Source organism: Terasakiella sediminum, assembly GCF_033100395.1.
In the GTDB taxonomy this organism is placed as follows: Bacteria; Pseudomonadota; Alphaproteobacteria; order Rhodospirillales; family Terasakiellaceae; genus Terasakiella.
Window position 1 is genome coordinate 1 of sequence record NZ_JAWLVJ010000009.1, and the last position, 113,265, is coordinate 113,265.

Below are 113,265 nucleotides of genomic sequence, written 5' to 3' on the forward strand. Positions count from 1 at the left end.
TGTGCGCTTAACCCGCTTGTTTTCTTTGTTTCCCATAATAAGTCTCCAATCTGTCAACTTATTTCAGGACGGGTCAAGCACAAGAAAAAGGTCGCTTCTGGAAACAGAGGCGGCCTTTTTTTGTATCTGTAACACTGTCATCCCGGACCTGTTCCGGGACAACCCGCGAGATCAAGTCTGAACGTTTCTTATCGTCCTCACCTGATTGTCCCGGAATAAATCCGGGATGACAGGGAAGGGGGAGGTCAAGAAACAGACTTCAAATCCGTTTTCTTGAAATTCTTTTTCTTTGCGCCGCAAGTGGGGCACTTCCATTTTTTATCGAGTTCTTCAAACGCCAGGCCGCCCATGGTGGCCGGGTCGTAGATAAAGCTGCCACAGCCGCATTTCCAGCGTTGCGGTTCAAATTCTTTGATGGCACCCAGGCGCGACAGGGGCATCATTGCCTGAGATTTGCTCAGTTCTTTCATCACTAAAAACATTGGTCCAACCCTGTAATATTATTTTTTTGATGAGGCGGACTCTACAGAGGATCAGAGACTCTTTGATGACTCTTTTGTGATTTTAACGGCTAACCACACCTGTCTCATCGGCTTTAATCTCGAAAGCTGCAGCCATCAGCGCTTTGGTGTAAGGTGTTTGCGGGTGATCGAAGATATCGTTGCGCGGGCCTTGTTCAACAACCTGACCGTTTTGCATGACCAGCACATTATGGCTCATGGCGCGTACGACTTTTAAATCATGGCTGATGAAGATATAGGCGAGGTTATGTTTGGCCTGTAGATTACGCAACAAGTCAACGATTTGGGCCTGCACCGACATATCAAGCGCACTTGTGGGTTCATCCAGAATGATCAGACGCGGTTTCAGGATAACAGCGCGCGCAATGGCGATACGTTGGCGTTGCCCGCCGGAAAATTCATGCGGATAGCGGTCTTGGGCTTCGCGCGGTAGGCCGACTTCTTCCAGAATATCACCGATCATCTGACGACGTTCTTCGACGGTGGTGGTCGGGCTGTGGATCAACAGGCCTTCTTCAATGATCTGATGGACGGACATGCGTGGTGACATGGACCCAAAGGGGTCCTGAAACACCATTTGCATTTCCCGGCGAAGCGGGCGTAAGTCTTTTTGCGTGAGGGCTTGCAGGTCTTTCTCGTCAAAGACCAATCCGCCTTCGCTGTCTTCCAATCGTAGAATGGCGCGGCCCAATGTGGACTTGCCGGACCCGGATTCCCCAACCACACCCAGTGTCTCGCCCTGTTTGACGGAAAGGGAAATGCCGTTTACCGCTTTGACATGACCAACTGTGCGTTTGATGATTCCACGCTTGATGGGATACCAGACCTTGAAGTCATCCACCTTCAGGATTTCCCGTTTATGATCAAACTCTTGCGGTGTACCAGACGGTTCAGCGGCCAGCAGTTTCTGCGTATAGGCATGCTGGGGATCATCGAAAATTTGTGCGCAGTCGCCTGTTTCTACAATTTTGCCTTGGTTCATGACACAGACCCGATCTGCCATGTTGCGCACAATGGTCAGATCGTGGGTGATCATCAGAATGGCCATATCCAGTTTTTGCTGCAGTTCCTTTAACAGCTTCAGGATTTGCGCCTGTACGGTCACATCAAGGGCAGTTGTGGGCTCATCTGCAATCAGGATATCCGGTTCATTGGCAAGGGCCATGGCGATCATGATGCGTTGCTGCTGCCCACCGGAAAACTGATGGGGCAGGGCTTTCAGGCGGTCTTCGGTTGTTGCATTTTCCAGCCCGACGAGCTTTAACAGTTCAATCACCCGCTCACGTGCCTGACGTTTGGTCATCAGCTTATGGACAAACAACACTTCGCTGATTTGCCGTTCAATGGAATGCAATGGATTGAGGGAATTGAGTGGTTCCTGAAAGATCATGGCGATCTGGTTACCCCGGATCGAACGGATACTGCGATCATCCTTGCTGAGCAGGTCTTCCCCGTTAAAGGTCACGCTGCCGGATGGATGATGGGCACGCGGATAAGGCAGCAGTTTCAGGATGGAAAGGGCACTGACCGATTTGCCCGAGCCTGATTCGCCGACTAGGGCAAGGGTTTCGCCTTTATTCAAGGAGAAAGAGACACCGCGCACGGCTTCGTCTTGTCCGAAATTGACGCGCAGGTCTTTGATATCTAACAAGGCGTTACTCATTGAAAGGTCTTCCTTGGATCAAAGGCGTCACGCACCGCTTCACCGATAAAGATCAAAAGTGACAGCATGATGGAGAGCACGAAGAAGGCGGTCAGTCCCAGCCACGGAGCTTGCAGATTGTTTTTGCCCTGGTTCAGCAGTTCACCTAACGAAGCGGACCCCGGTGGCAGACCAAACCCAAGGAAATCAAGTGCGGTCAGTGTGGTGATCGATCCATTGAGGATAAAGGGCAGGAAGGTGAAAGTCGCGACCATGGCGTTGGGCAACACATGGCGGATGATGATGGTCGTGTCCGATACACCCAAAGCCTTGGCGGCACGCACAAAATCAAAGTTTCTGGCACGCAGGAATTCGGCGCGCACCAATCCGACCAGCTGTACCCAGGAAAACAGTAGCATGAGGCCCAAAAGCCACCAGAAATTCGGTTCCACAAAGCTTGCCAGAATGATCAGCAGGAAGAGGGTGGGCAGACCTGACCAAATCTCAATAAACCGTTGACCCATCAGGTCTACCATCCCGCCGAAATAGCCTTGGACTGCGCCAACCGCAATGCCGATAATGGAACTGGCAATGGTCAGCACCAGCCCGAAGAGGACGGAGATACGGAAGCCATAAATCAGCCGGGCGACCACATCGCGCCCCTGATCATCTGTGCCGAGCCAATTGTCCGCACTTGGCGGGGCAGGGGTGGGCACTGTCAGGTCATAATTGATACTGTCATAGCTGTAACGCACAATGGGCCAGACGATCCAGCCGCCCGTATCGGTGATCAGGGCTTGAACCTCCGGGTCACGATACTCAGCCTCTGTTTCAAAGAAGCCGCCAAAGGTGGTCTCGGGATATTCGTTCAAAAAGGGCGTGTAGATGCTGCCTTCATATGAGATCAGCAAGGGCTTGTCATTTGCGATCAGTTCTGCAAAAAGCGACAGGGTAAAGAGCGCAAGGAACAGCCAGAGCGACCAGAACCCACGACGGTTCACCTTGAAATTCTGCCAGCGTCGTTGATTTAAAGGGGACATGTTATCGTGCCTCAAAATCAACGCGGGGATCAATGACGTGATACATGATATCACCGATCAAATTCATGATCAGACCCAAAAGCGTAAAGAAATAAAGGGTGCCAAACACGACCGGGTAATCCCTGTTAATGGCGGCTTCAAACCCTAATAGGCCAAGCCCGTCCAGCGAGAAGATAATCTCGGTCAGAAGCGATCCGGTAAAGAAGACCCCGATAAAGGTCGCGGGGAAGCCTGCGATCACAATCAGCATGGCGTTGCGGAAGATATGACCGTAAAGCACGCGGTTTTCGGTGATGCCTTTGGCACGCGCCGTGATGACATATTGCTTGTTGATCTCTTCCAGAAAGGAGTTTTTGGTCAGCATGGTCAGGCTGGCAAATCCACCGATGACCATGGAGAGAACAGGCAGTGCAATATGCCAGAAGTAATCTTTAATCTGGGCAAGGGTGCTTAAGTTTTCCCAATTGTCCGATGTCAGGCCGCGCAATGGGAACCAGTCCAAATAACGCCCACCTGCAAAGACAACGATCAACAGGATGGCGAACAGGAAGCTGGGGATCGCATTGCCCAGGATAACTGCGCCACTGGACCAGACATCAAAACGTGACCCATCACGAATGGCTTTTTTGATGCCTAGCGGGATGGAGATCAGATAGACCAGCAGGGTCGTCCATATCCCCAGTGAAATAGAGACAGGCATTTTTTCCAGCACCAGATCGACCACACTGTCATCACGGTAAAAGCTGTTGCCAAAATCAAATCGCACATAGCTGCCCAGCATCTGGAAGAACCGTTCATGTGCGGGTTTATCAAAGCCAAACTGCTGTTCGATCTCTTTAATCAGTTCAGGCGGAACCCCTTGGGCACCGCGATATTGGGAATTTCCGGTGTTGGCGCTGCTGGAACCCTGAACTTCGCCGCCGTTGGTGCCGGAAACACGCGCTGTGGCATCGACCGCTTCGCCCTGAATTTTCGCCAGCATTTGTTCGACCGGACCACCGGGGGCAGCCTGGATGATGACAAAATTCAGCACCATGATGCCAAACAATGTAGGGATAATCAGCAAAAGGCGTCGCAGGATATAAGCGAGCATGGATCAAGGGGGCCCTGTTCTTTATCTTTTCTCTTCATAGTTTTAAGAGATTGAAAGCCCGTGGGCAAGCCAAATAAGCTCACTTTCATGTGAGCAAATGGTGCGCTTTTGGTTGACGAAAGGCTTAGAGCGCGCTATGCGCTGTGAAAGCTTTTTAACGGATAGAATGTGGATCAAGTCTCATGGGTTTTAACTGTGGTATCGTCGGCCTGCCAAACGTAGGTAAATCAACGCTTTTCAACGCTTTGACCTCAACTGCTGCGGCAGAAGCGGCCAACTTCCCGTTCTGTACCATTGAACCAAACACAGGCCGTGTGGGCGTGCCGGATGATCGTCTTTATAAACTGGCTGAGATCGCAGGTTCTGCCAAGATCATTCCGACCCAGCTGGAATTTGTTGATATCGCTGGTCTGGTACGCGGCGCCTCCAAAGGCGAAGGTCTGGGTAACCAGTTCCTCGCCAATATCCGCGAAGTAGACGCCATCATCCATGTGTTGCGCTGCTTTGAAGATGACAACATCACCCACGTGGATGACAGCATTGACCCCATCCGTGACGCGGAAACCGTTGAAACCGAACTGATGCTGGCCGATCTTGAAAGCCTGGAAAAACGCGAAGTCGCGTTGGTTAAAAAAGCCCGTGGTCAGGATAAAGAGGCTGCGGCCACCCTGAAGATCGTTGAAAAATGCTTGGAAGTCCTGCGCGAAGGTAAGCCTGCCCGTGTGGTGGAACGCCGTGACGAGGAAGAAGAAAAACTCTTCCAAATGCTGCAACTTCTGACCTCCAAGCCTGTGCTTTACGTTTGTAATGTGGAAGAAGACAGTGCCGCTGAAGGCAACAGCATTTCTGCCAAAGTGTTTGAAAAAGCCGAAAGCGAAAATGCCCGCGCGGTTGTGATCTCAGCGCAAATCGAAGAAGAAGTTTCCAAACTGGACAGCGAAGAAGACAAGGCGGAATTCCTGGAAAGTCTGGGGCTGGAGGAAACGGGGCTGGCCCGTATCATCCGAGAAGGCTACAAACTGCTCGACCTTCTGACCTTTTTCACCGTTGGCCCGAAAGAGGCCCGCGCTTGGACCGTTCTGGTCGGCTCCAAAGCCCCGCAAGCTGCTGGTGTCATCCACACTGATTTCGAACGCGGCTTCATCAAGGCCGAAACCATCGCCTATGAAGACTATGTTGAACATAACGGTGAAACAGGCGCCAAAGAAAACGGCAAGATGCGTCAGGAAGGCAAAGAATATGTCACCAAAGACGGTGACGTTTTCCACTTCCGCTTTAATGTTTAAGGCATAAAACACATTTGTCATTTCTTGCTGAGGCAGGAATCTATTGAAAGGGGCTCTTGGGCCCCTTTTTTTATTGTTTTTGTATTATCTTACGAGAAATGGTTGTCTATACTCTCCGTATAAAGAGCAAATTATTCGGGGGAAGAAATGAGCTTACAACATACGCCACTCTATAAGTTTCTGGAAAAGAACCAGGCAGAACAACAAGGCCCAGCAGCTGATCCAAACTATGCCGCGATGGCACTGGATATGGAAAAAGAAGCCCGGGAATTGCTGAATGGCGTTGCGCGCACGTTTGAACATTATCCTTCCCACGGGTTTGATCATAGCCATGCGATCATCGAAAATATCTCCAACATTCTGTTTGATGGCGACGGCAACCCACTGGCGAAAAAGCTGAATTATGTGGAAGCCTTTCTGATCATTGGGGCGGCTTACAGTCACGATCTGGGCATGCGGATCAGTGATGTTGAGAAAACGGAATTTCTGGACTCTCAAAAATTTACCGACTGGTTGAAAGAAGAAAAGAACGAACAGGGCCGCGAAGATTGGCAGCTTTATAAAGATATTCGCGACGGTGAAGATGAGAAAAGCAAAGATATGTCAGAAGCTGTGCGAGACTTTTATGCCGCACGTCAGCTGGACTTTCTGATCGCCTCTTACTTCCGAAATGCCCATGCGCTTCGAAGTGGACATAATCTGCGCCTGAAATCTGATTGGTTTTCGATGGTCAAGGATGATGACGTGCGAAAAGCCATCGCTGTGATCTCCGAAGGTCATGGCGTCGGTTATGACCGTCTGGAAAATGATCATCTTTATAGTGAAGACAGTCGATGTGACGGGCAGGCCATTAATCTGCGTTTTTTGGCGATCTTGCTGCGCTATGGTGATCTGTGTGATATCCGCAAAGATCGCACTCGTTCTCTGGTGCGTAACCTGACCTTTATTCCAAAAGACAGCTTGCCCCATTGGGATCAGTATGATGATATTCATCACAAGAATATCTCTCCTGAAAAGGTTGCCTTCAGCGCTTATTGCAGCACGCCGGAAAGCTATCGCACCTTGCGCGAATGGTGCAAATGGATGGAAGAGGAATCCAACCGCGCAACCTTGGTTATGACACGGGCCAAGCGACATAACGATTGGATCCCGCCGGAAATCCGTCTGGCGGATGCGCAAAAGAAAAGTGGCGGTGATGCAAATGCGACCATCTATGTGCTTGCCTCTGAAAGGGCCAATTTCATTCCCCATGACTGGAAGTTTGTGGTGAATGATAAGCTGGTGATGCAGCGGCTAGTCTATGATGTCTATAATGACAGTCAGGATTTCCTGCGCGAATTGATTCAAAACGCGCTGGATACCAACCGGGCAAAAATGATTGAACGTTTCTTTGAAAATGAAGATGTGCCGGACTGGCTGCCGGATGTGGATCAGGCCATCCGAAACAAATTCCCCGTCCATATCGACGTGGAAACGGTTCGCGAAGATGACGAAGACGTTCAATATATCACCGTGACCGACAAGGGCATGGGGATGACGGAACATATCATCCAGAATTATTTCCTGCAGATCGGTTGCTCTTATTATAAGTCCGACGATTTCGAAAAAGAACTGGGCCACAATCCCCGTGGTAAATTCACCAGCCAATTCGGGGTGGGGTTCTTATCCGTCTTTGCCGTTTCGGATTATGTGGAAGTTGAAACCTATAATGCGACGGAAAATAAACCGCTGAAACTGATCTTGACCAAGCCGGAAGATTACCTTCTGCCGCGACATATGGAGAAGCCGAAGTCAACGGGTACGAAGATCAGGATCAAAATGCGTAAGCCTTTTGACGAGGGGGAGTTGAAGGAGAAAGTGGGCCGTTGGTGTCAGGCTGTTGAGTTGCCTGTTTTATTTAATAATGTAAGTATTTTTACAAGTAGTGATTTGGAGTTTTATGTTTGGGATAATATTGTTTCAAATAAAGGTAAGGCTCTTATTGTAGAGCGGGCAAAATTTAATAATAATGAAATATCTGTAGATTTTGGTTTTATTTTAGACACCTATACTGGTCGGCTGCTTCCAGCTAGCTCAGTCGTAGTTTTGACGCAGAAAATGGGAATGCAAATAAGAAACGAGTATTTTCGGCATGGGATTTTGAATGGAGAATTGAATGTATATGCAACTGAGCCTGGATTTAGTTTTATTCATATAGATGACCGTTGCTTTAAAACAAATATTTCTATGTCTCGTAATGGTGATATTGGGTTCTGGGCTGCAATTAAAGAACTATCAGAATTACAGAATTTTATTTCTCGTTTTTTGTTGGTTTTTTTTGAAAAGTATCAAGATGTTCTTGGCCAAAAAGCAAGATTGGAACTTGCAGAATTTTTTAAGAAAATAGGTTGTGAATATGAAGATTTACCAATTTTAAAATTGTATAAAAGAGGGGCAGAACGGTGGGTGTCGATTTCTGAATTGCGAGAGGTTGGAAAGTTCTATCACTATTCCTTTTTTGACTTTATGTCAGCTGATAAATATTTGTATCCTTATATTACAGAAGTGATGGGGTTTGATCCTCAACCTATTGAAATATTAGATATGAAGTTGGTTGGTGTAGAAGACTACGAATTTTCTCACATAGAGACATATGTTGGGCGAAAAAGTGAGAGGTTTGAAGAAATTGATCATGGATATTTTGAAGATATTTCTGAATCTAAACAGTGTTTTTTGAGTAGCCGTGCATTTGGTTTTCAGATAGTAAATACCTTGCATCCTGTTGGTAATTGGCTGAAGCGGTTATTGACGGAAATTGATATTCCTTCTGAATATAGCGGTTATGTTCCTGGGCGTTATTCAAATCTGGGTACGGTAAAAAAATGGAATGATCTTCCGGGTCTTCCTGATGAATTAAAAGCGCCCACTGATATCCCGCCTGAGTTTGAACAATATCCGGAAGATTCGTAAAGCAATGGTGCATTGAAAAGACCCCGGCCTTCGCCGGGGTGACGGTGGGGTGGGTATCATGTATGTTGTCTCAGGCACGTCCTCGCCCTATCCGCAAATCCCCGTCATTCCTGCGCAGGCAGGAATTTTTCTCCGTCTCTCCCCACCCTTCGAATCCACCTCATCTCCCTCCATCCTCTCCCCCTAAAAGTTGAGTTTTTGGGTTTAAACCAGTTTTTATCTGACTATCTTCTTAAGTAAGGAAAACAAGAGCCCATAAGGCCTGTAGGGCTTTTGGGGCTTGCTAAGCGCTTGAGGCGTCAGACTCTTTAAAACAGGTGTTACCAAACCGTCGTATTTGAAAGCTGTGTGGTAATACCAGAAGGGCAGTTTTCTGCGGTTTTTCAAGGGTTTAAGCCTAGACATTTGGGTTCATTTGTGGTGTATATAGGCCACGTTTTATTTCTAGATATCTGCTGGGGGTCTCTTTCTGGCGGCTGTCTTTTATTCACTCTTGCATAAGCGGAGGAAGTTTAGTGCTAGAAGAATATCGCAATCATGTCGAAGAGCGTGCGGCTCTCGGTATCCCCCCTCTCCCCCTGTCTGTTGAACAAACAACAGCCCTGGTTGAGCTTTTGAAAAACCCACCTGCGGGCGAAGAAGACACCCTTGTTGAGCTGATCACACATCGTGTCCCAGCGGGTGTTGATGACGCTGCGCGTATCAAAGCTGGTTTCCTGGCAGAAGTTGCCAAAGGTGAGATTGCCTGCTCCCTGATTTCCAAAGTCAAAGCAACTGAACTTCTTGGCACCATGTTGGGTGGTTTCAACATCGAACCGATGATCGCCCTGCTGGACGATGCAGAAGTTGGTGAAACAGCGGCTGAAGGTCTGAAAAAGACTTTGCTGGTATTCGACTATTTCTTCGACGTTAAAGAAATGGCTGAAAAAGGCTCGAGCAACGCCAAGGCTGTAATGCAGTCCTGGGCGGATGCTGAATGGTTCACAAGCCGTGACGAAGTTGCAGAAAGCATGAAGCTGACTGTCTTCAAGGTAACAGGCGAAACCAACACGGACGACCTGTCTCCTGCCCCTGATGCGTTTACACGTCCTGACATTCCAATGCACGCATTGGCGATGCTGAAAAACCCGCGTGATGGGATTGAGCCAGAAGAAGCAGGCGTTCGCGGTCCGATTAAATTCATCAACGATCTGAAAGAAAAAGGCAACCTGGTTGCTTATGTTGGTGACGTTGTTGGTACGGGTTCTTCTCGTAAATCTGCGACAAACTCTGTTCTGTGGTGGACAGGCGAAGACATTCCATTCGTTCCGAACAAGCGTTTCGGCGGTGTGTGTCTTGGTTCCAAAATCGCGCCGATTTTCTATAATACAATGGAAGACTCTGGTGCGCTGCCAATCGAACTCGATGTTACGCACATGGAAATGGGCGACGAGATCGAACTGCGCCCCTACGAAGGCAAAGCCCTTAAGAATGGCGAAGTTGTTTCTGAATTTAAAGTGAAGTCTGAAGTCATCTTTGATGAAGTACGTGCCGGTGGCCGTATCAACCTGATCATCGGTCGCGGCCTGACAGCACGCGCACGTGAAGCACTGGGTCTGCCAGCTTCTGACCTGTTCCGCGTTCCGGCTGAGCCGAAAGATACAGGCAAGGGTTACACGCTTGCACAGAAAATGGTTGGTAAAGCCTGTGGTCTGCCAGAAGGCAAAGGCATCCGTCCGGGTACGTACTGTGAGCCTAAGATGACAACTGTTGGTTCGCAAGATACAACAGGTCCAATGACACGTGACGAACTGAAAGACCTGGCTTGTCTCGGTTTCTCTGCTGATTTGGTTATGCAGTCTTTCTGTCACACATCTGCTTATCCAAAGCTTGCAGACGTAAATACACATAAAACACTGCCTGACTTTATTGAAACACGTGGTGGTGTGGCCCTTCGTCCAATGGACGGTGTTATTCACTCCTGGCTAAACCGTCTGCTGTTGCCTGATACTGTTGGTACAGGTGGGGACAGTCACACCCGTTTCCCACTGGGGATTTCTTTCCCGGCTGGTTCTGGCCTGGTGGCGTTTGGTGCAGCAACTGGTGTTATGCCACTGGATATGCCTGAATCCGTACTGGTTAAATTCTCAGGTGAATTGCAGGAAGGTGTAACCCTGCGTGATATGGTTAACGCCATTCCTTTCTATGCGATCAAGCAAGGCCTGCTGACCGTTGAAAAAGCGGGTAAGAAGAATATCTTCTCCGGCCGTATCCTGGAAATCGAAGGTCTGCCTGACCTGAAGGTTGAACAAGCGTTCGAACTGTCTGATAGTGCGGCGGAACGTTCGGCGGCGGCTTGTACAGTTCACCTGAACAAAGAGCCAATCATCGAATATATGACCTCTAACATCACCCTGATGAAATGGATGATCGCAGAAGGTTATCATGATGAGCGCACACTGAAGCGTCGTATCACAGCTATGCAAGAATTCATTGCGAACCCAGAGCTGATGGAACGCGATGCAGATGCTGAATATGCAGCTGTGATCGAAATCGACATGAACGAGATCAAAGAGCCTATCGTTGCTTGCCCGAACGATCCGGACGATGTGAAAACACTGTCTGACGTTGCAGGTGCTAAAATCGACGAAGTGTTCGTCGGGTCTTGTATGACAAACATCGGTCACTTCCGTGCGGCTGGTAAAGTGCTGGACGGTCTGACCGATCTGCCAACACGTCTGTGGGTTGCCCCACCAACCAAGATGGATGCTGCTATTCTGACTGAAGAAGGCTACTACTCTATCCTTGGTAAGACGGGTGCACGTATGGAAACACCTGGTTGTTCTCTCTGTATGGGTAACCAGGCGCAGATCCGTAAAGGCTCAACTGCGATGTCTACGTCCACACGTAACTTCCCGAACCGTCTGGGTATCGATACCAATGTTTACCTTGGTTCTGCGGAACTGGCAGCTGTTTGTGCACAGATTGGCAAGATCCCGACAAACGAAGAATATCAGGCCAAAGTGAAGCCATTGAATGATGTGGCTGACGATGTTTATCGTTACATGAACTTTGACCAGATCCCTTCTTTTGTTGAAAAAGCAGCGACTGTAGAAGTTTAAGCGTTAAGCTGACTTAAAAGAAAAGCCCCGCCTGTTGATGCAGGTGGGGCTTTTTTGTGTCTGTTTGGCAAAGGTTATGTTGTATTCGTGTTTTTGCGAATGCAGGGGCGGTTCCATTGGGTCCGAACGCGGGCCAGTTCGGAATAAAGCGCGTTGATCAGTTGCGGGTCAGACCCGATTGGGCTGTAGAGGCCGACCACGCGCGGTGTCAGGGTGATTTTATTTTCGTCGTTGGCGTTGGTGAAAATCAGCGTGCGGCTGCTGCCAAGCGCCATGATGGTATTTTCAATGGTGGTTTGATTGATGGTGCGCGGGATGGGCAGGATGGTGCCAACCACGGGGCCTGTCACGCCGATAGACTGCATGGTCAGACCGCCCGCCAGACCATCGGCCCCGACACTGCCCAGGCTGGAAATTTCAACACCGCCTTTTTGGGCATAGACATCTGCGGTCACACGAAGCCCCAAGCCGATATAGACCGGAATGGTCACCGATTCATAAAGTTGATCAACCACTTCTGTTGCGGTGAGTGCGGTTTTATTTTCGCCCACCAGCTTGTTACCAATTGGCTTATTGTTCATGGCATAGATGATGGCTTCGTAGGCCGCGACCGCTTGATGCTTGCTCAGCGCATCAGAAAGACGCGCGACATGGGTTTCATTGGTGCGCTTGTCTTTGATGATTTTACGGATATAGAAAGACACGGGGACGGTGTCATTGTTCACATAATCCAGAATCGCTTTATAGTTTGAACCTTCTGTGGTGATGGCGACCGGGCCAAACCCTGTTTTGGCATTGTTGGCAACCTGAGAGATGGCAAATCGGATGGAGATATCAGGCAGGCCGTCCAGCAGAGGTTTGAATTCAACATTTTCCTGCGTATAGCCCTGGCAGCTGCCCGCCGTTGTCACTGTTTCAATAGGCAGACCGTCAAGCGGCACATATGTGGAATTGGAAGACAGTTCCCCCAAGGTTGGAACGGTTGATGGCAAAGCACTGCAGCCCGCCAGCAGCAAGGCAGCGCCTGCTAAAAAAGAGAAACGTTTCATTATTCCCCACCCCTGTTGATTATACCTTTGTTAAATAAGGTAAAAACCATAACACCTAAAAATTGTCGTGTGAAGGCTCTTATGTTTTCGCGTTTATCTTGTGTGATGCGAAGAAGAAAGGGAGGAATGTTACCAGGTCAGGGCAAGAGTGACTTTTTGATTTTTGACCATGCCCAACCATTCAAGCAGGGAGGTTGTAAACAGCAAACCAAGGCCAAACATCCCGCCTGTAACCAACATGAAAATCCAAAGAATCCAATCCCAGATTTCAATTTCCGGCATGCCAGCATATTGGAAGGTGAGTTCCTCAGTTGTCTGACCCGTCAGCGCATAGTCATGCTTTTCAAAGATCGTGATGACATCATCAACCTTTGTACTCAGCATTGAGGTGTCACCATGAATGAGGTCTGACAGTTCCGATTTGACAGCGCGATAGCTTTTCTCTGAGGTACGATAACGATCCAGAACAACGATGATCGCTAAAGCAAACCCGAGAATGAGTGATCCGTAAAGATAAAGAAAAAACATTAATCGTTACTCCCCTTTAACGGAGAATAGAGGAGAGGGGAATGAATGCAAATCGATCAATTGGGCAGGCTGCGGTGCAGGACTTTTTTGATGTTGGAATCTTCATGTGAAAGATGGCCCGCGATCATTTTATCGACTAAGCTGATGGCTTCGTGAATGCGGGAGAAATCTTTGGTTAAGATGACTTCATCGCGCAATTCATAAAGTTTGTTCAGGATATTTTGATGAGACATGCAATGGGCATCAAAATTATCGCAATGAATGTTAGCCATGATGGCTTCTTCATAGGAAAAATGAGTTTCAATTTCGTCGATGATGGTCAGATACTCTTCGAAGATACAGTCCGGTATGGGCGTCATACGTTCAAATAAACGCAGATTTTCCAGCCGATAGGCCATGCGTTTATGCTGAAGATCAATGGATGTGACATCCGTGTTCAGCTTATCTGACCAGGCAATTTCCTTCACCGTCGTATCCATCGCGTATCCTTCTTGCTATTTTTAGTGCGCATCTATGGATTTATACGTAGCCAGTCTATAGATTTTTTTAAGAAACATCAACTTCTGGTGTGAAAATATATCCGGCACCATAGACTGTCTTGATCAAGGTGGGATCTTTCGGATCTTCCTCGATCTTCTGACGTAAATGGCCAATGTGCACATCGATAGAGCGATCGAAAGGCGAAGATTCTCGACCCCGCGCCAAATCCAGAAGTTGATCCCGGCTCAAAACCCGGTTGGGATGACTGGCCAAGGCACAGAGCAAATCAAACTGTGCCGCTGTCAGCGATGATTCTTCCCCATTGGGATTGATCAGTTTGCGCGCCATCCGATCCAGCGTCCATCCTGCAAAGCGCATTTCAGAGATATCATCACCTTGCGGGGCAGCTTTGGACTGACCCTTTGCCCGGCGAAGCACACTGCGTACCCGCGCGCGCAATTCACGTGGTTCAAACGGTTTGGAGATATAGTCATCTGCGCCCAGTTCCAGACCAATGACCATATCGGCCGTTTCGCCCATGCCGGTCAGGATGATGACCGGGATATGATTTTCGGTGCGGATTTCGCGCAAAAGGTCCAGACCATCTTCGCCCTGAAGCATCAGATCAAGCACGACCATATCCACGTCACCCTTGGCGAGGGCCGTTTTCATTTCTTCGCCGCTGGCCGCACTTGAAGCACGGAAACCCACGCCTGTCAGGCAGCGTTCCACCAATGCACAGATATGTGGTTCGTCATCGACAACTAAGATGTGGCCTGTGTCTGTCATCTGGTCCCTACGTATTCTTTTTGGTTTTTCAACATTTTACCTGAGTTTTTATTTCGGGGAAAGCCGAAAGAAACTTTCAGGTTAAGGATTTCGATCCAGTGCATTGCGCACCCGGTTTGCCAGTTCCAACCGTTCAAACGGTTTGGCGATTAAATCCAGCTGGCCCTGAAAAATCCCGGTCTGATCCATCACCTTGTCGGGATATCCGGACATAAACAGCACGGGCATATCGGGTAGTTTTTCGCGAATTTGTTCCGCCATATGGATACCGTTCAGGCCCCCGGGCATTTCGATATCGGAAAAGACCAGATCAAAATCCTGATCCATTTCCAGAATGCCCAAAGCTTCATGGCCATCGCACACCGCAATGATTTCATACCCCAGTCTTTGCAGGCTGTTGGCGGCAAATCCGCGCACGCCCGGGTCATCTTCGACCAGAAGAATCCGTTCCGTCCCTTGCGGTAGGTTGGTGTTGCGTTTGGGCTGGGGTTCCGTTTTGGCAACCTCACTGCTGCGCGGCAGCACGATTCTGAAGGTGGTGCCTTCGCTTGGGGTGCTATCGACCTGAATATGGCCCTGGGACTGGCGCACAAAGCCGTAAATCATCGAAAGCCCCAGTCCACTGTTCGGCCCTTTTTCTTTGGTGGAAAAGAACGGCTCGAAAATTCGTTCCATAATCTCGGTGGACATGCCGGTGCCAGTATCTTTCACCGAAATCACCACATAATCACCCGGTGTCAAATCCACATTGCGATCAGAGAAAACGTTCTTCAACGTGACATTTTCTGCATAAATCTTGAGAAGCCCGACCCCGTTCATGGCATCACGTGCGTTGATGACAAGATTGAGAATCGCATTTTCCAGCTGGTGCGGATCGATCAGGACGGGCCAAATGTTCTGATTGACCTTCAATTGCATTTCCACCTGCGCGCCTAACGCGCGGCCCAACAGGTCTTTCATTCCTAAAATCAGTTCACCTGCATCACTGATGCGTGGCTTTAGCGGCTGACGTCGGGCAAAGGCAAGCAATTGCTTTACAAGTTCACCGCCGCGCCGCGCTGCATCAAGGGCGGGATCGACCATTTCAAGTAACGTCGGGTCTTCTTCCCCTTCTTCCTGCAATACAGAAAGGTTGCCTATGATGATGGTCAGAAGATTGTTGAAATCATGGGACAGGCCACCAGTTAATTGCCCGATGGCTTCCATCTTTTGGGCCTGACGGAATTTAAATTCGGCATCGCGCACGTCGGTCACGTCCTGTCCCAGCACGAAGTAACCGATGACTTCTTTCTGTTCATTGACGTGGGGGACATAAGACACAAGCGCGTGAACTTCGCGGCCATTGGCCAGTTGCATCATAAATTCGCGCGATGTCTGTTCGCCGTTGAGCGCGGCAGCAATGCAGGGTTTGAGTTCGTGATAGGTTTTTTCACCCAGAATATCGCGAGGGTTGCCGCCCACGATCTGTTCCGGGTCGCGGCCAAACCAGTCTTTGTATTGCTTGTTGGCGAAGGTGTAGCCTTCTTTGGCATTTACATAGCCGATCAGTGCCGGAACCGTATCGGCGATCAGGCGGATGCGTTCTTCCGATTCCTTTAAGGCGTCCAGGGCGTTTTTCAGTTCTGCCGTGCGTTTCTGAACGCGCGCTTCCAATTCATCATTGGCATTACGAAGGGCAATCTCAGCCTGTTTGCGTTGGGTGATATCTTTATAGATGGTCACAAACCCGCCGCCCGGCATGGGATTGCCCTGAATTTCCAGAATGGTGCCATTGGGACGTTCCCGCTCCATCACGTGGGGGAGGAATTTTTTCGCCTCTGCCACCGTGTCGGCAATAATGTCTTCTACCGGGAACTGACCATATTCGCCGCGCTCCGCGTTATAGCGAATAAACCCTTCAAAAGGGGAGCCGTAATAGCCGAATTCTTCGATGGGGAAATCTGTCAGTTCAAAGAACTTTGAATTCCAGGCAACAAGGTTTAGGTCGGCATCAAAAATTGAGAAACCATCATCCAAATGTTCCAGACCTGTCTGGACAAAGGCCCATTGCTGGGCGTCCAGCGACGGCCCATCCAGGAGATTAGAAGCTTGATTCTTATGACGTTTGTGTGCGTTTCCCATCGACATACCTACTTTTAAACCATAATTAGGCTATCGAAAAGAGAGAACGTCAGGGGTGAACTTTACATTCCTTTACAATGTTTATCCAAATCCTGAATGTCTATGCATTGACCCTTCACAGTTTTCAGTTAGCCTCCAAGTATCGAAAAAGCGGCGTTGACGTTTACGTAAACTTTTTGTTTCAAGCGAAACATTATCAGTGTTACGCTGACGCCCTTGAAAGAAGCAAAGAAGTAAACGGCTTAATGAATAGGCCGATGAAACGGGGAGAGTAAACATGACAGGGCAGACGCCCATTTTGGAAGTCAACGACATTTCATTGCGTTTTGGCGGTGTGCGCGCACTGAGCAATGTCAGCTTCAATGTAAAAAAAGGCGAGTTATTTTCCATCATCGGACCAAACGGTGCGGGGAAGACATCGCTGCTGAACTGTGTCTCCGGGCGGTATTCGCCGCAAGAGGGTTCTATTAAATTCAATGGCAAGGAAGTCACCAAGATGACACCGAACCACCGTGCTGAACTGGGCATGGGGCGGACCTTCCAGAACCTGGCGCTGTTTGCGCATATGTCGGTTCTGGATAACATCATGGTTGGACGCCACCATTTGATGAAAAACAATTTCCTGACCGGTGGAATGTACTGGTTTGGCGGTGCGCAAAAAGAAGAATTGATCCACCGTCGTGAAGCCGAAGACATCATCGATTTTCTTGAAATCTCCCACATTCGAAAATCAGTTGCCGGCACGCTTTCCTATGGTCTTCGCAAACGTGTAGAGCTGGCCCGTGCGGTTGCTCTGCGCCCTGACCTGTTGTTGCTTGATGAACCAATGGCCGGGATGAACCTGGAAGAGAAAGAAGATATGGCGCGCTATATCTGCGATCTCAACGAAGAATGGGGCATGACCGTTGTCATGATCGAACACGACATGGGTGTGGTCATGGATATTTCAGAACGCGTCATGGTGCTGGATTTCGGTAAGAACATTGCCGAAGGCCTGCCGGATGAAATCATGAACAATGATTATGTGAAACGCGCCTATCTGGGTGTTGATGAAGATGATGAAGCCGAAGGCGAGGTCGCTTAAGATGAGCAATTATTGCGATATCAAGGTGCATGACACCTTCCCGAAAATTCTGCGTTACAACGCACAGAACTGGCCCAATGATGTTGCGATGCGCGAAAAGGAATTCGGCATCTGGAACGAATTTACCTGGGCGGACTACCACAACGAAGTAAAGCTTCTGTCTGTTGGTATGCATGCGTTGGGTTGCGGCAAGGGCGACACGGTCGGCCTGTTGGGTAAAAACCGTCCTGAATGGGTCTGGGGTGAGGTGGCTGCACAAGCCATCGGGTCCATGTCCATGGGGATTTATGAAGATTCACTGGGGCCGGAAGCCTCTTATCTGATCAACTATGCGGAAACAAAAATCGTTATCGCAGAAGATGAAGAACAGGTGGATAAGCTTCTGGAACTGGAAGACGTAACGTCCATCAAGCACATCATCTACTGTGACCCACGTGGCATGCGTAAATATGATGATCCTCGCCTGATGGATCACGACGATCTTAAAGAACTGGCCCGTAAAGAGTTGGAAAAAAATCCAAACCTTTATGATGAACTGGTTGATATGGGTAAACCTGATGATGTTGCCATTCTCTGTACAACATCCGGGACAACGTCCAATCCGAAACTGACCATGCTGCAGTCCGGTCCTTTCCTGGATCATTCCCTTGCCTATCTGAACGCTGACGGTCGTGAGCCAGGTGACAACTATGTCTCGGTACTGCCGTTGCCATGGATTATGGAACAGGTTTATGTGGTTTCGCAGGCGTTGATCGCCCGTGTGATCGTAAACTTTGTGGAAGAGCCGGAAACCATGATGGCTGACTTGCGCGAAATCGGCCCAAGCTTCGTCCTTCTTGCACCACGTGTGTGGGAAAATATCGCCGCTGACGTACGTGCCCGCATGATGGACTCCACCAAGTTTAAACAGAAAATGTTTGAATGGGGCATGAAGCTCGGCATGGAAGCACTGGATCGTGGTGAACGTTCCAAGCTGGCTGATTTCATTTTGTTCCGCGCCTTGCGTGACCGTCTTGGTTTCACAAACTTGCGCTCTGCCGCAACAGGTGGGGCTGCGATGGGGCCGGATACATTCCGTTTCTTCCTCGCCATGGGTGTTCCGTTGAAACAGCTTTACGGTCAAACCGAAATGGCGGGTGCATATACCATCCACCGTGGTGACGACATTGATTTCGATTCCGTTGGCTTCCCGTTTGAAAATGCGGAAATCAAGATCGAAAATCCTGATGAAGAAGGCGTTGGTGAAATCGTTTCCAAGAACTCTGGTATGTTCCTGGGTTACTATAAAAACGAAGAAGCCACCAAAGAAGACGTTCGTGACGGCTGGATGTGGACTGGCGATGCTGGTTACTTCAAGAAAGAAAACGGCCATCTGGTGGTTATCGACCGGATCAAGGATCTGGCAGAAACATCCACAGGCATTCGTTTCTCCCCACAATTCATTGAGAATAAACTGAAATTCTCTCCATTTGTGGCGGAAGCTGTAATCCTGGGTAAGGACCGTCCGTATCTGTCGGCGCTGATCTGTATCCGTTTCTCCATCGTGTCCAAATGGTGTGAGCAAAACCAGATCGCCTTTACCAACTATACAAATATTTCTGCCCTGCCAGAGGTGTATGCCCAGGTGAAAGCAGAGATCGATAAAGTAAACGCAACCCTGCCGGAAGCGCAGCAAATTCAGAAATTCGTACTGCTGTACAAAGAACTGGACGCCGATGATGGCGAGCTGACACGTACCCGTAAGGTACGCCGCAAAGTGGTTGCAGAAAAGTACGCAGAAATCATCGATGCAATCTATGAAGATGCCCCAGAGGTACACATTGACACGATGATTACATTCCAGGATGGCTCCAAATCACGCATCGTGACTGACCTTGTCGTTGAAACGATGGATGGTGCCAATATTCCTCAAGCAAAAGCTGCGGCTGAATAAGGGAGATAAACGCTATGAACTGGGATCTACTTTTCCAGCTGCTGATGAATGGCCTGATTATCGGCTGTTTGTACGGTGTGGTCGCGATGTGTTTCGTACTCATCTACAAATCCACGCAAATTGTAAACTTTGCCCAGGGTGAATTCCTGCTGATCGGTGCCTGGGTGTGCTGGTGGTTCCTGACCACCTGGGAACTGCCCTTCCTGGTCGGTTTCCTCTTTACCCTCGCTTTCATGACCGTGTTCGGGATTATCCTGCAGGTCGTGGTGCTGCGCCCGATGATTGGCGAGCCGATCATCTCGGTCATCATGGTGACCATCGGTCTGTCGCTCTTCTTCCAGGCGGGTATGAAATGGATGTTCGGTGTTGACGTACAGCCATTCCCGAAAGTGTTTGATACTGAAGTTGTTGAATTCTTCGGCTTCCAGATCCAGACAGCCTACATCATGAGTTTGGTGATCTCCTTGTTCATCATGGTTGGCTTTGCATGGTTCTTTAAATCTTCCAAACACGGTCTGGCCATGCGTGCCACAGCGTTTGACCAACAGGTGGCACAGTCTCTGGGTATTTCGGTTAAATCCGTATTTGCTATGGCCTGGGCGATCTCGGCAGTCGTATCTGCAGTCGCTGGTGTGGTTATCGGTATCGTGAACGGCGTTTCTGACACGCTTGCCTTTATCGGTATCAAAGTATTCCCGGCTGTGATCCTGGGTGGTCTGGACTCGATCGTTGGTGCGATCGTGGGCGGTATCATCATCGGTCTCTTGGAAAACTTCGCGGAATTTGCTGATGGTCAGTGGTTCCAGGTTGGCAACATGTACACAATCGCACCGTTCTACGTTCTGGTTATCATCCTGATGATCAAACCTTACGGCTTGTTTGGCACAAAAGATATTGAGCGAGTATAAATAGATGGCTGGTTATAACATGATGCGGTGCGGTGAATTCCGCACCACCTACGAGAAAGACACGACCATCTTTCCGACCCCTATGTCGAAGAAATTCGCAATCCTTGGTGTTCTTCTCTGTGTCGTAGCACCGCTGCAATTCGGTGAATTCACCTTCGTCAGTGACTTCATGCTGACCCTGATGATCCAGATCGGTTACATGGCTATTGCGGCCCTGGGTCTGAATATTCTGGTTGGTTTCACAGGCCAGATTTCATTGGGTCACGCAGCGTTCTTCGGGTTTGGTGCATTTGCCTCAGCCTGGATGAACAACGACTTTGGTATCCCGGTCTTCTTCGCCATCCCGTTGGCAGGGGTTCTGACCATGGCCGTCGGCATGATCTTCGGTATGCCAGCTGCGCGTATTAAAGGTCTGTATCTGGCGATTGCGACACTGGCGTCCCAGTTTATTCTGGAAGACTTCTTTGCCCGTGCCGACTGGTTTACTGGTGGTGCTGCCGGTGCCTTGGCGAACCCGTTTGAAATCTTTGGTTTCGTTGTTTCCGGTGACCGCAGTTACTACTACGTAGTTCTGGTTTATCTGGTGATCCTTTACATCGTAGCAGCAAACCTAATGCGTTCACGTGATGGCCGTGCTTTTGTTGCGGTCCGTGACCACTATCTGTCTGCGGAAGTTATGGGGATCAACCTGACCTGGTATCGTGTTCTGTCCTTCGGTGTCTCTTCATTCTACGCCGGGATCGCGGGAGCACTTTATGCACACTATCTGGAATATGTATCTGTTGAAAGCTTCAACCTGCTGCTTTCAATCCAGTTTATCGGCATGATCATTATTGGTGGTCTGGGCTCTGTCATGGGCTCGTTGATGGGAACCGTCTTTATGGTTCTTCTGCCTGAGATTATGCAAATCGGTGCGGGTGCACTGGCTTCTATCCCGGGTGTTGGAAGCGAGTTCCTGGATGGCATCAACTTCTTAAAAGAAATGACAGTTGGTCTGGCAATCGTCTTGTTCCTGATCTTTGAACCGGAAGGATTGGCGCACCGCTGGAGAATGACCAAAGCTTATTGGAAGCTCTATCCATTCTCATACTAGTTCGAGAACTTTTCGAAACTCTGTGGGGCGATAATAACAATAATAAATGCCCCGGATCACCTCTACAGGAAGGTAACTTTAAATAAAGGGAGACGCATTACATGCGCAAATTACTTACAGGCCTTATGGCTACTTCAACTGCAATCGCTTTTGCTGGTTCTGCACTGGCTGCTGACAAAGTTCTGATTGCAAACCTGGCTGACCTGACAGGCCCAACAGCATCTGTATCGAAGCCTTTCACAGATGGTAAAAAAGACGCGGCGGCTTACATCAATGCCAACGGTGGTATCGCTGGCAAGATGATTGAACTGGACACAATCGACTATGGCTATAAAGCCCCATTGGCGATCGCACAGTACAAAAAATGGAAATCTGCTGGTGCTGCTGTAATTCAGGGCTGGGGAACAGCGGATACCGAAGCACTTGTTGGCTTCGTTGGTCGTGACAAGATCCCTTACTATTCTGCTTCTTATTCTGCGCACTTGCAGGATCCAAAAGGCAAGTCCAAGCACACCAAAAAGCCTGCACCATACAACTTCTTTGCAGGTCCTTCATACTCTGACGGTGCGCGTGCTGTAATCCAGTGGGCTGCGGAAGATGCGAAGAAAAAAGGCATTGCCAAGCCTAAGTTCGTCTTCATGGGCGACAATCACCCATATCCAAACGCTGCGAAAAAAGCGGCTGAAGGCTATGCGGCTGACCTGGGCTTTGAAGTTGGTGCAAACATTGTTTACTCCATGAAAGCGGGTGACTTCAAAGCACAGTGTCTGTCTCTGAAAGAGTCTGGTGCACACTATGCTTACCTCGCAAACACTGGCGGTTCCGGTATTTCCCTGCTGAAATCCTGTAAGTCTGTTGGTGCAACGACACAGTTCGTGACAAACGTCTGGGGTATGGACGAAAACGTGATGAAAGCGGCTGGTACAGCGGCTGACGGCGTAGTCTTCCCGATGGGTGCAGCTGCTTATGGCGCTGATGTTCCTGGCATGAAGATGGTTAAAGCCATCAACGCTGCCGGTTCCAACAAGCCACACCACAATGTGCACTACCTGCGTGGCGTATGTTCTTTCTTCTACATGAAAGAAGCCATGGAATGGGCTGATGCCAACGGTGGTATCAAAGGCGAAAACATCAAGAAAGGTATGTACCAGAAGAAAGACTGGGTACCTGCAGGTCTTGAAGGCGTTTGCCCGGCTGGTACATGGACAGATGAAGACCACCGTGGCCACATGGACGTATTCGTCTATGCAGCGAACGTAAAAGCTGACCCGGATCCTAAAAAGTCCGTAACTGAGCTTCTGGCTGACGGCACAATCGGCATGACCAAGCTGTTTGATGCGAAGCTGGAACGTAAAGACGAGTGGCTCGGCCTCTAAGGATTACCTTCCTGAGGTGTGGGAACGCCCTGGCTCTGATTATATCGGGGCGTTCCTTCCACTCTTTTCATAGACCGTTATTCATTTATCCATTTTAAAGAAAATTGCCCGCATTCAAGGGCCCTTAAGAAAAAGGAAAGACGACATGGCAGAGGCAGCTTTGGCACAGGAAAATGCAGAAATGATGCTCAGCGTCAATAACATCGAAGTGGTGTATGACGAAGTGATCTTGGTTCTGCGCGGGGTGAGCCTGGATGTTCCCAAGGGCGCACTCGTTACCTTGCTGGGTCCAAACGGGGCAGGGAAATCCACCACACTGAAAGCGATTTCAGGCTTGCTGGGCACCGAAGACGGGGAAGTTACCCGTGGGGATGTGACTTATAATGGTCAGGATATTGCTAACGGCAGCCCGGACAAAATCGTGCGTGAAGGGATTTTCCAGGTGATGGAAGGCCGACGTATTATTGAAGATATGACCGTGATTGAAAACCTGCGTCTGGGTGCTTACACCCGTAACGACAGCGCAGCCGACATCAAGGCGGATATCGAAAAAGTATTCCACTATTTCCCACGATTGAAAGAACGCACTGGTCTTGCCGGGTATCTTTCCGGTGGGGAACAGCAGATGCTGGCAATCGGTCGTGCGATTATGTCCAAGCCGGATATGATCCTGTTGGATGAACCTTCCATGGGTCTGTCACCGCTGCTGGTGAAAGAAGTGTTCGAAATTATCCGCACACTGAATAAAGAGCTGGGCATCACTATGTTGCTGGTGGAACAGAACGCCAATATGGCGCTGAAACACTGCGATTACGGTTACATTATGGAATCGGGCAAGATCGTGCTGGATGGCACACGTGAAGAACTGCTCAACAACGAAGACGTGAAAGAATTTTACCTTGGCGGGGGCGGGGAAGAACGCAAATCGTTCAAGAACCTGAAATCTTACAAACGTCGTAAGCGTTGGCTCTAGGGGCTTAGCCACATTTCGTTCGCAGATCATAAAATTATAAAAAACAGGTATTCATCATGGGCAAGCAAACAAACTTTGATGCTTTGGAAACACGCACGTCTGAAACGCGTGAAAAGGAACAATTCGCACAGTTGGCAGATCAGTTAAGTCATGCCAAACAAGGGGCGTCCTTTTTCGCAGATTTGCTGGCAGATATCGATCCTGCCAGTATCACAGACCGTGCGGCTCTGGCGACAATTCCTGTGACACGCAAGTCCGACCTGATTGACATGCAACGCGAAAATCCACCCTTTGGCGGGATGGTTGCAGCTCCCATGGGCCGCCTGTTTCAGTCCCCGGGGCCGATTTATGATCCGGAAGGGCGTGAAGAAGATTACTGGTCAACGGCCCGCGCGTTTCATGCCGCAGGTTTCCGTGCAGGTGATGTTGTTTTAAACACGCTTTCTTATCACCTGACACCGGGGGGCTTTATTATGGACAGTGGGGCGCGTGCTTTGGGCTGTGCTGTCATCCCGGCGGGGCCTGGTAATACGGAACAACAGCTGGAAGTGATTCGTGATATTCAGCCAAACGGTTATTGCGGCACGCCATCCTTCTTTCGAATCCTTTTGGAAAAGGCTGATGAAAAAGGCATTGATACGACGTGTTTTAAAAATGCATTGGTCACTGGCGAAGCCCTGCCGCCATCCTTGCGCGATTGGTTCAGCGCGCGCGGCATGGAAGTCGGTCAGGTTTATGCCACGGCTGATGTGGGTTCTATCGCCTATGAGACTCCGGCACGCGAAGGTCTGGTGATTGATGAAAATTCAATTGTCGAGATCGTACGTCCCGGTACCAACGATCCGGTGGCTGAAGGTGAAGTGGGCGAGGTTGTGGTAACGAATCTGACGTCTAAAGCCTATCCGCTGATCCGTTTCGGAACGGGCGATCTGTCTGCGGTTCTGCCCGGCGTTAGCCCCTGTGGGCGCACAAACATGCGCATCAAAGGCTGGATGGGTCGTGCCGATCAACGCACCAAGGTCAAAGGGATGTTCGTGGATCCCAAACAAGTCGATGATGTTGTTAAACATTTTGACGAGGTGATCCGTGGCCGCATGATCGTCAGCAGCGATGATAATCGCGATGCCATGACGCTTCAGGTGGAAGTCGATGGCGGGGATGATACACTTGCCAAAGCCATTGGTGAACATGTTCAGGCCGTCTGTAAACTGCGCGGTGCGGTGGAATTTGTGACTCCGGGCAGTCTTGCCAATGATGGCAAGGTGATCGATGATATCCGGACCTATGAGTAGGTAAACCTTTTCTGTCATCCCGGATTTATTCCGGGACAATCGGTTGCATTTAAACTCAACCGTTTCTTCATTCCTTCAATGGGTTGTCCCGGAACAAATCCGGGATGACACGTTGTGGTGTGTGATATCTTTACTCGTTTCCCCCCTAATTATGACGACAATCTAGCCATCTTTGCCTTAATGGTGCCCAACTTAGACCTCATAAAGCGTGCAATGCGGAAAAAAGTGGGTATGGGGCCCGAGGAACTATGGCTTTTAACATTAATGCATTTGCAAATCCAAAACGCTTTATGTGGCTGAGCGGCCTGCTTCTGCCATGGGTAGCGGTGATCACAGTCGGCTGTACCATTGCCGGGCTGTATTTTGCGCTGTTTGATTCACCTGTTGATTACCAGCAGGGCGAAACGGTGCGTATCATGTATATCCATGTGCCAGCTGCGACCATGTCCATTGCGGTTTATGTATCCATGGCAATCGCTTCGGCCATGGGATTGATCTGGAAGCACCCGCTATCTGATCTGGCGGCCAAATGTATGTCCCCCATCGGGGCGGCCTTTACATTTCTGGCGCTCTTTACCGGGTCTTTCTGGGGCAAGCCCATGTGGGGCACCTGGTGGGTGTGGGATGCACGCCTGACGTCCGAGCTTTTGCTGCTGTTTTTGTTTATGGGTCATATGGCATTACTGAATGCCTTTGACGATCCGGCACGCGGCACCAAATCAGCCAGTATCCTGTGTATCGTGGGTGTGATCAACGTGCCAATTATCAAGTTTTCTGTGGATTGGTGGAACACGTTGCACCAGCCGGCTTCTGTTGTGAAGTCCGGCGGGCCGGCCATCCATCCCGATATGTTGCTGCCGCTGGGCCTGATGTGGTTCTGCTTCTTGGGCTATTTCACACTTGTGCTATTTATCCGCATGCGCAGCGAAATCATAGCCTCCAAAGTGCGCGCACTGCGTCTGCGCCAGGTTCATGGGTAAGGGGAGATCGAAGAGATGAATGAATTTTTCGAAATGGGTGGTCACGGCATTTACATCTGGCCTTGTTACGGTCTCGCTGCTGCTTTGCTGATCGCCCTTTTGGTCGCCAGCATCCAGAGCCTGTCAAAAAGTAAAAAAGATCTCTCCATGATGGAGCAGCTTTCAAATCAGGAAAGTGAAGTCTGATGAAAAGAAAAACACGTCGCCTCTATATGGTATTGGTTGGCCTGTGCGCGTTGGGCGCTGTGGCTGCCATCGTTCTTGCTGCGCTTGAAGATGATATCGTTTTCTTCTTCAGCCCGACAGAAATCATGGAAAAAGATAAAATCCGCCCCGATCAGCGTATCCGCATCGGTGGTCTGGTTGAGGCCGGATCGGTGGAAAAGGCTGCTGATGGCGTGACCAACCTGTTTGCGGTGACTGACATGGCCCACACCATTCAGGTGGAATATAAGGGCATCCTGCCGGACCTGTTCCGCGAAGGTCAGGGTGTTGTGACGGAAGGCTATTTCAAAGGAAAAACTCTGATTGCTGATGAAGTGCTGGCGAAACACGATGAAAACTACATGCCGCCGGAAGTGGCTGATGCATTGAAAAAATCCGGTGCCTGGAAAGAGGGTGAACCTTTGAGCGAAGCACTGAAAAACGGTCACGTTCCAGATTACGAGCCCGAAGAATCAAAAGCGAAAGATTATTGATATGTATGCAGAAATAGGACATTTCGCCCTGGTTCTTGCGCTGTTTGTCGCGATTGTTCAAGGTGTGGTGCCGCTTGTGGCCTCCCCCATGAACAATCGTCGCTGGATGGATATCGCCGGGCCAGCCTCCATTGCACAATTTGTTTTGGTCTGTGTGTCGTTCGGCGCATTGACTTATTCGTTTGTCGTTTCTGACTTTTCCGTTTTGAACGTTGCTGCAAACTCTCACACCGACAAACCTATGCTGTACAAGGTATCTGGTGTGTGGGGGAACCACGAAGGCTCCATGCTGTTGTGGGTGGTTATTCTGGCGACATTCGGCTGTGCGGTTCAAGTCTTTGGCCGCAACCTGCCATCGGGTTTGAAAAACCGCACATTGGCGATCCAGTCGTTGATTACCGTTGGATTTTTGATGTTTATCCTGTTCACATCCAATCCGTTTGAACGTTTGATCAATGTGCCCGCCAACGGCAACAGCCTGAACCCGCTTCTGCAGGACCCCGGTCTGGCGTTTCACCCACCGTTCCTGTATCTCGGCTATGTAGGCTTTTCTATTGCGTACAGCTTTGCTATGGCAGCGTTGATTGAAGGCCGTGTGGATGCAAGCTGGGCACGCTGGGTGCGCCCCTGGACATTGGCGGCCTGGGTTTTCCTGACCATCGGGATCGCCCTTGGTTCCTGGTGGGCATACTATGAACTTGGCTGGGGTGGCTGGTGGTTCTGGGACCCGGTTGAAAACGCGTCCTTCATGCCATGGCTTGCAGGTACAGCTCTGTTACACTCCGCCATTGTTGTTGAAAAACGTGGTGCGTTGAAAAACTGGACCATTTTCCTTGCGATCATTGCCTTTGGTTTGTCTCTGATGGGGACTTTCCTTGTGCGTTCCGGTGTTCTGACCTCGGTTCATGCGTTCGCAACCGATCCGGAACGCGGGATTTTCATTCTGATCCTGCTTTGTATCGCCATTGGTGGTTCCTTCGCCCTTTATGCGGTGCGTGGTCCTAGCCTGTCTGGCGGTGGATTGTTTAAGCCGATTTCACGCGAAGGTTCCCTGTTGTTCAACAACTGGATTCTGACAACGGCCACAGGTGTGGTGTTGCTTGGCACCCTCTATCCACTGTTTATTGATGCGATTGGTGCAGGTAAGGTTTCTGTAGGCGCGCCATTTTATAACCGTGTCTTCATTCCGATCATGACGCCACTGGTTATCCTGATGGCCCTTGGTCCGCTCATGTCCTGGAAACGCACAGATGCCATGGGTATCCTGAAACGACTTTATATCGTCTATGGCGCAACGCTGGTGGCGGTTGTTCTGACCTTTATCCTTAAAGGGGAAGAAGGCTGGGGTGGTTACCTTGGCATGGGGTTGGCAACTTGGCTGGCAACAGGTGTTCTTTGGGATGTGGCAGAACGCGTCAAGCTGGGTCGTATCCCGTTTGGTGACAGTGTTAAACGTCTGATGCGTCAACCACGCGCCACCTGGGGCATGACCATTGCCCATATGGGGCTTGCGATTACCATTGCCGGGATGACTGGGGCTGGCAATTGGAAAGTGGAAAGTATCCAGGTCATGAACTTTGGCGATAAGCTGGATGTGGCTGGATATACTTACACCTTCGAAGGCGTGCGTGATATCCGTGGTCCAAACTATGAAGCGTTGGAAGGCACCTTTACGGTCCATAAGGATGATGAATATATCACCACGCTGCTGTCTGAAAATCGTCACTATGACACGGGCGGCATGCCAACGACGGAAGCGGCGATTTACACCATGTTCTTGGGCGATCTTTATGCGGTTGTAGGCGATAAATCCGGCGACGGATACGTCACACGTCTTTACTGGAACCCGCTTGTTGCCTGGCTTTGGGGTGGCACAGGTCTGCTGGCCCTAGGTGGTCTGGTTAGTCTGACAGACCGTCGTCACCGTGTTGGTGCCCCAAAAAAGGCCATGAAAAAAGCGCCTTTACCTGAAGGAGCAAAAGCATGAGTTCACGTATCTTTTTCTTGATCCCGCTGATCCTGTTTGGGGTGCTGGCGGTCTATTTTGCGGTTGGTCTGACGAAAGACCCTTCCAAGCTGGACTCCACTGTCTTGATCAATCAGCCGATGGGTGAGTTTAATCTGATCCCGGTTAAAGGGCGCACGGAAGGGCTGACGACGGCTGATGTTAAAGGCAAAGTGTCGTTGGTGAACTTTTTTGGTTCCTGGTGTGTGGCCTGTCTGCAGGAACATCCGTTCTTGAAGAAACTTCAGGCCAACAAGGTCATTGATATCTATGGCGTCGATTTTAACGAACAGCATCCGGATGATGTGGTGCGTTGGCTTGCGCGTCATGGTGATCCTTACACCAAGATCGGTGTGGATGTGACAGGCGAAACTGTCATCGACTGGTCCATTGCCAAAGCGCCTGAGACCTACGTTGTCGATAAGCAGGGTATCATCCGATACAAGCACCTGGGTCCCTTGAGCGCAAGTGCGTGGGATCAGAAAATCTGGCCGCTGATTGTGGAGCTGAGAAAAGAATGAAACAGCTGATGCTTTTTATCGCTGCTGCGATGATTTACAGCAGCCCGGTTCTGGCGGTTGAACCAGACGAAGTGATGGATGATCCGACCCTTGAAGCCCGTGCGCGCGAAGTGTCCAAAGATTTGCGCTGCGTGGTTTGTCAAAACCAGTCTATTGATGATTCAAATTCCCAGCTTGCAAAATCCATGCGGATTCTGGTTCGAAAACGCATTGCCGAAGGGGCGACAAATCAGGAAGTGAAAGACTATCTGGTGTCGCGTTACGGTGATTTCGTTCTGTTGAAACCGCCTGTCAAAACCAAGACCATGATTCTTTGGTTTGGCCCGGCGATCATGATCCTGATCGGGCTTGCGGGGATTACATTCTATTATCGCCGTCGGTCTAAAGAAACAGTGGAAACAACGGGTGCCGCCCCTTTAAGTGCTGATGAAAAGGCGCGCCTTGAAGCCTTGTTGAAAGAAGAAGGAAGTCAGTCATGAGCTTTTGGATTGCAGTTGTCCTGCTAAGCGCCGTTACCCTTTTTCTTTTGGCCGCCCCCCTTTGGCGCAAAAGGGAAGAAGAAGCTGATCGGGCTGATTTTGAACTCAATGTCTTTAAGGACCAGTTGAAAGAATTGGACCGTGACCTTGAACGCAACCTGATCAGCGAAGAAGAAGCCGAAACGGCTCGTATTGAAATTCAGCGTCATCTTTTGGCGGCGGATGACAAACGTAAAAAACATGCAGCAAATGGTGCAGGCGTTGGTGCAAAAAGCCTCGCTGTTTATGGAGGGATCGCGATTGCGGTTATCGGCGGGTCTTTCCTGCTTTATGGCAAGTTGGGCATGCCCGGTTATGGTGACGTGCCTTATGCGTCGCGCGATATCCAGCGTGAACATCAAGTCGCAAGCGGCAGTGAAGATGGCATGGCCAGCGAAATTGCGGCTCTTAAAAAACATCTGGAAAATGAGCCCAAGGATGTGGAAGCCTGGCTTCTGCTGGGTCGCACGATGCGCACTGTAGGCCGTAAGGACGAAGCTATGGATGCTTTCCGCGGCGCCGTTCAGGCGTCTGGTCGTCACCCGGCGGTTCTGGCCGATTATGCCGAAGCACGTATCTACGCTGACGAAGGTGTCGTGAAGAAAGAAACCATTGGGGCGCTGATGGAATCGCTGCAGGGGGACCCAACCCAGATGAAAGCGCGTTTCTATCTGGGCTATGCCAAGGCCCGTGTGGAAGATTTTGAAGGCGCGATCCAAACCTGGATTGATTTGATCGCCATGGCCCCGCCGGAAGCCCCTTGGCTGAAACAGGTGCATGAACAGATCAAGCTGGCAGCTCAAGCTGGCGAGTTGGATGTGGCTGATTTCAAACCAAGTGCGTCGGCTGAAAATCTGGCCAAGCAGCTTGCGCTGGAATGGGAACAGGAGAAAAAGGCACTGGTGGCCGAAGCAGAAGCGGGCCCAACCCGTGAACAGATGAAACAAGCCCAGGATATGACGGACGAAGAACGCGCCGACATGATCCGCGGTATGGTGGATCGCCTGGCGGATCGTCTGAAAGAAGAGCCGAACGATATCGAAGGCTGGAAACGTCTGGCGAATGCCTATCAGGTGCTGGGTGAGAAGAAACTCGCTATTGAAGCGCGTAACAAGGTCAAGGAACTCAGCGGCGGTTGATGTTCTGATGTGACACATGAAAAAGGGACCTTGTTTTCAAGGTCCCTTTTTTTGTTTTAAGCCACCAAACTCTTCTCAATGGCAGCCCGATCAAGGCCATGTTTGCCGATGATCACCAACTGTGAAGATCGTGTCTCATCCACATTCCATGGACGATCAAAATAGCGTTGGAAGCGTGGGCCGACGCCCTGGACAACGTGCCGCAAGGGTTTACCTGGCACATCCAGGAAGCCTTTGACGCGCAGGATATCATGGGCATTAACCACATCTAACAATTTGGCTTCCAGACCTTCCGGGTCGGCAACGGGCCCTAAGGTGACACAGAAGCTTTCAAATTCATCATGGCTGTGGTCGTGGTGATGATGATGGTGGTCGTGATCATGGTCATGGTCATGGTGATGATCGTCATGCCCATGTTCATGATGGGATTGACGTTCTGCCAGATCATCTTCAGCCGCTGCATCCAGACCCAAAAGGATAGCTGGATCAACGCGGCCGAAATCGGTTTGAATGAATTTCACATGGTCACGCACGCGTGCAGCCAAGTCCGCATTGATTTCTTTCAAACGGTCTTCTTCGACCAGGTCAGATTTGTTCAAAAGCACCATGTCTGCACAAAGCAGCTGATCTTCAAACAGTTCTTCCAGCGGGTTGTCGTGATCAAGGTTTTCATCTGCTTCGCGCACCTTCTGGATACTGGCTTCATCATCGGCAAAGCGACCGAGATCAACCGCATGGGTATCGACAACGGTGACGACACCATCAACGGTTACGCGGGTCTTGATTTCCGGCCAGTTGAAAGCTTTGACCAGTGGTTTGGGCAGGGCCAGACCAGAGGTTTCAATCACGATGTGATCCGGTGGTGTTTCACGTTCCAGCAATGCTTCCATGGTCGGCAGGAATTCGTCAGCAACGGTGCAGCAGATACAGCCATTGGCAAGTTCGATCACATTGTCTGCACCATTTTCATCTTCGCAGCCTTCGATGCCACAGCCTTTGACCATTTCGCGGTCCACACCCAGATCACCGAATTCATTGATGACCAGTGCGATGCGTTTGCCTTTTGCATTTTCAAGCATATGGCGCACAAGGGTGGTTTTGCCGGCACCTAAGAAGCCGGTAATCACGGTAGCTGGAATTTTCATGGTGTTTCTAAACTCTACTTTTATTCTTTCAGGGTGAGGGGAAGTCCTGCGGCAATGAATACCACATGATCGGCCACTTGGGCTACTGCCTGATTGACCCGTCCGGCATGATCGCGAAATTTTCTGGCAAGCGCGTTATCCGGCACGATCCCCAGACCGACCTCGTTGGAAACCAGCACGATATCGCTTTTTGCTGCAGCCAATGCTGCGCACAATTTTTCTGTTTCCAGATCAATATCGCATTCTTCCTCCATCAGGTTGGACAGCCAAAGGGTCAGGCAGTCCACTAACATGGGTTTGTCACTGTCAGCAATCAAGCCCGTGATATGAACCGGTTCTTCAATGGTGGCCCACAGATGATTGCGCCGATCCTGATGGGTCTGGACGCGCTCTGCCATTTCCGCATCCCACACGCGTGAGGTGGCAAGATAAGTACCGCCGCCCATCTCTTCGACAATCTTTTCCGCAAAGGCGGATTTACCGGACCGGGCCCCGCCGAGAACGAGTGTTATTTTTGCCATTACTCTTATCTATCTACAGCTAAATTTATTTTTTTCAGTATCATAGTACCCTATAAAATTCATCGTGTTTTTACCGGATTTAATATTGTAGAGAATTTTCTTTTTTCCTTCCCACAATATTTCTATGTCATAGATTGATACGTAATAGCTTGGGTTAATTGGCCCGGCATAGATAGAATAATGAGATCGATAATTTGCAAATTGGCAATTTTCTCGGATAAGCTTTCGATATAATTCGGCTTCTTCTGTATGCAATCCCCGACTACAGCCGGATAACATTAGTATGGAAGCTAAAAGGATAAGTGGGAGAGGTTTCCAACGCATTTTACCCAATCCTCACTGCGTCGAAATAAAAACTGGGATTAAGATATTCGGCCTGGGCATCGATCAGGCGAAGTTCATCACTGTCGTGACGGGCCGTGTCGTCGATGATGCCATAAAGGGTTGAGGTCGCAAGCTCCAATGCCTGTTTTGCTGTTTCGCCGCGCAAGGTGTGGGCCAGGAACAGGGCGGCAAAGGTGTCCCCTGTGCCTTTGGCGCGCAGTGGAACTTGTGGGACGGTGACCCGCCAGGCACCCTCATCGCTGACGATCACGTTGGAAAGGGTGGGTTTATTGCCCTGGCGTCCTTTCAAGGAAGTCACCAGAATAGTCTTTGGCCCGCGTGCGCGTAATTGATCTGCGGCAAAAAGCGTATCGGTCAATGTTTCCTGCGCACGGCCTGTAAGATATGCCAACTCAAACATATTGGGGGCGAGGATATCGGCGTGGCTGATCAGTTCATCGCGTACGAATTCGGCAATGGCATTTTCCACATAAATCTGGCGCGTGATGTCCCCGATGACCGGGTCACACATGTAAAGGGTGTCTTGGTTGATACCTTTGATGCGTTCCACCGATTCGACGACAAATTCACCTGTTGCCAGTGATCCGAGGTAACCAGACAGTACTGCATCGCAATGGGCGAAGTGATCCAGCTGGTCAATCCCGTCCACCATGCCGCGCATGGTATCAATCGGGACAGGCGCACCGTCATGCGAATTATAGCCCGGATGATTGGAAAACAGCACGGTTGGTACGCCCCAAACTTCGAATCCAAGGCGCTGCATCGGGAAAACGGCTGCTGAATTCCCCACATGACCAACGGCCACGGAGGATTGAATCGATAGAATACTCATGGGTTTGGTTTATACCCCATGATACGGGCTTGCCAATGAGAAACTTTTGTTTATATTTCTTCGCAATTGCGAAATAAATGAAATTGCATAAATTAAAGGAAGTAGTCCAATGGCAGCAACAGCACGTCCACGTCGCAGTGTACTTTATATGCCGGGTTCCAATGCCCGCGCTCTTGAAAAAGGTCGCACCCTTCCGGCTGACGGTTTGATCCTCGATCTCGAAGATGCCGTCGCCCCTGATGCCAAAGAAGTGGCGCGTCAGCAAATTTGTGATGCGGTGAAGGAAGGCGGTTATGGCATGCGCGAAATCCTCGTGCGTACCAACGGTCTGAACACACCTTGGGGGTATGACGATATTGTAGCTGCCAGCACGTGCGGTGCTGATGCGATCCTGCTGCCAAAAGTGGAAAGCGCAGACACCGTTCGCCAAGTCGAAGCTATTATGGATGCAGCAGGCGCGCCTGCGGACATGAAAATCTGGTGTATGATGGAAACCCCACGCGGCATGCTGCATGCAGAAGAAATCGCAGACAGCACAGACCGTATGGGTGGTTTTGTGATGGGGACGTCTGATCTGGCGAAAGAACTGCGCTGCGCCCACACTATGATGCGCCTGCCGTTCATGATGTCTTTGAACGTATGTATCCTGGCAGCACGCGCGGCCAACATCGCCATTCTGGATGGTGTCTATCTGGACCTGTCTGATGACGAAGGTTTTGCAGACCATTGCCAGCAGGGTTTCGAGTTGGGCTTTGACGGCAAAACCCTGATCCACCCGAAAACTGTGGGCAAAGCCAACGAAATTTTTGGCCCTTCTGAAAAAGAAGTCGAATGGTCCAAGAAAATCATCGCTGCCCACGCAGAAGCAGAAGCCGAAGGCAAAGGTGTTGTGGTTGTCGATGGCAAGCTGATCGAAAACCTGCATGTGGTAACGGCCAAACAAGTTGTCGCCCAAGCCGAAGCCATCGCTACAATGGAAGCGGAAGGCTAAATTCCGCTCCTGTCATTCCTCGCGTAGGGATGACGAAAATAAAAAGGTCCTTTGTGTGAAACAGAGGGCCTTTTTCTATGTCTTTGTTGTTGTCATCCTCGCGAAAGCGGGGACCCAGTCTTCGGGCTCTCTGGGTTCCCGCTTTCGCGGGAATGACAGTAAAGAGAGCAACCAAAAGAAAAGCCCCCTTCCCGTTGCCAGGAAGAGGGCTTGTTCAATTCTTGTACTGGTTCTTCGGGTCAAGCCCGAAGACGACCTGGAGGTCGCTTAGTACATGTGCTGACCACCGTTGATGGACAGAGTTGCACCGGTTACGAAGTCACCTTCGTCAGCAACCAGGAACAACACGCCACGTGCGATGTCGTCTGCACGACCAAGACGACCCATCGGGATCTTGGCGATGATTTTTTCCAGAACTGCAGGCGGAACAGCGCGAACCATGTCAGTATCAACATAACCTGGTGCAATCGCGTTCACGGTGATGCCTTTGCCCGCGCCTTCTTGTGCCAGTGCTTTTGTGAAACCGTGGATACCGGATTTCGCAGCTGCATAGTTTACCTGACCGTACTGACCAGCCTGACCGTTGATGGAGCCGATGTTGACGATACGACCGAAACCGTTGGCACGCATGCCGTCGATAACGCCGCGACACAGGTTGAAGCAAGAGCTCAGGTTTGTGGCGATAACGGCATCCCAGTTGTCCGCAGACATACGGTGCAGCGTGCCGTCACGTGTGATACCCGCGTTGTTCACGAGGATTTCAACAGCGCCCAGTTCTTCTTCGATTTTCTTCAGCATGTCCTGACAAGCGTCAAAATCACTTACGTCACATTTGTAAGAGTTGATACCAGTTTCTTCAGTGAATTTCTTAGCTGCTTCTTCATTGCCACCAAAGTTTGCCGCAACAGTATAGCCTGCTTCTTTCAGACGTTCTGAAATCGCACGACCAATACCACGCGTTCCCCCAGTTACAAGTGCTACACGACCCATTTGATTCTTCCTTTTATTAATATTCTAACAATGTGTTGGACGATCTTCGCAAGTGATTCGAAGAATCGCATTGTGGCGAAACCAATGATAAGAATCCACCACAAAATTTGAAATAAAATAACTTTATTTCACCCGATGAGAAAACCAGCCTTCCAAGTCTCCAAAAAGGTGGTTTTTCAAAAGCTTAAACAGGGCCGTTTAGCGATAAACGACCCTGTCCAATGCAGTGATTAGTCACGTTCCACACAAAGTGCAACGCCCTGACCGCCACCGATACACAACGTAGCAACGCCTTTTTTGGAATCGCGACGTTTCATTTCGTGCAGCAGCGTAACGAGAACGCGGTTACCGGAAGCACCGATCGGGTGACCGATCGCAATAGCGCCACCGTTTACGTTTACTTTGTCAGTGTCCCAACCCAGTTCTTTGTTTACAGAGATGGCCTGTGCAGCAAAAGCTTCATTGGCTTCAACCAGATCAACATCAGCGATGTCCCAACCAGCTTTATCCAGAGCTTTCTTAACAGCAGGAACAGGACCTGTACCCATGATCTTTGGATCAACACCGTGTGTGGACCAGGCTTTAACAGTAGCCAGTGGTGTCAGGCCACGTTTTTCAGCTTCTTCTTTAGACATCAGAACAACAACAGATGCACCGTCGTTGATGCCAGATGCGTTACCAGCTGTTACAGAACCGTCTTTAGAGAAAGCAGGGCGCAGTTTCGCCAGACCTTCAGCAGTTACGCCGTCTTTGATGAATTCGTCTGTATCAACAACAGTCTCGCCTTTGCGAGTCTTGATTGTTACAGGGGCGATTTCTTCAGCGAATTTGCCTGCGTTACGGGCAGCTTCTGCTTTGTTTTGAGAAGCTGCAGCAAAAGCGTCTTGCTCTTCACGGGAAATGTCATATTTGTCTGCGATATTTTGCGCAGTTGTGCCCATGTGGTAGTCATTGAACGCACACCACAGGCCATCAACGATCATGGTGTCTTCCATTTTGGAAGGACCCATTTTTGTGCCGCTGCGCAGGTGCATGGCATGCTTGGAAGCAGACATGTTTTCCTGACCACCAGCGATAACAACGTCCGCATCACCCAGCAGGATGGACTGCATGCCCATGCCAACAGCGCGAAGACCAGAACCACAAACCTGGTTGATTGTCATTGCTGTAGATTCTTCCGGGCAACCTGCCAGAATAGCAGCCTGACGTGCAGGGTTTTGACCGCCGCCAGCAGTCAGAACCTGACCCATAAACACTTCTTGTACGTCTGCAGCAGGTACGCCAGCACGTTCCAATGCGGCTTTGATTGCAGTTGCACCCAGTTCTGGTGCAGGAACAGAAGCCAAGCTTCCGCTAAAGTTACCGACCGCTGTACGTGCAGCACCGACAATGACGACTTCAGTCATAATTGAACGTCTCCTAGATATAAATTTTTGTCCCCAAAAAGGCGGAACTCAAATAAGCCGCCTTTTAAGCATCACATAGCCTATAGAAGCATAGCGCGTGGTCAAGTAATGATTGTGCATGCCAGAAGTTGGATTTTAGAATATCTCAAAAATCTTGGGATAACAGCCACTTAGAAAGGGGGTGGTAGAGCGAGCCTAGAGCCTTTCTACCCGTGACCATACCGATATGACCGGCCTGAACTTTCTCGGTTCGTGCATTTGGTATCAGGTTACCCAACGCATGGGCGGATTCTGGCGCAACGATTCGGTCCTGTTCCGGCACAAAGACAAGGCTGGGACAGGTGATGTCACTTGGGTCAATTCGATGGCCGTCCATTTCCCATCTGCCTGTACCCGGCAGATTTTCGATATACCAGTCAAACAGACATTCCTCAGCGACCGGACCGCTTAAGGGGACTGCATCGTTTAACCAATCTTCCATGGCGACAAATTTTTTGGCCTCAGCACTGTCTGTGTCCAGAAGCGAGAAATTTTCGAACTTGCGTAAAATACTGTAAGGGTCGATGGCAGCAAAAAGAGACTGGATCACATCAATGGGCAGTTCGCCTGTCATTTTGATGGTGGATTCCAACTGTTGACGATTGGTTTTGATCAGCCGTTCATGATCCCCGCTGCCGCCGTGAAAATCCCAGGGCGTTGCCATCAGGATCAGGCCCGCGACTTTTTCAGGTTCCATGATGCTGAGCGCGGTGGTTAGAACCCCACCCATGCAATAGCCGACCAGACAGACCGGGCGACCTGTGATGCGGATGACTTCATTGACGCATCGGTTTAGACGACCGAGGATATAATCTTCTAGCCCCATCTTTTTTTCAGCAATTCCGACATCGCCCCATTCAAGCAAGAAGCTGCGAATACCACTTTCAGCCATGCTGCGCATGAAGCTGCGTTCTTTATTGAGGTCGAGGATATAGGCCTTATTAATAAGCGATGGCACGGCCAGCATGACGGGGCCATCATCTGGGCCACCATAATCCAGAAGGTTTGATCCGCCTTCAGACCAGGTGGCAGGCGGGTTGGTGACGTCGCGCTGATAGGGATGGGCATGATAGGCCTTTACCCCATTCACAAAGGCAAGGCCGCGCGTGTAGGCTTCGGCATCAATAGCCGCAGCAAAGGTCTTTTCCGGGATCTGATTGACGCGCTCTTGAAGGGCGTCCGCTTCAGGATTTAAGCTGGGATTCCAGGATACGGACCCGTTCCTCAAGTGTGGCAATGCGTTTTTCAAGCTCAGCCACGTTGTTGTCAGGGTTGTGAGATGCAGCGGCAGCGGCCGGGGGCCAGAACGGGTTGTTGGGTTGTTGTCCTGTTGCATTTTCAATCTGTGCCTTCCACGTTTCTGCCCATGTTGTCATCCAGTTCTGAATTTTTTCCGGGCTGTCGAACCCTTTCATCATTTCGCCCATTTGCTGATTCAGGGCGTCTGATGTTTTCATTGCATCTTCCACGGCACGCTCTGTAGCCTGTGACTTCATTTGTTTTTGCCACATCTCCATATATTGCGTTGCCATATTATGAAGGTCATTTTTAGGATCGGTCATGATTTTTCCGTTTCGCAGCATTTGCTCGTGACCAGAACATATCATAGCCGATACAAATAGGTAAATGATAAGGGTGAAACAAAATTATTTTGCATTTAGTGCAATGCAACACTTTTGTGCGCAGCAATTTCGCGCTATTGTATGTCCGGGGAGAGCTCTTATATATAAGAGAGCTTGGGAATTTCGAAATTTAAGAAGAAATATTATGGCTGTACAAAACGAAGATAAAGACGCTCCGATCACGATTAAGAAATATGCGAACCGTCGTCTCTATAATACGGCGACCAGCAGCTACGTGACATTGGACCACTTGTCCCAGATGGTAAAGGACGGCACCCAGTTTGCGGTGTTTGATGCCAAAAGCGGGGAAGAGATTACACGTTCCGTTCTGACACAGATTATTGTGGAAGAAGAAGCCAAAGGGCAAAACCTTCTGCCGGTCAGCTTTTTGCGTCACCTCATCAGCTTTTATGGCGACAGTCTGCAAGGCCTGGTGCCTAGCTATCTGGAACAGTCCATGCAATCTTTTGCCACCAATCAGGAAAAGATGCGCGACTATATGAAAGAGACCATGGGCGGTCTTAATCCATTTGGCAGCTTTGAAGAAGTGAACAAGCAGAATATGGCGATGTTTGAAAATGCCATGCGCATGTTCACACCAAACTTCTACAGCGAAGGCGAAGAACAGCAGAAAGAGCAGGAAAAATCTGCGGTGGCAAAAGAACAGGAAAAAGCCGTGGACGATCTGGAAGCCATGAAAAACCAGCTGGAAGCCATGCAGGAACAACTGAGCAAGATGTCAGATAAATAGGTTTCCTTCTGATACAGAGATTTGAAAAGGCAGAGGTCCCAGACGGGGTCTCTGCTTTTTTATGGATTGATAAAATTTTATTGAAATTTTGAGCTATTGTGCTGACAAAAAGGTCGATTTGGACTATGCTGATTTACGTTTAAATCTTGTGTAATTGAGTATCCCACGTGGCCTTATCCGTTGATGCAAAAGTCTATGGACCCTTAGCTGTCCCTAAGACTCCCGCGCCTCGCACGCCGTCTCGGCCAGCGAGTGCTGAGGGGGAATCGACGCAGCGTGCCGCCCAGGCTTTTGTGGAAACATTGCCGCCGGAGGTGCGCGAACGACTGGCCCAGGCCGGACGTGATGGTCAAAAACGTGATCAGTTTGATAATGCCCAAGGATCAAGTGATGACCTATTGTCACGCAATGTGGATTCTGACACAGGATTTGATCGCCCTGCCTTTAATCCCAATGCTGCAGATCAGGAACCTGTTTATACAGCACCCATTCTGACCCCGGCGGCGACACTTTTGCAGGCGCAGCTTTCTGATCAGGAATATGCAGGATCAGATGCAGGCTTGACGTCCCAGCAATATGAAGCTTATCATGACGCTTATTTATCTGCCGGTGCACAACCGGGAGGGCGTGCTTCTGCCCTGGAAGCAGCGTTAGTTCGCGAGGAACAGGCGCAGAAAACCTTGATTGTGCCGCCGGTTTTGACCCAAGTGAACTTTGTCGCCTAAAGTCTAAGCTCTTGAAATATTTTGTAACAAACTTTGTCTAATACTTTTAGTATATCTCATGGTATTAGGTAAAATCCTACAGGGTTGGCGATTTTTGCTCACTTTATCTGGAAAATTTATTGAAATATTTTGAAATATATTGTTGCAAGCATGTTCCAATGGTTGTAATCATGGATAGATAAATAAATCTGTGTAGAAAAGCTCAGGTTGGACTTGTTAGGAGAAAGCTGATGTCGAACGATGCAAAAGTTGCAAACCGCGCAACAGATACGGACCGCCATGTAGGTGCACGTATTCGTGAGCGTCGGATCATGCTGGGGCTAAGCCAACAGCAAATGGCCGATATGATCGGGGTGACCTATCAACAAGCCCATAAGTATGAGCGTGGCATCAACCGTATTTCTGCTGGACGCCTTTATGAAATTGCACAAGTCCTGAAAGTGGCTGTGGGCTATTTCTATGAAGGTCTGGATGAACAGGACGATACAGAAATTGAATTGACGGAACGTCAGCGCATGTGCCTGGAACTGGCACGCAATTTCTCTCATATCGATAATGACCGTCATCAGGATGCGTTAAGCCAGCTCGCGCGGGCTCTGGCGTCAGAATCGAATTAATCGCTGTCGCATAAAAGAATTCAGAAAGCCGGACGGGTCATGACCTTGTCCGGCTTTCTTTTGTTTTGTTATATGAATTTATTCTGATGTAATTGGAATATGCAGTATAAAATTATACAGATTCCAAAGAAAGGGCGGCAGAATTGACAAATGTCATGGGCCTGCCACAAAGTTTTTGGAATATATGCTGAGGTTAATAACAATATCGAAACAGGAAATGGGGAACAGATGACATCACAGACGGTTTCCATTGCCATCACCGGGGCTGGTGGGGCAGGTGTTATGACGGCGGGCCAGATGCTTCTGGATGCAGCGGCCAAGGCAGGACTTTATGGTTTGATGACCCGTTCCAGCGGGCCGCAAATTCGTGGCGGAGAAGCAGCGGCCTATATTCGCCTGTCTTCTGATCCCATTGATTGTCCCGATGACAGTTTCGACGTTCTTTTCTGTTTTGACTGGATGAATGTAGATCGTTTTGCCGCAGAACTCCCTTTGCGCAAAGACAGTGTGATCATTGGTGACTTGTCTGCCAAGAATCCACCGGAAATGATCACTGGGTCCATTGCCCGCCAGGTGATGGTGCCGTTAAGTGAAAGTGCCAAGGAGATTGAGGGCGGGCGTCCGAATATGATCGGCCTTGGTATATTGGGGGAACTGGCAGGCATCCCGATGGAGGCGCTGCAGACCATCCTTGAAAAAGTTTTGAAACGTAAAGGTCAGGTCGCGCTGGATGCCAGTATCGCAGGTGTCAAACTGGGCATGAAGGTCGCAAGTGATCTGGAAGCTGAGATCGGCATTGATCTCCATCTGGAACGCAAAAATTCCGATCTGACGCGCTGGTCCTTAACCGGAAACGAAGCGGCAGGCATGGGGGCAATCCGTGCAGGTGTGCGTTTCTGTGCGGCATACCCTATTACGCCTGCCACTGAAATTCTGGAATGGCTGGCACCGAATCTTGAAAAGGTGGGTGGCACGCTGGTGCAGGCTGAAGATGAACTGGCGTCTATTAACATGATCGTCGGTGGTTCCTTTGGCGGGGTGCCATCGATTACCGCAACGGCTGGGCCGGGCCTTGCCCTGATGACCGAAGCCTTGGGGCTGGCGGTCTCGGCTGAAATCCCGCTGGTGGTTGTGGATGTAATGCGTGGCGGACCAAGCACGGGTATTCCGACTAAATCTGAACAAAGTGATTTGAATATCGCACTTCACGGTCTGCATGGGGATGCACCACATATTGTAACAGCGGCGAATTCGATTTCAGATTGCCTGTTCACCACACAATGGAGCGTTCATCTGGCGGAAAGTCTTCAGACCGCAGCCATCGTTCTGTCCGATCAGTCTTTGGGGCAATCGCGCAGCATCATTGATAAGCCCGCCGACATGTCCTTCGTTGCTAAACGTGAGGTGGTTGAGGCAGGCGTTGAAGATTACAAACGATATGCTTTGACCGACAGCGGTGTTTCCCCTATGGCAATCCCCGGCACACCGGGCGGGGAATATGTGGCTGATGGTCTGGAAACACAGGAAAATGCACGTCCGAGTTCGTCGGCCGAAGATCATTATGCTCAGCTGGATAAGCGCCAACGCAAGCTGACTCAGTTTGATTACGGTCAGCATTGGGCGGAGATTGAAGGGGATGGCGAAGTCGCTGTCATTACCTTTGGGTCTGTCACTGGACCTGTGCGCGAAGCCATTCAGCGTTTGAAGGCGGAAGGGACAAATATCAAGCTGGTGTCTATGCGTTTGTTAAGCCCGGCTCTGCCGGATAAAATGGACGACGCCCTGGAAGGGGTTACCAAGGCATTGGTTGTGGAACAAACTCATTCCAAACAATTCTATCGTTATCTGCGCAGTGAGTTCGATCTGCCTAAAGAAACCCATGTGTTGGCGAAACCGGGGCCGCTGCCGTTCCGTCCCGCTGAAATTGCCGATCAAATCAAGGAGCTGGTCTAATGGATACTGCTGTTCAAAAAAAGCCGATGACCTTCAAGGATTATAAGTCAGATTACAAACCTGTCTGGTGTCCGGGCTGCGGTGATTTCTCGGTTCTGGCCTCCATTACCAAAGCGCTGGCGGAACTGCAAATCCCGCGTGAAGACTGTGCGGTCATCTCCGGCATTGGCTGTTCCAGCCGTATCCCGGCTTATACCAGTGTCTATGGTTTCCACGGTATTCATGGTCGTGCGTTGGCGTGTGCCACAGGTCTAAAAGTGGCCCGCCCTGATCTGACGGTGATTGCAACCGGGGGCGATGGGGATGGCTTTTCCATTGGCGGGAACCATTTCCTCCATGCGTGCCGCCGCAATGTGGATATGACCTATGTGGTGATGGACAATGAAGTCTACGGCATGACCAAAGGGCAGGCTTCCCCAACCACCGCGACTGACTGGGAAGGATCGAAACTGACGCCCCATGGCACGGGTGTTTCTCCCTTCAATCCACTTTCCGTTGCTTTGTCTGCAGGGGCAAGTTTCGTGGCGCGTGGTTTTGCAGGTGATCCGAATGGATCAGCCAAACTGATTGCCGAAGCCATGCAGCATAAGGGCTTTTCTTTCGTGCAGATCCTGAGCCCGTGCGTGACTTTCCGCCCGGAACAGACGGAATGGAAAAAGATTGTGCGCAAAGGTGAGATTGAAGGCACGAATGCTTTGGCTGAGGCTGCGGCCTTTTTGGCCACAGATGACGGGTTCAGCACCGGGGTGCTTTATGAAACCCAACGTCCGGTCTATGCCCCCGAGATGAAAGAAAGTAAAAACCTGTCTGAGATTGAAGCAAGTTTTGAACTCTAGATTTCAGTCGCACGAAATTTCAGGTCACTGTCTTATTATTATAGAGAGGCAGCGGCCTTTTTTTATGTCTTCGGTTGAGGGCGAATTTTTGCGAATCGGAATAATAAATAAGTACTCGAATACCGATTTGTTCGAATGCCCACCAAAATTTAGGGCTAAAATGGTCCTATCGGTCATACCAATAGGGTCGAAAACCTTGGAAATTAGGGTTTTTTGACGGATTTAGGTCTGATGAATTGACTTCGCGGGTCCAGAGGGATAAAACCACATTATATTCATCTATCCCTCTTTTTTCATGGTAAAGGAACGGCTCCATGACGACGGGAAATCGACCCCTTTCGCCTCATATGAAGATTTATAAGTTTCCGATGAACGGACTTATGTCAGGTGCACACCGTGTGACTGGCGTGTTACTGTCCGCCGGAACTTTCTTTTTTGCTTATTGGCTCATCGCTGCTGCTTATGGTCCGGAAAGCTATGCAACTGCCCAGGCCTTTTTTGGCTCCTGGTTTGGTCAGCTGGTTTTGCTCGGCTATACATTCTGCATGTATTATCACCTTGTAAACGGATTGCGCCACCTGCGCTGGGACACCGTTGCAGGGCTTGAAAAACAAGACCTTATTGCTTCTGGTCGTGTGGGTATTGCTGTTACGGCATTGCTGACAATCGTGACCTGGATCATTGGCTATTCAGTGTAACCCAAGGAGAACACCTTAATGAAAATGCAAAGTCATTTAGGGCGTGCGCGCAATCTTGGTGCGTCTCGCAACGGTGTTGGTCCTTGGTGGATTCAACGCCTCACATCAATTGCTCTGGTCCCACTGTCTCTGTGGATGATCTACAGCATTATCGGCCTGCTGGGTGCAGATCACGCTGCGTATCAGGCCTGGATCAGCAACGTTGGTAACACAACGCTGACCAGCATCTTTATCGTGATCCTGTTTCACCACACATCACAAGGTGTGTGTGAAGTGATCCACGATTATGTGCATGATAATGCCAAGCTTTACACCAGCATGATCCTGACAAAATTCGTCTCAGCTGTGCTGTGTGTTGCTTGTCTGATCTCCATCTTTAAAGTCGCGTTTGGAGGCTAATCAATTATGGCTCAAGCCTACGAAATTATCGACCACGAATATGACGTGGTTGTACTGGGTGCAGGGGGCGCGGGTTTGCGCGCGACACTCGGTATGGCTGCCACGGGTCTGAAGACTGCGTGTGTAACCAAAGTATTCCCAACCCGTTCTCATACGGTTGCGGCACAGGGCGGCGTTGGCGCGGCTCTCGGCAACATGGCTGAGGACAAATGGGAATGGCATATGTATGACACCGTGAAAGGTTCCGACTGGCTCGGCGACCAGGATGCGATTGAATATATGTGTCGTAACGCTATTCCGGCAGTACAGGAACTGGAACACTTTGGTGTGCCGTTCTCCCGTACAGAAGAAGGCAAGATTTACCAGCGTCCGTTTGGTGGTCATATGTCCAACTATGGTGAAGCGCCTGTGCAACGTGCATGTGCGGCTGCTGACCGTACGGGCCATGCGATCCTGCATACGCTTTACTCACAATGTCTCAAGCATGATGCGACATTCTTTGTTGAATATATCGGCATTGATCTGTTGATGGATGACGACGGTGTCTGTCGTGGTCTGATCGCCTGGGATCTGGATACAGGTAAAATCCACCGTTTCCGTGCCCACAAAGTTGTGATGGCGTCTGGCGGTTATGGTCGTGCCTGGTTCTCCTGTACATCTGCCCACACTTGTACAGGTGATGGTAACGCCATGGCGGCCCGTGCCGGCATTCCGCTGCAGGATCACGAATTTGTACAGTTCCACCCAACCGGTATTTACGGTTCTGGCTGTCTGATCACTGAAGGTGCACGTGGTGAAGGTGGTTACCTCACCAACTCTGAAGGTGAGCGTTTCATGCCGAACTACGCGCCAACTGCGAAAGATCTGGCCTCTCGTGACGTTGTGTCACGTTCCATGGCTATGGAAATTCGTGAAGGTCGCGGTGTTGGTAAAGAAAACGACCACATCTATTTGCACCTTGAACACCTTCCCAAGGAAGAACTGCTCAAGCGTCTGCCAGGTATTACAGAAACTGCAAAAATCTTTGCTGGTGTTGATGCCTCTAAAGAACCTATTCCGGTTCTGCCAACTGTTCACTACAACATGGGTGGTATTCCAACCAACTATCATGGTGAAGTGATCCGTCCGACCAAAGACGACCCGGATGCGGTTTGTGAAGGTCTTATGGCTATTGGTGAATGTGCGTCTGCTTCTGTACACGGTGCAAACCGTCTGGGTACGAACTCACTGCTGGATATCGTTGTCTTCGGTCGTGCAGCGGCTATTCGTTGTTCTGAAACAATGAAGCCGGGTGAGCCACATAAAGCCCTGTCTCAGGAACATACAGACAAAATCTTGGCACGTTTCGATGCGCTGCGTAACGCCAACGGTGAACATAAAACGGCTGACGTACGTCTGGAAATGCAAAAAGCGATGCAGGCTCACGCAGCTGTATTCCGTGAAGGTCCAAGCCTTAAAGAAGGTGTGGACAAGATCTTCAATATTGCCAAGAAGCTGGATAGCCTCAATGTTTCTGACCGTTCTATGGTCTGGAACTCTGATCTGGTGGAAACGCTGGAGCTTGAAAACTTGATGGCTTGTGCGAAAGCAACCATCGTTTCAGCTGAAGCGCGTAAGGAATCCCGTGGTGCACACGCTCACGAAGATTTCCCGAACCGTGACGATGAAGAATGGATGAAACACACACTGGCATACGTTAAAGACGACGGCTCTGTTGAACTTGACTACCGCCCTGTTCACACATGGACACTGACGGATGAAGTTGAGTACATCGAACCAAAAGAACGTGTGTACTAAGGAGAAGAGCTAATGGTTGAATTCAATCTCCCAGCGGGCTCTGATCCCGTTGAAGGTAAAACTTTCAAGGCCCCAGCTGGTGCCAAGAATGTAAAAGCGTTCAAGATCTACCGTTATGACCCGGATTCCGGCAATAACCCACAGATCGATACGTTTGAGATCGATCTTGATGACTGTGGTCCAATGATTTTGGATGCGCTGATCAAGATTAAAAACGAAATCGACGCCACGCTGACGTTCCGTCGTTCTTGTCGTGAAGGGATCTGCGGGTCCTGTGCGATGAACATTGATGGTACAAACACACTGGCGTGTCTGAAACCGATTGCGGAAGTAAAAGGCGACTGTGCGATTTACCCACTGCCACACATGCCGGTTATCAAGGATCTGGTCCCTGATTTGAACCTGCCTTATGCGCAGCTTCGTTCTGTTGAACCCTGGATGCAGGCTGATACACCAGCACCTGCCAACCAGGAACGTCTGCAGTCTATCGAAGAGCGTGAAAAGCTGGATGGCCTTTGGGAATGTATCCTGTGCTTCTCTTGCCAGACATCCTGCCCAAGCTACTGGTGGAACTCTGATCGTTACCTCGGTCCAGCTGTTCTGTTGCAAGCTTATCGCTGGATTGCTGACAGCCGTGATGAAGCAACGGGTAAACGTCTTGACTACCTGGATGATCCGTTCAAGGTTTATCGTTGCCATACTATCATGAACTGCACAAACACTTGCCCGAAAGGTCTGAACCCGGGTAAGGCGATTGCAGAAATCAAGAAAATGCAGCTGGAACGTCAATAAGACTCGACAGCATATTTTTTCAAAAAGGCCGGAGATTTTTCTCCGGCCTTTTTTGACTTTGAATACCTAAAAGAGTATCTCGCAATGCGGTATCCAATCAGTAATATGAAACGGTTCTGAGCGGGCCGATATAAGTTGTATTACCAACTGACTTATGTCAATTTGTCGAAAAAATAATGAAAATTCAAATATTTGGAATAGTTTCAAAAGAAGTGAGGGGAAAATTATGTCTTTATTCGGAAAGAGCAAACCAGCCGCAGTTCCTGAAACTGAACTGGCAAGCCATAGTGATACTACAGAGCATTGCGAACTCAGTCTGGCGCTGGCCCAGGTGGACGCCATTCTGGCGCGCGATTATGGTAACGTGCCGGAAGGTCGTGATGAACTGTCCCGTAAATTAAAGACGCTGGCCGATGAAAACAGCGCGCGTGCAGAACGCCAGTTGCTGCGTTCCGTTGGTCTGTCGATTGCGAATAATTCAACCGTGATTTCCGTTGCGAAATCTGCACGCAGCCTGAATGACCTGAATGAGATTTCGCAAGCGCTGGCCTCTGCCATGGAAGAAATGGCTTCCTCCATTCACGAAATTTCAAACACCACGCATCACAGTTCGTCCGAAGCACAACATCTGCAGGAAATTGTGCAGCAGAGCATGAATGGATCACAGGAAGCGATCCATGCGATCAATGCCATTTCTGAATCGGTTTCCCATGGGGTGGAAAAGCTGAAAGATCTGGCTGATGCTTCCACACAAATCGGTGAAGTGGTTGGGTTGATCAACAACATCGCGTCACAAACCAACCTTCTGGCGCTGAATGCCACTATCGAGGCTGCGCGCGCAGGCGAAGCCGGGAAAGGTTTCGCGGTTGTGGCGAGCGAAGTTAAAAACCTTGCGAACCAGACAGAACGTGCCACCAGCGATATCAATGACCGGATTGAACGACTGACCCACGAAATGGACGGGATCACCAAGTCCATGTCCGAAGGGGCGCAAGCTGTTGAAAATGGTCAGCAGATCATTACTTCCACCCTGAAATCCATGGAAGAGATTGATCGTGGTGTGGATCGTGTGACGTCCGATATGCAGGAAGTCGCCTCGGTTCTTGAACAACAGCAGGGCGTGACCGAACAGACCGCAGAGCATGCGGGCAATATTTCGGCGATGGCGGAACAGAATGTGGATGCCAACACAGAAGTTCTCAATGAAATGGATGATACGGAAAAACTGATCACCGATCAGATGGATCGTCTGATGCGTCACGAATTTGCTGCACGTGACCTGATCCGCGCCAAGGCTGATCATATGATCTGGCGCAAAAAATTGGCCGATATGCTGGTGGGGCGTGCCTCGCTTGATCCGAACGAACTGGCAGATCATAAACATTGCCGTTTGGGTAAATGGTACTTCGGTGATCAGGATGCTGCTGTGAAAGCACACCCTGCCTTTGTTGCCATGAACCCGCCACATGAAAAAGTGCATGAACTGGGTATTGCCGCAGCGCGTGCCTATAGCGAACATCGACTGGATGACGCGATTTCTCTTGTGGAAGAGATCGAGGCTCCATCCATTGAAGTGCAGAAATATCTCGACGAACTGATTGCATTTGTGGGCGTGGGCGAGTAAACAGACGCCCATCTGATATTTAAAAAGAGCGCATCTGATCAGGTGCGTTCTTTTTTTATGGGTCGTTAAGAGGTCGTTTACTCCTTTCGTATAGGAATATAAAGAATGAATTCTTATGTGAAAGTCTGAACCATGTTTTTAAAACCAAAAAAAGCCGTCGTGCGCCGCAATCGCACCATCAAAGGTGACATCAAAGGCCAGGGTGAACTGGACCTGCGCGGCAAAGTTAACGGCACTATTGAAGTTGATACATTGACCATCGGTCGCAAAGGCTATGTCAAAGGTGACGTCATCGCTGATACGGTTCGTATTATGGGTTATGTCCAGGGTAATATTCAGGCCCGTCAGGTCATTGTGGAACGTGGCGCCCATGTGGTAGGTGAATTATCCTATGAACAACTTTCTGTCGCCCCGCAGGCTGACTTAAGTGCAAAACTGACACCACGTCCGTTGTTGAAACTGTTTAAAGAACGCGAACCCGTTGAAGACGTGCTCGCAAAAATCCGGGCGGTTGCTTAAAACCCACTTTGTCCTGAGTTCAGACAGAAATTGAAATGCGTCGGTCAGGTCCGACGCATTTTTTGTTGCAGGGTGGAAAAGCCCAGCAGATAGATGGTGGAAATGGCAAAGCAAATCACCGTGCCCCATAACATCCCCTGGTCTTGCAAAATCAAGGTATAGACCAGACAGAAGATACAGGTCGCGCCTAGCCCGATGGGGAAATGTTTGATGGTGGCAAGCACAGGGGCGGCCCCGTAGGTCACATGCACAATCACAATCATGGGAAAGACAGTGGCTGGAAAGCTCGCCATAACCCCCGCCATTTGTGGTCCCATCTGTTTGGCAAGCCCGGTGATGGCCAGTACCACAAAACAGGCTGAGGCTGCGCGCACAAAGGCGACACGAAAGCTGAGCTGCACGGCCTGTGTAATCTGGATCTCGGCAAATCGTTTGAAGCTGAAGATACAGAAGGTGATGACACAGGTGATGAAGATAGAGGCTGTGATCAGATCAAATTCAATGGTGCTGAGCCCGATCCCGACTGCAAAGAAAGCTGTTAGCCCCGCCAATATGGTAAGAATCCAATGGGTCTGTGGCCGGTATGACAAAACCGCCCCGTAAGTCGCAAAAATCGAGAGGTTCGCGGCCAGCCCGGCAAGTGTGTGAACCGCGCTTTCGGCTGCGAAAGCTTCGCCTTCCTGCACCCCGATAAAAATCAGTACGATGGCAACGCTTAAGGGGTACCCGCCCAGTAGTCCCGCCCAACGGGGGCTGACCCGTTCGGCAATCACAGACAGGCCAAGAACGATCGCAACGGTCACGATGATTTTAATGAAAATGAGGGTCACGGTTTTACATTTCAAGGACAACAGGGGGTCCTTTGATAAGCACATAAAACATTCTTGAAAGCAAGCCATGATTGATCTTGGACTCTGTTGCTAAACCATGCTAAACAGCGCGAAATGTTTTGAGTCTCCAAGAGGTCCAAGGTGCAATACGTATCCACACGCGGCAAGGCGCCCGCACTATCCTTTGATGATGTTCTGCTAACTGGTCTGGCCCGTGATGGGGGCCTTTATCTGCCGGAAAGCTGGCCCCAGTTCAGCGAAGATGACATTCGCGATATGCGCGGTCTGTCTTATGCTGATGTTGCCATTCGTGTGATGTACCCGTTTGTTGAAGGCTCTATCCCCAAGGATGATTTTTCTGAACTGGTGAATGACGCTTATAAAGATTTCGGTCATCCGTCTGTTGCACCACTGAAGCAACTGGATACGGACCAATGGGTGATGGAATTGTTCCATGGCCCAACCCTTGCCTTTAAAGATTATGCCTTGCAACTGCTGGGTCGTCTGTTTGACTATGTGCTGAAAAAACGTGGTGAGAAAGTCACCATCGTTGGCGCAACATCTGGCGATACAGGATCAGCTGCGATTGAAGCGTGCCGTGATCGTGAATGTATTGATATCTTCATCATGCACCCAAAAGGTCGCGTGTCTGACGTGCAGCGCCGCCAGATGACAACTGTCATGTCTGAGAACGTGCGCAATATCGCGCTTGAAGGCACCTTTGATGATTGTCAGGATGCGGTGAAGGCCATGTTTAACGACATGGATTTTCGCGACAAATATAACCTGTCTGCTGTGAATTCCATCAACTGGGCGCGCATCATGGCACAGGTGGCCTATTATTTCTGGGCGGGCGTGCAAACAGGTAGCCCGGATCGCAAAATGCGTTTTGCCGTGCCAACAGGTAATTTCGGAAACGTGTTTGCAGGCTATTGTGCCAAGAAAATGGGCCTGCCGATTGAAAGCTTTATCATCGGGTCAAACCGTAACGACATCCTGACACGCTATTTCAACACAGGCGTGATGAAGATGGAAACGGTTGAACCTAGCCTGTCGCCTTCCATGGATATTCAAATCTCGTCCAACTTTGAACGTCTGTTGGCGCAGCATTATGACAGGGATGGTTCTGCTTTGACGCAAGCGTTGGCTCAGTTCCGCGACACAGGCGAAGTGGATTTTGGCAAGGAACGCTGGCAGGCCATGTGCGAAGACTTCAAAGCACAGAAACTGGATGATGACGAAACCAAAAAAGCCATTCTTGATTTCTATCAGAATACGGGCGAACTGCTGGACCCGCACAGTGTGATCGGTTGCGCCACCGCGCGTGATGCTGAAAAATCTGATGCGGTCACCATTGCACTGGCAACGGCGCATCCGGCGAAATTCCCGGCGGCTGTTGAAGAAGCAAGCGGCGTGCATCCTGCGTTGCCGGAACGTCTGTCTGACCTGTTTGATCGTGAAGAACGTTTTGACGTGCTGCCAAATGACCTGGCAGGCATTCAGGCTTACATTGAAAAGACACTGGCTTAAATGAGCGTTCGGACCACAACGCTGGACAGCGGCCTGCGCATTGTCACAGATCATATGGCATCGGTTGAATCCGTATCGGTCGGTGCATGGGTGGAAGTTGGCGCACGTCATGAAACACCTGACGTAAACGGCATTTCCCATTTTCTGGAACATATGGCGTTCAAGGGAACGACGACCCGTTCTGCACAGGATCTGGCTGAAGAGATTGAAAATGTCGGCGGGCATATCAATGCCTATACGTCACGTGAAAATACCGCTTATTACGCCAAGGTGCTGAAAGATGATCTCGGTCTGGCGGTGGATGTAATCTCAGACATCCTGCAAAATTCCGTCATGGAAGCAGAAGAGCTGGAACGCGAACGCGGCGTCATCCTGCAGGAAATTTTGCAGGCCAATGACACGCCTGACGATATCATTTTTGATCATTTCCAGCTGGCCGCTTATCCGGATCAGGCCATTGGTCGTCCCGTGCTGGGTGAAGCGGATATCGTGAAATCATTGTCGCGCGATGTGATCATGGATTACATGCATAACAATTATGCGGCGTCCAACATGGTCGTGAGTGCCGCAGGTAATGTGAATCATGACAAGCTCGTCGCCATGGTGGCGGATAAGTTTGCGGACCTGAAACCAAGTGCCGATGTGGTTGCGGACCCAAGCCGTTATGTCGGCGGTGATTTCATCGAAACTCGCCCAAGCCTGGAACAGGTCCATGTGGTCGCAGGCTTTGATGGTGTGCGTTATGATGATCCCGGTTTTTATAGCTTAAGCGTGTTGTCCACTTTGTTTGGTGGCGGTATGTCGTCGCGCCTGTTTCAGGAAATTCGTGAAAAACGCGGGCTGGTTTATTCCATCTATAGCTTTGTTTCGGCTTATGATGACGGCGGTATGCTGGGCATTTATGCAGGTACAGGTCCAGACGATGTGGCCGAGCTTGTCCCGGTGATGGTGGATGAGATCAAAAAGGTTTGCACAGAAGTCTCAGAAGATGAAGTCAACCGTGCACGTGCCCAGTTGAAATCCAGCATCCTGATGTCTATGGAAAGCACGTCCACGCGGTGCGAACAACTGGCGCGTCAGATGATCGTCTTTAAACGCCCGGTTCCGGCCGATGAAGTTGTGGCAAAAATCGATCAGATCGATGTTGCAGCGGTGCAAAATGTTGCGCAGCAAATCTTTGCAACAAAGCCGACGCTGGCGGTGCTGGGTCCGATCACGGAACTGCCAGAGTTCAAGATTTAACGGCCAGCCAGACACCGATACTGGCAATCACCATCCCCGCAACCGCGATTAGGCCCAAAGCTTCCCCGAACAGGAAAAAGGCTTCAAGTGCGGTGACGGGGGGGACCAGGTAGAACATACTTGCAACCTTCGATGCCGCGCCCTGTTTGATCATCCACATCAACAGGCTGATGGCTCCGAACGAGGGTACAAAGATCAGCCAGAAAAGTGCAAAGATAAATTCTCCGGTCCAGTTAACCACCATCGTATCAAAGCTGAAGGCAAGCACACCGTATGCAATGGCAGCAGCGGCATACTGAATGAAAGTCCCGCTCATCAACGGCATGTCGGTGCAGTATTTTTTCTGATAGAGCGAGCTGGCGGTGATGGAGAGTACGGCAAAGATAGAACAGACAACAGCTGCCAATCCAAAGCCTTCGAACAGATCACCTGATTGCAGGTCCAGTTTTTCGCTCAGGACCAGGACAACCCCGATCAGGCCCAGAACGAGTCCGGCCCATTGCAAAGATTTGACTTTTTCACCGAGGATCGGTTGGGCGGCGAAGGCGGTCAAAAGGGGTTGCAGGCCAGCGATCAGGGCAACAAGCCCCGCAGGCATCCCCATGGCGATGGCGGTGAAAACCCCACCCAGATAACCCACATGGATCAACAAGCCGGAAAAAGCCACATGGCTGCTTAAGCGCCAGGTGCTTGGCCAGCTTTTTCTAAGCAACAGCAGGACAGCCAGCAAAATCAGGCTGGTCAGAACCATGCGGATAAACAGAAAGGTATAGGGTTCGGCATAAGGCAGGCCGAACTTTGCCCCGATGAAGCCAGTGCTCCATAAAAAAACGAAGATGACGGGGATAAATTTTGTCAAAGTTCGATATTGCCGACTTCGCGGTAAACGTTTTGCAGACAACCTGCCGCTTCCGCGTCGCCATCTTTATGGCGGTTTTCCAGAACGCGCACACAAGCCTGGGCAATTGCCTGAATTTCAACGGTATCCAGTTCGTCAAAAAAAAGCTGCGGGTTGGTTCTCAGGCCGATGATAAAGGGGTTAGACATGGGATTTACGTAATTCCTAGATGTAACATTTGCATCAATCTAAATTTTTTTATTGGAAAAAGAAAGAGGCAACTATCTCGCACTTGCACAAAGAGGGGCGCTGGCCTACCATTCAACCTCAGGATTTGGCATATGGGGGACGTTATGAGCGTTGAGATTTACACCAAAACCGATTGCATTTTTTGTCAGAAAGCAAAAGAGCTGTTTAAAGAGCAGGAAATTCCCTACACAGAAATTGATGCGAGCTCGGTCGATACGTTTCGCGAAATGCAGGAACGTTTGCCTGGCGTTGCCACCGTTCCGCAGATTATCATTGATGGGCACCATATCGGTGGATATGACGTGCTGGAAGCGCATCAGAATGCTATCTTTAAAAAGTATCAATCAAACCTGAAGCTAAAGGAAGATGCCATGCCTTTCAAAGGAAGTCAGACAGAAAAGAATGTGTTGGCCGCGTTCGTCAATGAAACGGTGGGCCGGGCGCGCTATGAAATGTTTTCAAAGAAAGCGCGTAAAGAAGGATATGTGCAGATATCCGATATCTTTCAGGAAACCGCCAATCAGGAAAAGGCGCATGCCAGCCGACTTTATAAGTTTCTGGAAGGCGGCGACGTAGAAATCACCGCAACTTTCCCGGCAGGCGGCAATGGGACGACAGAAGAAAATTTGCGTGCGGCGGCGGGTGGGGAAGCCCATGAACATGAAGATATGTACCCGGAATTTCGCCAGGTTGCGATTAAGGAAGGGTTTGATGATATCGCTGATGTTTTCGAAGCCATCATGGTCGCCGAAGTCCAGCATGGAAAACGCTTTCTGGAACTCGCAGAAAATATTAAAGAGGGTCGTGTCTTTAAACGCGATGAGCCTACCAAATGGCGCTGTCGTAACTGTGGCTTCGTTCATTCAGGGACCGATGCCCCTGATGAATGCCCGGCCTGCGCACATCCCCAAGCGCATTTTGAGGAACTGGGCGAGAACTGGTGATGTTCCCCGGCGCAGGCCGGGGTCTCTTTAATTAGGGGGAAGAGGTCCCGGCCTGAGCCGGGACACGGTGTTTGTTGGGCTTACTTCACCCCACTTACCCGTTTCACCGCATTGACAAAACGGTTTAGCGTCTGGGAGATCTCGCCGCGTTCCAGCATGATCTCGATCAGGTGGAAATGGCGGGTGTCGTTTACGGCTGTGTCCAGTGCATCCACCAGTTCTTTCTTGGTGGTGACGCGCGTGCCAATGCCGCCCATGGGCTCAGCCATTTTGGCAAAGCCCCAGTCGTCCAGATCGTGATAGTCAGGGCCAGGCTGGAAGGTGCGCAGCATTTCCCAGCTGCGGTTGTTAAACAGCAGGACGATGGGGTTCCAGCCATACTGACGACAGTTGCCCAGTTCCCACCCGGTCATTTGGAAAGCCCCATCACCGACCATAATCAAAGGACGTTTGCCCGATGTGGCCTGAATACCCAGTCCCGCAGGCACCCCCGGCCCCATGGAGGCATAATAGCCGGGTGCAATCAGCGCCGTATTTTCAATATCCATGGCGGTAAATAGACAGTCGCCCATATCAGAAGCAATGGGCATGCGGCCATGTTCAGCAAACATGTCATTGACGGCACAGGCTACATTGGTCGGTGTGATGGGGCTGTCATCCGCGATAAGTTTTTTCGGATATTCAGGGGCAGGGTACTTCTTGGCATCACCCAGGGGCTTGGCCAATTCGATCATGGCTTCGATCAAGGCTTCCAGCGGCAAATTTGGATAGTGATGATGGGCAAAACTGACTTCGCGATCAAAGGCGTGAACAACAGCGCGCATGTCGATCTCGCGCTTGGAAACACCAAAGTTGGTATCAGACAGGATCACGCCCAGCATCAACAGGCCATCGGATCGTTCCACCGTTTTGCGGATATCATCTGTGCCGGCAAGGCCCAGATAAGTGCCGATCAGGGGTGCATCTGTATTTGCCAGAATGCCACGGGCCATGAAAGAGGTGACAACCGGAACCCCGAGCATGGAGGCCAGTTCCCCCAGTTTATCTTCCAGTCCAAAGCGGCGCACTTCTACACCTGCCATGATGCAAGGGGATTTGGCGGCTTTTAGATGTTCCAGCACTTCTTCAGCACAGGCACGTGCTGCATCCATATCTTCGCAGCTGGGCTGGAAGGCGGGCACGGGGTCAACATCTTCGGCCACCATGTCGCGTGGCAGCTCAATATAGACAGGGCGAGATTGTTCGATACAGGTGTCCAGCACTTCGGCGATCAGTTTCGGAGCCGTTTTGGCATCATCCAGAATGACTTGCGCGCAAGTGATCTCTTCAAAAATCTTGAATTGGGAATCGATACGTTTGACCTGGTGGTGTAGACCAAGGCCACGCTGGCTTTCCAGTTTGCCGGGTGCACCGGAGATCACGACAAGAGGGGATTTTTCCACATAGGCCTGGGCCACCGGGTTGACCATATTTAGCGCACCTGCCCCGTAAGTCACCGCAGCGACACCAAGGCGGGAATTAAAGCGGCCTGCTGCGTCTGCTGCAAAACCAACGCCGGGTTCGTGGCTCATGGTGTAAAGGGGAAGAACTTTTGTGTCTTCCAGGATTTTGAAATAGGGAAGGGCGAAATCGCCTGGAATTCCAAAAACTTCGCGTGCGCCACGGTCTTTAAGTGCGGTGAAAAGTGCCTCTGCTAACAACATGAATAAAGCCTCGATCTATTTGTTTCATTTGAAACTATAGTATCAGAGAGTTGTTGTAATATGGGATTAAATTTTCGGACTTTCTGATAATAACCAATCACGAAATGCCTTGATTTTGAACCTTTCTATCGCATCTTCGGGGCAAACAAAGTAATAGGCGACTTGTGATTTGATGGCATGATCAAACAGACGAACGAGTCGTCCTGCGTTTAGTTCATTCTGGATCAAGGCAGACCGCCCAAGGGCGACGCCTTCCCCGGCGATACAGGATTGCATTACCATATGTGTGTGGGAAAATTTAGGCCCGCGGGTGTGGTCCACACCTTTGACACCCGCTTCTTCCAGCCAGTATTTCCAGGCAAGATGGCGTTCAGCCTCGCTGATAATGGCATAGTCATGCAAGAGCACATGCCCCTTCAGGCCATCTGTGGAGGCAAGAGAAGGGTGCTTTTCAAGATAGTAGGGGGAGCAAACGGGAAAGACGTCTTCTTCCAGAAATTTTTCCTTGTAGATATCCGGCCAGCCGCCCATTCCATAGCGAATGGTGCAGTCCACATCGTCTTGATTAAAGTCGATCACTTTGTCATCGGCAGAAATCCGAATATCAATATCGGGATATGCAGCTGAGAAATTTTGCAGACGAGGCACCAGCCAGAGCGAGGCAAAGGACGGCATGACCGAGACAGTCAGCACGCCACTGGTATCTGATTTATGAAGGGCCTGGGTGGCGCGTGCCAGCTGATCAAGTGCGTCACGCACGTCGGGAAAGTACTTTTGTCCCTCATCTGTCAGCATCAAAGCGCGGTTCAATCGCTTGAAAAGCTTTATGCCCAAGTGTTCTTCCAAAGATTTAACCTGATGGCTGACGGCAGCTTGCGTAACGAACAATTCATCTGCTGCCCGGGTGAAACTGAGGTGACGCGCGGCTGCTTCAAAGGCACGAAGGGCATTGAGTGGGGGGAGCTTGCGGGCCATTGTTTCGATACAATCCTGTTTTTCAGATTAGATTTTCTAATCTATTGTAGCAAAAAAGCTCGTTTGTAAATACTTAAAAAGACGCGTAAAACGAAACCATAAGAGGCGCGCCTCTGCTGTTTTAACTCCTAATGTGATGAGGAAATTATGTCAGTAGAGACTCTGAACAACTTTCAGCTCAACACTTGTGCAGCTGAAGAAAAAGTACAAATCCAAGCAAAAGCAGGCATTCTGGCGCTTGTGCAAACCTTTGAGACATGGGTTGAACGTTACAAAAGCCGCCGGGCTTTGGCGAAGCTGGATGACCGTCTGCTTCAGGACGTTGGTATGTCCGCAGCTGACGTTTATGCGGAAACGCAAAAGCCATTTTGGGTAAAATAAAGTAATAGGTGAACCGATGACCAATGCGGTCCTCTATATTGTGACGGTGCTGATCTGGGGATCGACCTGGTTGGCGATCAAATACCAACTTGGCACTGTCGCGGTAGAAGTTTCTATCGCTTATCGTTTCGCGCTGGCTGCGGTGATCCTGTTGCTTTACTGCATGGTGACGAAGAAATCCCTGCGCTTTGATCTGAAAACTCATTTCTGGATGGCTATGTTGGGCCTGTGTCTGTTCAGCGGGAACTATCTGTTCATGTATACCGCGACAGGTCACATTACCTCAGGCCTTGTCAGTGTGGGTTTCTGTTCTATGGTGGTGATGAATATCATCTTAAGCCGCCTGTTCTTTGGCACGGACATCAGTGCACGTGTCCTGATGGGGGCTTTCCTCGGCATGAGCGGGATTTTCATGGTCTTCTGGCCGGAAGTGAAAAATTTTGATCTGTCCGATACCGGTGTTTATGGCCTCAGCCTCGTGCTGATTGGGACGCTGTTTGCATCATGTGGCAATATGGTGTCGTCGCGCAATCAGAAAAGCGGTGTGTCGGTCATGCAGGCCAATGCCTGGGGCATGGCCTATGGGGCGGTGTTTATCGCGCTGTTTGCCCTGGCGCGCGGTCAGGAATTTACCTTTGATCCGAGCTTTGATTATATCTGGTCGCTGTTGTATCTCGCGCTCTTTGGTTCTGTCATCGCCTTTGGCAGCTATTTGACGCTGTTGGGCAATATTGGGCCGGAAAAAGCGGTTTATTCCATCGTTCTCTTCCCCTTGGTTGCCCTGACCCTATCCACCATGTTTGAAGGCTATCACTGGCCTGTAGAAGCTGTCGTTGGTGTGCCGCTGGTTTTGTGGGGGAATGTGTTGGTTCTGAGCAAGCCTGGGATGTTTCGCCGCTTTAAGGGAACGCTCGCTTATAAGCAGCCTTAAAAGCCGCCACGATTTCGGGTGGAGTGTCTTTACTGAGTGCAAAATAAAGCGGGCGTGAAATTTCTTTGAGGTGCAAAGCCGGCACGAGCGCATCAGATGGCAGGTTCAGTTTTTCCAGGCGATGGGTCATAGAATCAAGGTCGGTTGGCAACAGGTCAATTCTGTTGCTCAAGATCATGCGAATGCCTGTTTCTTCATTGGTGATGGGTGTGGTTTTGATTTGGTTTTTGCGTAGATATTCGCCTTTTACATCTTTTGCCAGAGTGGCGATCTTGTAATTACGGGCATCAGCCAATTGCGTCAGGTTGATATCATCACGTTTTTTCAAACGAAAGAGATAGACATCAAAATCAACAATTTCTCCGATCCAGTGAAACAGGTCTTCGCGTTCCGGTGTGCGTGCAACGGAAAAAAGTGCGGTGTTGGGCTGATTGGTTGCGATGGTATAGGCGCGCGCCCAAGGGTAGACTTTGATGTCGGGATAGAATTTTAATTCTGCCAGAATTTTGCGAGCCTGATTAACAGCAACACCCTGGGCACTGCCGTTTTCCAGATAGCTGTAGGGTTCATAGAAAGAGGTAATGACTTTGATTTTGGAGAAATCAGGTCCGGCCTCCACTTTTGAAAAAGTCAGGCTTGAAAGCATGAGGACAAATATAAAAAGCAGTCTCAAAGTTTCCTCGATTCTATCTATTGGTTCTACTAAAACTATAATAAGAAACCTCTAAGATAGAAAGTCAAAATAATTCAATTTACATGATGAAAAAGTAGTAGAATAGAAGGTCAAGCTAATGGACAAATCGTATTTCGCACAATTGGCACATTACAACATTTGGGCAAATAGGCGCGTCTATGATGTGGTTGCGACCATATCAGAGGAAGAGTTTAAACTGGATTGTGATGTCTTTTTCAAATCCATTTGCGGCACGTTGAACCATATCTTGGTCGGCGATATTGTTTGGTTGGCCCGTCTGGAAGGCACGCCACGTATGGATTTAAAGTTGAATGATATTCTGCATGAAGGTTTTGCCGCCCTCTGGCAGGCGCGAAAAGATCAGGATGCGAAAATCCTGTCGTTCTGTGAGGGACTGGAAGAAGCCTTTCTGGAAACGGACCTGCAGTATAAATCCATCATCAGTGGCGAATATGAAGCTCCGGTCAAGATGATCCTGGGCCATATGTTTAACCATCAGACACATCATCGCGGTCATGTCCATGCCGCGCTCACCCGCCTGAGCAAACCGACACCGGACATTGACCTGATTTATTATACCTTGGGCTGTTAATCGATTTCGATCACGATCTTGCCAGTGGATTTACGGGCCAGAAGGGCTTCGTAGGCGTCTTTCACATCATCTAGCTTGAAGGTCATGGACACATGAGGTTTCAGGCTCCCTTCCTCGATCCAGTCCATTAGTTCGGCAAAGGATGCGCGCAAGGCCTCCGGGTCCAGCTTGCGGTACGCGCCCCAGTGATAGCCGATACAAGTGATGTTCTTGACCATCATGATATTGGCGGGGATTTGAGAGATATCGCCACTGGCAAATCCAACCACCAGAATGCGCCCGTCCTGTCGGGTGCTGCGAAATGTCTCGGTAAACAAGTCACCACCGACCGGGTCATAGGCCACGTGGGCGCCAAGCCCGTCGGTCAGGTCTTTGATCTTTTCACGCACGCTGCCTTCGCGGTAATCAATCAAATGGTCTGCGCCATGTTCTTTACAGATGGCAAGCTTTTCTGCCCCGCCTGCGGTTGCAATGACGGTGGCTCCCAGTCGTTTGCCGACTTCCACCGCTGTTAAGCCCACGCCCCCTGCCGCGCCATGAACCACAAGGGTTTCACCTGCTTTTAGCTGTGCTTTGGCCGTTAAACCATGATGCGACGTTCCGTAAGCCACCGGGATGGAAGCGGCTGTGTTGAAATCAAGGTTATCAGAAATCGGATAGACATCATGGCTTGCCGCTAGTCCATATTCAGCAAACCCGCCCCAATCCAGCACGGCCATGACCCGGTCACCCACTTTGCAGGTGCTTACATCCTTGCCCACAGCTTCCACAATGCCCGCACATTCCAGACCCGGGGAAAAGGGCAGGGGTGGTTTGACCTGATATTTGCCTTTGACAATAAGGCTGTCAGCAAAGTTCAGCGCGCTTGCCTTGATGCGGATCAGCACCTGACTGTCAGACGGGGTCGGGACCTCAACATTGGTAAGGGTCAGGGATTGATAGCCATTTAACTCGGTGCACAGGGCCGCTTTCATGAAGAACTCCTTGATCAGGTTCGTTTTGCATTATATGTAGCAATCTTTCTAATTTGTAGGAAGTGATCATGCGTGGATATTTTGGAATTGGCATTCAGGGCGTCAGCAAAGCCTATAACGTCGGCAACCTGTTTCGCACGGCACATGCCTTTGGCGCGAGCTTTGTCTATACGGTCGATGCTAAATATTCCCGCAATAAATGGAACAAGACCGATACGTCCAAATCAGTGGATCACACACCGTTTTATAGTTTCCCCAGCCTGGATGAGATGATGCTGCCCCAAGGCTGTCAGTTGGTCGGTGTGGAGCTGACCGAAGATGCGATTGAACTGCCAAGCTTTCGCCATCCAACCAAAGCAGCTTATCTCTTGGGCCCGGAACGATCCAGCTTGACGCCAGCAACGATTGAGCGCTGTGATCATATCATCAAAATCCCCATGAAATTCTGCATCAATGTGGGCACGGCAGGGGCTTTGGTGATGTATGACCGTTTGCAAAGTTTGGGACGGTTTGCGGACCGTCCGGTGCGCGCAGGTGGGCCGACAGAGCCGCTGGCACCACAAGGTCATGGTGGACCGATTTTCAGAAATGGCTCACCCTTTGAAGATACCCCACCGGACGTGCCGGAAAACTGGGGGGAGTGAAGCTTACAAGCTTTCTTTGTCATCCCTGCGAAGGCAGGGATCTGATTGCGGGAAGAAAGATTCCTGCCTGTGCAGGAATGATGGGTGATTTCAGCTTTTAATTAAACAATTTATTAACTGCTTTTTGTTATGAAAAAATCATGATGAAACGAATTGCATTTTTTGGCGCGCTGTTCCTGTCTGCGCAAGCTCAGGCAGCCGGATATGAGTATTTGGGCCCCCATGGGGACTGGGATGTGTTTGCGGATAAAAAAGCAAAGGCGAGCGTGTGTTATATTGCCTCTGCCCCGACCCAAGCCAGCCATGAAAAAAAACGTGGGGAGATCTATGCACTGATCACCCGTCGCAAGGCCGAGGGTTTCAAGGATGTGGTCAGCTTTCATCAGGGCTATCCGTTGAAAGACGGCAAGGATATTGCCGTGTCCGTCGGCAAAGCAAAATTCAATCTGTTTGGATCAGGCGAAACTGCCTGGACCTATGAATCCAAAGATGATGTGCGTTTGGTCAAGATGATGAAGGCAGGCTCCACCCTGCAGGTCAAAGCCACATCGAGACGCGGCACAGATACAAGCGATACCTATTCCCTCAAAGGGATTTCAGCAGCTTACAATGCGATGAAAAAGGCCTGTTCTTAAGCCAGCTGGGTCTTATGGGTGCGGTTGACGATCCGGTTTCGGCCTTGGTTTTTTGCTTCATACATGCGGGTATCCGCGATTTTGATCAGGTCTTCCAGATTTTCTGCTTCATCGACAGAGGCCACACCCATGCTGGCGGTTACCGGATGATTGCAGGCAAAGGTCGCTTCTTTCAGGCCTTTCTGGATTTTGGTCGCCAGTGTGTAGGCCCCCTGATCATTGGTATCGCGACACATGATGATAAATTCTTCACCGCCCCAGCGGGCAACCACATCAATTTGGCGCACCACATTTTCCAGAACGTGGGAGAAGGTCTTTAGAACAGCATCACCAATGTCATGGCCTTGGGTGTCATTGATCTTCTTGAAATGATCAATATCAAGCAGAATAACGGAGAATGTAGACGGTACACGTTTGGTGCGTGCCAATTCAATATTGGCTGAATCCTGCAGGAATTGTCGGTTATAAAGCCCAGTCAGGTTATCGTGTTTTGATTCCAACATAAAACGATCCCGCTGGGCCGCTGCCTCGCGACGTTTGCGTTCTGACAGATAAACCAAAGACAGGCTAAGCGAAATGCTAAGCGGGATGAAGATACCTGCACCTGTAAAGGCAACTCCTTGTAACCATTCAGTTAAATCAACCTGAGATGCAATCAGAAGTACAGCCAGATTGGCAAAGCCGACAATAAACAAGTCAGCTTTGAATCCCGCATTATCAGTACGGCATTGGTCTTCCAACGCCTTAATTTCACGTAGTTTGGCCATGTTCTCACCCACCCATTGGCACAACGATGGCGACGGTGTTTATACATATTTGGATATGCCGTCAACTTTGGAAATATACTAAAGTATATGTACGTAGACAAGAAAATTCAATTTATGCGTGCTAGGTCTCTGATTTAAAAGGAAGAACCGGGTTCACTTAAAAAGGCAACCTCTTCATTTGTACTGGTGCGACCAAGGGTTTCGTTGCGATGGGGGAAGCGACCGAAGCGTTTTATGATCACCTGATGCTTCTTCGCAAAGTCAAGGTAACCCTCATCTCCCATGGACTCGACAAGTTTTATGCAGTCGTTCTGATCCTGCAAATCCTCACTATGTTCCAATGGCAGGTAGAGGAAAAGGCGCGCCCCGATGGGCAGGTTTTTATCAAAGCCTTTATCCAGAACATGCCGGGTGAGGGCGCGGGCCTTTTCATCACTGGCAAAGGCGCGCGCTTTTCCGCGAAACATATTGCGCGGGAATTGGTCGAGCAAAAGGGCAAGGGCGACACAGCCAAGCGGTGTTTCTTTCCAATCGTCCAATTCGCCGGCATCGGCCTTTTCAAAAAGCGGGCTGAATTCGTCTTGAATACGGCGATCAAATTCCGGGTCTTTCACCCACCACTCCTTGCGATGTGTGTTCATTTCACCCGGGGTGCTGCTTGAAAACCAGAATTCGAGAAGGCTTTTGATGTCTTGGTTCATTGAGGGCTCCTTATCTATCTGAAAAATATAAGGTGTTGGATATCGTTTGAAAAGGGTTTGACTTTTTAGGTCATGTGTCCTAATTATTATTTAGGTCAAATGTCCTAGTGTAAGGTGTCTCATGAAACAGAAAACCCGTGATCGCATAGTCGAAGTGGCTGATCAGCATTTCTATCGCGCTGGATTTTCCCAGACGTCCTTTGCCGATATCGCCGACGAACTGGGGATTTCGCGCGGGAATTTCTATCACCACTTCAAAACCAAGGATGAAATTCTTGATGCCGTGATTGAGTATCGCTTGGCAAAAACACAGAAGATGCTGGACGACTGGGAAGCAGATAATCCCGACCCGGTGGACCGTATCAGCTGCTTTATCCGCATTCTGGTGATGAATAAAAGTAAGATCGCCCTTTATGGCTGCCCGGTCGGCACCCTTTCCGGTGAACTCGCCAAACTGGATCATGAATTAAAGGATGAGGCGACCAAAATTTTCACCCTGTTTAGAAACTGGCTTGCCAGACAGTTTGCGGAGGTGGGCCGCAAGGATGCTGCCGATGACCTCGCCATGCATTTGCTCAGTCGTTCTCAGGGGGTTGCCACGTTGGCGAATGCTTTTAACGATCTGGATTTTCTGCATGCAGAAGTCGATCTGATGTTTGAATGGCTGGCTGAACAGCTCAATTGATTTTTGAAAGGTTTCTTTATGTTTATCGTATTTTTGAGATTTGCTGAAAATAAACCCAAGGCTCCACAATTTATGGAAGCCCATAAAGCCTGGATCAAACAGGGATTGGCCGACGGTGTCTTTCTAGTAGTCGGCAGTCTGCAGCCTAATGCAGGCGGGGCCATTGTTGCGAACAATGTGAGCCGTGAGGAGATTGAGCAACGTGTTCAGTTAGACCCGTTTGTTGCAGAAAAAATCGTGATGGCCGAAATTCATGAGATCACGCCCGGTCAGGCTGATGACCGTCTTGATTTCCTGCTGAGTGCTTAAGAGATGACAGTAATGACAGGCCCGGATGGACAGGTTCGTTGCGGTTGGTGCGCACAGGCCTCGGAATTTATCGCGTATCATGATGATGAATGGGGCTATCCGGTCGGTGATGACCGTCGTTTATTTGAAAAGATTTGTCTTGAAAGCTTTCAATCGGGTTTAAGTTGGCGAACGATCTTGAACAAGCGGGAAAATTTTCGTAGCGGCTTTGATCAGTTCGACTTTCACAAGGTGGCGACTTATAGCGCGGCTGATGTGGAACGGCTGATGGTGGATAAAGGTATTGTGCGCAACCGCCGTAAAATCGAAGCCGTCATTAATAACGCCAAACGCGCCATCGAAATGGTAGAAGCCGAAGGATCACTGGCTAGATTTTTCTGGAGCTTTGAGCCGGATGAGGCAACACGCCTCGCACCCCAGACACAAACAACCAGCGACGAAAGCATCGCCTGTTCAAAGGAACTAAAGAAACGCGGCTGGGCCTTTGTCGGGCCGACCACGGTCTTTGCCTTTATGCAATCCATGGGGCTGATCAATGATCATCTAGTGGATTGTGTCTCTCGCAAAAAATCAGATGAGTTGCGCAAAGCCTTTAAAAGACCTTAGAAGCAGGCGTTGACCATCTGTTTAAAAGCATCCGCGCGGTGGCTGATTTCGTGCTTTTCGCTTGGGTCCATTTCCCCAAAGGTGATGTCATAGCCATTGGGCTGGAAAGTTGGATCATAGCCAAAGCCATGTTCGCCGCGCATGGGCCAGACCATCTGTCCATCCACGCGTCCTTCAAAGACTTCTGTGTGACCGTCTGGCCAAGCCAGAGACAGGGCGCAGATGAAGGAGGCAGAACGATCAGCTTTTTGCTCAATCGTGTCGTAATCCGTGATGGCATCCTGAATCTTTTTCATCGCTGCGCCAAAGTCCTTGCGCGGACCAGCCCAGCGGGCGGAATAAATGCCGGGTGCGCCATCCAGAATTTTCACCGCCAGGCCGGAATCATCGGCCATGGCGGGAAAACCGGATGCCTTGGCCGCAGCCAAAGATTTGATCAGAGAGTTGGCGATAAAACTATCCCCATCTTCGACGGGTTCCGGCAAATCAAGCTCGGCAGCTGAAATCACATCCATACCTAACGGGGCGAGAAGGTCGCGGATTTCGCGGACCTTGCCTTCGTTATGGCTGGCGATTACAAGTTTTCCGGCGCTTAATTTGCGGGTCATGTCAGATTTACTCCAATCCAAGGGCGGTGCGTTGTTTCACGGCCAGTTCGTTAATACCTTTCTGGGCCAGATCCAGCAGCTGCATGAATTCATCACGGCTGAACGGATCTTCTTCCGCCGTGCCCTGAATTTCCACAATGCCGCCGTTGCCAGTCAGCACGAAATTCGCATCCGCTTCGGCGTTGCTGTCTTCGTCATAATCAAGGTCCAGCACGGGCTGGCCTTTAAAAATGCCGCAGGAAACAGCAGCAACTTCAGAAGAAAGCGGCATGGTTTCCAGCTTTTCTTCTTCGATCATTTTTTGGAAGGCTGCATACATGGCGACATAAGCACCCGTGATGGAAGCTGTGCGTGTGCCGCCATCAGCTTGCAAAACGTCACAATCTACACGGACCTGAATTTCACCCATGGCTTTCAGGTCACAGACAGCACGCAGGGAACGCCCGATCAGGCGCTGGATTTCCTGTGTGCGCCCGGATTGTTTGCCACTGCTGGCTTCGCGGCGCATACGGTCATGGGTGGAACGTGGCAGCATGCCATATTCTGCGGTTACCCAGCCTTCGCCAGACCCGCGCATCCAGCCCGGGACTTTTTCTTCCACAGTTGCAGTACAAAGAACATGTGTGTCACCAAATTTCACCAGGCAGGAGCCTTCGGCATATTTGGAGAAACCCATTTCAAAGGTGACTTCACGCAGTTGATCGGCCGCGCGCCCTGATGGACGTGTCATCTTATTCCAGGTCTTCTGCGATGATGGAAATATTCAGGTCGAAAGACACTTCGCCTTCGTCTTCGTCACGGTGCAAAACGCCAATGAATTCATCCAGAACATAGACTTCAACCGGGTGTTCCGGCTTCTTTGGTGGCTGAACGCGGATTTTGTCGTTGCCAAAAGTCTTGCGCAGGTGTGCGGTAACTTTCTGAATTTCTTCCATCGTAATCATAATTATATATTCCCATAGGTAATGAAGTTCTGATCGGTTTAACATAGCCTCTTGCGTTGACGCAACGCCCACTTGAGACTAAATTTCTTTCCATGCTTAGTAACTTGAATGACAGATCACGCGATATCTTTGGTCGCATTGTAGATGCCTATATGGAAACAGGCGAACCCGTGGGATCACGCACGGTTTCCAAACTGCTGGAAAATGCGCTTTCGCCTGCTTCTATCCGCAATGTAATGGCAGACCTGGAAGATATGGGCCTGCTTCATTCCCCGCATACCTCTGCCGGGCGCATGCCAACGGAATTGGGTCTTCGCATGTTTATTGATGGCGTCATGGAAATTGGTGATCTGGGGGAACAGGAACGTCAGACCATTGATGCGGAATGTGCTGCCAAGGGCCGCAAGTTTGAAGATGTTATGTCAGAAGCTTCCGGCATGATTTCCGGCCTGTCCGGATGTGCATCGCTGGTTTTTGCCCCCAAGACCGATTCTCCGCTAAAACATATCGAATTTGTGAATTTGTCGCCCGGGCGCACACTTGTGATTATGGTGATGGAAAATGGCGTGGTGGAAAACCGCGTGATTGAAACTCCGCACGATATCCCGCCGAGTGCGTTGGTGCAGGCGAGTAATTATCTGGGGGCTAAGCTTGTGGGGCAAACGGTCACAGGCGGCGTGGATGAAATTACCAAGGAATTACAGACCCATCAGGCACAACTGGATGAGCTGACAAGTCGTGTGGTTGAAGCGGGCCTTGCTGAATGGGCCGGCGGCACGGAAGATTCAGGGTCTTTGATTGTGCGCGGACAAAGTCATCTTCTTGATGATATTTCCGCCATGGGTGACCTTGAACGCATAAAATCTTTATTTGAGGCTTTAGAAACGAAAGAAACCCTGCTAAAGCTTTTGCGCCTTGCGGATGGGGCGGAAGGCGTACAAATATTTATTGGATCGGACAATCCGTTGTTTAACGTGTCGGGCTGTTCGATGGTGGTGGCACCTTTTCATGACCCCCACCAGAAAATTGTCGGCGCAATTGGTGTGATCGGACCTACCCGGATCAACTATGCGCGCATTATTCCGATGGTTGATTACACATCAAAAGTAATTGGCCGTTTAATTGGTTAACAGTATTGAAGAGTAAAGAAATGTCAGGCGAGAATACACAAGCAACACCTGAAGAAAACGAAACAGTTGAACAACAAGCTGCACCAGCTGAAGAAGCACAGGAAGAAGTGACTTTGGAAGCGGACGTTCAGGGCTTTGGTGCGGATGCGCAAATCGAAAAGCTTGAAGCTGATCTGGCTGAGATGAAAAACAAATGGATGCGCGCTGTGGCGGACGAACAAAATGTGCGTCGCCGTTCTGAAAAAGAAAAACAGGATGCGCTGAAATATGGTGTGACAAACTTTGCACGCGAAATGGTCAGTGTGGCTGATAACCTGCGCCGCGCGCTGGAAAGTGCATCAGAAGAACTGAAAGACAGCGACGTTGTTAAAGGCGTTGAAATGACCGAGCGTGAATTGCAAAACGCGTTCAACAAAGCAGGCATCAAACGTGTGGAAGCAGCGGGTCAGCCGTTTGACCACAACCTGCATCAGGCCATGTTTGAAATTGAAGACCCAAGCCAGCCGGCGGGCATGGTTGCCCAAGTCATGCAAGATGGATACGTCATCCACGACCGTCTGCTACGCCCAGCCATGGTTGGTGTCACCAAAGGTGGCCCAAAACAGGAAGCAGCTCCTGCACCAGCGGCTGAAGAAGCCCCTGTTGCGGAAGAAGGCCCTGGTCAGCCTTATGAAGAAGCTGCGAACGAGAATGCGGGTTCTACCATCGATCAGGAAACTTAAGTTTTCCGCACATAGCTGTCTAGCGTGTTCCCCGGCGCAGGCCGGGGGCTTTTTGACAAGGTAACTCTGTCTTGAAAAGGTCCCGGCCTTCGCTGGGACACAGCGGATCATTCTTAACGCTGGTTGATGCGCGCGTTGTAGGAAATTTCTTCGCGGGTTAACTGCAGGCCCACATAGATTTCGTAATCGGACCCATCACGTGACCCATCGGTGACGATGGTCAGGTCAATCGGCTCATCGGTGACTTCGTTCAGGGTCTGGTTGCCCGGGAAGGCAAGGCGCAGCGGGAAGGTGGTCTTTTCCAGAATTTTCTTCTGATTATCCACGATGGCGACGAAATAATTTACATCGGCTTTGCGTGATTGATCCGCCGGGCCACGCTGGGCGGAAATGACCGGGGCAACCTGTGTCAGGATGGAACCTGCGCGGGTATCGTAATCCACATCATACTGGCAGGCGCTCAAGACGTTGGTGATTTTGGCTTCGAACAATACATCAATAATGTCACGTCCGGGGCCGTCTTTGAATTTGGTCAGTTCAGACGCATTTTTCAAAACTGTGATGCGCGGGCAGGGTTCCGGTTTTTCTTCACGCCAGAAATTTAACGAGTCACATGCACTGAGACCGAGACAAAGGATCATCGATGACAGAATGCTTTTGGTGATTTTCATGGGTGACTCCGACGGTTGAAAAATAGCCTGTGCGCGCACCATACCCTGTCAGGCGGGCAGGATCAATCCAAGCGATTGATTACAGCGCCAAATTTTGCAAGCGCACGTGATCGTGCCCACGGATTTTTCAGGTTCTGCACCGTTTTTAACCCCAGATCAAGGGCGCGTTGTGCCTGTTCTTTTTCACCGCTGGCAAAGTGATGATGGGCCAGGTCCCCCAAAATCCAGGCTTTGGAAAACTTGCTTTTAATCGCATTCATGGCAAGTTCGGTTTCTTCACCCAAATCTCCTTTGGTGACAACAAACCCTTTCTGTCTGGCCGCATTGGCAAGGTTCCACAGGCCGCGTGCTTTCAGGCGGCCATCTTTGATCTTGTTCAGGACCACATAGGCCTGATCTGCCTGAATGGATTTGCCGGACTGGCTGGCAATTTCAATCAGGGTTTCTGCGATTTTGGACAGGGTATAGTTTTTGGCAAAGGGCAGTTTGATGGAATTGGCGAGCGTCTGGGCTTCAGCCAAAGCTTCCATGGATTTTTGACGTTCCTGCGCCTGCCAAAGGGATTTGGAAAGATCGGCCAGGATCACACTGCGATAGCGCGGCGCTGAAATACGTTCCAATGTTGAGCGCGCAGCCTGAAAACGTCCATCTTTTAAAAAGGCGCGTACAGAAGACATCAAAACCGGGATGCGGGTTTCGTCATCGGGCAGTTCATCCAAGGCCTTTAACGCCCATTCCGGATAACCCACATTGGCCATGGCGCTGGCGGCTTGTCGCAACAAGGTGACCTTTGATCCGTTGGTGGCAGATTTCCGTGCCTGATCAGAGATTTCATCCAGAAGCTTAAGTGCGCGATCCTTATCCCCAAAAGACAGAATCTCAGCTGCCTGAATTTGCAGGGACAGACGATCTTCCAGTTCTTCAATGCTTTGTGTGCCTGCAAGAATGCGGTTGATCACTTCGATCAATTCCTTCTTTTGGTCGTCATCGCGGTAAATGCGCGCGATTTCAAGCAGAACGGACAGGCGGCGCTGGGCAACCGGGATCAGGCTTAGCCCGGATAAAGCTTCACTGATCTTGCGTTCTTTGGCGTGTGTTTTGGCGATGTTGGTCAGCGCAGCAATGACAAGGCGGCTGTCTTTGATGCGTGCGGCGGTTTCCATGGCGGCTTCTTCCATGCCGGAACTGACTTGCGCAGATAGAATTTCGCCCAACGCCCAGTCGCGTAAATCATCTTCAAAGACCGCGCGGGAACTTTCCACCGCTTCATGAAGTAAACATCGTGATGACGGGGCGGCAAAACATTGGCTGGCATCACGGGTGGGATCGGCCACTTCGGTTTCTTTCTGTTCCAGCAGCTTGCGGGTGCGCGGATCAGACAGAAGCGCCAGACGGGCTTTTTCCTGACGTTCCTTGCGCACAACATCCAACCGTTTGATCAAGGCTCTGACGCGACCAATATTTTCCATATGGGCCAGCAACTCGCTGGTGATCTTGCCAGTTTCTTTTAAATCATGGGTGCGTTGATAGGCTTTGATGGCCTTTTCCAGTTCCGGCGTGCGGATGCCATCTTTCTTGCCTTTATAAAGCCCCTGTTGACTAAGCAGTTCCTGCGCCTGTTCCACCGGGTTTTGCAGCTTGAACAGCTCCGGTTTCGCGCTTGGTTTGTCAAGCCCGGACGGTTTGGCAGCCAGTGCATTTGTGCCAATGCTGCAGCAAAGAAGGATCAGGATCAGAAGTTTCATAAAAAAAAGTCTAACATGTTGCTTTACTCTTTGTCTTTGATTTCTATATTGGGATTCATGACAAAAGATTTAACCATATTGTTGGCGGGCCCCCGTGGCTTTTGTGCTGGCGTTGACCGTGCGATTCATATTGTGGAACGCGCGCTGGAGAAATTTGGCAAACCCGTTTATGTGCGCCATGAAATCGTTCACAACAAATTCGTCGTCGATAGTCTGCGCGATAAAGGCGCGATCTTTGTGGATGAACTGGACGAAGTGCCCGACAATGTCCCGGTTATTTTTTCCGCCCACGGGGTGCCGAAATCGGTACCCGCCGAAGCCGATCGTCGTGAATTAACCTATGTGGATGCCACCTGTCCACTGGTCAGTAAAGTACACCGCGCCGCAGAACGTCATTTTGATCGCGATCATCCGGTTGTCCTGATCGGTCATGAAGGCCACCCGGAAGTCATCGGTACCATGGGGCAATTGCCTGAAGATGCAGTGACATTGGTTGAAAATGTCGATCAGGCCAAAACGGTTGAACTGCCAACGGACATTCCATTGGGGCTGGTGACACAAACTACCTTGTCTGTGGATGATACCCAGGGCGTGATCACGGTTTTGAAAGAACGGTATCCAAATCTGGAATTGCCAAAGAAAGAAGATATCTGTTACGCCACCACCAACCGCCAGACAGCCGTTAAGCTGATTGCAGAAAAAGCTGACATGGTGATGGTGCTGGGCGCGCCGAATTCTTCCAATTCTAAACGACTGGTGGAAGTTGCGCGTCTGAATGGCTGTCCGAAATCCATGCTGGTGCAGCGCGCTCATGAAATCAATTTTGATGAATTGAACGATGTGGACACATTGGGCATCACCGCCGGGGCCTCTGCCCCTGAAGTTTTGGTGGAAGAAGTTGTGGCAGCATGCCGTGAACGCTATAACGTGACAGTGCGTTTTGAAACCTTCACCGAAGAAGATGTCATCTTCAAGCTGCCTGCAAGTCTGAGTGCGTAAAGAGTTATGGCTGTTTATACTGAAGTCAGTGACGTTGAACTGACCCAATTTGTGGATCGTTTTTCCATCGGTACCCTAATGTCTTACAAAGGTATCGCCGAAGGGGTGGAAAATTCCAACTATATCATTCAGACCGATCAGGGACCGTTCATCCTGACGCTCTATGAAAAACGGGTGAATGAAGATGATCTGCCGTTCTTTCTTGATCTGCTGGAACATCTGAGTGCGCGTGGCATCACATGTCCGACCCCATTGAAGGATGAACAGGGGCAGGCCTTGGGCACACTTGCGGGCCGACCCGCCGCGATCTTTACCTTCCTTGCAGGGATGTGGCCGCGCAAGATCAAGCCGGTTCATTGTGCAGAATTGGGTCGCGCCTTGGCTGAATTGCATGTGGCGGGGCGTGACTTTCCGACCAAACGCGCCAATGATCTGTCTGTCATGGATTGGCGTCCGCTTTTGCAGCAATGTCTGGAACATGCCGATAATGTACAGGTGGGTTTGGGCGATAAACTGTTGGCAGAACTGGATTATCTGGAACCACGCTGGCCTATCGGTCTGCCCAAGGGGATCATCCATGCCGATGCCTTCCCCGATAATGTGTTTTTCCGGGGTGAAGAATGCAGCGGTCTGATCGATTTTTATTTCGCCTGCCATGATATCTTTGCGTATGACCTGGCCATCTGCATGAATGCCTGGTGTTTTGAAAAAGACGGGGACTTTAATGTCACCAAGGCAAAGTTGCTGCTGTCCCATTATCGAAAGGTACGCGATTTTAGCGCGGAAGAGGTGGAAGCCCTGCCCCTGATCGCACGCGGAGCTGCACTGCGTTTTTTGCTGACGCGGCTTTATGACTGGGTCAACACGCCAAAGGATGCGCTGGTGAAACCGAAAGATCCGATGGAATACTATAAAATCTTGAAATTCCACCAGGCGGTTCGTTCGGCTGGCGCTTATGGGCTGAAATAATGAGCAGTGAAAATATCGTTGAAATGTACACTGATGGGGCCTGCAGCGGAAACCCCGGGCCCGGTGGCTGGGGTGTTCTGATGCGCTGGAATGGGGTGGAACGTGAATTCTGTGGTGGCGAAGAAGTCACCACTAATAACCGTATGGAGCTTTCAGCCGCCATTCAGGGACTGTTAAAACTGAAACGTCCGGTCAAGGTCGCGATCTATACTGATAGTACGTACGTTAAAGACGGCATCACCAAATGGATTTTTAACTGGAAGAAAAACGGCTGGAAAACGGCTGCGAAAAAACCAGTTAAAAATGCGGACCTCTGGCAGCAGTTAGACGAAGCGATCGCTATCCATGAGGTGGAATGGAACTGGGTCAAAGGTCATGCGGGCCATGAAGAAAATGAACGCGCAGATGCTTTGGCGCGCGAAGGCGTGGAAAAGATCAAAAATTCTTTGGTTTTGTGATTAATCAATAATATTGCGTTGGATGGCATCCAGCAAAATCTGGCAGCTGACGGGTTTGCTTAGAAACTCATTCATGCCTGCTTCCATGGCTTCATCGCGCACACTGTCCAGCACATTGGCCGTGACGGCGATGATGGGGATGGCGCGTTTGGTGCTGGAAAGGGCACGGATCTGGCGGGTGGCTTCGATGCCATCCATTTCCGGCATGTGCAAATCCATCAGCACACAGAGGTAATCTTCTTCTTCCACAGCATGAAGGGCATCTCGGCCATTTTCGACCTGATGTAAATCATATCCGCCGGAAACCACCATGGCTTCGATGATTTTGCGGTTGATGATATTGTCTTCGGCAAGGAGGATAGGCAACAATTAATTCTTTCCAATGTAATGATGATCTAAAAAGCCTATCGCGAAACGTGATAAAATGCACGGTATGATTTAACGGTTACCCATAGTTGAATGTGAAAAAGGCTCCGGTGAGGAAGCCTTTTTCTGCGGCAAGGTCCTGTTTTTCTAGTCCGTTGCCTTTTTTTCAATATTGTAACCACCAAGTATATATGTGGGTGCGAATTTGAATGTTCAACCCCTGGCTTTGGAAATTGCGTCCAAAACGTCCTCTTCATTCAGTAATTCGGGCAAAACGATTCCCTCTGGTGCGCCGGGGCCATAGACCGCATTGAACGGAATGGCGAATTTTTTGAAGCTTGCAAGATAGTTTGCAATTTCATCATCAGGGTTGGTCCAGTCTGCTTTCATGGCGGTAACCTTATCGGATTTGAGGACGTCATAAGGTTCACCCTGATGCAGGACCAGCTTTTTATTGACCTGACAGGTGATGCACCAGTCCGCCGTCACATCCACAAAGACGATTTGACCGTTCTCCACTAATGTACTGATTTGGGTGGTGTCGAACTTGGTCCAGAGCTTTTCGGCTTCTGCATCCGCGATCTGATCTTTCTGTGCAAAGACAGGAACCGTGAAAGCCGCAGCAAAAAGGACAAGCACGATAGGCGTGGTCAGGGCTTTCAGCTGCCGCTTCAAGGCCAGGGCGATGATCATAACGACCAGCACGCCTGCTACGCCAATCGCAGCGTTCACTCCAATTTGTGCCATCAGGACGGTGAGAAGCCAAATTGCCGTCGCAATCAGGGCAAGGGCCAGTATTTTGCGCAAGGTTACCATCCAGTTGCCCGGTTTGGGCAGGCGGGTGGCAAAACCGGGGAAGAGTGCGATCAGAATGTATGGCAGTGCAAGCCCGACGCCCAAGGCAGTAAAGACCATCAGGATTTCAGCTGATCCTTGGGACAGCGCAAAACCTACGGCGGTGCCGAGGAATGGGGCGGAACAGGGGGTCGCCAGGATAGTGGCAAAGGCCCCGGTCAGGAAATGTCCACCCAGCCCTTTGGATTCAGAGCGTGCCCCCAAACTGGACATCCAGCCCGGGAGGTTGATCTCAAAGAAGCCCCACATGTTGCAGGCAAACAGAATAACGATCAGGGCAAGCGCGATCAGGAACAAGGGCTGCTGGAACTGAATACCCCAGCCAATGGTCGCCCCGGTGGTTTTCATGGCGATTAAGGCCCCAGCCAGAACGAGGAAGGAAAAGAGAATGCCAGCGGCTGATGCAAGGAAGCTTAAACGCACGGTCATCGGGTTCGCCCCGCCATGGCTGACAAGCCCCAGAACTTTTAAGGAGAGAACAGGTAATACACAGGGCATCAGGTTCAGGATCAAACCGCCAAGGACGGCGAGACCAAGGATGGTGGCAAGCGGCAGGTCAGGGGCAGCATTTTCACCGATGATGCGAAAACCTTTCAGGGCGGGCAGGGGACCGTCCTGTGTGGTGACTTTGGTTTTCAGTTCCACCGCGCGCATGCCATCCATGAAAGTCAGGGTGAAATCCTGATCCGTCACCGGGCCTTCCATGAAGTGCAGACCATCCAGCGGTACATCAATCAGCGCAGATTTCTTATCTTCTGACAGGGCAAGGGTGGGTTTGAAAAAGGCTAATTCAATCGGGCCTTCCATCAGCGCGTCCGGATTGGACAGTTCCCAGTCGGTTGCGACGTTCAGGCGCAAGGTGCCGTTTTTCTTGTCATCTTTGATGTAGAGGGTTGGCGCAGACAAGGTGATGGTTTCACCAATATCGCTGCGCGGGACCTGACTGTTATATTTATTGATCAGTTGCGCATTGTCACTGGCATCCGCCGGACCCGCAGGCAGGGCCATGGCAAGATCAACTTCGACGGGGATACAGATATCATCACAGGTCAGAAAGCGCACATGGGCATCTAGATCCAAGGGCAGGCTAGGGTCCGTTACGTTCACGCGTACCGGATAGACCACTTCATCCTTATAACCCAAGGTCGCTAGCCCCAAGACCTCAAACCGTTCCGGACGCGGCCAATGCATCTGGGCATCCATCAGGTTGGCACTGTTTTTCCAGTCCACTTCAGGGGGGTATCCGGCATCACCGGGGCTGCGCCAATAGACTTTCCATCCTTTTTCCATCTTGAAATGCAGGCCAAGCAACAGGTCATTGCCGCTGCCCAGGTTTGTGGCACTGGAAATCAATCGGACCTGTGTTTTATCAATGCCTTGCCAATCACTTGATTGGGCAAGGGCCGTTCCTGCCCAGATCAGGGCCATGGAAAGAAGGATCAAAAAACGTTTCATAATCAGCGTAAATAGTCTTAAAATATGTCAGAATTACGGACAGGACTTGCACTTCGTCCCAATGAAGCATATGTGATAGATATGAATGAAAACAATACCATATGCACAGATTTGACAGGGCAATTGCTGGTTGCAATGCCGAACATGTCTGATCCCCGTTTTGCAAAGACGGTGATTTACATCTGTTCCCACTCTGAAGAAGGGGCGATGGGGCTGGTGGTGAACCGCCTTGTGCAGTCTTTGACTTTCCCGGATTTGCTTAATCAACTGGATATCGAAACCTTTGGCATGGAAGATCAAATCCGCGTGCATCTGGGCGGTCCGGTGGATGAAGAACGCGGCTTTGTTTTGCATAGTCCGGACTATATGAAAGACAGCACGGTTGTGGTCGGCAGTAAATATGCCCTGACGGCAACGGTGGATATCTTGCGTGATATGGCAAGTGGACTGGGTCCGAACCAGAGCATGCTCGCCCTTGGTTATGCCGGGTGGGGGCCGGGGCAGCTGGATCAGGAAATCCTTGAAAATGGATGGCTGAACGTGCCGCCCAATGACGAGATCGTCTATGATGACGTGCTGGAAACCAAGTGGGAACGCGCTCTTGGTCAGCTGGGTATTGATCCGCGTTTGTTGTTAGACGAAGCAGGTCACGCTTAAACTTATTCTTTCCAATATTCTTCCGCAGCAATGGCATCGGCAACGCGCACGGTGCCTTTGATGCGTTTGTCGCTGAGATGCTGCATCATCCAGGCATCGGCATGTTTGGCCGGGATCGTGTGCGGGGCCGGATAGCCAATCGCGCCAGCATCATTCAAGAAACCTGCGCGGGGGTAATAATCGGGCGGGCCGAGCACGAAAACCACATCCACACCCCAGCTTTTTAAAATCTTCAGCCCTTCTTTCATCAGACGCTGGCCCGTCCCCTTGTAATGAACCTCCGGCACGACGGCAAGCGGGGCAAGAAGGTAAGCAGACAGGTTATCAACATAAGCCTTGGTGAAGAGAATGTGACCGATGGGCGTATCTTCATTATCACAAGCAATGAGGGAGAGGACGGGCTGTGCTGTCTTATCGTCTAGCAGATTTGCCACCAGTTCGGCTTCGTCTTCTTCGTTAAAGGCGCGGCGCTGGATATCAAGGATATCTTTCAGATCGTCTGGGGTTGTGGGGCGGATCAATTTTCTATCTCTTTCTGTGAGGCCAAATGCTGATCAAAATAATCCAGAAAATCTTGATCCAGTCGAGACTTTTTAGAAATCATTAGCGAAAATTTCGGGCTTCTAGCCGACGGACGGGGCAGAACGGTGAGAGCTTTTTCCAAATCCAGCTCTTTGATGTATTTGCGCAATACAGGTTCAGCATGAATGATGGATTGAACCCGCCCGGCGCGTAACAGCAGCAGGCATTCCTTGATGGTCGGGGCGGTATAAACCTGGACGGGTTTGTCTTTGTAAAAATAATCTGCCCAGCCGTTTCCTAACACGTCGCAGAAAAGCTGGTCTTTATATTGGCTCAGATCATCTGCATCTTTGAAGGATTTTACTTTGAGATCAAAACTGCGTACCACCGGGACGAAGGGCAGGATGAATACCTTGGCTTCTGAGGCGCTACTGTATTGCAGGCGTTTAGGAGTGACGGTGGTGACAAAAGCATCCACACTGCCGCGTTCCACCAGTTTCTGTGCGCGCCCCCAGGGTGATGGAATGTGGGTGACCTTCATGCCCATTTGCTGAGCGAGGATTTCGTCCATTCGATCTGGTAACAGGCCTTTGATCTCCCCGCCTTCTTCATAGGAAATTGGCGCCCACTGATTGGCGTAAACGACAGAGATCTCCGTTCCGCCATAGGGTTGGTCAGCCTGTGCGGGATTTACAAAGCCGAGGAAAAACAACGTCAGGGTGGAGACAATATATTTCATCCTTCTGTTTTACTGTATTCCGACGTAATGCGAAAGGGGTATGGATTTACTTTTTTGTTTCGTTTCCGCGCGAATCTTCCTATGTATCTGCGACGAATAAATGAAGTTTGGAAAAAAAGATGCATCTTCTTGCCGCAACACCGGGGGCAATCACCGACGGGTCCGAAGCGATCGATCTGGGACAGACACCTGGCGACATTGTTGTATTAACCGCTGCGGATACGGAAATCGCCTGTTTGGCGCTGGCGCACAAGAAGCTGCATGAAGCTGATCCAGACATCCCGACATTACGGTTGGCCTCCCTGCTGCATATGGGCCACAACATGTCGGTTGATCTGTATGTGGATGACATTATTTCCAAGGCCAAGCTGGTGGTGATGCGTCTGCTCGGCGGGAAAAGCTATTTTGAATATGGCGTGGATGAATTCGTGCAAATCTGTGCGCAGAAGAATATCCCGCTGGCGCTCTTGCCCGGTGATGACCAGCCTGACGCGGAATTGTCCCATCTTTCCAGCGTGGATTCTGAATCTCAGCATCGCCTGTGGCAATATTGCGTGCATGGCGGGATTGATAATGCCGTTGAATTCTTGAAGTTCACCCATTCTCTGCTGGGGCGCGACGCTGACTGGATTGAACCAGCTCCGTTGCTGCGCGCAGGCATCTACTGGCCGGGGACATCGGCTTTGTCATTGGCTGATTTGCAGGACCAATATTGGCAAGAAGGTCGTCCGGTTGCAGCGATTACGTTTTATCGCGCGCTTATGCAGGCAGGCAACACGGCGGTAATCGATGGGCTGATCCAGTCGTTGCAGGAAAAGGGCTTAAACCCCTTGCCGCTTTATGCCACCAGTCTGAAAGATAGTGTGGCTGCTGCCTTCATCGAAGAAACGCTGGTGAATGGTGATACCTCAATCATCATTAACGGCACCGGCTTTGCCCTGTCCAAGCCCAATGCTGTGCGCACGGAAACGCCATTTGACGCCGCTGACTGCCCCATCCTGCAGGTGGTCTTTGCCGGATCGAATGAGGATGTCTGGCGTGAAGGCACCAATGGTTTAAGCGCACGTGATATCGCCATGAACGTTGCCCTGCCCGAAGTGGATGGGCGGGTGCTGGCCCGTGCGGTTTCCTTTAAAGGATTGGCCGTGCGTGATGAATTGTGTGAATGCGATATTGTCACCTACCAGCCTGTCAAAGACCGTCTGGATTTTAGCGCGGAACTGGCGGCCAACTGGGCGCAGCTGCGAAAAACCAGTGTGGTGGAACGTCGCGTCGCCCTCATCCTTGCCAACTATCCCAATAAAGATGGCCGTATGGGCAATGGGGTCGGCTTGGATACGCCTGCGGGATCGCTCAACATCATGCGCGCGATGGAAAGTGCGGGCTATCATCTGGAAAATATCCCGACAGATGGCAATGACTTGATTGAACGCTTACAAGCAGGCGTCACCAATGACTTCACCAAACTGGATGAACGCGATGTGGTGGAAAGTCTGTCGCTGGACGATTATCTGGCGTTCTTTGATAGTTTGCCCAAAGAGGTTCGAACATCGATCACAGATCGCTGGGGCGCACCGGAAAAAGATCCGTTTTTCCGGGAGGGCAGTTTCGTCCTGCCCGCCTATCGCTGTGGTCATGTGGCCGTCTGTTTGCAGCCCGCGCGTGGCTATAACATCGATCCGGTGGAAAGCTATCATAGTCCAGACCTTGTGCCGCCTCATAACTATCTGGCTTTTTATGCTTGGGTGCGTATATCCTTTGGGGCGCAAGCCGTGGTTCATATGGGCAAGCATGGCAATATGGAATGGTTGCCGGGTAAAGCCATTGCTTTGTCTGAAGAATGTATGCCCGAAGCGGTCTTCGGACCCATGGTACATCTTTATCCCTTTATCATTAATGATCCGGGCGAAGGCACGCAGGCTAAACGTCGCAGTCAGGCGGTTATCATTGATCACTTGACCCCACCGCTCACGCGCGCTGAAAGCTATGGTCCTTTACGTGATCTGGAACAGTTGGTGGATGAATATTATGAAGCCGCAGGGGTTGATCCACGCCGCCTGAAAGTGCTGAAAAAAGAAATCCTCGCGCTTTCTCGCACTACAGGTCTGGATGAAGATTGCGGTATTGCCAAGGAAGATGATGACGAAGAAGCGCTTGCCAAGCTGGACAATCATCTGTGTGAGCTAAAGGAACTGCAAATCCGTGACGGGTTGCATATCTTCGGTGAAAGTCCGGAAGATCGTTTACTAAATGACCTGCTGGTTGCCCTTGTGCGGGTTCAACGCAATAAAGGGGAAGGTGGCGATGCGTCTCTTATCCGCGCACTCGCCAATGATCTGGATTTGAATTTTGATCCGTTGGATTGCGATATGGCTGAACCATGGGTCGGTTTAAAGCCGGAAGTTCTGCAAAGCGAAGATCGCTGGCGCACGCACGGTGATACGGTGGAACGTCTGGAAGCGCTGGCTTATGATCTAGTCAGTAATGATATGTATTGCAAGCCGGAATGGGTGCAAACTCTGGCGGTTCTGGCATATGTGGATGAGGTTGTGCGCCCGAATGTGATGTCCTGTGGTGCATCAGAAATCGCATCTGTCCTGAAAGGGCTGGACGGTGGATTTGTTCTGCCTGGTCCAAGTGGGGCGCCGACGCGTGGGCGTCCAGAAATCCTGCCGACGGGGAAAAATTTCTATTCAGTTGATACCCGCACGGTGCCAACACCTGCGGCCTGGACGCTGGGGTGGAAATCGGCAAGCCTGATGATTGAACGCTATTTACAGGACAATGGCGACTGGCCGCGCACCATGGCACTGACCGCCTGGGGGACATCCAACATGCGCACAGGCGGGGATGATATCGCACAAGGTTTGGCGTTGATGGGGGTGCAGCCGCAATGGGATACGGTGTCGCGCCGCGTTACCGGGTTTGAAGTGATGCCGCAAGCGGTACTGGGTCGGCCGCGCGTGGATGTTACTTTGCGGGTGTCCGGTTTCTTCCGCGATGCCTTCCCCGGTCTGATTGATCTGTTTGATAGCGCCGCACGGGCCGTTGCCAATCTGGATGAGCCGGATGACCTCAACCCGTTGGCCGCCCGCGTGCGGGCTGAAAAAAGCCAGCTGATAGAGCAGGGCTTAAGCGAGGAAGAAGCGGATAAACGGTCCGGCTATCGTGTCTTTGGCTCCAAACCCGGGGCATATGGGGCGGGTCTTCAGGCCTTGATTGATGAGAAAGGTTGGGATACGGCGGATGATCTCGCCAAAGCCTATGTTGCCTGGGGCGGCTATGCCTACGGCTCCGGTGCGGGTGGAGAATCGGCCCATGGTCTGTTTGAAGAACGTCTCTCTAACGTCGAAGCGGTGGTGCAGAACCAGGACAACCGGGAACATGATCTGCTGGATAGTGATGATTACTATCAGTTTGAAGGCGGCATGACGGCAGCGATTAAAACGCTAAAAGGCGGGGAAGCTCCGGCCGTTTATCATAATGATCATTCCCGTCCCGAAACGCCGCGCATTCGTACATTGGAAGAAGAAATCGCCCGTGTTGTGCGTGCCCGCGTGGTTAACCCAAAATGGATCGACGGGGTCAAGCGCCATGGCTACAAGGGTGCCTTTGAAATGGCGGCAACGGTAGATTACATGTTTGCCTTTGCAGCCACCGCCAACTGCGTGCGCGACCATCATTTCGATGCGGTGTTTGATGCCTATATTCAGGATACGGACACGTTTGATTTCTTGAAAGACAATAACACGGCCGCACTGAAAGAAATGCTGGAACGTTTTCAGGAGGCCCAGGATCGGGGTTTATGGAATCCAAGATCGAATTCAGCGCGCTTTATGATTGGCGAAATGCTGGACGGGTTGAATTAAGAATTGTCATCCCCGCAAAAGCGGGGACCCAGTCGATGGTTTTCTAGGTTCCCGCTTTTGCGGGAATGACAGTAAAGAGATCAGCGCGCTGGAACCATGATGGTGGCGTCACCTGCGATCATAGTTGTGTCACCAACCGTGCAGACGGTTTCAAATTTGATGAATTTCTTGGCGTCGTCTTTTTCAACGGCTGTTACACGGGCAACAACGCTGTCGCCGATTTTAACAGGGGCCTTGAATTTCAGGTTCTGGGCGATGTAGATACAGCCCGGACCAGGCAGCTTTGTGCCAAAGACAGTGGAGATAAAGCCCGCGCTCAGCATACCGTGGGCGATACGGGTTTTGAACATGGTGTCTTTGGCGAATTCTTCGTTGAGGTGAACAGGGTTGGTATCACCTGAAACACCTGCAAAAGCCATAATGTCGGCCTCGGTTACTGTTTTTGAAAAGACATCGGTCATGCCAACGTCGATATCTTCATAGCTATAGCCGTACAGCTCTTCCATGGGATCGTTTCCTTATTTAAAATAATGTTTGTGCGCTGCACTATACCCATAAAATGAAAAAACCTCAAAAGTGAAAATTCTTCCTTTTCTTATTCTTCAAGAATGTTTCATAATGCGCCTGCTATGATTGTACGTTTGATAAGCCTGATTGCCCTTTCTTTTGCGGTTTTGGCAGCCCCTGTGGTGGCCGAAGATGCTATTCCTACACCCAAATTACAGATGCCTATCGACTGTGAGTTGGGTTGGAACTGCTGGATTGCGAATTATGTTGATCATGATCGCACGAAAGAAGCCAAGGATTATAGCTGTAAGGGCCAGACCTATAATGCCCACAAGGGCACGGATTTTATGATCCGGACTGAACGCGATATGCAGGCTGGGGTTGTTGTGACAGCAGCGGCAGATGGTGTTGTGTTGGGGGCGCGTGACGGGATGAAGGATATTGATTATCGCAAGCGTGACCGTCAGGCCATTGCCAAGAAAGAATGCGGCAATGGGCTGCGCTTAAGGCACAAGGATGGCTGGGTGACGCAATATTGCCATCTAAAACGCAACAGTCTGAAAGTCCAGAAAGGTGACAAGGTTCACGCCGGGGATATCTTGGGGCTGGTTGGCAATTCCGGCTTAAGCATCTACCCGCACCTGCATTTTCAGGTGGAATATCTTGATCCAAAGCTGAAAAAACGCCGTGGTGCCATTGTGGACCCATTTGTCGGCGTGGCGCGCAATGATTTGTGCGAAGAAGGCGACAATCCTTTGTGGCTGCCCGAAGTTTTAAGTCAGTTGGATTATGACCCGGTCAATATTATTGATACGGGTTTTGCGGCGACAAAACCAAAAACAAGCGGGATGGCCAAGGGGCTTTATGATGATGAAACCTTGTCTATTCGCTCCCCTAAGCTCTTTTTATGGGCGCGGATGCTCCATGTGAAGCAAGGTGACAAGGTGACATTTTCAATTACAGATCCTTTTGGGAAAGAAATTTTCACCTATACGTCCGAGATTGAAAAAACGCAGGCCCATCGTGGCCTTTATGCGGGTATGCGCCGCCCCAGTTTAAACTGGGAAAAAGGCGTCTATAAGGGCGAGATCAAATTGTTGCGCCAGACCGACGGCAGTAGTGGCGGTATTTTCAAGTCCGAAACCCGTATCTCCATGCGCTGAGAGACCTCTTTTTCTTTGAGGTTGCTTTCTTCAGATATTTAGCATATTAGAATATGCTAAATATCTATTTTGGCGTGGAGCAGAAGAATGAGCAAGAATTATCCCGAAATCGCAAAAGACTTAACGGGCGCGATCAAAACCCTGCGCGGTGCGATCCCTGAAACCATGGGGGCCTTTTCCCAACTGGCAGGGGCGGCAAGCGCTGATAGCGTGCTGGATCCTAAAACCAAGGAACTGCTTGCCATTGCTATTGCGATCACGACGCGCTGTGATGGCTGTATCGCCTTTCATGTAAAGGCCGCGTTAAAGTTTGGCGCAACCCGGGATGAAGTCGCCGAAACGGTCGGGATGGCTGTCTATATGGGCGGTGGGCCGTCTATGATCTATGGCGCACAGACCCTGGAAGCCTATGATCAGTTTGTGGAGAAATATGGGGTGAAGTAAATCTGTGTGTCCCGGCGAAGGCCGGGATATTTTGACGGGAAATTCCGGTTATTAATGAGGCCCCGGCCTGCGCCGGGGAACAACTACTTCCCCAACTCTTTCAGCACTTCAATTGACGCCGGGAATCCTGCCTCAGCCGCGCTTCTTAACCAGAACAAACCCTGCTGTCTATCAACCTTGACCCCGATCCCCTGAAGGTAAGCCATGCCCAGAATGTGTTTACCTTCCAGTGATTCCATCTTGGCAGCTTGTCGCACATATTTTATTCCGATGGTCGGGTTGGCGGGCACACCGATGCCGCTGATATAAATCTCCCCCATGCGCATCATGGCATAAGAATCGCCGAGATCCATGGCCTTTTTATACCAGCCGCGTGCCAGGTTAAGGTTCACCTTGCCAGTCTTTCCTTCCAGATGCAGGTTGGCAAGGATGATCATGGCCGGGGTGTAATCCTGACGTGCTGCCTTATGCAGCCAGCTCATGGCTTCTTTCACATCTTTTTCAACGCCACGGCCCTGAAGATACATGGTGGCAATCCAGTAATCGGCCATGGGGTTGCCCGCGCGCGCATATTGATGAAATTCTCTTAACGCGTCTTCATTGCGGCCTTCCTGGACGGCGCGGATGGCGTCTTCCATACTGGCCTGTGCGTTATATGTGAAAAAACACAATATGATGAAAAAGATAATCGGCATTTGCTATCAACCCCTTGCGCAAACCATACAACCCCGCCAATATCATTGGAAAGGATATTCTTGAAAAGAAAGCAGGTAAAAAATGGGTTTTAAATCGGTGTTGTTTGCGGGCCTGATGGGGCTTGCAGTGAGTGTAAGCGCCATGGCTGCGGAAAAACGCTATGCGGTTTCCATGCATGGGGACATTAAATACGGACCGGACTTTACCCATTTTGATTATACCAACCCGGATGCGCCCAAAGGCGGTACGCTTCGCCTATCAGCTTTGGGGTCAACCTTTGATACGTTTCATGGCTTTACGCTGAAAGGTATTCCGGCTATTGGCAGCAGCTTCCCGTTTGAAACCCTGACCACCCAATCTCTGGACGAACCGTTTAGCGCGTATGGTCTGCTGGCAGAAACCATCCAGATGCCGGAAGATCGTTCCTGGGTCGCGTTTGATTTACGCAAAGAGGCACGCTGGCATGATGGCAAGCCTGTGACGGCAGATGATGTTGTTTTCAGCTTCAATACGCTGATGGAAAAAGGCCATCCGCGTTATCGTTTTTATTATGCCGACGTGACGGGTGTGGAAAAGACGGGCGAACGTTCCGTCAAATTTACCTTCAAGGATGATAAAAACCGTGAACTTGCCATGATCGTCGGGCAACTGCCGATCTTGCCGAAACATTATTGGGCGGATAAAGATTTTACCAAAACTACGCTTGTACCGCCACTTGGCAGTGGACCTTACAAGATCAAATCATTCGAGTCTGGTCGCAACGTTGTTTATGAACGGGTGAAAGACTATTGGGGGGCTGATCTGGCGGTCAATGCGGGCCAAAATAACTTTGATGAAATCCGCTTTGATTATTACCGCGATGCCACTGTTGCCGTTGAAGCTTTCAAGGGCGGTGCGTTTGATTATCGCTATGAAAATGTCGCGAAAAACTGGGCGACGGCTTACGATATCCCGGAAGTCAAAAACGGCTTGATCAAGCGTCTGCGTATCAATCATGAAGTCGGTACAGGCATGCAGGGATTTGTCTTTAACATCCGTCGTGACAAGTTCAAGGACCCGCTGGTGCGTCAGGCCTTGGCCTATGCGTTTGATTTTGACTGGGCGAACAAGAATCTGTTCCACAATGAATATACCCGCACCAACAGCTATTTTTCCAATTCCGAGCTGGGATCAAGTGGCTTGCCAACAGGGCGTGAACTGGAAATTCTTGAAAAATACCGTGGTAAAGTCCCTGAAAGCGTCTTCACCACCGAATATATCCCACCCAAGACTGATGGATCGGGCAAAATCCGCAAAAATTTGAAAGAAGCTGTCGGTTTGCTGAAAAAAGCAGGCTATGTGGTGAAAAACCGCAAGCTGGTGAACCTGAAAACTGGGAAACCGTTGACCTTTGAAATCCTGTTGCAGGCCTCACCCGCGTGGGAACGTATCGTTCTGCCGTTTAAAAAGAACCTGGAACGTCTGGGTGTTGATGTCTCGGTGCGTATGGTTGATACCGCACAATATAAAGAACGCAGCGACACGTTTGATTATGACGTGATTGTTGATGTGTTTGGTCAAAGCCAGTCACCGGGTAATGAACAGTATGATTACTGGACGTCAGCATCAGCGGACCGTAATGGCAGTCGTAATTCCATTGGGGTGAAAGACCCGGTCATCGATGAACTGGTGGAAATGGTGGTCAATGCGCCAACCCGTGAAGAACTGGTCATGCGTACCCGGGCGCTGGATCGGGTCTTGTTGGCTGGTCATTATGTGATCCCGAACTGGCATTTGAAGGTCGCGCGCATTGTCGCCTGGGATAAATTTGGCATGCCGGAAAAATGGGCGAAGTATAATCCGGGCTATTCTGCCTGGGCTTTTTGGTGGTTTGACGAAGAAAAAGCCAAAGCATTGGAAAAAAAGCGCAAGAAATAGGCATATTATCCTGAAATTGTAACATGACATCCCTATAATTTAGCCTAGTATGTTACAAAACCATGACAAATTTAATAGGTATGTGGATAAAATGGTCGTTGAAACGAAGTATTTCACGCTTGGGGATGAACATAGCGCACAAGAATGGGCAAGTATTGTCGCAACACTTGCTCAAGGCATGCGCGCTGGGGAACAAACGGTTGAACAAACCTATCTAGATACGTTTGATTGGGCTTTGTGTCATCAGGATGCCTGCCTTGTCTTTGAAAAAGGCAAAGAACAATCGCTGCATCTGTTTTGCGATGGCAAGGCCCCAAAGTTCCCGGCTTCCCTGCCTGTTGAGGCCATGCCCGTCTGGCCTGCCGATGTGCCCGCAGGCAAGATGCAGAAGTTTCTGACCAAACAAGCCCCCTTGCGGTCTTTCATCGCGCTGACGCAGGTGAAGTCAGAACAGATTTTCGTCCGGGTTGAAGATAAAAAGGGACGTGAACGGGTCCGCCTGATCGTGGAAGTTAATTTCCAACGCACCGCCCCGCGCCGCAAGATGGTGGAACTGGGGTGCCGTCTGCGCATCGAATGTATCGCGGGTTATGAAAGAGATTTCGCAAAGACCTTACCCTTCTTTGCCGGTCTTCAAAAAAGCAGCCAGATGGCGTTTTTTGATAGCTTGATGCAAAATGTGAACAAGACGCCAAAAGACTATTCCAGCAAAATGAAACTGTCGCTGGAACGTGATATGCGTGCTGACGTGGCCTGCAAGGAAATTTTGCTTAATCAGCTTAATCAGATTGAACGCAACATCGATGGTACATTGGCGGATATCGATAGCGAGTTTTTGCATGATCTGCGCGTCGCCGTTCGACGTTCGCGCAGTGCACTGAGCCGTTTAAAAGGCGTCTTGCCGCAAACTGTGCAGGATAAATATGCGCAGGAGCTGGCCTGGATTGGCTCCATCACCACACCTGTGCGTGACCTGGATGTCTATCTGCTGGATTATCCGAAATATCGCGATCAATTGCGCACCGACCTGCAATCAGATCTGAGCGCCCTTTATGATTATCTAACCGCACATCATAAATCGGCACGCGAACTGCTGGTGACTGATCTTAAAAGTCGTCGCTTCAAAGATTTCCTGACCAAATGGCGCACCTTCCTGAAACGCCCGGTTCCGGTCCGCCCCACAGCCCCTGCAGCCGCTTTTCCCATTGGGGATTTGGCTGATAAACGCATCTGGAAGACTTATCGCCGCGTGATCAATGAAGGTAGTGTTATCGGGGATGAAACGCCCGCCGAAGCCCTGCATGACCTGCGCAAGACCTGTAAGAAACTACGCTATTTGCTGGAGTTCTTTGCTTCACTCTATCCGGCGAAAGATGTGGGCGCTTTGATCAAGACATTGAAGGGTTTACAGGAAAATTTGGGTGATTTTCAGGATTTGGATGTGCAGGCTGATACGCTGCATGGTTACAGCGAAGGCATGCTGAAAGAAGGCGTCAGCGATCCCAAGGTTTTCCTGGCCATGGGGGTGTTGGTTGAAAACTTCATGACCCGCAAAGTGGAAGTGCGCGCCGAATTTTCCGAACGGTTTGCCGATTTCTCATCCAAGGCCGTGGAAAAAGAATTCCGTAAACTGGTTGGTCGCGAAAAACGCAAAGTTGTTACCGCAAGCGTCAGTGAAGAAGAGTCTTAAGAGAATTCTTTTACCAGATCTTCCAGACTGACACCCCAAGTGGAAAACGGGTGTTCAGAGATGTAGGAATTGAAGAATCTGTTGTCGTGGCTGACTTCTGGCCCGGCCCAGTCCGGTTTTTCAAATGCCTGATCAGCGCTTTCCAGTTCAATCTCTGCCATGATCAGGCCCGCGTTGGCGCCGTGGAATTCATCAATTTCCCAGGTGTTGCCGGCCACATCAATGGTGTAGCGTGTCTTTTCAATGGCATCACCACACAGCTGGTCCAGCATCATGGCGCAATCAGCATGGGGGATTTCATATTCAAATTCCAGGCGAGTGATGTCACCGCGATCAGCCTTGATGGTTAGAAAGCATTTGTCGCCTTTTTGACGCACACGAACCACAGCGGATTTTTCTTTATCGTTGCTGATATAGCCTTGTGCAATTTTTTTGGCTGAGGCTTCGTTTTTCCAGCCATCGCCAACGACAAGAAACTTGCGTTCAATTTCCATTTGGTTCGACATAGGTATCCCTTTTACTTTTTAGAGAAAGCAACGTTTAAGGCGGCGCGCACGATCGGATTTATTTCGTATTTTTTTTCGTGTTTTAAATCGTCGGCGCTCATCATGCGCCATTGGCTGTGTTCGTCTGACAGTTTGATCTTGTCCAGTTTCTGGTCCGTCTCACAGGCATAGAAGATCATCACCCGTTCGGGTTTGCCTTGTTCGTCAAAGGTGCGACGCCCGGCATAGAGGATGGGACCGACTTCGACCTTGTCCAGCTTGGTTTCTTCTTCGATCTCACGTGCAATGCCTTCGACCATATCTTCACCCGCATCCAGCTTGCCGCCGGGCAGGTCCCAATGGCTTTTACCTGCTTTTTCCATCATCAGGACCCGGCCTTTTTTGTCTTTTAAAATGGCTTTTTGGCTGATGGTAAAAAGGGCTGCGTCATTCACAAAAGTCGCCACGGGAATTCATCCTGAATAGATAAAAGAAAGGACAGTTTTGCCATAGTTATAAAGCTTCTGTCGATGGGGAAATGCAAAGAAATGTTAAGCTCTTGTGAATTTTTCGTAAAGCCATGGAAAGAAAGGAAAAAAACGACATCCCGAATGGCCGTTGTGGTAGGAAAAATCAGAAAAAATTATCAGACCATTTAGGGGAAGGTGAAGTCTTATGGCGTTCAAGCATATTTTGTTACATCTGGATGCGACAGAGCATTGCGCAAAACGGGTTAAAATTGCCCTGGATATGGCACAAAAAGGTGATGGTGAAATCACAGCGGTTTTTTGCCAAACGAATCCGGAAATGTCGGCAATTGTGGGCACGCACCCTGTTGATGACGCATTGCGCAAGATGGCTGCGGAAGCCGAAGAAACTTTCAAGGCTGCTGCTGCAGAGGCGGGTGTAAATGTTACGATCAGCAACACACTTTGTACATCCCATGCACAAGTGGTTCAGGCGGTCACTTGGGCCGCGCGTACTAGCGATATCGCCATTCTGGGCCAGTATGACTGGTCGAAAAACTATTCCGGCATTCCGGCTGATTTGGCAGAAAATGTCATCTTGCACAGTGGCCGCCCGGTTCTGGTCGTACCCTTTGCTGGGGAGTTCAAGAAAGTCGGCTCGCGTTGTCTGGTTGCCTGGAACGGTGGTCGTGAATCAGCACGTGCGCTAAACGATGCCATCCCGATGATGGTCGATTCCAAAATGGTTGAAATCTTCGCCATCCAGAAAGAAGGCGTGAAACGCCCAAGTGAGAAAGAGTTGGTTTCCCATCTGGAAAAATACAACATCCCGTGTAAAGCAGCCCATGATCGCCGCGACAAAGTCAGCATCACTGATTTGTTGCTGTCTCACGCCGCAGACGAAGGCGCTGACCTGATCGTTATGGGTGCACACGGTCATTATGGTGTATCGCACATGCTGAAAGGGGGAAATACACGCGAAATTCTGAAACACATGACTGTTCCGGTCCTGATGTCTCATTAACTCCTGAATAAAGGCCTCTACAATCCAACTGGGTCCCTTGTGTAAACGAGGGACCTTAATACATTAAGAGGCCCTTGTCGCGATTACTGCTGTTATGAGAAGACTGATCGCACGCATTAATGCAAAAATTCGTTATGAAGTTTTTGCCAAAGAGAGTTGATAATATCTTTGTCGTTATGGCATTTCACCACGAATAATATAAGCTAGGGCCTGCACAACCTGTTTGGGGTTGCGGGCCATGGCGCTTGCGGCACCATCGACTTCTTTTAAGGCATGGTCATGTTGTTCGGGGTGCAGCGTGATGTAAGGTTTACCGAGTGCTGCGGCGAAACCTGCATCGAAGGCGGCGTTCCATTGCTTGTATTTTTCCCCAAAGCGCACGATCACCAGATCGGCCTCAGAAATCAACGTGCGGGTGCGGATGGCGTTGAGGTTGGCCCCTTTATGATCCATCCAGAAGCTTTGGTCTTCTTCGCCAAAGATCGCCACGCCGCAGCGATCAGAATCTTCATGGACACAAACGGGGGAGGACAGTTCCACAGGGAGTTTGGCCTCAGTCACGCCCTGTTCGATCTGTTCACGCCAGTCGCTGTGAATTTCCCCGGACAGATAAACTTTCCAGACTTTTGAACTCATGACACACTCTTTCTTCTTAAATTCAGTTAAGCAACTTCAAGAACTTCGATTTTGAAGTCCAGTTCTTCCCCGGCGAGCGGATGATTGGCATCCACGGTGACGGTTGTTTCGGTCACTTCATGGATCATGGCCATCATGTTCTGACCTTCCGGTGTCTGCATCTGCATGGACATGCCAACCTGGATTTCTTCGGAAGTTTCAATCATGGAACGTTCAATCTCCATCACCAGGTCCGCGTTCGGCATGCCAAAAGCTTCTTCCGGCTGCAGTTTCTTGGTCACGGTTTCGCCCACGCTCATGCCAGGCAGGGTGTCATCAATCGGCTTAAACCCACAAGGTTCGCCCACAACCATTTCAAGCGGCTCCCCGGGAGGAGAGGCAGGAACGACGGTGCCGTCATTCATGGTAAAGGTCACTTCGATTTTAACTTTCTGGCCTGCGGTGAGGTTTGACATGGGTCATCCTTTTATGGGGGTTAAGGTGAAAACAGCATACAGGAAACTCATAGGCTGACAACCAAAGAGCCACAATGCTTTTTATTGAGTCTAAAATCTTGACCAAAGCCGTTATTTTTTGCATTGTCTCGCCAACTCCCATTTATTTGCAAGAAGGCACTTTACGAGATGGTTAAAGCTCAATTGGAATCTGTCATCGAGTCTGCGTTTGATAACCGCGATTCTGTAAATTACGACACAAAAGGCGAAATCCGCGATGCTGTTGATACAACATTGAATATGTTGGACAGTGGCGAACTGCGTGTTGCTGAAAAAGAAGGTTCTGATTGGAAAGTAAACCAGTGGGCCAAAAAGGCTGTTCTGCTGTCCTTCCGCTTGAACGATATGGAAACAATCGCGGGCGCACCGGGTGTGAACGCCAACTGGTGGGACAAAGTTCCTTCCAAGTTTGAAGGCTGGGGCGAAAAAGAATTCCGTGACGCATCTTTCCGCGCTGTTCCCGGCTCTGTCGTTCGTCGTTCTGCCTATGTGGCACCAAACGCTGTTTTGATGCCTTGCTTCCTGAACCTCGGTGCATATGTTGACGAAGGCACCATGGTTGATACATGGGCAACCGTTGGCTCTTGTGCCCAAATTGGTAAAAACGTCCATATCTCTGGTGGCGTTGGTATCGGTGGCGTTCTCGAACCACTACAAGCTGGTCCAGTTATCATCGAAGACAATTGCTTCATCGGTGCACGTTCAGAAGTTGCTGAAGGCGTGATCGTTGAAGAAGGGTCTGTGATCTCCATGGGTGTGTTCCTTGGTCAGTCCACAAAGATCGTTGATCGCGCAACAGGGGAGATCACATATGGTCGCGTTCCTGCTTATTCTGTTGTTGTACCGGGCACCCTGCCAGGTAAAGAAATGGCAAACGGCCAACCTGGCCCAGGTCTGGCCTGTGCGGTGATTGTGAAACGCGTTGATGAAAAGACACGTTCTAAAACATCCGTAAACGATCTGCTGCGCGACTAAGCTGTGCCCCGGCGTAGGCCGGGGTCTCGCAAATACAGATTCCGGCTCTTCGGCCGGAAAACAAGCGGCTCCACCTTGTATTAAGCGTGGGGCCGTAATACTTTAATAGATATAGATTTTTCAAAGAGCCCCCCAATGATCGATACTGTTTCCTTCACCCAAGACCTCATCCGTTGCCCCAGTGTAACGCCCTTAGATGAAGGTGTGTTCGATCTGTTGCAAGGCACTTTGGAAGAACTTGGCTTTACCTGTCACCGCCTGCCCTTTCAGGAAGAAGGCACCGAACGGGTAGAAAACCTTTATGCCCGCATCGGAACCGATGGTCCGAACTTCTGTTTTGCAGGTCATCTGGATGTGGTCCCTGTGGGCGATGAAGCGGGCTGGACTTACAATCCGTTTGGCGGGGAAATCCACAACGGACGTTTGTATGGCCGGGGTGCGGCAGATATGAAAGGCGCGGTTGCGGCTTTCGTTGAAGCCACACAGAATTTCCTGAAATCTCAGGGCGAGGGTTTCAAAGGTTCCATTTCCTATCTGATCACGGGTGATGAAGAAGGCCCGGCCATCAATGGCACAAAGAAAGTGCTGGAATGGATGGAAGAACAAGGCGAAGTAATGGATCACTGCCTTGTCGGCGAACCCACCAACCCGAAATGTATGGGCGAAATGATGAAAGTGGGCCGTCGTGGCTCTATCAACTCCGTCCTCACCGTTCATGGCACGCAAGGTCATGTGGCCTATCCGCATCGTGCAGATAACCCCCTGCCGCGACTGGTCAAGATGCTGGATGCACTGATTTCGGATGAGCTGGATCAGGGCAATGAATTCTTTGATGCCTCCAGCCTGTCCATCACCACGATTGACTGCGGCAACACAGTTGAAAACGTCATTCCGGGGGAAGCAACGGCAAAATTCAACATCCGCTATAACAACATCCACACCGGTGCCTCGTTAGAAGACTGGATTCGCAAGACCCTGGACAGTGTGGATACCAACTACACGCTCAAAACCCGCATTTCCGGGGAAAGCTTCATGAGCCCGCAGGACAAGCTGACAGACCTGATCGAAGCAGCGACCGAGAAAGTCACAGGGGTTGCCCCGGAACGATCCACATCCGGTGGGACGTCTGATGCGCGCTTTATCACGCATGCTTGCACAGTGGCGGAATTCGGCCTTGTGGGGCAGACCATGCATAAGGTGGATGAAAATGTGCTGGTTGAAGATTTGCAGAACCTGACCAAAATCTACGAAACCATCCTGACTGATTATTTTAACGAGGCTTCATGATCCGATTGCGTCCCCTTTTTTTCGGCCTGACAGGTGCTTCACGGCTCCTGCGGCTGGATATTTCGGGGATGCATCTGATGGTCGGGGGCGCGCGTGGGTTCTGGCATTCCCTTTTCTGGTCCGCAGGCCTTGTAGCCCCGCTTTATATTCTGCTGCTTTTGCTGCGCTACGACCCGGAAAAGTTCGATGGCTGGCGCTATATCCTTGTCCATGCAGAGATGTATGTAATCGCCTGGCTGGTCTTTCCTATCGTGATGTTACGCATCTGCCAATTGATCCGAAGGCCGGAGCAATATCTGAAATTCATCATCGGATACAATTGGTTAAACTGTTTTACGAATACGTTTTTTCTTTTGGCGGCATTGGCCCAAGCCAGTAGAATGATCGAATGGGATGCAGCCATACCGATCTTTGGCTGTCTTTTAATGGTCAGCTTTATCTGGCTTGGACATTTGATAAAACACGCACTGGAATTGCCATATAGCGCCGCTGTCGGGATTGTTATTCTGGACTTCTTTATCGGCCTTATGACAGACTTGGTGAAAACAGGACTACTGGCATCTTAATGGGGGAGAAAAGATGAGCTGTCTTAACGAATGTAAGGACCTATTGGGTCTGCATGATACCTTGATCGCACAATTCCCCCATCTAAAAGACCGTTTTGCGCCCTGGGCTGCCAAGATGAACAATCTTGCCCAGGCCAGTGACCTTGAAAGCCTGAAGGGAGAACAAGCGCTTTGGCTCTTTTCTCTGGAATTTCGCAAAATCTGGCTCAATTGCGTTAATGACCATACGTCCAAAACACTGAAATCCCCGCTGCATTTCAATTCACCGCGCCGCATGGATGGCAAGAAATACAGCTTCCCCTATGATCGCTGGGGCAAACCCAAACAGTTTGAAAAAGCCTATGGTGAAACAGTAAAACGCGCAGATGGCTGGATTGGCGCGCATTTCTTCTTCGGAAATGCCATGGCCGCGCTTTCGACCTTTTTAATGCAGTTTCGCAAGATGACCTCGAAGAAGACCGTCACCTTGCTGGGTCATCAGGGTTATTTCGAATTTCACGACCTGTTGCGTATTATGTGCGGGCCAGACCTGGCCGCCCATATGACGAAGAAGATCAACAATTTCTACAGCAAAATTGCAGCAGGCGAAGGCGATCTGATCCTGATTGAACCTGTCTATGCCAACAATGACCTAACGGTCTTTGAACGCGGGGAATTCTTCAAAGCCTGGCGCGCACGTCCCAACAAGGCGGACACTATCGTCTTGGTCGATACCTCCCTTGTCGGGGATAGGTTTGATGCCAAGGATTTCATGGAACGGTTTGGCGAAGAACCACCTGCCATGCTGGGGCAGTTTTTCTCCGCGCTCAAGCTCCATCAGGTGGGATTGGAATTTGCAAGCTTTGGGGTTCTATCGCTCTTTATGTCGGAAACTTCCAAATATTTTGATCATAAAAACGCCTTTACCAGCTCCATCAAACTGATCCGGCGCACGCTGGGCAATGGGGCAACCTATGATGAATATTCGGCCATCGAATTCCCTATGCTGGGCGAACAAAACCTGCTCACGCCCCATTGCGATCAGGTCTTTGCCAATAATGCGAAACTTGCACAGGCCCTTGATGGCGTTGGTGGACTGATCAAAAAAGTCGTCCATCCCAGCCTCAGTCTGCAGGCGGACGCTGCCTGGGCGGTCTCGCCTTTTGTGATCTTTATTCTGGCAGAAGGCACCGTAAAAGATGTCACCTTCTTAAAACGGGTGATGGAACGTCAGGCCAAAGAAAGCAAGATGATGTTTAAATCTGGCTCCAGCTTTGGTTTCCGCAGCCATCGTTTTGAAGTCAACGATTATCACGATGAAAATGAACCGTCTTTCCGCATCGCCATGGGATCATTCGATGGGCCAAGCGTTGAGAGGATCATCCGGCTTATTCAGGAAATTGCCGACTTCGATACGTTTGAGGAACTGCGTAAAGCCTTCCCCGAAGTCGATCATCCGGATGATAAAGATTAGGTTTTAACCCCAGTTCTTGCGCAAGAACAATTCAGCCTTGGGAAGCGGATCGAAATCCTGAACATTTGGCGAGGGCTTGCCGAACAGGAAGCCCTGCACATTGCCGATGCCGCAATCGCGCACGAATTTAAGCCCGCGTGGATCATCGATTTGTTCAGCGATGGTTTCCACTTTCATGTCACGACAGAGGTTGCCCAGCGCGATGAGGAAGGAGCGACCTTTTGGGGCTTTCAGGGCATTGCGAATGGCGGACCCATCCAGCTTGACTATATCGACCTCTAACGTTGAGAGATACTGGAAGCTGGCCGCGCCCGCCCCGAAATCGTCCAGGCAAACCTTGTAGCCTTTTTTGCGCAGGGTCTGGATAAATTCATTGGCTTCACTCAAATCATCCAGGCGCGCGCTTTCAGTGATTTCAAACATCAGCTTATCCGCCGCCCAGTCGTTGTCATCCAGAAGGGTCGTCAGTTGCTTGATGTAATTCTGATCGCCGACTGAATAGCCGGAGACATTGACCGCCACGTGATATTCCTTGCCCTTGGGCTGCTGGGCCAGCCACTGCAACGCCATCTGTGCCATAGCGAGATCAAATTCCGGGATCAGGCCAGTTTCTTCAGCAAAGACGATGTATTCGTATGGCGATTTTCCCGCATGTTCCCCGCGAAAACGGGCCAGACATTCATAATGATGGATTTTACCATCGCGCGTGCCGATGATGGGCTGGAAAGCGATAAAAAATTCCCTGTCTTTCACCACAGCCTTGAAGGTCTGAATTTTTTCCTGTGCCTCGCCCACAAGCGCGCTCATATTCCTCGTCAAAGCACCTGTTGTGAAATCAGCCCCTTTGGCGTTTTTAAATTGGTTGATGGTATAGGCCAGACCGTTAGCCAGATCTTCATCGGAAATATTATCGCAATCGACTTCCATGGTGGCGGCTTTTACATCCAGTTCCACCTTGCCGCCACTGGCGTTTGATGCGATTTCCGAGATTTTATCGGACAGTTGACCGACATCCAGATCGTGCTTGTGGACAATCCCGAACTTATTGTCGCTGATGCGCCCGGCGGTATCTCCACCGATGGAAGAGGATCTGAGGAAAGAGCCGACCGAATTCATCAAATGCCCGGCATCTTCGTTCCCTAAGGAATTGGCCAGTTCCTGCAACTGATCCATATCCAGCATGGTCATTTCTACCATTTCACCAGCCGCAGCCTGTTGCTTGATGCGGGTTTCAGCAGCTTCGATGAAAGAGATGTCATCCAGAAGGCCGCTTTCTTCATCTTTTTTAAGTTTGCTTGTGCGGCCAAAATCATTGCCCAGACGCATGCCGATAAAGAGATTGTCTTTTAAATCCCGAACCCGATAGCCCATCATTTCGATAGGGGGTGTTGGGCCTTTGCGCCCTTTTAAGCGAATGGAAACCCCTTCAATCCGGTTGTCCCCGGTCGCACCGGAAGCCACCTGAATAAACAGCAGATGGTCATCTTCTTCGATAATATCGGTAACGGGCGTGCCAATCAGTTGGGCTTCGGTTTTGCCTGTAATAGGGGCCACAGCACCGCCTGCAAAAACGATGTTAAAATCGTGATCCAATTCCAGAACAATGTCGTTCCAGCAAAAAGTAAATGCGACAAATCTGTCACGCTCGGCTTTCATATCAAGGTCGCTGCCCATAGGTATCTTGCCTTTATTTTTATGTACCCTCGCAAATATGGTATAGCAAACCTATATCATTTCCAGCATAAAATATGAAAAGCTTAAATATGATACCTGACAAAGATATTCAATCGTGGGTCTTCGACCTGGATAACACGCTCTATCCCGCATCCTGCAACCTTTTTGCGCAAGTCGATATCCGCATGCGTGATTTTATTTCCAACCTTCTGGGGTTGGGGAGTGAGGACGCGCGGGTTTTGCAGAAACAGTATTTCCGTGATCATGGCACCACGCTTCGCGGTCTAATGACAAATAATGATATCGATCCTAAACCTTATCTGGATTATGTCCACGATATTGATGTCAGTCCTGTCCAGCCTGCACCCGACCTCTCAGACACGCTGGCGGCCTTGCCGGGTAAGAAATATATCTTCACCAATGCCTCAACCGGGCACGCAGAACGTGTTATGGACCGCCTTGGGATTGCGCAGCATTTTGACGGGATTTTTGATATCGTTGATGCAGACTATCAACCTAAACCTGAGCCCAGCATTTACGACACCTTCATTTCCCGCTTCAATATCGACCCGACAAAAGCCATCATGGTGGAGGATATGGCGCGCAATCTTAAGCCTGCGGCTGATCTGGGCATGTTGTCTTTGTGGGTGGAAACCGAAAGCGACTGGGCACGCGAAGGGGCCAATGAAGCATACGTTCATCACAAAACAGATAATCTGTTGGATTGGTTAAAAGGCGCGCTTTAAAGGGCGTTTACCATTTCCCGGTGGTAAAGAGACTGTGGAAGTGCCCGGCCAGGCGCTTCAGCCCCTTTGGTTTGTTGGGCTTACGGCGATTTGACCAGACACGGGTCGGATCGCCCAGACGGCGTTCTTCCCCCAGATGTTCCACACCCGGTGTTTCAGAGATCACACAGTAAAAGCCCGCCTCTTTATATTTGATATTCACATCCATTTCGCTGCGACAGCCATCAAATTTGCCGAGGTCAAAATAATCTTTCATCCGCTTAATGCCTGGATTGAAAGAGAACGAACCCCATTCAAAAGTTTCAGTCGGGGAGACTTTTCTGAATTTATAGCCATCGACTTCCTGAACATCACCGTAACTAAAGAAGTTTTCATCCTTATTCAGGTTTTCTTTCGTACGCAGCCAGACCTGGGTGATCTTGGGGTTACTGTTCAGGATGGCAAAAGATTCTTCGATAAAGCCTTCTTTGTAGAACAGCCAGTCATCTTCACAATGAAAGACATAGTCTGTTTCAATAGCTTCGTAGGCATCAACGATGGATTTGATCTGACCTTTCTTTTCTTCATTGCACCAGACCTCGAAACGATCGCCATAAAGGTCACGCACCTGTTGATAGACTTCAGGGTCACAAGAATCTTCCGTAATGATGGTGCGCTTGATCGGATAGGTGTTGAATTTTTCAAAGCTTTCAATGGTTTGCTGCAGTAAATCCACACGACCACAACTGGTCAGCACCATGGTCACTTCCGGCTGGCTCATATTTTTCGATCCCCTCGTCAAAAGAATTGGCCTGTTTTAACACCTTCACGGGCGTCTGACACTAGCGTTTTTGCGAAAAACGGCACAAAGCGCGATTAATTTATCCGAAGCCACCGTCGTCCCTGCACGCCCCATCACATACAGCAAAAATTCCGCACTGAAAAAGCCTGCACCGTGATGTTTCTTCGCCCATTTCCAGACACGCGCGAGGATTTTCTTCTGCGCAGCAAAGCGTTGTTGAGGTGTTATCGCGGCGTTATCGTCCAGATGATAGGCCAGCGCAAGCGTCGCATCATGCACTACCTGCGCTTCGTTATTCATGATCCGGCCCGGCTCATCCTTGGGTGAAACACAGACCGGATGAAAGACCTGGGACAACTGGCCTAAAGCTGAAAGGCGAATAAATAGTGAATGATCCTGTGAGAAAACCCGCTCATCACACATCCCGGCTTTTTCAAAATAAGCTTTTTCAAACAGACAATGGCTGACCCGGGCGTAGCCTTCCTTGATCACCAGCATCAAGGGGTCTTCAAAGACTTTGACCTCTGCACCCGTGGGGTCTGGAAAGTCGATATTTTCTTTCCGATCATATTCATCTGAAATGCCGAGGGTGAAAGCGGTCTGGGTCTCTCTTGCTGTTTTCAGCAGGAGTTCGGTGCAATAAGGGGCCAGAATATCATCGGCATCCACCAGTTTGATATAGTCCCCATCAGCGGCCTTGATCCCGTTATTGGTGGCAATGGCAACACCCTGATTGACCTGATCCACAATGACCACATCATCCAAACCTTCAGTTTCTGCTTTCACCACATCCAGTGAATTATCGCTGGACCCATCGTTCACGAACACATACTGGCGTGCAAAATCACCCGTCTGTGTTTTTAATGCCGCGATGACATCCGGCAGAAACGGAGCTTTGTTATAAACCGTTACGACAAAAGAGACTTTGGTCACGAAACAGGCACCACATCAAAGGCAATGGCAATGCGCGGCTGCTGACTTTCCGTCGGCACCGTCGAATGATAAAGATAAGACGGGAACAGAGCGACCAGACCTTCTTTCGGTTGCAAGAACTTCAGGCGATCTGTTTCCAGCATGGGGAATTCATCATTGATCTGACCAAATTCGATATAGCCTGCGTGATCCGGGTTTTCTTCCCCCTTCATCACATCGGGCAGACGCACGTAATAACACCCGCTCATCCAGGCTTCTCCGTGGATATGGGCGATCTGACGGCCCGGTCCGGCCAGAATATTGGCCCAGGATTTAATGCGCCATTTCTTGGGTGCTGTTGCAACAAACTGGTTATCCGGATCATCGGGCAGACTGGCAATATATCCAGCCACATGTTTTTCCATGGCTGCCTTTAAATGAGCAACCGGACCCATGGGTTCGGAATAGATGTCTTTAACTTCTTTGCCATAACGCGTGACCTCATAATGATCAAAGGAAAACAGCTTGGGGTGATTTTCCACGTGCTGCACCAGGGCTTCGTTGAATTCGTCAATATCCTTATAGCCATCGGGCACATCGACCCATTCCGGCTTCACAAATGTATCAAAATCCATATAGCGATCATATTCATCGCCCCCCCCCAACTGATCAAGGGCAGCCAGTTTCCAGGCAACCGCTGTCGTTTCCCCAGGGAAGATTTCCAGCGCTTTTTCCGCCGCCGCCAATCCGGCATCCGGTTTTTTCTGGCTCAGCATAATATAGGAATGCGCCATATGAGTGGAATGATGATCCGGGTCCAGCTCCAACGCTTTTTTGATCACTTTTTCCGCTTCTTCGTGCTGGGAATCCTGATTGAGAGTATTGGCAAGCTTGGTATGAAGCACCGCTTCATCCGGCTTCATGGAAATGGCCTTGCGATAAAGCTCAATCGCCGCCTCCCATTTGCCTTGTGTGTCCAGCATATCGGCAAGGGTCACAACGATATTTACATCTTGTGGCACTTTTGCCATCACGTCGCGATAGGTCTTTTCAGCCTCATCAAACCGTTCTGCGATATAATAGGCATCTGCCAGGCGACGTTCAGCCTGCAGGTAATCCGGCTTTAATTTTAGTGATTTTTTAAAGGCATTGATCGCCTGATCCGACTTATCCAGCCCCAGTAAAGCATTACCCAGATTGTAATGGGCCATAGGAAATTTGGGGTTCTTTTTAATGGACTTTCGAATCTCTGTTTCCGCATCCGCGTATTTGCCCTGCGACAGATAGGTTACCCCCAACAGGTGACGCGCATCGGGATGGGACGGCACTTTGGATAAAATCTGATTAAGTACATTCTGAGCCTGCCCCAGCTGGCCTGAATTAATCTGCTGCATGGCGATCTGCAGGGCTTGGTCTAAGGAAACATTTTGCATGGTCTGGCGAACCTTTGGCTCAAAATTTTAAAGAAGGCAAAACTATACTTAAAATCCCGCCCTTTTCAAGCTGGCAGACAAAAGAAAACCCCGCACAGATAGGCGGGGTTTTCCTTAATCATAAAGGTTCGAAACCTTAAGCAGTACGCAAGACTTCAACGCCTGGCAGTTCTTTACCTTCCAACCATTCCAGGAAAGCGCCGCCCGCTGTTGAAATATAAGTAAAATCTTCTTTCGCACCGGCATGGTCAAGCGCAGCTACCGTATCACCGCCACCAGCGACAGACACCAGCTTGCCGTCTTTGGTCAAAGCAGCGGCTGCTTGCGCCGCCCCATTGGTGCCCGCATCAAACGGAGCAATTTCAAACGCACCCATCGGGCCGTTCCAGACGATTGTTTTACATTTCGCCAAACGATCGGTTACATCTGCGACAGATGCCGGACCCACATCCAGGATCATCTCATCACTTGCTACGCCATCTTTCAGCGCAACCGTGCGGTTTTCAGCACTCGCTGCAAATTCCTTGGCGACCACGCCATCAACAGGCAGGATGATCTCACAGCCATTTTTCTCAGCATTTGCCAGAATTTCCTTGGCGGTATCGGCCAGGTCATGTTCACAAAGCGAGTTACCGATATCAATGCCCTGAGCATTCAGGAAGGTGTTGGCCATACCGCCACCGATGATCAGCATGTCAACTTTGGCAGACAGGTTGTTCAGCACGTCCAGCTTGGTTGACACTTTCGCGCCCCCAACCAGTGCTGCAACCGGACGTTCCGGGGCTTCCAGGGCACCGGACAGGGCTTCCAGTTCAGACTGCATCAAACGACCAGCTGCAGACGGCAGCAAACGTGCCAGCGCTTCGGTGGATGCATGCGCACGGTGGGCACAGGAGAATGCATCGTTTACATAGATATCACCCAGGGCTGCCAGCTTTTCAGCAAAAGCCTGATCGTTATCTGTTTCTTCCTTGTAATAACGCAAGTTTTCCAGAACACAGACTTCTGTATCCGCCAGTGAATTTACAACTTTTTCTGCTTCTTCGCCGATACAGTCAGAAGCGAATTTCACATTCTTGCCAAGCTTAGCAGCCAAAGCTTCTGCGATCGGTTCAACGGTCATTTCCGGAACACGTTCGCCTTTTGGGCGGCCCCAGTGTGTGATCAGCACTACACGGGCACCTTTTTGGGTCAATTCCACAATGGTCGGCAATGTGCGTTCAATACGGGTGCTGTCGGTAACAACGCCGTCTTTCATGGGTACATTCAAATCCGCACGCAACAAGACACGTTTTCCAGCGACATCATAATCACTCAGTGTTTTAAACTGTGACATATTCTTTCCTCTATTTTCGCAAGTGCAATATGTTGGGACGCACTATACAGATTTTTGCGCAGATGTGAATTGACGATTTTCAATCTGCTTTTCTTATACATATTGTGAATAAAAGGATTGATTTCTATCTAGGGATGCATGTAAAAACGGCCCTGCGTAATTAAAATTGTGTGCAACTCAGGGGAAATTGCATTTATGGCTTACACGCGCCGCAAAATTATACAGGCTGGATTAGCAGGCGCAGCATCCCTATTTTGTGCACCGCAAGCCCTTGGCGCGCACAGCCGCACTCTGAAGATTGTCCACCATCAGGATTTTGCCCCCTTTGAATATGAAACAGATAGAAAAGCAATCGGCATTATCCCCGACATTTTGAACTTGGCATTTGAAGGCATTGCGTCTTACGATCTCACTCACGAATCTCTGCCCTGGAAACGCGCCCAGACCCTTGTATCCAATGGTAATGCTGATGGGCTGACGGCTTATGCGTCACGCGATCGCCGAGAATATATGAATTTCAGCAAAACACCCTTGATCCATATAACACCAAGCCTGTTTTTCTCCGCCAGTCATCCCCGCATTGACGAGCTGAAATCCATTTCAACCCTGAATGATTTGAAACAATTTGATGTGGTAGACCTGATCGGCAACAGCTGGGCGGAAGAAACCGTTGCCCCGCACACACCGATGAAATGGTTCCCTGAATATGATCAGATTTTCAAAGTTCTACTGTCCAACCGTTTTGATGTCCATGTGGCCCTAAGTTTTGAGATGGTGAAACTGCAGCTCAAGGCCTTTGGCTATGACAGCGACGCCCTGGTCAGTGTCAAAATCCCAGCCCTGATCAAGCCTGTCCCGCTTTATTTCGGACTGCGCAAGTCCTTGCCGGGTAGTAAAAACATCCTGAAAGCCTTTGATGAAAAACTGGAACAGATCAAACCCCAGATCAAGACCATCAAAGCCAAACATGTGATTGCTTAAACTAAATCTTATAACCCAGCTCTTTAGCCGTCTCAAAAGCACGTTTGGCGGCACGTTGACCGACATCAACGGACCATTTCTGACCGACCTGGAGACTTGGTTGCAGAATTTGCGACGATTTCTGAACGATAGACCGACCAAGCGGGCTTTTATAATAAGCGATGGCATGTTCGATTTCTTCAAGAGTGAACACTTTGTCATAAATCGGCACCATCATATCAAAGAAAGAACCTTTGGAGGCCCGCATTTCAGACCCCATAGCTTTTGCAATTGCGTTGGCATGCTCCTGGGTCAAACGCGAGTCTTTGGCCTGAATCTGCTTTAGCACCTCAGGGACAACAGCTCTTACTGCTTCATCCATCATCATCATCGCACCAGAGGCTTCGATCATCTCGATAATTTTGGCTCTCTTATTTGCATCTGCGGCTTGTGTGACCGATGCAAAGACCAAAAATGACAAGAGTGACAAGCTCATGATCAGAAAACGCATTTCTTCCTCCTAAAATATAATCCGACCATCACCCTAGCCTTTTAACGATATTTTAAAAGGCTTTTCTCGCAAAAAAAGCTCTCTTTCCGCCAAGGAGGGAAAGAGAGCTTGAAGTGCTGAACGAAGGAGGGTAAATCCAGCGTAAATGATCATAAAGACTGATCAGAGCCTTTGATCTTTTTCAGACTAATAGATGCCCGTCGCCTCTGTAATTGCGAAATCTCAATTTTCTATATATTTACCCCGCCAACCGACCAGGCCTCTGGCTTTCCTTCCTGATTGATATGACTGATGCGACTGATCGAGAGCGTTTCGATTTTTAAACGCAAGGCAGCTGTTGGTGTTATATCCAGGGCTTGGGCTAAGGCTGCACGGATGGTTCCGGCATGTGCCACACAAATAATGTCGGCCCCTTCATATTTACGAACCAGATGACGGATACATTTTTCGACCCGTTTACACAGAGTCTCAAAACTTTCTCCATCCGGCGGGCAATGACCAGCCGGGTCGTCCCAAAACGCCAGACTTTCCGGATCATCTTCCAGATCATCCCAGGTCTTGCTTTGCCACAGGCCGAAATTCTGTTCCATCAATTCTTTATAAGCCAGCGGACGAATTGTCCAATCGCGCATGGCAGCAACCGCTTTGGCTGTCTTTTTGGTACGCGACAGGCTGGAAGTCACCCAAAGCGCATCTTCTGGCAACAGGTCTGCGACTTTTTGCAGGCTTGCTTCATCTTTCAAATTACAACCCACATCACGCTGTCCATAAATACGCCCCGGCATCATGGCTTTGACGGGTGCATGGCGCACCCAGTGAAAATTGGTGATGGTGATTGTCATACGGTCGCGACCAATACCATCAAGGCAACAATCTCTACAATCTGTTGCGAAGCCCCACAGACATCCCCGGTATGCCCGCCGATCTGTTTTTCCGCCAGTCGCGCAAAGCCAAACAGTGCCAGCGCACAGATCAACATCGCAAGCAGTCCTTCCACCAAGGTGGCTGCGGCAATAAAAAAAGCAGCGCCAAGGAAAATGCCCTGCAGTACAATGACCAGATCTGGCTTTTCCATCTTTGCCGCCAAACCGTCCGTTCGGGCAGGCGACAGAATGGCAAGCAACACGACAGGACCAACACGCGATAGTGCAGAAACGGCAACAATCGCAGCTGCTGCAATGGTCCAGTCGTCAAACCCGGCGAGACAGGCAACGCGCAGGCCAATGGAAAAGATCATAGCCAGCACACCATAAGCCCCGACCCGGCTGTCGCGCATGATCTCCAGTTTACGCTCTTTCTCATAGCCACCGCCAAAACCGTCAGCCACATCGGCCAGGCCATCTTCATGCAGGGCCCCCGTGACCAGCACGCAGGTCAAAACACCGATGAGGGCGCAGACCAGATCAGGCAAGTTTGTCAGATGGGCAAGGCTGAACACCGTCGCCCCGATGGCACCGACCAGCAACCCTAAAACTGGAAAAACTCTTAACGCTCTATTTAAAGCTTGGTCGGGGATATCGCCGTTCAACTTCCACGGAATGCGGGTCAGAAATACCAATGCCAATTGCACATCTTCCCACCAACTTTGCAGGTTTTGTGCGTTTTTATTGAATGAAGAACTGGTATCGCTCATGACCTGATGCTATGTCTGTTTTAACTATTTTTGACTTATACCCCAACCAACTAGGTTGGGAAAGGGAGTAACAGGCCGTGACGACATTGCCCCACGTGAAATCCATCGAAGACATCCGCAACATTCTGGGTAACCTGCCTGCACGCAGTGAAGAAGCCTTGCAAAATGCGCAAGCACGTGAACCACAGCTGACCAAGCCGGAAGGCGCATTGGGTCGTCTGGAAGATATCAGTCACTGGGTTGCCGCCTGGCAAGGAAACTATCCGCCGCGCATCCGTTCGGTCCATTGTAATGTCTATGCAGGCAACCACGGGGTTGTCGCCCAAGGTGTTTCTGCTTATCCGGCCGAAGTCACCAAACAGATGGTGCAAAACTTCATTGATGGCGGGGCAGCCGTTAACCAGCTGTGCGGCACCTTTGATGTAGACCTGCAAGTCCATGAAATGGCTTTGGACCAACCTACCGACGATATGTCACAAGGCCCGGCCATGTCTGATGAAGATGCAGCCGAAGCTTTCTTTTATGGCATGACGACAGTGAAAGATCATACTGACCTTCTCTGTGTCGGTGAAATGGGCATTGGCAACACAACAGCCGCTGCTGCTGTGGCATTTGGCCTTTATGGCGGGGATGTGGATACCTGGGTTGGTCGCGGCACAGGCGTGGATGATGAAACCCTGAAACATAAAGCCGAAGTGGTCGCGGCCTCTGTTGCCAAGAACAAAGAAAACATCACCGACGGGCTGGATGTGATGCGCTGCCTGGGGGGGCGCGAACTGGCCGCCATGGCAGGCGCCGTTTTGGCCGCACGCCTGAAAGGCGTTCCCGTTTTGCTGGATGGATATGTCTCCACCAGCGCGGTTGCCGTTCTGGAAGCCACCTGTGCCGGGGCCTTGGATCACTGCATCGTTGCGCATAATTCGGTTGAACCGGGCCATCAATTGCTTTGTGAAAAACTAAACAAAAAGCCTTTGTTCGACATGGGCATGCGTCTGGGCGAAGGCAGTGGTGCAGTACTGGCTGTTGGTATGGTACGCGCAGCTGTGGCATGCCATAACGAGATGGCTACTTTTGGCGATGCGGGTGTGTCCACCAAAGGCAGCGAGGCGTGAGCACCACGTCCCTTTCCCTTAAAGGATTTGCCACGCTGATCTTGTTGGCGATGATCTGGGGATCAAGCTTTACCTTCATCAAAGTGGCGTTGGAAACCATCAACCCGCTTTCCATTGCCGCCGGGCGCATCAGTCTGGCTGCTGTGGTACTGCTCTCCATTGCCTATATCCGTAAGGAAACCTTCCCGCGTGAATTAAATATCTGGGGATGGTTGCTGGCTCTGGCCGTTTTGGGCAATGCCGCCCCTTTCTTCCTGATCGGATGGGGGGAACATAATGTGGATAGCGGCATGACATCCGTTCTGATGTCCGTCGTTCCGCTGACCGTGCCCATCATGGCCCATTTCTTCACCGATGATGAGAAGCTTACGCCCTATATGATGATTGGTGTGGTGATCGGTTTTACCGGGTTAATCGTGCTGATTGGTCCTGAAACTTTGTTGGGCCTGGGCGAAGACTTGATCAGCCAGGGTGCAATTGTTTTAGCAGCCCTTTGTTATGGGGCCGCTTCCTTGGTTGCGCGCCGTTTGCGCCATGTGCCCTTTATGGTCGTGGCCTCCGGCTCAATGATTTTGGCGGCCGCCATGATGTTGCCGACTTCGCTTATCATCGATCAGCCCTGGACCTTCACACCAGATTTGCTGCATTGGGGGGCGATCATTTATCTAGGTCTCTTCCCCACCGCCCTTGCCAACATCCTGTTATTGCAAGTGATCAATTCCAGCGGGGTCAGTTTCCTTGCGCTTAACAACTATCTGGTGCCGGTCTTTGGCGTTGCGATTGCCGCTCTGACACTTGGCGAAGATATCCCGGCGGAAATGGTCACCGCCATGGGGATCATCTTCTTTGGGATTTTCGTCAGTAACCTGAAACGCAAAAGCGGCTGATTTCGTCTGTTAAATCTGATATCCTCTGCGAAAGCAGATCACAGGGGATCACGGATGCGCCGCAAGGGTCATATCGTCAACCGCTACCGCCAGCGTCTGCCCAGCGATGGGGACGAAACCCTTCTCTTTGCCGATAACCTGCCCAGATACGATGTCTCGCGCAATGCCGACACGTTGATCAAGCTGGTGCAGATGAACCCTTATAACAAAGAAATTCTGGATCGCATGCATATGCTGGATGCACCGGATTGCTGGCTGGTGTCGGGCTGTTTGTTCCAGACGGTCTGGAACGTGATTGACGGCAAGGCACCATCTGATGGCATTCTGGATTACGACCTGATCTATTATGATCCCGACCAAAGCCGCGAGGCCGAAGAAGCCATGGCCCGGAAGGTTGAAACCATTTTCAGTGACTTAAACATCAAGATCGAGATCAAAAACCAGTCACGCGTCCATATGTGGTATCAGCCCAAATTCGGCCTGGAATATCCGGAACTAACTTCGGCAACCGAGTCGCTCCATTACTACCCCGCCAAAGTGCAGGCCGTCGCCTTGCAAGGCCGGGGGCGAGGCCGCATTTCCTATGATGCGCCTTTCGGATTTGAAAACCTGCTGCGCCAAGTCGTGCGCCCCAACCACGCCCTCGAATTCCCCGATATTTATGAGAAAAAGACGGCAAGATGGAAAGAGGTTTGGGAGAATTTAAAGATCTATCCTTGGGCGGCTGAGCCAGAACAACCTTAAAACCTGTCATGGCCTTTGTGCCGGGATGACAGGTTTTATGGGGTGGAGGCTGGTTTCCTCAGCTCATCTCAATATGCACATCATTGGGAAAAGGGCGGCCTGAACCTGTTTCCAGATACTGTTTTAAACTCAGCATAAAGACCGCCCATTTGGTGGAACAATGGTGGAAGAAGGGGATTTCTTCGGCCCAGTCGGCATGTTTGAAATAGAGCAGGGTCTGGGTGTCGGTTTCTTCGATGTTGAAATGGATTTGGGTGCCGATCCATTCTTCAATCCCGGCTGTCACCGTCCAGATGATGTGATCTTTCGTTACCTGAGTAACTTCCATATCAGGTCCCATGGTGGGGAAGCGAAATTCCAGTTTTCCGCCGGCATCCGGGTTTCCGCTTGTGTGGGTGGTCCACCAACTGTTGAGGCCATTCAGCGTGGTCAGCGCATCAAACACTTTATTTGCAGAAGCTGTGGTTCCGATCATCAGGCAAATATTGGGCATGAGTTTATCCTTTTGAGAAAATTGAACTGCTTTTAAGTGTAAAGCCCCTATGTTGATTTAATATCAAATTATAGAGATTTTATAATATATTGATTCTATTAAATTTAATTGCGTTTACTTCGGCATAAATAGGTTTATAATTTCCAATTATGGAAAATGAAAACCAGCTGGACCTTATTTTTGCAGCCCTTGCAGATCAACGTCGCCGTCAGATCGTCGAAGATGTGTCGGAAGGGGCGCGTTCGGTTGGTGAAATTGCAGCGCGGCTGGACTTAAAAGTCAGTGCTGCTTCCAAACATATTGCCCAGTTGGAAGAAGCCGGGATTATTTACAAGACCCGACAAGGGCGCACGATCTATTGCCATATCAATTTCGATGTCTGGAAAATTGTCGCCGCTCACATCGCACGTCAGGCCAGTTTCTGGAACAACCGCTTGAACGAGCTGGACGCATTTTTAAGTAAGGTATAACGCTATGAGCATGGACCCTGTTGTAATTAAACGCACCTTTGCCTGCACAAAACGCCAGTTGTTTGACGCTTGGTCAAAGCCGGAACTGATGGCACAGTGGTTTTATGCAGGCGCGACCCTCCATACCCAAAGCACGGTGACCAGTTCTTTCGTGGTCGGTGGGGCCTATGAACTGATTATGCATGATCTGGATCAGGACCATGTCATGTCCGGGACCTATAAAACCATCATCCGTTATAGTCATATCAGCTTTACCTGGACGTCTATGATGGCAACGGACAGTCTGGTGGCGTTGGAATTTAAGGAGCTGTCGCCCAATCGCACAGAAATGACCCTGACCCACAGTGATTTCCCATCCGAGGAATCGCGCAATGCCCATAATGAAGGCTGGGGGCGGTGTCTGGCGAGTTTGGAGAAATTTTTGTTGGGCTACTAACGTCTGAATTTATTGGTTTTAAAACCCCTGACACTTCCTACATATGAATCGTGCCTGAAATGATCATATCGACAGGGAAGCCATGTCACCGCCGAAGCCACAGGAAGCCTGGGACCAGGTGCCGATCGCGTTGCAGTATCTCGACACAGGGGTCGCGATATTCGATCAGGATTTGTGTCTGGCGATCTGGAATCAGCAATTTGTGGAAATTTTGAACTTCCCCGAAGCGATGATGAAACGGGGCTTGCGGCTTGAAGATTTTTTCCGATGCAATGCAGAGCGCGGCGAATATGGGGCAGGCGATATTGATGAGCTGATTGATGCCCGCATGGCCCTGATCCAGCAACGAATTTCTCACAAGGAAGAACGTGATCGCGCCGACGGTCGGGTGATTGAGGTCAAAGACGCCCCGCTGCCTGATGGCGGTGTGGTCTTTATGTATGAAGATATCAGCGATCACGTAAACGCCCATAAAGAGATCGAAGCCAAGCTGGAAGCCAGCCACAAACGATTATCTGACATTGCAGAATCCGCATCGGACTGGTTTTGGGAAATGGGGCCGGACTTTCGCTTTATCTATCTATCTTCGCGCTTTTTCAAAATCTTTGATCTGGAACGTGACGCCATCATCGGCAAAACCCGCGAAGAATTCGCCAATCAAAGTGAAGTCCTGGGCGATCCGGAAAAATGGCAACGTCACCGCCAGGATCTGGAAAATCATCTGCCTGTCGAAAATTTCATCTATAGCGCCATCGTGCGCGGCGGCACCATCGGCCATATCCGCATAAGCGGCATCCCGATTTTTGATGAGAAGGGGAATTTCGAAGGCTATCGCGGGGCAGGCACCAACGTAACCAAGGAAGTCGAAGCCGAACGTGCCCTGATCCATGCCAAGGAACAGGCCGAAGAAGCCAACCGGGCAAAATCTGAGTTCCTGTCACGTATGAGCCATGAGCTTCGCACGCCCTTAAACGGTATCCTCGGTTTTACCCAATTGTTGCAATATAATCCGAAAGAAAAGCTTTCCCCGCTTCAGACCAAATATACCGATGATATTTTGCAGGCGGGCAATCATTTGCTGGCGCTGATCAATGAAGTGCTGGATCTGGCGAAGATCGAAAGCGGCAATGTGACTTTAAAGTTTGAACCTGTCGATGTGGCCGTGCTGGTGCGTGAATGTATGCTGATTGTTGCCCCGATCTCGGAAGTGCGTGACATCAAGTTGGTGGATGAAACCGCCCATCTGGCCGATCCGATCCATATTCTGGCTGACTTTGTGCGCATTAAAGAGATCATGATTAATCTGCTTTCTAACGCGATTAAATATAACCGGGAACACGGCACGGTCTTTGTGCGCTGTCAGGATCAGTTAAACGGCAAGGTGCGGGTGTTTGTGCGCGATACGGGCAAAGGCATCTCCCAGGCCAAACAGATGGAACTGTTCCAGCCCTTTAACCGTCTGGGGGAAGAATATGGCACGGTGGAAGGCACCGGCATTGGCCTGACCATTACCCGGCGTCTGGTGGAACTGATGGGTGGTGAAATCGGCGTTGTCAGCAAGTCGGGGGAAGGATCGACTTTCTGGTTTGATATCCCAAGCGCTGATGCGGCACAGAAGGTGGAGGAGAGTGAACAAAAAGTTGTCTCCGATGCCTTTGTCATGGATATCTCCAAAACCGGAGACCACGATATTCTTTATGTGGAAGATAACGCCGCCAACATCCGCCTGATGGAAGGGCTGTTTAAAGATATCCCCAACCTGACCCTCCATATCGCCAGAAACGGACTGGAAGGCCTGAAACGGGTGGAACGCATCAAACCCTCTTTGATGTTGCTGGATATGGAACTGCCTGTGTTGAACGGGATGGAGACTCTGGAAGAGCTGCGCAAAAAAGACGCCGTCAAGGATACCCCTGTCATCGCGCTCAGCGCCAGTGCCATGCCCAAAGATATCGAACAGGCACTGGACGCCGGCTGCATCGACTACCAAACCAAACCCATCAACCTGGGGCGCTTCTTAATGTGTATTTGCGATGCACTGGTGAAATATGGTGTGAAATCGCAGAAATAGTTTTTAAAAGGGCTGCATGACTCATATTCAGCCCTTTTACATTTAGGCAAAGCCGAGATAATAACCGAAATTGTCGGTAAGATTTTTTGTGTCTTTTTTCTTTACCGTCATGCCAAAAACGTCGTCTGTAATGGGGCCGAGGATGCCATCCTCCTTCAATTTCGGAATTTGGCTGTCATCTTTGTTTGTTTCATTGACGGTAGTTTGTAAGGCCAAGCCAATGTTACTTGTTTGTTGACCTTTATTGTTTGGCAACAATGCATCGAATGTGGTGGCGACATCCTTCACAAGATTGGAGGTGTCACCTGATTTTTTGGCTTTATCTGCAGTGTGTTGAAACTGTCCTAGGGCACTTGCTTCTGTCATTTTGGTTGGTCCAAGCGAGGCAATGGCTTTTTTAAAAGCATTCGCCGACTTTGGACCAAATACACCATCGACCTTTAACGGTACGTCCGTTTTGTTTTTTGTCCTGTTGATAGCAGTTTGTAGGCCGCGAATGGTATCAGTTTTATTGTCTGGTGATTTATCCAGTTTACCAGCAACTATCTTAATCGCATCTGCCATTGTATGACCACCGGGAACGGTGAGCGGTTTTGGTTCTT

At 50.1% G+C, this 113,265-nt stretch carries 114 protein-coding genes (1 of these 114 only partly in view); 64 read left to right on the forward strand and 50 right to left on the reverse strand.

The genetic code is table 11. The features are described 5' to 3' along the window. Positions 1 to 245 precede the first annotated feature (245 nt). From RYZ26_RS08500 to RYZ26_RS08515, 4 genes are all read right to left on the reverse strand, one after another. Positions 246 to 482, reverse strand: coding sequence for a rubredoxin (locus RYZ26_RS08500; RefSeq protein WP_317682763.1), 237 nt, complete (start codon positions 480 to 482; stop codon positions 246 to 248). An 82-nt stretch (positions 483 to 564) separates the two neighbouring features. Then, complete coding sequence (locus tag RYZ26_RS08505; protein WP_317682764.1) at positions 565 to 2,184, reverse strand: ABC transporter ATP-binding protein; 1,620 nt, start codon at positions 2,182 to 2,184, stop codon at positions 565 to 567. After that, positions 2,181 to 3,203: an ABC transporter permease gene (locus tag RYZ26_RS08510; RefSeq protein WP_317682765.1), complete on the reverse strand. Its 1,023-nt coding sequence runs from the start codon at positions 3,201 to 3,203 to the stop codon at positions 2,181 to 2,183. The genes RYZ26_RS08505 and RYZ26_RS08510 overlap by 4 nt, the downstream gene beginning before the upstream one ends. Position 3,204: 1 nt before the next feature. Then, positions 3,205 to 4,296 (reverse strand): microcin C ABC transporter permease YejB, encoded by a 1,092-nt coding sequence (locus RYZ26_RS08515; protein ID WP_317682766.1) that lies wholly within the window; start codon positions 4,294 to 4,296, stop codon positions 3,205 to 3,207. 182 nt (positions 4,297 to 4,478) lie between these two features. On the opposite strand from RYZ26_RS08515, the gene ychF reads away from it, so the two are divergent. From ychF to acnB, 3 genes are all read left to right on the forward strand, one after another. Then, complete coding sequence (gene ychF, locus RYZ26_RS08520; RefSeq protein WP_317682767.1) at positions 4,479 to 5,582, forward strand: redox-regulated ATPase YchF; 1,104 nt, start codon at positions 4,479 to 4,481, stop codon at positions 5,580 to 5,582. Between the two features lie 249 nt (positions 5,583 to 5,831). Further along, on the forward strand, positions 5,832 to 8,531 hold the full coding sequence (locus tag RYZ26_RS08525) for an HD domain-containing protein (RefSeq protein WP_317682768.1): 2,700 nt from the start codon (positions 5,832 to 5,834) through the stop codon (positions 8,529 to 8,531). A gap of 515 nt (positions 8,532 to 9,046) precedes the next feature. Then, positions 9,047 to 11,632 (forward strand): bifunctional aconitate hydratase 2/2-methylisocitrate dehydratase, encoded by a 2,586-nt coding sequence (gene acnB, locus RYZ26_RS08530; RefSeq protein WP_317682769.1) that lies wholly within the window; start codon positions 9,047 to 9,049, stop codon positions 11,630 to 11,632. A 74-nt stretch (positions 11,633 to 11,706) separates the two neighbouring features. On the opposite strand, the gene RYZ26_RS08535 is transcribed toward acnB, so the two are convergent. The 5 genes from RYZ26_RS08535 to RYZ26_RS08555 all read right to left on the reverse strand — a co-directional run bounded on the left by RYZ26_RS08535 (position 11,707) and on the right by RYZ26_RS08555 (position 16,599). Further along, a complete protein-coding gene (locus tag RYZ26_RS08535) occupies positions 11,707 to 12,681 on the reverse strand; it encodes a hypothetical protein (RefSeq protein ID WP_317682770.1) in 975 nt (324 codons plus the stop codon). Positions 12,682 to 12,810: 129 nt separating this feature from the next. Then, the gene (locus tag RYZ26_RS08540) at positions 12,811 to 13,209 is read right to left on the reverse strand and encodes a hypothetical protein (protein ID WP_317682771.1); all 399 of its coding nucleotides are present in this window, start codon (positions 13,207 to 13,209) and stop codon (positions 12,811 to 12,813) included. Positions 13,210 to 13,265: 56 nt separating this feature from the next. After that, positions 13,266 to 13,688, reverse strand: coding sequence for a bacteriohemerythrin (locus tag RYZ26_RS08545; protein WP_317682772.1), 423 nt, complete (start codon positions 13,686 to 13,688; stop codon positions 13,266 to 13,268). A 67-nt stretch (positions 13,689 to 13,755) separates the two neighbouring features. Continuing rightward, positions 13,756 to 14,478 (reverse strand): response regulator, encoded by a 723-nt coding sequence (locus tag RYZ26_RS08550; protein WP_317682773.1) that lies wholly within the window; start codon positions 14,476 to 14,478, stop codon positions 13,756 to 13,758. A gap of 81 nt (positions 14,479 to 14,559) precedes the next feature. Then, on the reverse strand, positions 14,560 to 16,599 hold the full coding sequence (locus RYZ26_RS08555) for a PAS-domain containing protein (RefSeq protein ID WP_317682774.1): 2,040 nt from the start codon (positions 16,597 to 16,599) through the stop codon (positions 14,560 to 14,562). Positions 16,600 to 16,876: 277 nt separating this feature from the next. Here RYZ26_RS08555 and RYZ26_RS08560 point away from each other — a divergent pair, with 277 nt between their 5' ends. The 14 genes from RYZ26_RS08560 to ccmI all read left to right on the forward strand — a co-directional run bounded on the left by RYZ26_RS08560 (position 16,877) and on the right by ccmI (position 31,119). After that, positions 16,877 to 17,683 carry an ABC transporter ATP-binding protein gene (locus RYZ26_RS08560; protein ID WP_317682775.1) on the forward strand — a complete coding sequence of 269 codons (807 nt, stop codon included), beginning with the start codon at positions 16,877 to 16,879 and terminating at the stop codon, positions 17,681 to 17,683. A gap of 1 nt (position 17,684) precedes the next feature. Then, positions 17,685 to 19,616, forward strand: coding sequence for a long-chain fatty acid--CoA ligase (locus RYZ26_RS08565; protein WP_317682776.1), 1,932 nt, complete (start codon positions 17,685 to 17,687; stop codon positions 19,614 to 19,616). A gap of 14 nt (positions 19,617 to 19,630) precedes the next feature. Further along, positions 19,631 to 20,524, forward strand: coding sequence for a branched-chain amino acid ABC transporter permease (locus tag RYZ26_RS08570; RefSeq protein ID WP_317682777.1), 894 nt, complete (start codon positions 19,631 to 19,633; stop codon positions 20,522 to 20,524). 4 nt (positions 20,525 to 20,528) lie between these two features. Further along, positions 20,529 to 21,617: a branched-chain amino acid ABC transporter permease gene (locus RYZ26_RS08575; protein ID WP_317682778.1), complete on the forward strand. Its 1,089-nt coding sequence runs from the start codon at positions 20,529 to 20,531 to the stop codon at positions 21,615 to 21,617. Between the two features lie 101 nt (positions 21,618 to 21,718). Then, complete coding sequence (locus tag RYZ26_RS08580) at positions 21,719 to 22,993, forward strand: ABC transporter substrate-binding protein (protein WP_317682779.1); 1,275 nt, start codon at positions 21,719 to 21,721, stop codon at positions 22,991 to 22,993. Positions 22,994 to 23,138: 145 nt separating this feature from the next. Beyond that, positions 23,139 to 23,966 carry an ABC transporter ATP-binding protein gene (locus RYZ26_RS08585; protein ID WP_317682780.1) on the forward strand — a complete coding sequence of 276 codons (828 nt, stop codon included), beginning with the start codon at positions 23,139 to 23,141 and terminating at the stop codon, positions 23,964 to 23,966. A gap of 56 nt (positions 23,967 to 24,022) precedes the next feature. Next, positions 24,023 to 25,258: a phenylacetate--CoA ligase family protein gene (locus RYZ26_RS08590; protein ID WP_317682781.1), complete on the forward strand. Its 1,236-nt coding sequence runs from the start codon at positions 24,023 to 24,025 to the stop codon at positions 25,256 to 25,258. Positions 25,259 to 25,518: 260 nt separating this feature from the next. Next, entirely contained in the window at positions 25,519 to 26,238 is a 720-nt protein-coding gene (locus tag RYZ26_RS08595) for a heme ABC transporter permease (protein ID WP_317682921.1), read from the forward strand. Between the two features lie 15 nt (positions 26,239 to 26,253). Next, entirely contained in the window at positions 26,254 to 26,424 is a 171-nt protein-coding gene (gene ccmD / locus RYZ26_RS08600) for a heme exporter protein CcmD (protein ID WP_317682782.1), read from the forward strand. Further along, positions 26,424 to 26,936, forward strand: a complete 513-nt coding sequence (ccmE, locus tag RYZ26_RS08605; RefSeq protein WP_317682783.1) for a cytochrome c maturation protein CcmE — start codon at positions 26,424 to 26,426, stop codon at positions 26,934 to 26,936. The genes ccmD and ccmE overlap by 1 nt, the downstream gene beginning before the upstream one ends. A gap of 1 nt (position 26,937) precedes the next feature. Further along, on the forward strand, positions 26,938 to 28,923 hold the full coding sequence (locus RYZ26_RS08610) for a heme lyase CcmF/NrfE family subunit (protein WP_317682784.1): 1,986 nt from the start codon (positions 26,938 to 26,940) through the stop codon (positions 28,921 to 28,923). Next, on the forward strand, positions 28,920 to 29,462 hold the full coding sequence (locus RYZ26_RS08615; protein WP_317682785.1) for a DsbE family thiol:disulfide interchange protein: 543 nt from the start codon (positions 28,920 to 28,922) through the stop codon (positions 29,460 to 29,462). Before RYZ26_RS08610 ends, RYZ26_RS08615 begins: the two co-directional genes overlap by 4 nt. Further along, positions 29,459 to 29,941 carry a cytochrome c-type biogenesis protein gene (locus RYZ26_RS08620; RefSeq protein ID WP_317682786.1) on the forward strand — a complete coding sequence of 161 codons (483 nt, stop codon included), beginning with the start codon at positions 29,459 to 29,461 and terminating at the stop codon, positions 29,939 to 29,941. The genes RYZ26_RS08615 and RYZ26_RS08620 overlap by 4 nt, the downstream gene beginning before the upstream one ends. After that, positions 29,938 to 31,119 carry a c-type cytochrome biogenesis protein CcmI gene (gene ccmI, locus RYZ26_RS08625; protein WP_317682787.1) on the forward strand — a complete coding sequence of 394 codons (1,182 nt, stop codon included), beginning with the start codon at positions 29,938 to 29,940 and terminating at the stop codon, positions 31,117 to 31,119. Before RYZ26_RS08620 ends, ccmI begins: the two co-directional genes overlap by 4 nt. A 56-nt stretch (positions 31,120 to 31,175) precedes the next feature. On the opposite strand, the gene cobW is transcribed toward ccmI, so the two are convergent. The 3 genes from cobW to pdxY all read right to left on the reverse strand — a co-directional run bounded on the left by cobW (position 31,176) and on the right by pdxY (position 33,962). Beyond that, entirely contained in the window at positions 31,176 to 32,264 is a 1,089-nt protein-coding gene (gene cobW, locus RYZ26_RS08630; RefSeq protein WP_317682788.1) for a cobalamin biosynthesis protein CobW, read from the reverse strand. Between the two features lie 20 nt (positions 32,265 to 32,284). Continuing rightward, positions 32,285 to 32,785, reverse strand: coding sequence for a bifunctional adenosylcobinamide kinase/adenosylcobinamide-phosphate guanylyltransferase (gene cobU, locus RYZ26_RS08635; protein ID WP_317682789.1), 501 nt, complete (start codon positions 32,783 to 32,785; stop codon positions 32,285 to 32,287). A 325-nt stretch (positions 32,786 to 33,110) separates the two neighbouring features. Then, complete coding sequence (pdxY, locus tag RYZ26_RS08640) at positions 33,111 to 33,962, reverse strand: pyridoxal kinase PdxY (RefSeq protein WP_317682790.1); 852 nt, start codon at positions 33,960 to 33,962, stop codon at positions 33,111 to 33,113. 109 nt (positions 33,963 to 34,071) lie between these two features. Here pdxY and RYZ26_RS08645 point away from each other — a divergent pair, with 109 nt between their 5' ends. Continuing rightward, on the forward strand, positions 34,072 to 34,953 hold the full coding sequence (locus tag RYZ26_RS08645; protein WP_317682791.1) for an HpcH/HpaI aldolase/citrate lyase family protein: 882 nt from the start codon (positions 34,072 to 34,074) through the stop codon (positions 34,951 to 34,953). A 267-nt stretch (positions 34,954 to 35,220) separates the two neighbouring features. Here the strand turns inward: RYZ26_RS08645 and phbB are convergent, their stop codons facing one another. The 4 genes from phbB to RYZ26_RS08665 all read right to left on the reverse strand — a co-directional run bounded on the left by phbB (position 35,221) and on the right by RYZ26_RS08665 (position 38,950). Then, a complete protein-coding gene (phbB, locus tag RYZ26_RS08650) occupies positions 35,221 to 35,943 on the reverse strand; it encodes an acetoacetyl-CoA reductase (RefSeq protein ID WP_317682792.1) in 723 nt (240 codons plus the stop codon). A 230-nt stretch (positions 35,944 to 36,173) separates the two neighbouring features. Further along, complete coding sequence (locus RYZ26_RS08655; protein ID WP_317682793.1) at positions 36,174 to 37,349, reverse strand: acetyl-CoA C-acetyltransferase; 1,176 nt, start codon at positions 37,347 to 37,349, stop codon at positions 36,174 to 36,176. A 145-nt stretch (positions 37,350 to 37,494) separates the two neighbouring features. After that, entirely contained in the window at positions 37,495 to 38,637 is a 1,143-nt protein-coding gene (locus RYZ26_RS08660; protein WP_317682794.1) for an alpha/beta fold hydrolase, read from the reverse strand. After that, a complete protein-coding gene (locus RYZ26_RS08665) occupies positions 38,573 to 38,950 on the reverse strand; it encodes a hypothetical protein (protein WP_317682795.1) in 378 nt (125 codons plus the stop codon). Before RYZ26_RS08665 ends, RYZ26_RS08660 begins: the two co-directional genes overlap by 65 nt. A 205-nt stretch (positions 38,951 to 39,155) precedes the next feature. On the opposite strand from RYZ26_RS08665, the gene phaR reads away from it, so the two are divergent. The 11 genes from phaR (at position 39,156) to RYZ26_RS08720 (ending at position 49,721) form a co-directional block, all read left to right on the forward strand. Then, positions 39,156 to 39,761 carry a polyhydroxyalkanoate synthesis repressor PhaR gene (phaR, locus tag RYZ26_RS08670; RefSeq protein WP_317682796.1) on the forward strand — a complete coding sequence of 202 codons (606 nt, stop codon included), beginning with the start codon at positions 39,156 to 39,158 and terminating at the stop codon, positions 39,759 to 39,761. Between the two features lie 167 nt (positions 39,762 to 39,928). Then, positions 39,929 to 40,486, forward strand: coding sequence for a hypothetical protein (locus RYZ26_RS08675; RefSeq protein ID WP_317682797.1), 558 nt, complete (start codon positions 39,929 to 39,931; stop codon positions 40,484 to 40,486). Between the two features lie 230 nt (positions 40,487 to 40,716). Continuing rightward, a complete protein-coding gene (locus RYZ26_RS08680) occupies positions 40,717 to 41,103 on the forward strand; it encodes a helix-turn-helix domain-containing protein (protein WP_317682798.1) in 387 nt (128 codons plus the stop codon). Between the two features lie 228 nt (positions 41,104 to 41,331). Then, the gene (locus RYZ26_RS08685) at positions 41,332 to 43,056 is read left to right on the forward strand and encodes a 2-oxoacid:acceptor oxidoreductase subunit alpha (protein ID WP_317682799.1); all 1,725 of its coding nucleotides are present in this window, start codon (positions 41,332 to 41,334) and stop codon (positions 43,054 to 43,056) included. Further along, positions 43,056 to 43,892 carry a 2-oxoacid:ferredoxin oxidoreductase subunit beta gene (locus tag RYZ26_RS08690; RefSeq protein WP_317682800.1) on the forward strand — a complete coding sequence of 279 codons (837 nt, stop codon included), beginning with the start codon at positions 43,056 to 43,058 and terminating at the stop codon, positions 43,890 to 43,892. The genes RYZ26_RS08685 and RYZ26_RS08690 overlap by 1 nt, the downstream gene beginning before the upstream one ends. 314 nt (positions 43,893 to 44,206) lie before the next feature. Continuing rightward, on the forward strand, positions 44,207 to 44,590 hold the full coding sequence (gene sdhC / locus RYZ26_RS08695) for a succinate dehydrogenase, cytochrome b556 subunit (protein ID WP_317682801.1): 384 nt from the start codon (positions 44,207 to 44,209) through the stop codon (positions 44,588 to 44,590). Positions 44,591 to 44,608: 18 nt separating this feature from the next. Continuing rightward, positions 44,609 to 44,989 (forward strand): succinate dehydrogenase, hydrophobic membrane anchor protein, encoded by a 381-nt coding sequence (gene sdhD, locus RYZ26_RS08700; protein WP_317682802.1) that lies wholly within the window; start codon positions 44,609 to 44,611, stop codon positions 44,987 to 44,989. A 6-nt stretch (positions 44,990 to 44,995) separates the two neighbouring features. After that, positions 44,996 to 46,786 (forward strand): succinate dehydrogenase flavoprotein subunit, encoded by a 1,791-nt coding sequence (gene sdhA / locus RYZ26_RS08705; RefSeq protein WP_317682803.1) that lies wholly within the window; start codon positions 44,996 to 44,998, stop codon positions 46,784 to 46,786. Positions 46,787 to 46,798: 12 nt separating this feature from the next. Continuing rightward, entirely contained in the window at positions 46,799 to 47,578 is a 780-nt protein-coding gene (locus RYZ26_RS08710) for a succinate dehydrogenase iron-sulfur subunit (RefSeq protein WP_317682804.1), read from the forward strand. Between the two features lie 226 nt (positions 47,579 to 47,804). Then, positions 47,805 to 49,202, forward strand: a complete 1,398-nt coding sequence (locus tag RYZ26_RS08715; protein WP_317682805.1) for a methyl-accepting chemotaxis protein — start codon at positions 47,805 to 47,807, stop codon at positions 49,200 to 49,202. 132 nt (positions 49,203 to 49,334) lie between these two features. Further along, positions 49,335 to 49,721 (forward strand): bactofilin family protein, encoded by a 387-nt coding sequence (locus RYZ26_RS08720; RefSeq protein ID WP_317682806.1) that lies wholly within the window; start codon positions 49,335 to 49,337, stop codon positions 49,719 to 49,721. Between the two features lie 44 nt (positions 49,722 to 49,765). On the opposite strand, the gene RYZ26_RS08725 is transcribed toward RYZ26_RS08720, so the two are convergent. Beyond that, on the reverse strand, positions 49,766 to 50,551 hold the full coding sequence (locus RYZ26_RS08725) for a hypothetical protein (RefSeq protein WP_317682807.1): 786 nt from the start codon (positions 50,549 to 50,551) through the stop codon (positions 49,766 to 49,768). A gap of 141 nt (positions 50,552 to 50,692) precedes the next feature. Here RYZ26_RS08725 and thrC point away from each other — a divergent pair, with 141 nt between their 5' ends. Beyond that, on the forward strand, positions 50,693 to 52,081 hold the full coding sequence (thrC, locus tag RYZ26_RS08730) for a threonine synthase (protein WP_317682808.1): 1,389 nt from the start codon (positions 50,693 to 50,695) through the stop codon (positions 52,079 to 52,081). Then, positions 52,082 to 53,323 (forward strand): M16 family metallopeptidase, encoded by a 1,242-nt coding sequence (locus tag RYZ26_RS08735; protein ID WP_317682809.1) that lies wholly within the window; start codon positions 52,082 to 52,084, stop codon positions 53,321 to 53,323. Here RYZ26_RS08735 and RYZ26_RS08740 read toward each other — a convergent pair. Both RYZ26_RS08740 and RYZ26_RS08745 read right to left on the reverse strand, forming a co-directional pair. Further along, positions 53,313 to 54,182 carry a DMT family transporter gene (locus RYZ26_RS08740; RefSeq protein ID WP_317682810.1) on the reverse strand — a complete coding sequence of 290 codons (870 nt, stop codon included), beginning with the start codon at positions 54,180 to 54,182 and terminating at the stop codon, positions 53,313 to 53,315. The genes RYZ26_RS08735 and RYZ26_RS08740 overlap by 11 nt on opposite strands. Then, a complete protein-coding gene (locus tag RYZ26_RS08745) occupies positions 54,179 to 54,370 on the reverse strand; it encodes a hypothetical protein (RefSeq protein ID WP_317682811.1) in 192 nt (63 codons plus the stop codon). The genes RYZ26_RS08740 and RYZ26_RS08745 overlap by 4 nt, the downstream gene beginning before the upstream one ends. Positions 54,371 to 54,514: 144 nt before the next feature. Between RYZ26_RS08745 and rbr the strand changes: the two genes are divergently transcribed. Continuing rightward, entirely contained in the window at positions 54,515 to 55,354 is an 840-nt protein-coding gene (gene rbr, locus RYZ26_RS08750; protein WP_317682812.1) for a rubrerythrin, read from the forward strand. An 80-nt stretch (positions 55,355 to 55,434) separates the two neighbouring features. Here the strand turns inward: rbr and ipdC are convergent, their stop codons facing one another. After that, entirely contained in the window at positions 55,435 to 57,057 is a 1,623-nt protein-coding gene (gene ipdC / locus RYZ26_RS08755) for an indolepyruvate/phenylpyruvate decarboxylase (RefSeq protein ID WP_317682813.1), read from the reverse strand. A 66-nt stretch (positions 57,058 to 57,123) separates the two neighbouring features. Then, positions 57,124 to 58,032, reverse strand: a complete 909-nt coding sequence (locus RYZ26_RS08760; RefSeq protein WP_317682814.1) for a transcriptional regulator GcvA — start codon at positions 58,030 to 58,032, stop codon at positions 57,124 to 57,126. Between the two features lie 147 nt (positions 58,033 to 58,179). On the opposite strand from RYZ26_RS08760, the gene RYZ26_RS08765 reads away from it, so the two are divergent. Further along, positions 58,180 to 58,413: a DUF1127 domain-containing protein gene (locus tag RYZ26_RS08765; RefSeq protein WP_317682815.1), complete on the forward strand. Its 234-nt coding sequence runs from the start codon at positions 58,180 to 58,182 to the stop codon at positions 58,411 to 58,413. A gap of 16 nt (positions 58,414 to 58,429) precedes the next feature. Next, a complete protein-coding gene (locus RYZ26_RS08770) occupies positions 58,430 to 59,344 on the forward strand; it encodes a DMT family transporter (protein ID WP_317682816.1) in 915 nt (304 codons plus the stop codon). Here the strand turns inward: RYZ26_RS08770 and RYZ26_RS08775 are convergent. After that, positions 59,313 to 60,017, reverse strand: a complete 705-nt coding sequence (locus RYZ26_RS08775; protein ID WP_317682817.1) for a substrate-binding periplasmic protein — start codon at positions 60,015 to 60,017, stop codon at positions 59,313 to 59,315. The genes RYZ26_RS08770 and RYZ26_RS08775 overlap by 32 nt on opposite strands. 118 nt (positions 60,018 to 60,135) lie before the next feature. Between RYZ26_RS08775 and RYZ26_RS08780 the strand changes: the two genes are divergently transcribed. Continuing rightward, the gene (locus RYZ26_RS08780) at positions 60,136 to 60,630 is read left to right on the forward strand and encodes a DinB family protein (protein ID WP_317682818.1); all 495 of its coding nucleotides are present in this window, start codon (positions 60,136 to 60,138) and stop codon (positions 60,628 to 60,630) included. On the opposite strand, the gene RYZ26_RS08785 is transcribed toward RYZ26_RS08780, so the two are convergent. Beyond that, the gene (locus tag RYZ26_RS08785; protein WP_317682819.1) at positions 60,627 to 61,604 is read right to left on the reverse strand and encodes an NADPH:quinone oxidoreductase family protein; all 978 of its coding nucleotides are present in this window, start codon (positions 61,602 to 61,604) and stop codon (positions 60,627 to 60,629) included. The genes RYZ26_RS08780 and RYZ26_RS08785 overlap by 4 nt on opposite strands. Positions 61,605 to 61,672: 68 nt before the next feature. Between RYZ26_RS08785 and RYZ26_RS08790 the strand changes: the two genes are divergently transcribed. Together RYZ26_RS08790 and RYZ26_RS08795 are read left to right on the forward strand one after the other, a co-directional pair. Next, positions 61,673 to 62,248 (forward strand): RNA methyltransferase, encoded by a 576-nt coding sequence (locus RYZ26_RS08790; RefSeq protein ID WP_317682820.1) that lies wholly within the window; start codon positions 61,673 to 61,675, stop codon positions 62,246 to 62,248. A gap of 140 nt (positions 62,249 to 62,388) precedes the next feature. After that, a complete protein-coding gene (locus tag RYZ26_RS08795) occupies positions 62,389 to 62,883 on the forward strand; it encodes an invasion associated locus B family protein (protein WP_317682821.1) in 495 nt (164 codons plus the stop codon). On the opposite strand, the gene RYZ26_RS08800 is transcribed toward RYZ26_RS08795, so the two are convergent. Further along, entirely contained in the window at positions 62,880 to 63,650 is a 771-nt protein-coding gene (locus RYZ26_RS08800; protein ID WP_317682822.1) for a GGDEF domain-containing protein, read from the reverse strand. The genes RYZ26_RS08795 and RYZ26_RS08800 overlap by 4 nt on opposite strands. Before the next feature lie 134 nt (positions 63,651 to 63,784). Next, the gene (locus RYZ26_RS08805; RefSeq protein ID WP_317682823.1) at positions 63,785 to 64,351 is read right to left on the reverse strand and encodes a DUF924 family protein; all 567 of its coding nucleotides are present in this window, start codon (positions 64,349 to 64,351) and stop codon (positions 63,785 to 63,787) included. Between the two features lie 121 nt (positions 64,352 to 64,472). Between RYZ26_RS08805 and RYZ26_RS08810 the strand changes: the two genes are divergently transcribed. Genes RYZ26_RS08810 through RYZ26_RS08820 form a run of 3 tightly spaced genes read left to right on the forward strand, consistent with a single transcriptional unit; the run spans position 64,473 to position 65,951 of the window. After that, positions 64,473 to 65,036, forward strand: a complete 564-nt coding sequence (locus RYZ26_RS08810; RefSeq protein WP_317682824.1) for a TetR/AcrR family transcriptional regulator — start codon at positions 64,473 to 64,475, stop codon at positions 65,034 to 65,036. An 18-nt stretch (positions 65,037 to 65,054) separates the two neighbouring features. Next, a complete protein-coding gene (locus RYZ26_RS08815) occupies positions 65,055 to 65,345 on the forward strand; it encodes a YciI family protein (protein WP_317682825.1) in 291 nt (96 codons plus the stop codon). A gap of 3 nt (positions 65,346 to 65,348) precedes the next feature. After that, positions 65,349 to 65,951 (forward strand): DNA-3-methyladenine glycosylase I, encoded by a 603-nt coding sequence (locus tag RYZ26_RS08820; RefSeq protein ID WP_317682826.1) that lies wholly within the window; start codon positions 65,349 to 65,351, stop codon positions 65,949 to 65,951. On the opposite strand, the gene rdgB is transcribed toward RYZ26_RS08820, so the two are convergent. Genes rdgB through RYZ26_RS08835 form a run of 3 tightly spaced genes read right to left on the reverse strand, consistent with a single transcriptional unit; the run spans position 65,948 to position 67,503 of the window. Beyond that, on the reverse strand, positions 65,948 to 66,559 hold the full coding sequence (gene rdgB, locus RYZ26_RS08825) for an RdgB/HAM1 family non-canonical purine NTP pyrophosphatase (protein WP_317682827.1): 612 nt from the start codon (positions 66,557 to 66,559) through the stop codon (positions 65,948 to 65,950). The genes RYZ26_RS08820 and rdgB overlap by 4 nt on opposite strands. 7 nt (positions 66,560 to 66,566) lie before the next feature. After that, entirely contained in the window at positions 66,567 to 67,289 is a 723-nt protein-coding gene (gene rph / locus RYZ26_RS08830; RefSeq protein ID WP_317682828.1) for a ribonuclease PH, read from the reverse strand. A gap of 1 nt (position 67,290) precedes the next feature. After that, positions 67,291 to 67,503, reverse strand: coding sequence for a DUF3126 family protein (locus RYZ26_RS08835; RefSeq protein WP_317682829.1), 213 nt, complete (start codon positions 67,501 to 67,503; stop codon positions 67,291 to 67,293). Between the two features lie 92 nt (positions 67,504 to 67,595). Here RYZ26_RS08835 and hrcA point away from each other — a divergent pair, with 92 nt between their 5' ends. Both hrcA and grpE read left to right on the forward strand, forming a co-directional pair. Continuing rightward, positions 67,596 to 68,633, forward strand: a complete 1,038-nt coding sequence (gene hrcA, locus RYZ26_RS08840) for a heat-inducible transcriptional repressor HrcA (RefSeq protein ID WP_317682830.1) — start codon at positions 67,596 to 67,598, stop codon at positions 68,631 to 68,633. 20 nt (positions 68,634 to 68,653) lie between these two features. Next, positions 68,654 to 69,355, forward strand: a complete 702-nt coding sequence (gene grpE, locus RYZ26_RS08845; protein ID WP_317682831.1) for a nucleotide exchange factor GrpE — start codon at positions 68,654 to 68,656, stop codon at positions 69,353 to 69,355. Positions 69,356 to 69,468: 113 nt separating this feature from the next. Here grpE and RYZ26_RS08850 read toward each other — a convergent pair whose 3' ends face one another. Next, the gene (locus RYZ26_RS08850; protein WP_317682832.1) at positions 69,469 to 70,026 is read right to left on the reverse strand and encodes a hypothetical protein; all 558 of its coding nucleotides are present in this window, start codon (positions 70,024 to 70,026) and stop codon (positions 69,469 to 69,471) included. A gap of 62 nt (positions 70,027 to 70,088) precedes the next feature. Next, positions 70,089 to 71,771 carry a peptidoglycan-binding domain-containing protein gene (locus RYZ26_RS08855; protein ID WP_317682833.1) on the reverse strand — a complete coding sequence of 561 codons (1,683 nt, stop codon included), beginning with the start codon at positions 71,769 to 71,771 and terminating at the stop codon, positions 70,089 to 70,091. 57 nt (positions 71,772 to 71,828) lie between these two features. On the opposite strand from RYZ26_RS08855, the gene ispH reads away from it, so the two are divergent. Genes ispH through rnhA form a run of 3 tightly spaced genes read left to right on the forward strand, consistent with a single transcriptional unit; the run spans position 71,829 to position 74,197 of the window. After that, positions 71,829 to 72,770: a 4-hydroxy-3-methylbut-2-enyl diphosphate reductase gene (gene ispH, locus RYZ26_RS08860; RefSeq protein ID WP_317682834.1), complete on the forward strand. Its 942-nt coding sequence runs from the start codon at positions 71,829 to 71,831 to the stop codon at positions 72,768 to 72,770. A 6-nt stretch (positions 72,771 to 72,776) separates the two neighbouring features. Next, positions 72,777 to 73,739, forward strand: coding sequence for a homoserine kinase (locus RYZ26_RS08865; RefSeq protein ID WP_317682835.1), 963 nt, complete (start codon positions 72,777 to 72,779; stop codon positions 73,737 to 73,739). Further along, positions 73,739 to 74,197, forward strand: coding sequence for a ribonuclease HI (gene rnhA / locus RYZ26_RS08870; protein WP_317682836.1), 459 nt, complete (start codon positions 73,739 to 73,741; stop codon positions 74,195 to 74,197). The genes RYZ26_RS08865 and rnhA overlap by 1 nt, the downstream gene beginning before the upstream one ends. On the opposite strand, the gene RYZ26_RS08875 is transcribed toward rnhA, so the two are convergent. Continuing rightward, positions 74,198 to 74,566, reverse strand: a complete 369-nt coding sequence (locus RYZ26_RS08875) for a response regulator (RefSeq protein ID WP_317682837.1) — start codon at positions 74,564 to 74,566, stop codon at positions 74,198 to 74,200. A gap of 210 nt (positions 74,567 to 74,776) precedes the next feature. Then, positions 74,777 to 76,873, reverse strand: coding sequence for a protein-disulfide reductase DsbD family protein (locus tag RYZ26_RS08880; protein WP_317682838.1), 2,097 nt, complete (start codon positions 76,871 to 76,873; stop codon positions 74,777 to 74,779). Between the two features lie 81 nt (positions 76,874 to 76,954). Here RYZ26_RS08880 and RYZ26_RS08885 point away from each other — a divergent pair, with 81 nt between their 5' ends. Next, on the forward strand, positions 76,955 to 77,530 hold the full coding sequence (locus RYZ26_RS08885; protein ID WP_317682840.1) for a YqgE/AlgH family protein: 576 nt from the start codon (positions 76,955 to 76,957) through the stop codon (positions 77,528 to 77,530). Between the two features lie 2 nt (positions 77,531 to 77,532). Here RYZ26_RS08885 and RYZ26_RS08890 read toward each other — a convergent pair whose 3' ends face one another. Both RYZ26_RS08890 and RYZ26_RS08895 read right to left on the reverse strand, forming a co-directional pair. After that, entirely contained in the window at positions 77,533 to 78,051 is a 519-nt protein-coding gene (locus RYZ26_RS08890) for a GNAT family N-acetyltransferase (RefSeq protein WP_317682841.1), read from the reverse strand. Further along, entirely contained in the window at positions 78,048 to 78,791 is a 744-nt protein-coding gene (locus RYZ26_RS08895) for a substrate-binding periplasmic protein (RefSeq protein WP_317682842.1), read from the reverse strand. The genes RYZ26_RS08890 and RYZ26_RS08895 overlap by 4 nt, the downstream gene beginning before the upstream one ends. Positions 78,792 to 78,910: 119 nt before the next feature. Here RYZ26_RS08895 and cobN point away from each other — a divergent pair, with 119 nt between their 5' ends. After that, complete coding sequence (gene cobN / locus RYZ26_RS08900; protein WP_317682843.1) at positions 78,911 to 82,660, forward strand: cobaltochelatase subunit CobN; 3,750 nt, start codon at positions 78,911 to 78,913, stop codon at positions 82,658 to 82,660. A gap of 80 nt (positions 82,661 to 82,740) precedes the next feature. Here the strand turns inward: cobN and RYZ26_RS08905 are convergent, their stop codons facing one another. After that, positions 82,741 to 83,166 (reverse strand): MaoC family dehydratase, encoded by a 426-nt coding sequence (locus RYZ26_RS08905; protein ID WP_317682844.1) that lies wholly within the window; start codon positions 83,164 to 83,166, stop codon positions 82,741 to 82,743. 123 nt (positions 83,167 to 83,289) lie between these two features. Here RYZ26_RS08905 and RYZ26_RS08910 point away from each other — a divergent pair, with 123 nt between their 5' ends. Together RYZ26_RS08910 and RYZ26_RS08915 are read left to right on the forward strand one after the other, a co-directional pair. Continuing rightward, complete coding sequence (locus tag RYZ26_RS08910) at positions 83,290 to 84,330, forward strand: M23 family metallopeptidase (RefSeq protein ID WP_317682845.1); 1,041 nt, start codon at positions 83,290 to 83,292, stop codon at positions 84,328 to 84,330. An 87-nt stretch (positions 84,331 to 84,417) separates the two neighbouring features. Next, positions 84,418 to 84,774 carry a carboxymuconolactone decarboxylase family protein gene (locus RYZ26_RS08915; RefSeq protein ID WP_317682846.1) on the forward strand — a complete coding sequence of 119 codons (357 nt, stop codon included), beginning with the start codon at positions 84,418 to 84,420 and terminating at the stop codon, positions 84,772 to 84,774. Positions 84,775 to 84,857: 83 nt separating this feature from the next. On the opposite strand, the gene RYZ26_RS08920 is transcribed toward RYZ26_RS08915, so the two are convergent. Then, complete coding sequence (locus RYZ26_RS08920; RefSeq protein WP_317682847.1) at positions 84,858 to 85,469, reverse strand: tetratricopeptide repeat protein; 612 nt, start codon at positions 85,467 to 85,469, stop codon at positions 84,858 to 84,860. A gap of 82 nt (positions 85,470 to 85,551) precedes the next feature. On the opposite strand from RYZ26_RS08920, the gene RYZ26_RS08925 reads away from it, so the two are divergent. Together RYZ26_RS08925 and RYZ26_RS08930 are read left to right on the forward strand one after the other, a co-directional pair. Then, entirely contained in the window at positions 85,552 to 87,387 is a 1,836-nt protein-coding gene (locus tag RYZ26_RS08925) for an extracellular solute-binding protein (RefSeq protein WP_317682848.1), read from the forward strand. A gap of 91 nt (positions 87,388 to 87,478) precedes the next feature. Next, positions 87,479 to 89,077: a CHAD domain-containing protein gene (locus RYZ26_RS08930; protein ID WP_317682849.1), complete on the forward strand. Its 1,599-nt coding sequence runs from the start codon at positions 87,479 to 87,481 to the stop codon at positions 89,075 to 89,077. On the opposite strand, the gene RYZ26_RS08935 is transcribed toward RYZ26_RS08930, so the two are convergent. Further along, positions 89,074 to 89,583, reverse strand: a complete 510-nt coding sequence (locus RYZ26_RS08935; RefSeq protein WP_317682850.1) for a CYTH domain-containing protein — start codon at positions 89,581 to 89,583, stop codon at positions 89,074 to 89,076. The genes RYZ26_RS08930 and RYZ26_RS08935 overlap by 4 nt on opposite strands. An 11-nt stretch (positions 89,584 to 89,594) precedes the next feature. Continuing rightward, on the reverse strand, positions 89,595 to 90,029 hold the full coding sequence (locus RYZ26_RS08940; RefSeq protein WP_317682851.1) for an NUDIX domain-containing protein: 435 nt from the start codon (positions 90,027 to 90,029) through the stop codon (positions 89,595 to 89,597). Positions 90,030 to 90,237: 208 nt separating this feature from the next. Between RYZ26_RS08940 and RYZ26_RS08945 the strand changes: the two genes are divergently transcribed. Then, positions 90,238 to 91,053 carry a universal stress protein gene (locus tag RYZ26_RS08945; protein ID WP_317682852.1) on the forward strand — a complete coding sequence of 272 codons (816 nt, stop codon included), beginning with the start codon at positions 90,238 to 90,240 and terminating at the stop codon, positions 91,051 to 91,053. A 174-nt stretch (positions 91,054 to 91,227) separates the two neighbouring features. On the opposite strand, the gene RYZ26_RS08950 is transcribed toward RYZ26_RS08945, so the two are convergent. Next, complete coding sequence (locus RYZ26_RS08950) at positions 91,228 to 91,689, reverse strand: YtoQ family protein (protein WP_317682853.1); 462 nt, start codon at positions 91,687 to 91,689, stop codon at positions 91,228 to 91,230. 26 nt (positions 91,690 to 91,715) lie between these two features. Continuing rightward, positions 91,716 to 92,144: an FKBP-type peptidyl-prolyl cis-trans isomerase gene (locus tag RYZ26_RS08955; RefSeq protein ID WP_317682854.1), complete on the reverse strand. Its 429-nt coding sequence runs from the start codon at positions 92,142 to 92,144 to the stop codon at positions 91,716 to 91,718. A gap of 168 nt (positions 92,145 to 92,312) precedes the next feature. On the opposite strand from RYZ26_RS08955, the gene dapD reads away from it, so the two are divergent. From dapD to RYZ26_RS08975, 4 genes are all read left to right on the forward strand, one after another. Then, entirely contained in the window at positions 92,313 to 93,158 is an 846-nt protein-coding gene (gene dapD / locus RYZ26_RS08960) for a 2,3,4,5-tetrahydropyridine-2,6-dicarboxylate N-succinyltransferase (protein WP_317682855.1), read from the forward strand. A 135-nt stretch (positions 93,159 to 93,293) separates the two neighbouring features. Then, positions 93,294 to 94,445, forward strand: a complete 1,152-nt coding sequence (dapE, locus tag RYZ26_RS08965; protein ID WP_317682856.1) for a succinyl-diaminopimelate desuccinylase — start codon at positions 93,294 to 93,296, stop codon at positions 94,443 to 94,445. After that, positions 94,442 to 95,011 carry a hypothetical protein gene (locus tag RYZ26_RS08970; RefSeq protein ID WP_317682857.1) on the forward strand — a complete coding sequence of 190 codons (570 nt, stop codon included), beginning with the start codon at positions 94,442 to 94,444 and terminating at the stop codon, positions 95,009 to 95,011. The genes dapE and RYZ26_RS08970 overlap by 4 nt, the downstream gene beginning before the upstream one ends. Before the next feature lie 13 nt (positions 95,012 to 95,024). Then, on the forward strand, positions 95,025 to 96,464 hold the full coding sequence (locus RYZ26_RS08975; protein WP_317682858.1) for a hypothetical protein: 1,440 nt from the start codon (positions 95,025 to 95,027) through the stop codon (positions 96,462 to 96,464). Positions 96,465 to 96,467: 3 nt separating this feature from the next. Here the strand turns inward: RYZ26_RS08975 and RYZ26_RS08980 are convergent, their stop codons facing one another. Beyond that, positions 96,468 to 98,138, reverse strand: a complete 1,671-nt coding sequence (locus RYZ26_RS08980) for an EAL domain-containing protein (protein WP_317682859.1) — start codon at positions 98,136 to 98,138, stop codon at positions 96,468 to 96,470. An 89-nt stretch (positions 98,139 to 98,227) separates the two neighbouring features. Here RYZ26_RS08980 and RYZ26_RS08985 point away from each other — a divergent pair, with 89 nt between their 5' ends. Next, positions 98,228 to 98,884: a pyrimidine 5'-nucleotidase gene (locus tag RYZ26_RS08985; protein ID WP_317682860.1), complete on the forward strand. Its 657-nt coding sequence runs from the start codon at positions 98,228 to 98,230 to the stop codon at positions 98,882 to 98,884. Between the two features lie 7 nt (positions 98,885 to 98,891). On the opposite strand, the gene RYZ26_RS08990 is transcribed toward RYZ26_RS08985, so the two are convergent. From RYZ26_RS08990 to RYZ26_RS09005, 4 genes are all read right to left on the reverse strand, one after another. Next, positions 98,892 to 99,644: a glycosyltransferase gene (locus RYZ26_RS08990; protein ID WP_317682861.1), complete on the reverse strand. Its 753-nt coding sequence runs from the start codon at positions 99,642 to 99,644 to the stop codon at positions 98,892 to 98,894. Positions 99,645 to 99,689: 45 nt separating this feature from the next. Next, a complete protein-coding gene (locus tag RYZ26_RS08995) occupies positions 99,690 to 100,598 on the reverse strand; it encodes a glycosyltransferase family 2 protein (protein WP_317682862.1) in 909 nt (302 codons plus the stop codon). Then, a complete protein-coding gene (locus RYZ26_RS09000; RefSeq protein WP_317682863.1) occupies positions 100,595 to 102,010 on the reverse strand; it encodes a tetratricopeptide repeat protein in 1,416 nt (471 codons plus the stop codon). The genes RYZ26_RS08995 and RYZ26_RS09000 overlap by 4 nt, the downstream gene beginning before the upstream one ends. A gap of 136 nt (positions 102,011 to 102,146) precedes the next feature. Next, the gene (locus tag RYZ26_RS09005; protein WP_317682864.1) at positions 102,147 to 103,346 is read right to left on the reverse strand and encodes a phosphoglycerate kinase; all 1,200 of its coding nucleotides are present in this window, start codon (positions 103,344 to 103,346) and stop codon (positions 102,147 to 102,149) included. A 195-nt stretch (positions 103,347 to 103,541) separates the two neighbouring features. Here RYZ26_RS09005 and RYZ26_RS09010 point away from each other — a divergent pair, with 195 nt between their 5' ends. Continuing rightward, the gene (locus tag RYZ26_RS09010; RefSeq protein WP_317682865.1) at positions 103,542 to 104,327 is read left to right on the forward strand and encodes a substrate-binding periplasmic protein; all 786 of its coding nucleotides are present in this window, start codon (positions 103,542 to 103,544) and stop codon (positions 104,325 to 104,327) included. Between the two features lies 1 nt (position 104,328). On the opposite strand, the gene RYZ26_RS09015 is transcribed toward RYZ26_RS09010, so the two are convergent. The 3 genes from RYZ26_RS09015 to cobS form a co-directional block, all read right to left on the reverse strand. Continuing rightward, positions 104,329 to 104,817, reverse strand: coding sequence for a DUF2059 domain-containing protein (locus RYZ26_RS09015; protein WP_317682866.1), 489 nt, complete (start codon positions 104,815 to 104,817; stop codon positions 104,329 to 104,331). A gap of 230 nt (positions 104,818 to 105,047) precedes the next feature. After that, on the reverse strand, positions 105,048 to 105,659 hold the full coding sequence (locus RYZ26_RS09020) for a histidine phosphatase family protein (RefSeq protein WP_317682867.1): 612 nt from the start codon (positions 105,657 to 105,659) through the stop codon (positions 105,048 to 105,050). After that, a complete protein-coding gene (gene cobS / locus RYZ26_RS09025) occupies positions 105,656 to 106,450 on the reverse strand; it encodes an adenosylcobinamide-GDP ribazoletransferase (RefSeq protein ID WP_317682868.1) in 795 nt (264 codons plus the stop codon). Before cobS ends, RYZ26_RS09020 begins: the two co-directional genes overlap by 4 nt. A gap of 77 nt (positions 106,451 to 106,527) precedes the next feature. On the opposite strand from cobS, the gene cobT reads away from it, so the two are divergent. From cobT to RYZ26_RS09040, 3 genes are read left to right on the forward strand one after another with little or no spacing between them, the layout of a single operon-like run. Continuing rightward, entirely contained in the window at positions 106,528 to 107,562 is a 1,035-nt protein-coding gene (gene cobT, locus RYZ26_RS09030; protein WP_317682869.1) for a nicotinate-nucleotide--dimethylbenzimidazole phosphoribosyltransferase, read from the forward strand. Continuing rightward, positions 107,559 to 108,449 carry a DMT family transporter gene (locus RYZ26_RS09035; protein ID WP_317682870.1) on the forward strand — a complete coding sequence of 297 codons (891 nt, stop codon included), beginning with the start codon at positions 107,559 to 107,561 and terminating at the stop codon, positions 108,447 to 108,449. Before cobT ends, RYZ26_RS09035 begins: the two co-directional genes overlap by 4 nt. A 54-nt stretch (positions 108,450 to 108,503) precedes the next feature. After that, positions 108,504 to 109,193: a nucleotidyltransferase family protein gene (locus RYZ26_RS09040; RefSeq protein ID WP_317682871.1), complete on the forward strand. Its 690-nt coding sequence runs from the start codon at positions 108,504 to 108,506 to the stop codon at positions 109,191 to 109,193. Between the two features lie 58 nt (positions 109,194 to 109,251). Here the strand turns inward: RYZ26_RS09040 and RYZ26_RS09045 are convergent, their stop codons facing one another. Beyond that, a complete protein-coding gene (locus RYZ26_RS09045) occupies positions 109,252 to 109,686 on the reverse strand; it encodes an SRPBCC family protein (RefSeq protein ID WP_317682872.1) in 435 nt (144 codons plus the stop codon). Positions 109,687 to 109,835: 149 nt separating this feature from the next. Between RYZ26_RS09045 and RYZ26_RS09050 the strand changes: the two genes are divergently transcribed. The 3 genes from RYZ26_RS09050 (at position 109,836) to RYZ26_RS09060 (ending at position 112,663) form a co-directional block, all read left to right on the forward strand. Then, the gene (locus tag RYZ26_RS09050) at positions 109,836 to 110,156 is read left to right on the forward strand and encodes an ArsR/SmtB family transcription factor (protein ID WP_317682873.1); all 321 of its coding nucleotides are present in this window, start codon (positions 109,836 to 109,838) and stop codon (positions 110,154 to 110,156) included. 4 nt (positions 110,157 to 110,160) lie between these two features. After that, positions 110,161 to 110,592, forward strand: coding sequence for an SRPBCC family protein (locus RYZ26_RS09055; protein ID WP_317682874.1), 432 nt, complete (start codon positions 110,161 to 110,163; stop codon positions 110,590 to 110,592). A gap of 82 nt (positions 110,593 to 110,674) precedes the next feature. After that, positions 110,675 to 112,663, forward strand: a complete 1,989-nt coding sequence (locus RYZ26_RS09060) for a hybrid sensor histidine kinase/response regulator (protein ID WP_317682875.1) — start codon at positions 110,675 to 110,677, stop codon at positions 112,661 to 112,663. A 42-nt stretch (positions 112,664 to 112,705) separates the two neighbouring features. Here the strand turns inward: RYZ26_RS09060 and RYZ26_RS09065 are convergent, their stop codons facing one another. Beyond that, positions 112,706 to 113,265: the 3' end of a hypothetical protein gene (locus RYZ26_RS09065; RefSeq protein ID WP_317682876.1), read on the reverse strand. The gene runs 574 nt beyond the window's last position; 560 of the gene's 1,134 nt are visible here — the last part of the coding sequence; its start codon lies beyond the right edge, outside the window; it ends in the stop codon at positions 112,706 to 112,708.

Excerpts from the sequence above, each read along its gene's own strand:
- RYZ26_RS08500 (WP_317682763.1), bottom strand. The coding sequence starts at position 482 with ATGTTTTTAGTGATGAAAGAACTGAGCAAATCTCAGGCAATGATGCCC.
- RYZ26_RS08505 (WP_317682764.1), bottom strand. The coding sequence starts at position 2,184 with ATGAGTAACGCCTTGTTAGATATCAAAGACCTGCGCGTCAATTTCGGA.
- RYZ26_RS08510 (WP_317682765.1), bottom strand. The coding sequence starts at position 3,203 with ATGTCCCCTTTAAATCAACGACGCTGGCAGAATTTCAAGGTGAACCGT.
- RYZ26_RS08515 (WP_317682766.1), bottom strand. The coding sequence starts at position 4,296 with ATGCTCGCTTATATCCTGCGACGCCTTTTGCTGATTATCCCTACATTG.
- ychF (WP_317682767.1), top strand. The coding sequence starts at position 4,479 with ATGGGTTTTAACTGTGGTATCGTCGGCCTGCCAAACGTAGGTAAATCA.
- RYZ26_RS08525 (WP_317682768.1), top strand. The coding sequence starts at position 5,832 with ATGGAAAAAGAAGCCCGGGAATTGCTGAATGGCGTTGCGCGCACGTTT.
- RYZ26_RS08535 (WP_317682770.1), bottom strand. The coding sequence starts at position 12,681 with ATGAAACGTTTCTCTTTTTTAGCAGGCGCTGCCTTGCTGCTGGCGGGC.
- RYZ26_RS08540 (WP_317682771.1), bottom strand. The coding sequence starts at position 13,209 with ATGTTTTTTCTTTATCTTTACGGATCACTCATTCTCGGGTTTGCTTTA.
- RYZ26_RS08545 (WP_317682772.1), bottom strand. The coding sequence starts at position 13,688 with ATGGATACGACGGTGAAGGAAATTGCCTGGTCAGATAAGCTGAACACG.
- RYZ26_RS08550 (WP_317682773.1), bottom strand. The coding sequence starts at position 14,478 with ATGACAGACACAGGCCACATCTTAGTTGTCGATGACGAACCACATATC.
- RYZ26_RS08555 (WP_317682774.1), bottom strand. The coding sequence starts at position 16,599 with ATGGGAAACGCACACAAACGTCATAAGAATCAAGCTTCTAATCTCCTG.
- RYZ26_RS08560 (WP_317682775.1), top strand. The coding sequence starts at position 16,877 with ATGACAGGGCAGACGCCCATTTTGGAAGTCAACGACATTTCATTGCGT.
- RYZ26_RS08565 (WP_317682776.1), top strand. The coding sequence starts at position 17,685 with ATGAGCAATTATTGCGATATCAAGGTGCATGACACCTTCCCGAAAATT.
- RYZ26_RS08570 (WP_317682777.1), top strand. The coding sequence starts at position 19,631 with ATGAACTGGGATCTACTTTTCCAGCTGCTGATGAATGGCCTGATTATC.
- RYZ26_RS08575 (WP_317682778.1), top strand. The coding sequence starts at position 20,529 with ATGGCTGGTTATAACATGATGCGGTGCGGTGAATTCCGCACCACCTAC.
- RYZ26_RS08580 (WP_317682779.1), top strand. The coding sequence starts at position 21,719 with ATGCGCAAATTACTTACAGGCCTTATGGCTACTTCAACTGCAATCGCT.
- RYZ26_RS08585 (WP_317682780.1), top strand. The coding sequence starts at position 23,139 with ATGGCAGAGGCAGCTTTGGCACAGGAAAATGCAGAAATGATGCTCAGC.
- RYZ26_RS08590 (WP_317682781.1), top strand. The coding sequence starts at position 24,023 with ATGGGCAAGCAAACAAACTTTGATGCTTTGGAAACACGCACGTCTGAA.
- ccmD (WP_317682782.1), top strand. The coding sequence starts at position 26,254 with ATGAATGAATTTTTCGAAATGGGTGGTCACGGCATTTACATCTGGCCT.
- ccmE (WP_317682783.1), top strand. The coding sequence starts at position 26,424 with ATGAAAAGAAAAACACGTCGCCTCTATATGGTATTGGTTGGCCTGTGC.
- RYZ26_RS08610 (WP_317682784.1), top strand. The coding sequence starts at position 26,938 with ATGTATGCAGAAATAGGACATTTCGCCCTGGTTCTTGCGCTGTTTGTC.
- RYZ26_RS08615 (WP_317682785.1), top strand. The coding sequence starts at position 28,920 with ATGAGTTCACGTATCTTTTTCTTGATCCCGCTGATCCTGTTTGGGGTG.
- RYZ26_RS08620 (WP_317682786.1), top strand. The coding sequence starts at position 29,459 with ATGAAACAGCTGATGCTTTTTATCGCTGCTGCGATGATTTACAGCAGC.
- ccmI (WP_317682787.1), top strand. The coding sequence starts at position 29,938 with ATGAGCTTTTGGATTGCAGTTGTCCTGCTAAGCGCCGTTACCCTTTTT.
- cobW (WP_317682788.1), bottom strand. The coding sequence starts at position 32,264 with ATGAAAATTCCAGCTACCGTGATTACCGGCTTCTTAGGTGCCGGCAAA.
- cobU (WP_317682789.1), bottom strand. The coding sequence starts at position 32,785 with ATGGCAAAAATAACACTCGTTCTCGGCGGGGCCCGGTCCGGTAAATCC.
- pdxY (WP_317682790.1), bottom strand. The coding sequence starts at position 33,962 with ATGAGTATTCTATCGATTCAATCCTCCGTGGCCGTTGGTCATGTGGGG.
- RYZ26_RS08645 (WP_317682791.1), top strand. The coding sequence starts at position 34,072 with ATGGCAGCAACAGCACGTCCACGTCGCAGTGTACTTTATATGCCGGGT.
- phbB (WP_317682792.1), bottom strand. The coding sequence starts at position 35,943 with ATGGGTCGTGTAGCACTTGTAACTGGGGGAACGCGTGGTATTGGTCGT.
- RYZ26_RS08655 (WP_317682793.1), bottom strand. The coding sequence starts at position 37,349 with ATGACTGAAGTCGTCATTGTCGGTGCTGCACGTACAGCGGTCGGTAAC.
- RYZ26_RS08665 (WP_317682795.1), bottom strand. The coding sequence starts at position 38,950 with ATGACCGATCCTAAAAATGACCTTCATAATATGGCAACGCAATATATG.
- phaR (WP_317682796.1), top strand. The coding sequence starts at position 39,156 with ATGGCTGTACAAAACGAAGATAAAGACGCTCCGATCACGATTAAGAAA.
- RYZ26_RS08680 (WP_317682798.1), top strand. The coding sequence starts at position 40,717 with ATGTCGAACGATGCAAAAGTTGCAAACCGCGCAACAGATACGGACCGC.
- RYZ26_RS08685 (WP_317682799.1), top strand. The coding sequence starts at position 41,332 with ATGACATCACAGACGGTTTCCATTGCCATCACCGGGGCTGGTGGGGCA.
- RYZ26_RS08690 (WP_317682800.1), top strand. The coding sequence starts at position 43,056 with ATGGATACTGCTGTTCAAAAAAAGCCGATGACCTTCAAGGATTATAAG.
- sdhC (WP_317682801.1), top strand. The coding sequence starts at position 44,207 with ATGACGACGGGAAATCGACCCCTTTCGCCTCATATGAAGATTTATAAG.
- sdhD (WP_317682802.1), top strand. The coding sequence starts at position 44,609 with ATGAAAATGCAAAGTCATTTAGGGCGTGCGCGCAATCTTGGTGCGTCT.
- sdhA (WP_317682803.1), top strand. The coding sequence starts at position 44,996 with ATGGCTCAAGCCTACGAAATTATCGACCACGAATATGACGTGGTTGTA.
- RYZ26_RS08710 (WP_317682804.1), top strand. The coding sequence starts at position 46,799 with ATGGTTGAATTCAATCTCCCAGCGGGCTCTGATCCCGTTGAAGGTAAA.
- RYZ26_RS08715 (WP_317682805.1), top strand. The coding sequence starts at position 47,805 with ATGTCTTTATTCGGAAAGAGCAAACCAGCCGCAGTTCCTGAAACTGAA.
- RYZ26_RS08720 (WP_317682806.1), top strand. The coding sequence starts at position 49,335 with ATGTTTTTAAAACCAAAAAAAGCCGTCGTGCGCCGCAATCGCACCATC.
- RYZ26_RS08735 (WP_317682809.1), top strand. The coding sequence starts at position 52,082 with ATGAGCGTTCGGACCACAACGCTGGACAGCGGCCTGCGCATTGTCACA.
- RYZ26_RS08745 (WP_317682811.1), bottom strand. The coding sequence starts at position 54,370 with ATGTCTAACCCCTTTATCATCGGCCTGAGAACCAACCCGCAGCTTTTT.
- rbr (WP_317682812.1), top strand. The coding sequence starts at position 54,515 with ATGAGCGTTGAGATTTACACCAAAACCGATTGCATTTTTTGTCAGAAA.
- ipdC (WP_317682813.1), bottom strand. The coding sequence starts at position 57,057 with ATGTTGTTAGCAGAGGCACTTTTCACCGCACTTAAAGACCGTGGCGCA.
- RYZ26_RS08760 (WP_317682814.1), bottom strand. The coding sequence starts at position 58,032 with ATGGCCCGCAAGCTCCCCCCACTCAATGCCCTTCGTGCCTTTGAAGCA.
- RYZ26_RS08765 (WP_317682815.1), top strand. The coding sequence starts at position 58,180 with ATGTCAGTAGAGACTCTGAACAACTTTCAGCTCAACACTTGTGCAGCT.
- RYZ26_RS08770 (WP_317682816.1), top strand. The coding sequence starts at position 58,430 with ATGACCAATGCGGTCCTCTATATTGTGACGGTGCTGATCTGGGGATCG.
- RYZ26_RS08780 (WP_317682818.1), top strand. The coding sequence starts at position 60,136 with ATGGACAAATCGTATTTCGCACAATTGGCACATTACAACATTTGGGCA.
- RYZ26_RS08785 (WP_317682819.1), bottom strand. The coding sequence starts at position 61,604 with ATGAAAGCGGCCCTGTGCACCGAGTTAAATGGCTATCAATCCCTGACC.
- RYZ26_RS08790 (WP_317682820.1), top strand. The coding sequence starts at position 61,673 with ATGCGTGGATATTTTGGAATTGGCATTCAGGGCGTCAGCAAAGCCTAT.
- RYZ26_RS08795 (WP_317682821.1), top strand. The coding sequence starts at position 62,389 with ATGATGAAACGAATTGCATTTTTTGGCGCGCTGTTCCTGTCTGCGCAA.
- RYZ26_RS08800 (WP_317682822.1), bottom strand. The coding sequence starts at position 63,650 with ATGGCCAAACTACGTGAAATTAAGGCGTTGGAAGACCAATGCCGTACT.
- RYZ26_RS08805 (WP_317682823.1), bottom strand. The coding sequence starts at position 64,351 with ATGAACCAAGACATCAAAAGCCTTCTCGAATTCTGGTTTTCAAGCAGC.
- RYZ26_RS08810 (WP_317682824.1), top strand. The coding sequence starts at position 64,473 with ATGAAACAGAAAACCCGTGATCGCATAGTCGAAGTGGCTGATCAGCAT.
- RYZ26_RS08815 (WP_317682825.1), top strand. The coding sequence starts at position 65,055 with ATGTTTATCGTATTTTTGAGATTTGCTGAAAATAAACCCAAGGCTCCA.
- RYZ26_RS08820 (WP_317682826.1), top strand. The coding sequence starts at position 65,349 with ATGACAGTAATGACAGGCCCGGATGGACAGGTTCGTTGCGGTTGGTGC.
- rdgB (WP_317682827.1), bottom strand. The coding sequence starts at position 66,559 with ATGACCCGCAAATTAAGCGCCGGAAAACTTGTAATCGCCAGCCATAAC.
- rph (WP_317682828.1), bottom strand. The coding sequence starts at position 67,289 with ATGACACGTCCATCAGGGCGCGCGGCCGATCAACTGCGTGAAGTCACC.
- RYZ26_RS08835 (WP_317682829.1), bottom strand. The coding sequence starts at position 67,503 with ATGATTACGATGGAAGAAATTCAGAAAGTTACCGCACACCTGCGCAAG.
- hrcA (WP_317682830.1), top strand. The coding sequence starts at position 67,596 with ATGCTTAGTAACTTGAATGACAGATCACGCGATATCTTTGGTCGCATT.
- grpE (WP_317682831.1), top strand. The coding sequence starts at position 68,654 with ATGTCAGGCGAGAATACACAAGCAACACCTGAAGAAAACGAAACAGTT.
- RYZ26_RS08850 (WP_317682832.1), bottom strand. The coding sequence starts at position 70,026 with ATGAAAATCACCAAAAGCATTCTGTCATCGATGATCCTTTGTCTCGGT.
- RYZ26_RS08855 (WP_317682833.1), bottom strand. The coding sequence starts at position 71,771 with ATGAAACTTCTGATCCTGATCCTTCTTTGCTGCAGCATTGGCACAAAT.
- ispH (WP_317682834.1), top strand. The coding sequence starts at position 71,829 with ATGACAAAAGATTTAACCATATTGTTGGCGGGCCCCCGTGGCTTTTGT.
- RYZ26_RS08865 (WP_317682835.1), top strand. The coding sequence starts at position 72,777 with ATGGCTGTTTATACTGAAGTCAGTGACGTTGAACTGACCCAATTTGTG.
- rnhA (WP_317682836.1), top strand. The coding sequence starts at position 73,739 with ATGAGCAGTGAAAATATCGTTGAAATGTACACTGATGGGGCCTGCAGC.
- RYZ26_RS08880 (WP_317682838.1), bottom strand. The coding sequence starts at position 76,873 with ATGAAACGTTTTTTGATCCTTCTTTCCATGGCCCTGATCTGGGCAGGA.
- RYZ26_RS08885 (WP_317682840.1), top strand. The coding sequence starts at position 76,955 with ATGAATGAAAACAATACCATATGCACAGATTTGACAGGGCAATTGCTG.
- RYZ26_RS08895 (WP_317682842.1), bottom strand. The coding sequence starts at position 78,791 with ATGAAATATATTGTCTCCACCCTGACGTTGTTTTTCCTCGGCTTTGTA.
- cobN (WP_317682843.1), top strand. The coding sequence starts at position 78,911 with ATGCATCTTCTTGCCGCAACACCGGGGGCAATCACCGACGGGTCCGAA.
- RYZ26_RS08905 (WP_317682844.1), bottom strand. The coding sequence starts at position 83,166 with ATGGAAGAGCTGTACGGCTATAGCTATGAAGATATCGACGTTGGCATG.
- RYZ26_RS08910 (WP_317682845.1), top strand. The coding sequence starts at position 83,290 with ATGATTGTACGTTTGATAAGCCTGATTGCCCTTTCTTTTGCGGTTTTG.
- RYZ26_RS08915 (WP_317682846.1), top strand. The coding sequence starts at position 84,418 with ATGAGCAAGAATTATCCCGAAATCGCAAAAGACTTAACGGGCGCGATC.
- RYZ26_RS08920 (WP_317682847.1), bottom strand. The coding sequence starts at position 85,469 with ATGCCGATTATCTTTTTCATCATATTGTGTTTTTTCACATATAACGCA.
- RYZ26_RS08925 (WP_317682848.1), top strand. The coding sequence starts at position 85,552 with ATGGGTTTTAAATCGGTGTTGTTTGCGGGCCTGATGGGGCTTGCAGTG.
- RYZ26_RS08930 (WP_317682849.1), top strand. The coding sequence starts at position 87,479 with ATGGTCGTTGAAACGAAGTATTTCACGCTTGGGGATGAACATAGCGCA.
- RYZ26_RS08935 (WP_317682850.1), bottom strand. The coding sequence starts at position 89,583 with ATGTCGAACCAAATGGAAATTGAACGCAAGTTTCTTGTCGTTGGCGAT.
- RYZ26_RS08945 (WP_317682852.1), top strand. The coding sequence starts at position 90,238 with ATGGCGTTCAAGCATATTTTGTTACATCTGGATGCGACAGAGCATTGC.
- RYZ26_RS08950 (WP_317682853.1), bottom strand. The coding sequence starts at position 91,689 with ATGAGTTCAAAAGTCTGGAAAGTTTATCTGTCCGGGGAAATTCACAGC.
- RYZ26_RS08955 (WP_317682854.1), bottom strand. The coding sequence starts at position 92,144 with ATGTCAAACCTCACCGCAGGCCAGAAAGTTAAAATCGAAGTGACCTTT.
- dapD (WP_317682855.1), top strand. The coding sequence starts at position 92,313 with ATGGTTAAAGCTCAATTGGAATCTGTCATCGAGTCTGCGTTTGATAAC.
- dapE (WP_317682856.1), top strand. The coding sequence starts at position 93,294 with ATGATCGATACTGTTTCCTTCACCCAAGACCTCATCCGTTGCCCCAGT.
- RYZ26_RS08970 (WP_317682857.1), top strand. The coding sequence starts at position 94,442 with ATGATCCGATTGCGTCCCCTTTTTTTCGGCCTGACAGGTGCTTCACGG.
- RYZ26_RS08975 (WP_317682858.1), top strand. The coding sequence starts at position 95,025 with ATGAGCTGTCTTAACGAATGTAAGGACCTATTGGGTCTGCATGATACC.
- RYZ26_RS08980 (WP_317682859.1), bottom strand. The coding sequence starts at position 98,138 with ATGGGCAGCGACCTTGATATGAAAGCCGAGCGTGACAGATTTGTCGCA.
- RYZ26_RS08985 (WP_317682860.1), top strand. The coding sequence starts at position 98,228 with ATGATACCTGACAAAGATATTCAATCGTGGGTCTTCGACCTGGATAAC.
- RYZ26_RS08990 (WP_317682861.1), bottom strand. The coding sequence starts at position 99,644 with ATGAGCCAGCCGGAAGTGACCATGGTGCTGACCAGTTGTGGTCGTGTG.
- RYZ26_RS09000 (WP_317682863.1), bottom strand. The coding sequence starts at position 102,010 with ATGCAAAATGTTTCCTTAGACCAAGCCCTGCAGATCGCCATGCAGCAG.
- RYZ26_RS09005 (WP_317682864.1), bottom strand. The coding sequence starts at position 103,346 with ATGTCACAGTTTAAAACACTGAGTGATTATGATGTCGCTGGAAAACGT.
- RYZ26_RS09010 (WP_317682865.1), top strand. The coding sequence starts at position 103,542 with ATGGCTTACACGCGCCGCAAAATTATACAGGCTGGATTAGCAGGCGCA.
- RYZ26_RS09015 (WP_317682866.1), bottom strand. The coding sequence starts at position 104,817 with ATGCGTTTTCTGATCATGAGCTTGTCACTCTTGTCATTTTTGGTCTTT.
- RYZ26_RS09020 (WP_317682867.1), bottom strand. The coding sequence starts at position 105,659 with ATGACAATCACCATCACCAATTTTCACTGGGTGCGCCATGCACCCGTC.
- cobS (WP_317682868.1), bottom strand. The coding sequence starts at position 106,450 with ATGAGCGATACCAGTTCTTCATTCAATAAAAACGCACAAAACCTGCAA.
- RYZ26_RS09040 (WP_317682871.1), top strand. The coding sequence starts at position 108,504 with ATGCGCCGCAAGGGTCATATCGTCAACCGCTACCGCCAGCGTCTGCCC.
- RYZ26_RS09045 (WP_317682872.1), bottom strand. The coding sequence starts at position 109,686 with ATGCCCAATATTTGCCTGATGATCGGAACCACAGCTTCTGCAAATAAA.
- RYZ26_RS09050 (WP_317682873.1), top strand. The coding sequence starts at position 109,836 with ATGGAAAATGAAAACCAGCTGGACCTTATTTTTGCAGCCCTTGCAGAT.
- RYZ26_RS09055 (WP_317682874.1), top strand. The coding sequence starts at position 110,161 with ATGAGCATGGACCCTGTTGTAATTAAACGCACCTTTGCCTGCACAAAA.
- RYZ26_RS09060 (WP_317682875.1), top strand. The coding sequence starts at position 110,675 with ATGTCACCGCCGAAGCCACAGGAAGCCTGGGACCAGGTGCCGATCGCG.